At 43.2% G+C, this 115,343-nt stretch carries 83 protein-coding genes and 2 pseudogenes (2 of these 85 only partly in view); 38 read left to right on the forward strand and 47 right to left on the reverse strand.

The features are described 5' to 3' along the window. The 6 genes from H8796_RS15260 to H8796_RS15285 form a co-directional block, all read left to right on the forward strand. A protein-coding gene (locus tag H8796_RS15260) for a glycoside hydrolase family 25 protein (protein ID WP_004297385.1) crosses the window boundary here: on the forward strand, nucleotides 1-782 show its 3' portion. It extends 112 nt beyond the left edge of the window; the window shows 782 of its 894 coding nt (coding positions 113-894); its start codon lies beyond the left edge, outside the window; it ends in the stop codon at nucleotides 780-782. Nucleotides 783-857: 75 nt separating this feature from the next. Further along, nucleotides 858-2,201 carry a dihydrolipoyl dehydrogenase gene (lpdA, locus tag H8796_RS15265; protein ID WP_117937307.1) on the forward strand — a complete coding sequence of 448 codons (1,344 nt, stop codon included), beginning with the start codon at nucleotides 858-860 and terminating at the stop codon, nucleotides 2,199-2,201. 19 nt (nucleotides 2,202-2,220) lie between these two features. Beyond that, nucleotides 2,221-2,943, forward strand: coding sequence for a lipoate--protein ligase family protein (locus tag H8796_RS15270; protein ID WP_117937308.1), 723 nt, complete (start codon nucleotides 2,221-2,223; stop codon nucleotides 2,941-2,943). Between the two features lie 108 nt (nucleotides 2,944-3,051). Further along, nucleotides 3,052-4,470: a dihydrolipoamide acetyltransferase family protein gene (locus H8796_RS15275; protein WP_117937310.1), complete on the forward strand. Its 1,419-nt coding sequence runs from the start codon at nucleotides 3,052-3,054 to the stop codon at nucleotides 4,468-4,470. A 37-nt stretch (nucleotides 4,471-4,507) separates the two neighbouring features. Then, a complete protein-coding gene (locus H8796_RS15280) occupies nucleotides 4,508-6,544 on the forward strand; it encodes a thiamine pyrophosphate-dependent enzyme (RefSeq protein WP_117937312.1) in 2,037 nt (678 codons plus the stop codon). 12 nt (nucleotides 6,545-6,556) lie between these two features. Continuing rightward, nucleotides 6,557-7,063 (forward strand): flavodoxin, encoded by a 507-nt coding sequence (locus H8796_RS15285; protein WP_008999128.1) that lies wholly within the window; start codon nucleotides 6,557-6,559, stop codon nucleotides 7,061-7,063. Between the two features lie 124 nt (nucleotides 7,064-7,187). Here the strand turns inward: H8796_RS15285 and prmA are convergent, their stop codons facing one another. Next, nucleotides 7,188-8,036, reverse strand: coding sequence for a 50S ribosomal protein L11 methyltransferase (gene prmA, locus H8796_RS15290; RefSeq protein ID WP_117937314.1), 849 nt, complete (start codon nucleotides 8,034-8,036; stop codon nucleotides 7,188-7,190). A gap of 152 nt (nucleotides 8,037-8,188) precedes the next feature. Between prmA and H8796_RS15295 the strand changes: the two genes are divergently transcribed. Together H8796_RS15295 and H8796_RS15300 are read left to right on the forward strand one after the other, a co-directional pair. After that, the gene (locus H8796_RS15295; protein WP_117937316.1) at nucleotides 8,189-9,502 is read left to right on the forward strand and encodes a hypothetical protein; all 1,314 of its coding nucleotides are present in this window, start codon (nucleotides 8,189-8,191) and stop codon (nucleotides 9,500-9,502) included. A gap of 34 nt (nucleotides 9,503-9,536) precedes the next feature. Next, nucleotides 9,537-11,204, forward strand: a complete 1,668-nt coding sequence (locus H8796_RS15300; RefSeq protein WP_117937356.1) for an OmpP1/FadL family transporter — start codon at nucleotides 9,537-9,539, stop codon at nucleotides 11,202-11,204. Nucleotides 11,205-11,324: 120 nt separating this feature from the next. On the opposite strand, the gene H8796_RS15305 is transcribed toward H8796_RS15300, so the two are convergent. The 20 genes from H8796_RS15305 to H8796_RS15400 form a co-directional block, all read right to left on the reverse strand. Beyond that, the gene (locus H8796_RS15305) at nucleotides 11,325-12,131 is read right to left on the reverse strand and encodes a fimbrillin family protein (RefSeq protein WP_117937318.1); all 807 of its coding nucleotides are present in this window, start codon (nucleotides 12,129-12,131) and stop codon (nucleotides 11,325-11,327) included. A gap of 40 nt (nucleotides 12,132-12,171) precedes the next feature. Continuing rightward, nucleotides 12,172-12,642: a nucleoside deaminase gene (locus tag H8796_RS15310; RefSeq protein ID WP_004297398.1), complete on the reverse strand. Its 471-nt coding sequence runs from the start codon at nucleotides 12,640-12,642 to the stop codon at nucleotides 12,172-12,174. Nucleotides 12,643-12,797: 155 nt separating this feature from the next. Beyond that, nucleotides 12,798-13,784: a Gfo/Idh/MocA family protein gene (locus H8796_RS15315; RefSeq protein WP_004297399.1), complete on the reverse strand. Its 987-nt coding sequence runs from the start codon at nucleotides 13,782-13,784 to the stop codon at nucleotides 12,798-12,800. A gap of 449 nt (nucleotides 13,785-14,233) precedes the next feature. Further along, a complete protein-coding gene (locus H8796_RS15320; protein ID WP_117937320.1) occupies nucleotides 14,234-15,457 on the reverse strand; it encodes an alginate lyase family protein in 1,224 nt (407 codons plus the stop codon). A gap of 41 nt (nucleotides 15,458-15,498) precedes the next feature. Further along, the gene (locus tag H8796_RS15325; RefSeq protein WP_117937322.1) at nucleotides 15,499-16,923 is read right to left on the reverse strand and encodes a hypothetical protein; all 1,425 of its coding nucleotides are present in this window, start codon (nucleotides 16,921-16,923) and stop codon (nucleotides 15,499-15,501) included. Nucleotides 16,924-16,938: 15 nt separating this feature from the next. Further along, nucleotides 16,939-18,453, reverse strand: a complete 1,515-nt coding sequence (locus H8796_RS15330; protein ID WP_117937324.1) for an IPT/TIG domain-containing protein — start codon at nucleotides 18,451-18,453, stop codon at nucleotides 16,939-16,941. 19 nt (nucleotides 18,454-18,472) lie between these two features. Continuing rightward, entirely contained in the window at nucleotides 18,473-19,954 is a 1,482-nt protein-coding gene (locus H8796_RS15335; protein WP_117937326.1) for a RagB/SusD family nutrient uptake outer membrane protein, read from the reverse strand. A gap of 20 nt (nucleotides 19,955-19,974) precedes the next feature. Then, on the reverse strand, nucleotides 19,975-23,091 hold the full coding sequence (locus H8796_RS15340; protein WP_117937328.1) for a TonB-dependent receptor: 3,117 nt from the start codon (nucleotides 23,089-23,091) through the stop codon (nucleotides 19,975-19,977). 23 nt (nucleotides 23,092-23,114) lie between these two features. Then, complete coding sequence (locus H8796_RS15345) at nucleotides 23,115-24,317, reverse strand: alginate lyase family protein (RefSeq protein WP_008999139.1); 1,203 nt, start codon at nucleotides 24,315-24,317, stop codon at nucleotides 23,115-23,117. A gap of 19 nt (nucleotides 24,318-24,336) precedes the next feature. Further along, entirely contained in the window at nucleotides 24,337-25,506 is a 1,170-nt protein-coding gene (locus H8796_RS15350; RefSeq protein WP_117937330.1) for an alginate lyase family protein, read from the reverse strand. Nucleotides 25,507-25,540: 34 nt separating this feature from the next. Beyond that, complete coding sequence (locus H8796_RS15355) at nucleotides 25,541-28,030, reverse strand: glycoside hydrolase family 2 TIM barrel-domain containing protein (RefSeq protein WP_117937332.1); 2,490 nt, start codon at nucleotides 28,028-28,030, stop codon at nucleotides 25,541-25,543. A gap of 64 nt (nucleotides 28,031-28,094) precedes the next feature. Next, entirely contained in the window at nucleotides 28,095-29,354 is a 1,260-nt protein-coding gene (locus tag H8796_RS15360; RefSeq protein ID WP_117937334.1) for a glycoside hydrolase family 88 protein, read from the reverse strand. 166 nt (nucleotides 29,355-29,520) lie between these two features. Beyond that, on the reverse strand, nucleotides 29,521-33,756 hold the full coding sequence (locus H8796_RS15365) for a two-component regulator propeller domain-containing protein (protein WP_117937336.1): 4,236 nt from the start codon (nucleotides 33,754-33,756) through the stop codon (nucleotides 29,521-29,523). Continuing rightward, complete coding sequence (locus tag H8796_RS15370; protein WP_117937337.1) at nucleotides 33,743-34,582, reverse strand: transporter substrate-binding domain-containing protein; 840 nt, start codon at nucleotides 34,580-34,582, stop codon at nucleotides 33,743-33,745. Before H8796_RS15370 ends, H8796_RS15365 begins: the two co-directional genes overlap by 14 nt. A gap of 17 nt (nucleotides 34,583-34,599) precedes the next feature. Continuing rightward, entirely contained in the window at nucleotides 34,600-36,645 is a 2,046-nt protein-coding gene (locus tag H8796_RS15375) for a putative porin (RefSeq protein WP_117937339.1), read from the reverse strand. 120 nt (nucleotides 36,646-36,765) lie between these two features. After that, entirely contained in the window at nucleotides 36,766-37,308 is a 543-nt protein-coding gene (locus H8796_RS15380) for a 2-oxoacid:acceptor oxidoreductase family protein (protein WP_008999145.1), read from the reverse strand. A 20-nt stretch (nucleotides 37,309-37,328) separates the two neighbouring features. Further along, nucleotides 37,329-38,093, reverse strand: coding sequence for a thiamine pyrophosphate-dependent enzyme (locus tag H8796_RS15385; RefSeq protein WP_187343825.1), 765 nt, complete (start codon nucleotides 38,091-38,093; stop codon nucleotides 37,329-37,331). 193 nt (nucleotides 38,094-38,286) lie between these two features. Then, nucleotides 38,287-39,369 carry a 3-methyl-2-oxobutanoate dehydrogenase subunit VorB gene (locus tag H8796_RS15390; protein ID WP_117937341.1) on the reverse strand — a complete coding sequence of 361 codons (1,083 nt, stop codon included), beginning with the start codon at nucleotides 39,367-39,369 and terminating at the stop codon, nucleotides 38,287-38,289. Between the two features lie 11 nt (nucleotides 39,370-39,380). After that, the gene (locus H8796_RS15395) at nucleotides 39,381-39,608 is read right to left on the reverse strand and encodes a ferredoxin family protein (protein ID WP_004297419.1); all 228 of its coding nucleotides are present in this window, start codon (nucleotides 39,606-39,608) and stop codon (nucleotides 39,381-39,383) included. 34 nt (nucleotides 39,609-39,642) lie between these two features. Then, entirely contained in the window at nucleotides 39,643-39,924 is a 282-nt protein-coding gene (locus tag H8796_RS15400; RefSeq protein ID WP_117937343.1) for a tol-pal system YbgF family protein, read from the reverse strand. Between the two features lie 252 nt (nucleotides 39,925-40,176). Between H8796_RS15400 and H8796_RS15405 the strand changes: the two genes are divergently transcribed. From H8796_RS15405 to H8796_RS15435, 8 genes and pseudogenes are all read left to right on the forward strand, one after another. Further along, the gene (locus tag H8796_RS15405) at nucleotides 40,177-40,725 is read left to right on the forward strand and encodes an RNA polymerase sigma-70 factor (RefSeq protein WP_117937345.1); all 549 of its coding nucleotides are present in this window, start codon (nucleotides 40,177-40,179) and stop codon (nucleotides 40,723-40,725) included. Between the two features lie 126 nt (nucleotides 40,726-40,851). Further along, nucleotides 40,852-41,829 (forward strand): FecR family protein, encoded by a 978-nt coding sequence (locus H8796_RS15410; RefSeq protein WP_117937347.1) that lies wholly within the window; start codon nucleotides 40,852-40,854, stop codon nucleotides 41,827-41,829. 159 nt (nucleotides 41,830-41,988) lie between these two features. Beyond that, the gene (locus H8796_RS15415; RefSeq protein ID WP_117937349.1) at nucleotides 41,989-45,315 is read left to right on the forward strand and encodes a TonB-dependent receptor; all 3,327 of its coding nucleotides are present in this window, start codon (nucleotides 41,989-41,991) and stop codon (nucleotides 45,313-45,315) included. Between the two features lie 12 nt (nucleotides 45,316-45,327). Further along, nucleotides 45,328-47,145 carry a RagB/SusD family nutrient uptake outer membrane protein gene (locus H8796_RS15420; protein WP_117937351.1) on the forward strand — a complete coding sequence of 606 codons (1,818 nt, stop codon included), beginning with the start codon at nucleotides 45,328-45,330 and terminating at the stop codon, nucleotides 47,143-47,145. A 31-nt stretch (nucleotides 47,146-47,176) separates the two neighbouring features. Next, entirely contained in the window at nucleotides 47,177-48,877 is a 1,701-nt protein-coding gene (locus H8796_RS15425) for a DUF4979 domain-containing protein (RefSeq protein WP_117937352.1), read from the forward strand. 125 nt (nucleotides 48,878-49,002) lie between these two features. Next, a pseudogene (locus H8796_RS25655) lies at nucleotides 49,003-50,160 on the forward strand (glycoside hydrolase family 88 protein); the annotation flags it as partial. A gap of 291 nt (nucleotides 50,161-50,451) precedes the next feature. Beyond that, nucleotides 50,452-51,261 (forward strand): annotated as a pseudogene (locus H8796_RS25660) (alginate lyase family protein); the annotation flags it as partial. Between the two features lie 17 nt (nucleotides 51,262-51,278). Next, the gene (locus H8796_RS15435) at nucleotides 51,279-53,480 is read left to right on the forward strand and encodes a GH92 family glycosyl hydrolase (RefSeq protein WP_117937359.1); all 2,202 of its coding nucleotides are present in this window, start codon (nucleotides 51,279-51,281) and stop codon (nucleotides 53,478-53,480) included. Nucleotides 53,481-53,589: 109 nt separating this feature from the next. Here the strand turns inward: H8796_RS15435 and H8796_RS15440 are convergent, their stop codons facing one another. From H8796_RS15440 to H8796_RS15450, 3 genes are all read right to left on the reverse strand, one after another. Continuing rightward, nucleotides 53,590-54,504, reverse strand: coding sequence for a DMT family transporter (locus H8796_RS15440; protein ID WP_117937354.1), 915 nt, complete (start codon nucleotides 54,502-54,504; stop codon nucleotides 53,590-53,592). A gap of 69 nt (nucleotides 54,505-54,573) precedes the next feature. Beyond that, nucleotides 54,574-55,143, reverse strand: coding sequence for a Crp/Fnr family transcriptional regulator (locus H8796_RS15445; protein ID WP_008999156.1), 570 nt, complete (start codon nucleotides 55,141-55,143; stop codon nucleotides 54,574-54,576). A gap of 179 nt (nucleotides 55,144-55,322) precedes the next feature. Continuing rightward, entirely contained in the window at nucleotides 55,323-55,760 is a 438-nt protein-coding gene (locus tag H8796_RS15450; protein ID WP_008999157.1) for a DUF6078 family protein, read from the reverse strand. A 278-nt stretch (nucleotides 55,761-56,038) separates the two neighbouring features. Between H8796_RS15450 and H8796_RS15455 the strand changes: the two genes are divergently transcribed. After that, the gene (locus tag H8796_RS15455; protein ID WP_117936934.1) at nucleotides 56,039-56,521 is read left to right on the forward strand and encodes a DUF456 domain-containing protein; all 483 of its coding nucleotides are present in this window, start codon (nucleotides 56,039-56,041) and stop codon (nucleotides 56,519-56,521) included. A 109-nt stretch (nucleotides 56,522-56,630) separates the two neighbouring features. Here H8796_RS15455 and rpiB read toward each other — a convergent pair whose 3' ends face one another. The 15 genes from rpiB to H8796_RS15530 all read right to left on the reverse strand — a co-directional run bounded on the left by rpiB (nucleotide 56,631) and on the right by H8796_RS15530 (nucleotide 84,436). Then, nucleotides 56,631-57,065, reverse strand: a complete 435-nt coding sequence (gene rpiB, locus H8796_RS15460) for a ribose 5-phosphate isomerase B (protein WP_004309178.1) — start codon at nucleotides 57,063-57,065, stop codon at nucleotides 56,631-56,633. Beyond that, nucleotides 57,065-59,074: a transketolase gene (locus tag H8796_RS15465; protein WP_117936932.1), complete on the reverse strand. Its 2,010-nt coding sequence runs from the start codon at nucleotides 59,072-59,074 to the stop codon at nucleotides 57,065-57,067. Before H8796_RS15465 ends, rpiB begins: the two co-directional genes overlap by 1 nt. Nucleotides 59,075-59,216: 142 nt before the next feature. Beyond that, nucleotides 59,217-60,761 carry an alpha-N-arabinofuranosidase gene (locus H8796_RS15470; protein WP_117936931.1) on the reverse strand — a complete coding sequence of 515 codons (1,545 nt, stop codon included), beginning with the start codon at nucleotides 60,759-60,761 and terminating at the stop codon, nucleotides 59,217-59,219. A gap of 67 nt (nucleotides 60,762-60,828) precedes the next feature. Next, nucleotides 60,829-63,231, reverse strand: a complete 2,403-nt coding sequence (locus tag H8796_RS15475; protein WP_117936929.1) for a glycoside hydrolase family 127 protein — start codon at nucleotides 63,229-63,231, stop codon at nucleotides 60,829-60,831. A 113-nt stretch (nucleotides 63,232-63,344) separates the two neighbouring features. Then, the gene (locus H8796_RS15480) at nucleotides 63,345-64,940 is read right to left on the reverse strand and encodes a xylulokinase (RefSeq protein WP_117936927.1); all 1,596 of its coding nucleotides are present in this window, start codon (nucleotides 64,938-64,940) and stop codon (nucleotides 63,345-63,347) included. 101 nt (nucleotides 64,941-65,041) lie between these two features. Continuing rightward, on the reverse strand, nucleotides 65,042-66,568 hold the full coding sequence (araA, locus tag H8796_RS15485) for an L-arabinose isomerase (RefSeq protein ID WP_117936925.1): 1,527 nt from the start codon (nucleotides 66,566-66,568) through the stop codon (nucleotides 65,042-65,044). 52 nt (nucleotides 66,569-66,620) lie between these two features. Further along, nucleotides 66,621-67,307 carry an L-ribulose-5-phosphate 4-epimerase gene (locus tag H8796_RS15490; protein ID WP_008648247.1) on the reverse strand — a complete coding sequence of 229 codons (687 nt, stop codon included), beginning with the start codon at nucleotides 67,305-67,307 and terminating at the stop codon, nucleotides 66,621-66,623. A 5-nt stretch (nucleotides 67,308-67,312) separates the two neighbouring features. Continuing rightward, a complete protein-coding gene (locus H8796_RS15495) occupies nucleotides 67,313-67,990 on the reverse strand; it encodes an NUDIX domain-containing protein (protein WP_117936923.1) in 678 nt (225 codons plus the stop codon). Between the two features lie 9 nt (nucleotides 67,991-67,999). Continuing rightward, on the reverse strand, nucleotides 68,000-69,745 hold the full coding sequence (locus H8796_RS15500; RefSeq protein WP_008999165.1) for a sodium:solute symporter: 1,746 nt from the start codon (nucleotides 69,743-69,745) through the stop codon (nucleotides 68,000-68,002). Nucleotides 69,746-69,776: 31 nt separating this feature from the next. Further along, nucleotides 69,777-70,916, reverse strand: coding sequence for an aldose epimerase family protein (locus tag H8796_RS15505; RefSeq protein WP_117936921.1), 1,140 nt, complete (start codon nucleotides 70,914-70,916; stop codon nucleotides 69,777-69,779). Between the two features lie 170 nt (nucleotides 70,917-71,086). Further along, nucleotides 71,087-73,015 carry an arabinan endo-1,5-alpha-L-arabinosidase gene (locus H8796_RS15510; protein ID WP_117936919.1) on the reverse strand — a complete coding sequence of 643 codons (1,929 nt, stop codon included), beginning with the start codon at nucleotides 73,013-73,015 and terminating at the stop codon, nucleotides 71,087-71,089. 34 nt (nucleotides 73,016-73,049) lie between these two features. Next, on the reverse strand, nucleotides 73,050-74,831 hold the full coding sequence (locus H8796_RS15515) for a hypothetical protein (protein WP_117936917.1): 1,782 nt from the start codon (nucleotides 74,829-74,831) through the stop codon (nucleotides 73,050-73,052). A 32-nt stretch (nucleotides 74,832-74,863) separates the two neighbouring features. Next, complete coding sequence (locus H8796_RS15520; RefSeq protein ID WP_117936915.1) at nucleotides 74,864-76,615, reverse strand: RagB/SusD family nutrient uptake outer membrane protein; 1,752 nt, start codon at nucleotides 76,613-76,615, stop codon at nucleotides 74,864-74,866. Nucleotides 76,616-76,654: 39 nt separating this feature from the next. Continuing rightward, a complete protein-coding gene (locus H8796_RS15525; RefSeq protein WP_117936913.1) occupies nucleotides 76,655-79,864 on the reverse strand; it encodes a TonB-dependent receptor in 3,210 nt (1,069 codons plus the stop codon). A 300-nt stretch (nucleotides 79,865-80,164) separates the two neighbouring features. Next, nucleotides 80,165-84,436, reverse strand: a complete 4,272-nt coding sequence (locus H8796_RS15530; RefSeq protein ID WP_117936911.1) for a two-component regulator propeller domain-containing protein — start codon at nucleotides 84,434-84,436, stop codon at nucleotides 80,165-80,167. 176 nt (nucleotides 84,437-84,612) lie between these two features. On the opposite strand from H8796_RS15530, the gene H8796_RS15535 reads away from it, so the two are divergent. Genes H8796_RS15535 through H8796_RS15545 form a run of 3 tightly spaced genes read left to right on the forward strand, consistent with a single transcriptional unit; the run spans nucleotide 84,613 to nucleotide 89,107 of the window. Beyond that, complete coding sequence (locus H8796_RS15535; protein ID WP_270439291.1) at nucleotides 84,613-86,133, forward strand: arabinan endo-1,5-alpha-L-arabinosidase; 1,521 nt, start codon at nucleotides 84,613-84,615, stop codon at nucleotides 86,131-86,133. A 26-nt stretch (nucleotides 86,134-86,159) separates the two neighbouring features. Then, a complete protein-coding gene (locus H8796_RS15540; protein WP_117936907.1) occupies nucleotides 86,160-88,142 on the forward strand; it encodes an alpha-L-arabinofuranosidase C-terminal domain-containing protein in 1,983 nt (660 codons plus the stop codon). Beyond that, the gene (locus H8796_RS15545; RefSeq protein WP_187343826.1) at nucleotides 88,139-89,107 is read left to right on the forward strand and encodes a glycoside hydrolase family 43 protein; all 969 of its coding nucleotides are present in this window, start codon (nucleotides 88,139-88,141) and stop codon (nucleotides 89,105-89,107) included. The genes H8796_RS15540 and H8796_RS15545 overlap by 4 nt, the downstream gene beginning before the upstream one ends. 129 nt (nucleotides 89,108-89,236) lie before the next feature. On the opposite strand, the gene galK is transcribed toward H8796_RS15545, so the two are convergent. From galK to H8796_RS15560, 3 genes are read right to left on the reverse strand one after another with little or no spacing between them, the layout of a single operon-like run. Then, on the reverse strand, nucleotides 89,237-90,391 hold the full coding sequence (gene galK / locus H8796_RS15550) for a galactokinase (protein WP_117936905.1): 1,155 nt from the start codon (nucleotides 90,389-90,391) through the stop codon (nucleotides 89,237-89,239). A gap of 47 nt (nucleotides 90,392-90,438) precedes the next feature. After that, nucleotides 90,439-91,779 carry an MFS transporter gene (locus H8796_RS15555; protein WP_004297464.1) on the reverse strand — a complete coding sequence of 447 codons (1,341 nt, stop codon included), beginning with the start codon at nucleotides 91,777-91,779 and terminating at the stop codon, nucleotides 90,439-90,441. 51 nt (nucleotides 91,780-91,830) lie between these two features. Then, nucleotides 91,831-92,928 carry an aldose epimerase family protein gene (locus H8796_RS15560; RefSeq protein ID WP_117611018.1) on the reverse strand — a complete coding sequence of 366 codons (1,098 nt, stop codon included), beginning with the start codon at nucleotides 92,926-92,928 and terminating at the stop codon, nucleotides 91,831-91,833. 259 nt (nucleotides 92,929-93,187) lie between these two features. Here H8796_RS15560 and H8796_RS15565 point away from each other — a divergent pair, with 259 nt between their 5' ends. The 4 genes from H8796_RS15565 to H8796_RS15580 all read left to right on the forward strand — a co-directional run bounded on the left by H8796_RS15565 (nucleotide 93,188) and on the right by H8796_RS15580 (nucleotide 96,915). Further along, entirely contained in the window at nucleotides 93,188-94,159 is a 972-nt protein-coding gene (locus H8796_RS15565; RefSeq protein WP_117611017.1) for a type I phosphomannose isomerase catalytic subunit, read from the forward strand. Between the two features lie 100 nt (nucleotides 94,160-94,259). Beyond that, on the forward strand, nucleotides 94,260-95,225 hold the full coding sequence (locus H8796_RS15570) for a tyrosine-type DNA invertase cluster 3b (protein ID WP_008644049.1): 966 nt from the start codon (nucleotides 94,260-94,262) through the stop codon (nucleotides 95,223-95,225). 334 nt (nucleotides 95,226-95,559) lie between these two features. Next, nucleotides 95,560-96,138, forward strand: coding sequence for a UpxY family transcription antiterminator (locus H8796_RS15575; protein ID WP_008644051.1), 579 nt, complete (start codon nucleotides 95,560-95,562; stop codon nucleotides 96,136-96,138). A gap of 27 nt (nucleotides 96,139-96,165) precedes the next feature. Continuing rightward, the gene (locus H8796_RS15580) at nucleotides 96,166-96,915 is read left to right on the forward strand and encodes a polysaccharide biosynthesis/export family protein (protein WP_004297470.1); all 750 of its coding nucleotides are present in this window, start codon (nucleotides 96,166-96,168) and stop codon (nucleotides 96,913-96,915) included. Here H8796_RS15580 and H8796_RS15585 read toward each other — a convergent pair. From H8796_RS15585 to H8796_RS15595, 3 genes are read right to left on the reverse strand one after another with little or no spacing between them, the layout of a single operon-like run. Next, a complete protein-coding gene (locus H8796_RS15585; protein ID WP_004297471.1) occupies nucleotides 96,908-97,333 on the reverse strand; it encodes an N-acetylmuramoyl-L-alanine amidase in 426 nt (141 codons plus the stop codon). The genes H8796_RS15580 and H8796_RS15585 overlap by 8 nt on opposite strands. A gap of 4 nt (nucleotides 97,334-97,337) precedes the next feature. Then, nucleotides 97,338-97,445 carry a smalltalk protein gene (locus tag H8796_RS15590; protein WP_158570828.1) on the reverse strand — a complete coding sequence of 36 codons (108 nt, stop codon included), beginning with the start codon at nucleotides 97,443-97,445 and terminating at the stop codon, nucleotides 97,338-97,340. A gap of 40 nt (nucleotides 97,446-97,485) precedes the next feature. Beyond that, nucleotides 97,486-97,974, reverse strand: a complete 489-nt coding sequence (locus H8796_RS15595) for a DNA-binding protein (protein ID WP_004307288.1) — start codon at nucleotides 97,972-97,974, stop codon at nucleotides 97,486-97,488. A gap of 220 nt (nucleotides 97,975-98,194) precedes the next feature. On the opposite strand from H8796_RS15595, the gene H8796_RS15600 reads away from it, so the two are divergent. Then, nucleotides 98,195-98,413 carry a DUF4248 domain-containing protein gene (locus tag H8796_RS15600; RefSeq protein WP_004297475.1) on the forward strand — a complete coding sequence of 73 codons (219 nt, stop codon included), beginning with the start codon at nucleotides 98,195-98,197 and terminating at the stop codon, nucleotides 98,411-98,413. 133 nt (nucleotides 98,414-98,546) lie between these two features. On the opposite strand, the gene H8796_RS15605 is transcribed toward H8796_RS15600, so the two are convergent. Both H8796_RS15605 and H8796_RS15610 read right to left on the reverse strand, forming a co-directional pair. After that, on the reverse strand, nucleotides 98,547-100,379 hold the full coding sequence (locus H8796_RS15605) for a DUF3987 domain-containing protein (RefSeq protein WP_187343827.1): 1,833 nt from the start codon (nucleotides 100,377-100,379) through the stop codon (nucleotides 98,547-98,549). A 29-nt stretch (nucleotides 100,380-100,408) separates the two neighbouring features. Beyond that, complete coding sequence (locus H8796_RS15610; protein WP_117611015.1) at nucleotides 100,409-101,038, reverse strand: BT4734/BF3469 family protein; 630 nt, start codon at nucleotides 101,036-101,038, stop codon at nucleotides 100,409-100,411. Nucleotides 101,039-101,191: 153 nt separating this feature from the next. Here H8796_RS15610 and H8796_RS15615 point away from each other — a divergent pair, with 153 nt between their 5' ends. The 13 genes from H8796_RS15615 to H8796_RS15675 form a co-directional block, all read left to right on the forward strand. After that, on the forward strand, nucleotides 101,192-101,338 hold the full coding sequence (locus H8796_RS15615; protein ID WP_176817075.1) for a hypothetical protein: 147 nt from the start codon (nucleotides 101,192-101,194) through the stop codon (nucleotides 101,336-101,338). 147 nt (nucleotides 101,339-101,485) lie between these two features. Next, a complete protein-coding gene (locus tag H8796_RS15620; protein ID WP_117611013.1) occupies nucleotides 101,486-102,892 on the forward strand; it encodes an undecaprenyl-phosphate glucose phosphotransferase in 1,407 nt (468 codons plus the stop codon). Nucleotides 102,893-102,950: 58 nt separating this feature from the next. Continuing rightward, nucleotides 102,951-103,766 (forward strand): polysaccharide biosynthesis/export family protein, encoded by an 816-nt coding sequence (locus H8796_RS15625; protein ID WP_117611012.1) that lies wholly within the window; start codon nucleotides 102,951-102,953, stop codon nucleotides 103,764-103,766. A 6-nt stretch (nucleotides 103,767-103,772) separates the two neighbouring features. Then, complete coding sequence (locus tag H8796_RS15630) at nucleotides 103,773-106,199, forward strand: polysaccharide biosynthesis tyrosine autokinase (RefSeq protein ID WP_117611011.1); 2,427 nt, start codon at nucleotides 103,773-103,775, stop codon at nucleotides 106,197-106,199. A 307-nt stretch (nucleotides 106,200-106,506) separates the two neighbouring features. Further along, the gene (locus tag H8796_RS15635; RefSeq protein WP_181985792.1) at nucleotides 106,507-108,039 is read left to right on the forward strand and encodes a polysaccharide biosynthesis protein; all 1,533 of its coding nucleotides are present in this window, start codon (nucleotides 106,507-106,509) and stop codon (nucleotides 108,037-108,039) included. A gap of 98 nt (nucleotides 108,040-108,137) precedes the next feature. Then, nucleotides 108,138-109,229 carry a glycosyltransferase family 2 protein gene (locus H8796_RS15640; RefSeq protein ID WP_117611010.1) on the forward strand — a complete coding sequence of 364 codons (1,092 nt, stop codon included), beginning with the start codon at nucleotides 108,138-108,140 and terminating at the stop codon, nucleotides 109,227-109,229. Between the two features lie 8 nt (nucleotides 109,230-109,237). Further along, nucleotides 109,238-110,116, forward strand: coding sequence for a polysaccharide pyruvyl transferase family protein (locus tag H8796_RS15645; protein WP_117611009.1), 879 nt, complete (start codon nucleotides 109,238-109,240; stop codon nucleotides 110,114-110,116). Between the two features lie 37 nt (nucleotides 110,117-110,153). Continuing rightward, nucleotides 110,154-111,323, forward strand: coding sequence for a hypothetical protein (locus H8796_RS15650; protein ID WP_117611008.1), 1,170 nt, complete (start codon nucleotides 110,154-110,156; stop codon nucleotides 111,321-111,323). Next, nucleotides 111,320-112,303, forward strand: a complete 984-nt coding sequence (locus tag H8796_RS15655) for an acyltransferase family protein (RefSeq protein ID WP_117611007.1) — start codon at nucleotides 111,320-111,322, stop codon at nucleotides 112,301-112,303. The genes H8796_RS15650 and H8796_RS15655 overlap by 4 nt, the downstream gene beginning before the upstream one ends. Before the next feature lie 10 nt (nucleotides 112,304-112,313). Continuing rightward, on the forward strand, nucleotides 112,314-113,480 hold the full coding sequence (locus H8796_RS15660) for a glycosyltransferase (RefSeq protein WP_117611006.1): 1,167 nt from the start codon (nucleotides 112,314-112,316) through the stop codon (nucleotides 113,478-113,480). After that, on the forward strand, nucleotides 113,480-114,685 hold the full coding sequence (locus H8796_RS15665) for a glycosyltransferase family 4 protein (protein WP_158570827.1): 1,206 nt from the start codon (nucleotides 113,480-113,482) through the stop codon (nucleotides 114,683-114,685). The genes H8796_RS15660 and H8796_RS15665 overlap by 1 nt, the downstream gene beginning before the upstream one ends. Continuing rightward, entirely contained in the window at nucleotides 114,682-115,242 is a 561-nt protein-coding gene (locus H8796_RS15670; RefSeq protein WP_117611004.1) for a serine acetyltransferase, read from the forward strand. Before H8796_RS15665 ends, H8796_RS15670 begins: the two co-directional genes overlap by 4 nt. Before the next feature lie 27 nt (nucleotides 115,243-115,269). Then, nucleotides 115,270-115,343 carry the 5' portion of an O-antigen ligase family protein gene (locus tag H8796_RS15675; RefSeq protein ID WP_117611003.1) on the forward strand. It continues 1,129 nt past the right edge of the window, so only the first 74 of its 1,203 coding nucleotides appear in the window; it begins with the start codon at nucleotides 115,270-115,272; the stop codon falls past the right edge of the window.

Consider the following 115,343-nt stretch of genomic DNA (forward strand, 5'->3'; position numbering starts at 1 on the left):
AACAGGTGAAGCATCGAACTGTGATGCCTACTTGGCTTCGTAATATTCTGGCAGTGATGATTGTCGGTTGTTTCTCCGTAGCTTTCTATTATTTCTTTATCCGTCCTTATGCTTATCGATGGAAACCTTGCCATGGTTTAAAGGAATATGGTGTCTGCATCCCTGACGGATATGATATTCATGGTATTGACATTTCTCACTATCAGGGAAAGATTGACTGGAAGAAGCTGTTGCAGAATAAGGAGACGGCTACTCCTTTACATTTCGTCTTTATGAAGGCCACAGAAGGAGGAGATCATAACGATACCACATTTGAGGCAAATTTTGCCAATGCCCGTAATCATGGATTTATCCGTGGCGCTTATCATTTTTATATTCCGAGCACGGATGCTTTGAAACAGGCGGACTTTTTTATTCGCACGGTAAAACTTGTTTCCGGTGATTTACCTCCCGTACTTGATGTGGAAGTGACCGGTCGGAAGGAAAAAAAGGAATTACAGCAAGGCATCAAACGCTGGCTGGACCGGGTGGAATCTCATTATGGAGTGAAGCCTATTCTATACACTTCTTATAAATTTAAAACCCGTTACCTGGACGACTCTATCTTCAATGCATACCCTTATTGGATTGCCCATTATTATGTGGACTCTGTGCGGTATCAGGGAAAATGGCACTTTTGGCAACATACGGATGTAGGAAGTGTTCCCGGCATTAAAGAAGACGTAGATTTGAATGTGTTTAATGGCTCGTTAGAGGAACTTAAAAAGCTGACAATTAAGTAACGGGTATTTCTTTTCCCTACAACTTATCTCTTCTCATATTTGTTATAATCGTATTATTACTAAAAAAATACGATTATGAACTTTGATATAGCTATTATTGGTGGTGGTCCGGCCGGGTACACAGCTGCCGAACGGGCAGGGGCCAACGGATTAAAAACTGTTCTTTTTGAGAAAAAGGCAATGGGGGGAGTATGTCTCAATGAGGGGTGTATTCCTACTAAAACTTTGTTATATTCTGCTAAAATACTGGATAGCATCAAGAGTGCTTCCAAATACGGCGTTTCTGCCGAATCCCCTTCGTTCGATTTATCCAAGATTATGAGCCGTAAAGATAAAACAGTAAAAATGTTGGCGGGCGGTGTGAAGATGACTGTGAATTCTTACGGAGTGACTATTGTAGAAAAGGAAGCTCTGATAGAAGGAGAAAAAGATGGGGAAATACGCATCACTTGTGACGGAGAAACCTATTCCGTGAAATATTTGCTGGTATGTACCGGCTCTGATACAGTGATTCCTCCCATACCGGGGCTGTCAGAAATCAGCTATTGGACTTCCAAAGAGGCCTTGGAGATAAAGGAACTTCCTAAGACACTGGTCATTATTGGTGGCGGGGTGATCGGGATGGAGTTTGCTTCTTTCTTCAACAGTATGGGTGTGAAAGTACATGTGGTAGAAATGATGCCGGAGATTCTGGGAGCGATGGATAAGGAAACCAGTGGTATGCTTCGTGCCGAATATGCCAAACGGGGAGTCTCTTTCTATTTGAATACGAAAGTGGTGGAAGTAAATCCTCATGGAGTTGTGATAGAAAAAGAAGGCAAGACGTCTACTATTGAAGCGGAGAAGATCTTGCTTAGTGTAGGACGTAAGGCAAATCTATCCAAGGTGGGACTGGACAAGCTGAATATAGAACTGCATCGGAATGGAGTGAAAGTAGACGAACATCTGTTGACTTCGCATCCTCGTGTATATGCGTGTGGTGATATTACAGGCTATTCTTTATTGGCGCATACTGCTATCCGTGAAGCGGAAGTCGCTATCAATCATATTTTAGGAGTGGAAGATCGGATGAATTACGATTGTGTTCCGGGAGTCGTTTATACCAACCCTGAAGTGGCGGGAGTGGGAAAGACGGAAGAGGAACTGGTAAAATCAGGAGTTCCTTACCGTATTTCAAAATTACCCATGGCTTATTCCGGACGCTTCGTTGCGGAGAATGAACAGGGAAACGGACTCTGTAAGCTGATTCAGGATGAAGATGGGAAGATTATCGGTTGTCACATGTTGGGAAATCCGGCATCAGAACTTATTGTGATAGCAGGTATTGCTATTCAGAGAGGATACACGGTAGAGGAATTCCAGAAGACTGTGTTTCCACATCCTACGGTCGGAGAGATTTATCACGAAATTATGTTTTAACTCTTATTCCGCTTGATCTATGATTCGATGTATCTATAGTCCGTTTACTGATATTTACTTTCATTTGGCAGCAGAAGAATATCTGTTGAAGCAGGGAAATGGAGATATCTTCATGCTTTGGCAGGACACTCCTTCTGTGGTAATAGGTAAGCATCAGCGATTGCGGTCGGAAGTCGATAAGAAATGGGCGGAACAGGAACGAGTACATATTGCCCGTCGTTTTTCGGGTGGGGGAGCGGTGTACCATGATTTGGGCAATGTCAATCTGACTTTTATAGAAACGGCTCCCCGATTGCCGGAATTTGTTACGTACTTGCAACGGACATTGGATTTCCTGAACTCTATAGGCCTGATGGCAAAAGGAGGCGAACGACTGGGGATTTATCTGAATGGATTGAAAATATCAGGGAGTGCGCAATGCGTACATAAGAATCGGGTGTTGTATCATTGCACTTTATTGTATGATACGGATCTGACAGCATTGCATAAAGCTTTGAATCCGGAACCGATGGTTGATGATGAAACTTTATCGTCAGTATATGCCGTTCCTTCCGTTCGGAGTGAGGTAACCAATATTCGGAGTTATTTACCGGAGGGAACTGTAACTGATTTTAAAGAGAAGGCTTTTCAGTATTTCAGTAAGTCCCAATCTGTCAGTGCTTTTACCAGGAAAGAAATAGAGGCTGTCAATCAGCTCCGGGAAGAGAAATATATTCAAAAAGAGTGGATATATAGTCGTTGATGTCCGGGCTGGCTTTGTCAGTATCCGGTTAAAATTTACTTAACTTAAAACTTTCTATTTCAGCCCGTTGTTGTAATATATCAAGGTTGAATAATAAATTTACTGTCTATGTCAAAATTCGAAATAAAAATGCCTAAGTTAGGCGAGAGTATAACCGAAGGGACAATCGTCTCTTGGTCTGTAAAGGTGGGTGACATGATTCAGGAAGACGATGTGCTTTTTGAAGTGAATACTGCTAAAGTAAGTGCGGAGATCCCTTCTCCCGTAGCGGGAAAAGTGGTGGAGATTTTATATAAGGAGGGTGATACGGTTGCTGTAGGAACAGTAGTCGCTATAATTGATTTGGATGGCGAAGAATCTTCAGGAACGGAGCCGGTAAGCGAAGGAGTTGTAAGAGAGGAAGCCGATGCTGGTCAGGTTGCTGCAAATGTTTCTGAAACATCACCATCATCAGCGGAAACTGCTAAAAACGAATCAGCGAATACTGCATCGAAACCTGTTGTTGCAGAGGAAGAACGTTGGTACTCTCCTGTTGTGATCCAGTTGGCGCGGGAAGCTAAAATTCCGAAAGAAGAGTTGGATGCTATACAAGGAACCGGTTATGAAGGGCGATTGAGTAAGAAAGATATAAAAGATTATATTGAAAAGAAGAAAAGAGGAGGTAGTGTTGCACCGAAGCCGGCATCTGCTGTTGCTGCTCCGGCCGCAAGCAAACCATCAGTTGCTGTTTCTTCTGAACAGGCAAGTCCGAAGGTTGCTCCGGCTACATCTGCCGCTGCTATCCAGCCGGCTGCCACCTTATCTAAATCGTCTGCTCCTGTTGCAATGCCTGGAGTCGAAGTAAAAGAGATGGATCGTGTCCGCCGGATTATTGCCGACCACATGGTTATGTCTAAAAAAGTATCTCCTCACGTGACCAATGTAGTAGAAGTAGATGTTACCAAATTGGTGCGTTGGCGTGAAAAGAATAAAGACGCTTTCTTCCGTCGCGAAGGAGTGAAACTGACTTATATGCCTGTGATAACGGAAGCCGTGGCAAAAGCATTGGCTGCCTATCCACAGGTGAATGTATCAGTAGATGGATACAATATTCTTTTCAAAAAGCATATTAATGTCGGTATTGCCGTCTCTTTGAATGATGGAAATCTGATTGTTCCTGTGGTGCATGATGCCGATCATCTGAATCTGAACGGGTTGGCTGTTGCTATCGATTCTCTGGCCTTGAAAGCAAGGGATAACAAATTAATGCCGGAAGATATTGATGGGGGGACATTTACGATAACCAATTTTGGTACATTCAAGAGCCTGTTCGGTACGCCAATCATTAATCAGCCGCAAGTAGCTATCCTGGGAGTAGGATATATTGAGAAGAAACCTGCTGTTGTAGAAACTCCGGAGGGTGATACGATTGCAATCCGGCATAAAATGTACTTGTCTTTGTCCTACGATCATCGGGTAGTAGATGGAATGTTGGGAGGTAACTTCCTGCATTTTATAGCCGACTATCTCGAAAATTGGAAAGGCTGATAACTGATTGTTTCATTCATTAAGAACTTCATTACTCATGAAAAAGAAATATGATATAAAAACTACAGATGTAGAAACCCTGAAAAAGTGGTATCATCTGATGACATTGGGGCGTGCCTTGGACGAAAAGGCACCGTCTTACCTGTTGCAATCTTTGGGTTGGTCTTATCATGCTCCCTATGCAGGGCATGATGGTATTCAACTTGCTGTCGGTCAGGTATTCACCCTCGGTGAAGATTTCCTGTTCCCATACTACCGGGATATGTTAACCGTGCTTTCCGCCGGAATGACCGCTGAAGAAGTTATCCTGAACGGTATTTCCAAAGCAACGGACCCGGGTAGCGGAGGACGTCACATGTCGAACCATTTCGCCAAACCGGAATGGCACATTGAAAACATCTCCTCTGCTACTGGTACACACGACCTTCACGCAGCAGGTGTGGCCAGAGCAATGGTATATTATGGACATAAAGGCGTAGCTATCACTTCTCACGGAGAGTCGGCTACTTCCGAAGGATTCGTTTACGAAGCTATCAATGGTGCCAGCCTCGAACGTCTTCCGGTGATTTTTGTAATACAAGATAATGGGTATGGTATTTCCGTACCCAAATCGGAACAGACTGCCAACCGTAAAGTAGCCGAAAACTTCTCGGGCTTCAAGAACCTGAAGATTATCTATTGTAACGGAAAGGATGTATTCGATTCGATGAATGCTATGACCGAAGCGCGGGAATATGCTATCAGTACCCGTAATCCGGTTATTGTGCAGGCGAATTGTGTCCGGATCGGTTCGCACTCCAATTCAGATAAACACACCTTGTATCGGGATGAGAATGAATTGGAATATGTGAAAGATGCTGATCCCTTGATGAAGTTTCGCCGGATGCTGCTGCGTTATAAACGTCTGACCGAGGAAGAACTGCAACAAATAGAAGCTGATGCAAAGAAAGAATTGTCTGCTGCCAACCGGAAGGCTTTGGCTGCTCCCGATCCTGATCCTAAAAGCATTTATGATTTTGTAATGCCCGAACCTTATCAGCCACAGAAATATAAAGACGGTACACATGAGGCGGAAGGGGAGAAGACTTTTCTGGTCAATGCCATTAATGAAACATTGAAAGCTGAATTCCGCCATAATCCCGATACCTTTATTTGGGGACAGGATGTGGCAAACAGGGAAAAAGGAGGCGTGTTTAATGTAACCAAAGGTATGCAGCAGGAATTCGGCGAAGCCCGTGTATTCAGTGCACCGATTGCGGAAGATTATATTGTAGGCACCGCCAATGGAATGAGTCGCTTTGATCCTAAAATTCATGTGGTGATTGAGGGAGCGGAGTTTGCCGATTATTTCTGGCCTGCCGTAGAACAATATGTGGAGTGTACACATGAGTACTGGCGTAGCAACGGGAAATTTGCTCCGAATATAACTCTGCGTCTGGCTTCCGGTGGCTATATCGGTGGAGGCTTGTATCATTCTCAAAACCTGGAGGGAGCTTTGACCACTTTACCGGGGGCACGTATTGTCTGCCCATCTTTTGCGGATGATGCTGCCGGATTACTTCGTACCAGTATGCGATCCAAAGGCTTCACGCTGTTCCTCGAACCGAAAGCATTGTATAATTCGGTAGAAGCAGCGGCAGTAGTGCCGGAAGATTTTGAAGTACCTTTCGGAAAAGCACGTATTCGTCGTGAGGGATCAGATTTGAGCATTATTACCTATGGCAATACCACCCATTTCTGTCTGCACGCAGCAGAACGATTGGAAAAAGAAGGTGGCTGGAAAGTGGAAGTCATTGATATTCGCTCCTTGATTCCGTTGGATAAAGAGGCGATATTCGAATCGGTCAAGAAAACGAGCAAGGCATTGGTGGTTCATGAAGATAAAGTATTCTCCGGTTTTGGTGCGGAGCTTGCTGCTATGATTAGTGGAGAGATGTTCCGCTATCTCGATGGACCGGTGCAGCGTGTCGGTTCTACTTTTACTCCTGTCGGTTTTAATCCGATTTTGGAAAAGGAAATTCTGCCGGATGAGGCCAAGATATACGAGGCTGCCCGGAGATTATTGGAATATTAAATAGTGTGGATTATGAAAAAGATAGGTTTATTTTATGCTACCAAAGCCGAAAGAACGAGTTGGGTGGCAGAGAAAATACAGAAAGAATTCGGTAAGGAAAAGATAGAGACAGTGCCTATTGAACAGGCTTGGCAAAATGACTTTGCTGCTTATGACTGCTTCATTGTGGGTGCTTCTACTTGGTTTGATGGAGAACTTCCTACTTATTGGGACGAACTGTTGCCGGAACTCCGGACAATGAAATTAAAAGGTAAGAAGGTTGCTATTTTCGGTCTGGGAGATCAGATACGCTATCCGGAGAATTTTGCAGATGGAATCGGTCTGTTGGCGGAGGTATTTGAAGAAGATGAGGCTACTTTAGTTGGTTTTACTTCTTCCGAAGGTTATACTTTCGAACGTTCCAAAGCTTTGCGTGGTGAGCAGTGGTGCGGTTTAGTTGTCGATTTGGATAATCAGTCCGAGCAGGCGGAAAAGAAAATAAAAGCATGGTGTCAACAGGTAAAGAAAGAGTTCGCGTAACAACTTTGTTTCTCCTTATAAGATAGTGACGCTATCCGATACAAATAGTGACGGTATATGCTATGGATAGCGTCACTATCCATAGCATATACCGTCACTATTTTTTCTACATCCATCAAGACTCTTATCCTTTATAAACAAACTTTACCTCTGCCCAGCGATTCTTCTCTTTATAATGAACGAAAGTCAATCCGTTCTTTTCCGCTTCTTCGCGGATGGCGGTAATATCGTCTACATAAAATCCACTCATATAGAGTTCGGAATCCGTATGCATGCAGGCAACATATTGCTTCATATCATTCAGTAATATATTCCGGTTGATGTTGGCGATGATAACGTCGAAAGGTCCTTTTCCTGTAAGCGACGAGGCATCTCCTTGTGAAACGGCAATATCGTCTACGTAGTTCAATTCGATATTTTCGATGGAGTTTCGTACACACCATTCATCAATGTCGATGGCTGTACAGGGGCGTGCGCCCCGCATACGTGCGAGGATGGCAAGAATTGAAGTTCCGCAGCCCATATCGAGCAGAGATTTATCTTTCAATTCGCTGTCCAACAATTCTTCAATGATGAGGCTGGTAGTCTCGTGGTGTCCTGTTCCGAAGGCCATTTGAGGATTGATGACAATGTCATATTCCGCTTTGGGAATATCTTGGTGGAAAGTGCTGTGAATCACACATCGGTTTCCGATAATGATGGGTTGAAAGAAATTCTTTTCCCATTCTTCATTCCAGTCCTTATCTTCCGCTTCGGTGTATGTATAAGTAATATCCGTATCGGGTAGGGGGAACTCGGTGATGGCAATCTTGATGGCGTTTTCATCACAGATTGTCTGTTGGATATATGCGGTCAGTCCGCCTTCACACTCAACAAAACTTTCAAACCCGACTTCACCCAGTACGGCAGCCAGTACGTCAGTGACGATTTCTGTGCAAGGGTGGGTGCGGAATGTGAACTCAAAATACTTCATAGTTGTTTTTAATTCTGGTGAATAATGGACAAAGATAGTTAGAAATAGGGATTTCCCTATTATCCTTTGGGGAAAATCTCCCTCGGACGAAAAATCTCTTCCTTATCTTTGTAACATGAATAAGTTTAAGTAATTACATAAACCGAGATGATATGAAAAAGATTGTTTATTTCTTGCTATTTGCCTTGTGCCTCCCGATAGGCTTGATGGCACAAAGCGTTGATGACGACCTTTACTTCATTCCTTCAAAAGACAAACAGGAGAAGAAAGAAACTCCGGTTAAGAAGGAAACGAAGAAACAGGTGACCAACATCTATACTTCACCGGGTACTACAGTAGTGGTTCAGGACCGTAAGGGAAGAACACGGGATGTGGATGAATATAACCGCCGTTACGATGCACGTGATAATGAATTCGTAATGGATAATGATACCTTATATATAAAAGAAAAATCTAATCCGGATTTGGACGGAGAATGGGTGACAGGCGAATTCAATGGTACGGAAGACGACTATGAATACGCTGAACGTATCATCCGTTTCCGCAATCCGCGTTTTGCTATCAGCATCAGCAGCCCGTTGTATTGGGATGTAGTTTACGGTCCGAATTCATGGGACTGGAATGTATATACCGACGGTATGTATGCTTATGCGTTCCCGACATTCAGTAATCCACTCTGGTGGGATTGGCGTTATGGCTCTTACGGCTGGGGATGGAACTATGGCTGGGGATGGAATCGTCCTTACTACGCTTGGGGATATTCTCCGGGTTATTGGGGCGGCTGGTATGGCGGCTACTGGGGTGGCTGGTATGGCGGCGGTGGCTATTGGGGACATCATCACCACTGGCACGGTGGTCCTAGCTGGGGCTGGGGCGGAGGTGGAAGCGGTCATTGGACAGGTCCTACCTATACGAATCGTCGTTCTTCCGGACAAAGCAGTTACAGAAATTCGTCTCGTCAATATGGTTCGAGTGTTACCCGTTCAGGTAGTGGCTCTTCTGTTCGTTCTTCCGGTGCGTCTTCTTCTTATAGTAGAGGAGAGAGCTCTGTAAGACGCGTAGTGGGTACACGTACTTCAGGTGAACGCAGTAGTTCTGTTAATCGGGTAGAAGGAACGTCACGTCGTAGTAGCAGTACTTATTCTCGTCCGAGCAGTACACGGAGTAGTGGAGCAAGTTCTACTTACTCTCGTTCTTCATCAGGAGCAAGAAGTACTACCGGTAGCAGTACAACAAGATCTTCATCATATAGTCGTGGAAGTTCAACTGCTCCACGTAGTAGTTATTCTAACGGAAGCCGTAGCTCTTCTTCATCTTCTTATGGAACTTCTCGTTCCTCTTCTTCTTCACGGAGTTATTCACCGGCTTCTTCCGGCAGTAGTTCACGTGGCAGTTATTCTTCCGGTGGTGGCGGTGGTTCTACCAGATCTTCTGGTGGTGGCTCCTCCCGTAGTAGTAGAAGATAGGAAGTCAGATGTTTAATTAAAAGGTATGAAAGGTATGAAAAAGATATTTACTATAGCTGTATTGGGGTTATTGGCATCGGCAACTCCGGTTGTGGCACAAACAGTTTATGATGGTGCCAAACTGACCGGAAAAGATTTAAACGGAACTGCACGTTTTGTAGGTATGGGCGGTGCCATGGGAGCTTTAGGTGGAGATATATCCACCATGAGCACGAATCCTGCCGGTATTGGACTATTCCGTAGTAGCGATGTTATGACTTCCTTCGGATTTTCAGCTTATGGAACCGAAAGTAAATACTTGGATAACAAACTGAATTCAGATAAATCGAGAGCTTCGTTTGATAATATTGGATTTGTGTTTTCTTCAAAGATCGGGAATAACACTCCGCTGCGTTTTGTGAATTTTGGATTTAATTATCATAAGGCAAAGTCCTTCTATAAGAATATGAATATGAAGGGTAACCTGGGAGACTATTCCCAAACTTTCTTGATGGCTTCGCAAGCTGGAGGTATTGAGGGATGGGGAGACAACCCTTATGATGATCCGAATATCGGCTGGCTTTCTGTTTTAGGATATGATGGTTGGGTGATAACAGATATAACGACGGATAAGATTAATCCGGCAACAGGTAAGCCCAATAATATTTATACTGATAAGGACGGAAACCAAATTAATAATTTTGAAGGTAAACCTTTGTATGTTTCTCCTGGAGACTATAGAGGAATGTTCCCTTATGGAAATGCTAATTTCCGTTCTGAAGAGCGCGGTGGTATTGACCAATATGATTTTAATGTTTCGTTCAATATTAATGACCGGGTGTATTTAGGATTGACTCTTGGTGCATATTCTGTTGATTACAGTAAGTATACATTTTATGAAGAAGTCTATGAAAGTAATGAGGGGTATGACTTACAAAGTTGGAACAAGATCACAGGTTCTGGTTTTGATGTGAAATTAGGAGCTATCATTCGTCCGTTTGAATATTCGCCTTTCCGTATCGGACTGGCTATTCATACTCCGATCTTCTATAGTCTTGATTATAAAACAAGCGCACAGATTGCATCAGATGTGATAAATGAGGAAACCGGTGCGATGGGGGGAGATGTAGTAAAGACTTGGGATCATGTTCCCGGAAAGGCTGATATGGTTCGTTCATTCAATTTCCAAACCCCATGGACTTACAATGTAAGTTTAGGTTATACAGTAGGGAACAGTCTGGCTTTAGGAGCTGAATATGAATATCAGGATTATTCTTCTATGAAGTTTAAAGATCCGGATGGTTATTCTTCTTCTTTTGAGTTTGAGAATAGCACAACGCCTATGTTGAAAGGAGTTAATACAGTTCGTTTAGGCTTAGAATATAAGGTGATTCCACAATTTGCTCTTCGGGCTGGTTACAATTATAGTACTGCAGCTTTCCATAAGGATGCTTTCAAGGATCTGCCGTATAACTCTATTCAGACAGACACGGATTTTGCCAACTCTAAATCAATGAGTAATTATACATTGGGTATTGGTTATCGCGGATCAATGTTCTATGCCGATCTAGCCTATAAATTCTCTACGTATAAGGAAGACTTTTATCCGTTTGTGAATGGATATGCAAATGAAGATGGTGGTGTAACTATTGGTTCACCGGAAGCAACGAAAGTTACCAATACGCGTAGTCAGGTGTTGTTTACCGTAGGTATGCGCTTCTAATCTAATAAAGAGACAGTTTTCAATTTCAATAATAACTTTTGTGTGTAAAAAATCCCTGGAATGCTGAGTGTCTACAGCGGTTCCGGGGATTTTTATTAGTATCACTTTTTATTCTTTATTTTATCTGAATAGTGGAGTCCGTTCGTCAATGATTCCGCGTCTTGCATACATTCTTACAGCAACAGGGGTTCCGGCTTCTATGGTAATATCTTCATCCGCGATAATAGGTTCTTCTTTACCGTCCAAGATAACTGTTCCTATTTTCTCGCCGGCTTTGATGATCTGCGGAATCAAGTTAGTCAGAATTCCTTCAGATACTTTCCGGATATCGATGTATTCCGGTTGGGCATTTGGGGCAACTTCAATTTTACCGCTGAACAGGTCTTGCACACCTTCGTTTTTCAAGAAAAGTTTAACGATAGCTCTACCTTCGTACGGCTGGTTGTTTTCGTCAAGCAGAACGACGGGCGTTGTCATTCTCTTGAATGTAAGAGCAACATTTCTAGCACCTTTGTTGGCTTGAGCTGTACCGAACAAATATTCTAAGCCACCCTTGATTTCACGATAGCGGCTGCTTAATGATCTGGTAGTAGCTGCTTCGCCGGTCAATTCAGGATAATGAGCATAGAAAGTAACCGTTTCGGAATCGGTGCCTGCCTCGTTCCAGGTCTGGCTATCCATACCTATGGCAAACGGATGATAATCTTGCTCGGCAACTGACATTGAGATGACATCTCCGGCAGCGAAATTGTTCTTTAACGGAAGTGTCAAACTGCTGCTGTTACGAGTAAGAGCATTGTTGATACTTTGGTCAATAGAAGTAGAAAAGTCGATCACTTCTTTACTGGGATCTTGCAGTTCTTCTTGCTGTTGACAACTGAACAGGCATACTGATGCCATAACAAATAAAAGGCTTTTTCTTTTCATTTGAGGGGTAATTAATAGGTTAATAATAGTGAGAGGTTTTTTAATATTCTACTCTGTCTTCTTTGGCCGCCCAGGCTTTGAAGGCAGTAAGGGCTTCATTATGCAATAAGATTTCGGAAGGAAGCTTTCTGTCTTCAGGCTTCAGTTCCAGTTCGTCATAGATAAAAGAGTCGTCGAAGCCAATATTCTTGGCATCGGTCTTATTGTTTCCATAGTACATTTTATCCAATCGCGCCCAGTAAATCGCACCGAGACACATGGGACAAGGTTCGCAGGAAGTATAGATTTCGTATCCGCTAAGATTAAAAGTACCGAGTTTGGCAGCTGCGGCACGTATCGCACTCACTTCGGCATGAGCAGTTGGGTCACAAGATGCCGTAACACGATTTACTCCTGTTGCAACTATTTCCCCCTCTTTCGTGGCAATCACAGCACCGAAAGGACCTCCACCATTTTCAACATTTTCTTTGGAGAGCTCGATTGCTTTCCGCATTAAGTCTTCTCTAGTCATGGCACAAAAAATATATTGTTAGTTTCATTTTCCCTTTGCTTCTTTTTACAAAGATAGAAAAAACTAACAATATACAATGGAATATTCCTATTAATTTTTTAACAGTATCAGTAAACTTCGCAAGAAAATGATACTTTTTTTTGCTTTTTTTCGGGTTATAGTTTACCTAATATCTTGTCCATTACCCAGTTAGTGAGCGTTGCACTTTCTCCGTCGCAGGAGCAAACGGACTTACCTAACAAGTGATCGACCACTGCCTGAATAAGAGGTTGTTGCACATGTTCCGGGTTACCGATACAGATTTCTTCCCGTCCTTTTTCGGTATGTAAGCCGATAGGCTCATAAGTAAAGACAGAGAAACAAATCATTCCCTTGTCACCGATAATTTCAATACGGTCTTCGCGGGCAGAATCATGGGCTACGAAACACCAGGAACCGCTACCAACCAATCCGCTATCAAATTGGAAACAGGCGCTTAATGTATCTTCAGCAGGATAAAGTCCACCCCGATTGCTCTTATAACCGCTTGCTTCGAGGATACAACCGAACATATCCTGCAACAAATCAATTTGATGCGGAGCAAGGTCGTAGAAGTAGCCACCTCCGGCAATGTCAGCCTGCACACGCCAGGGAAGGTTGTCACGATTGTAATCCAGATCGCGTGGCGGCTGGGCAAAACGAATCTGCACATTGATAATATTACCGATAGTACCGTTCTCTACCAGTTCCTTTACTTTCTGGAAATAGGGGAGATAACGGCGATAGTAAGCAACGAAACAGGGAACTCCCGTTTCATTGGATATGCGGTTGATGCGCGTGCATTCTTCGTACGTCACAGCCATTGGTTTCTCAATATAGGCAGGTTTGCCTGCTTTCATGGACATAATGGCATACGTAGCATGTGAGGAAGGAGGAGTGGCAATGTAGATGGCATTTACTTCCGGATCATCGATCAGTTCTTGTGCATCGTCATACCATTTTTTGATTCCTCTCTCTTTGGCATACGCTTTCGCTTTCGCACCGTCACGACTCATCACGGCTACGACTTCCGAATGTTCTACTTTCTGGAAAGCGGGACCGCTTTTGGTCTTGGTTACTTCTCCACAACCAATGAAGCCCCATTTGATAATCTTTTCACTCATAATATATACCTATTGTGTCTGCTTAAACAAACCCCAAAGATAAAGCTATTTTTTGTCAAGAGCAACTTTATTGATTATTAACTTAGCAGAGACAGTGGTAAAACAGACATTACGTTTTATTTCAATAGAGGCTCTGTTTTACCTGAACAGACGGTCTGTTAGGAGAGAACAGAGCCTCTAAAAGATGGCAACGCACACTCTAATTCCGGTAAGAAGTAAGGTGAAGATCGCTATGCACCGGGTTAAAGGAGAATGAACACCGGGCAAAACTGAAAGGAAAGCCGGGGTGGGGGAACTTTCCTCTCTATGAATATGATTTTTTCTTTGATATATAAAAAGAAAGGAGGGAATCACAATTCCCTCCTTTACGTGCAGTTTAATTGAAACTACTTTATCATTAACTCTGTAAAGATACGACATTCGGAAGCGAAAGTCAAGTCTTTGAGAGTTTATTTACTTTCCTCTTTCAGGAAAAGAAGATTAAAAAGATCTTTCGGATTGCTTTTCCGGAACTGCTGATATGCCTTTAAATAATCGGTACGAGTGGAATCTAGCAGATACAGTCGATACAGGTCTTTACATAATTCCTGTTGTTTACCGTTCCATTCGCTGATTTGCTTGTAAGGCCATTCTTTGACTCCTTTCCCGAGATATGGCTTCAGAAAATCGGCAGCTTTGTAAATGCTTCGTCCGTCAGCAGAACTGACAGAAAGAACAGGTACATGGGCTTTTTCTCCCATAGTCGCAATATCTATCAGATGTTGCAGATTAAATTCTGAATATCCGAAAGCCAATGTTCGGCGTAATTCTTCGGGCTGTTTGCCGTCCGGTTCAATCTGTTTGAATACCCGCTTCTTGGGAACTTCCCGAAGTATCCGTTCGGCTACTTTATGATTGCCTGTATAGAGTGCAAATGCAATGGCTTGTGCATCATAAGCAGTACTATGATTGTTGGGGCGGCTGGCTTCTTCTTTTCCTTGTTCGCTAGTCAGAATCCAGTCCAGTAATTGCCCGAACCATTTTTTTAGCTGCTCTGAATCTTTCGAGGTGAACGAACGGGATTTTTCAAGAAGCTGAACGGCATCCAGCATTTCCACTAACGAATAAGTATCTATCACACCATAGCAACGGCCAAGATCATTATTATGTCCGGGCGCAACCTGCGCATATTTCAGATGTGGGTTCATGCAGGTTTTCTTATCCAGAAACCAGACACGAATCTGTTTGGTTGCTTTCAGTGCATACTGTTCTTTGCCACTGAAATACCACGCAAGTGCGAGTGTAGTGACATTATTTGCCATCTCTCCCAAGCGGTTACGGTCCAGTTTATCCAGTTCCGGATTGGATACACCATCGCGGCTGATATAAGGTTTACCGTCCGGCTTGGTCGGGTCTGGCCAGAAATAGCGTGCCTGGCTCAAGTAGTCATGTTTGTCTCCGCTTGGTGGCGTTTTATCTTTCATCATAACAGAAAGATGGTGGGCGTTCAAAGCCTTGTCTGCCTGCTTTAGTAAGTTCTGATAAGTGGCGCTGTATGCGGGTTGATTGAGAGACTTTTTCACTTGTTCCAGATGTTCCGCATTCCAGATGCTCTGGGCGCAAACAGTCATTGCAACAATACTGAAAGCCAGTGACAAACGGATTCTCTTGGAGTAGTTCGCTCGTAGATTCATGGGATAATATAACTTTTTGGGTACTCGTTTTATTGTATTGTCTATTTCTCGTAATATACATTCATAATGATGGTGTTCAGTTTTCTGTCTGTTTGAATATTCAGCTGTTTCACCCAAATCAATCCGAATTTCTCCTTATGATAGAAGTAATACACTTCTCCTGCTGCAACAGTCGGAGTATTTGTTTTGATATCAGACGCTTTCACATCTCCGATGTCATCCCGGATATTGGTGATTTCACCGTTTGTCACTTTGGTAATCAGTGCGTCATCTGTGACTTTTTTGAACGGAGTTGTCTGTGTGGATTCTTTCCAGATGGCATAATCATTCAGATTCAAAGCTGTACCATTGCAAAACTGACTGTTCAGAAGATTGGTTCCGATATTGGCCGGGTTCAACAGACGCGCTGTGGGTGCACCGCTAGTATTATCCATTGCGAAAGTAACCCATTCTTTATGTTCGACTACATCGCATGGAGTCATCGTCCGTCCATTCGTAACATCAAAGAAAGCATTCTCCGTTCCATGACTTCCCAGTTCGATATCCTCCCAAAGGATGTATGGCAGGGTAGGTGTCGGTTTCACAGTTACGCTTCCCGATACGGCTAGTTCCTGATTATCTCCCAACACGTTGTCATACACTAATACAACGTTGTCGATTACTAAATTTTCGGTAATGTCTTCGGGAGCATTGAAAGAAAGACTGGTAGCGGTAGCTGTAAACTCGTAAGATTGACCGTTTACCATTAGTTTCTTGATAATATTCAGGTTGGTTCCGGCCAGCGTAATAATGGCTCCTGTGCCCACTTCTCCTTCCAGAACAGTGGTGACAGTAGGAATAACCGGTGGCACGATTACTTCAAAATCATTAGATACATTCACGGTATTGGTGGTATACGTAACGCTCAACTGGACTTTTTTAGTTACATCGAAAGTTGAGGGTACAGTTACCATAAGTGAAGTATGCGAACGGTCCGGATTGGGATCGAAAGATACCACTTGATCTCCGAAGTTTACCTTAGTAATCAGGTGCATATTCTTTCCTGTAAGTGTGATCTTATCTCCGATAGTAGCAGAACTTACATCAGTGGTGACACCCGGCACTACCACTTCGAATGCATCACTCAAAGTCAGTTTGTGTACCGAATTGTAAGTGGCAACGACAGAGATATGCTGTGTCACTTCAAAATTATCGGGCACCGCCACTATCAGCGTGGTTTGTGAACGGTTGGATGGCTCGGTGGTGATGTTGACCACCTGATTGTCAAAAGCCACTTTAGAGATCAGATGCATATTCTGCCCGGTAAAGGTAACCTCGTCACCGATTGCTACGGAATAATCCGTAGCCGGTGGATTGACAGACGTTTCCGGAATTATAATTTCATTGTCACGGGTACATCCGTACAACAAACCTATCAGGCAGAACAAGACTGCCGATAATGCGGTAAATTTATATTGTCTTTTCATTGTCTTTCGTCTTTTTTAGTAACGTTGATAATACAGGTCGAAAGTAATCGTTGCATTGGCATCATTCGTCGCCTTAACAGCGTCAAAATCTACATTGACAGAACGGATAATCATGATACCGAATTTATTCTTCTTCAGATTCTTGAACACAACGACACTGCCTGCCTTGTATATATTCGATGCTTCTTTATCCTCTGCTTCCGTTTTCTGACGGCTGCGTACCGAGTTGGAACCTTCCGCGTCCATATCAATATTGAATAATGCTTTGGTAATCTCGTCGGTAGGAGATATTTCTTCGATGTTTCCTTCTTTAATGTTTCTAATCAGTTCACCATATCCTTTGCTTTCCTGAAGTACAAGAAGTTTGGTGACAGTAGAAGTAAACTCACCAAAGTTTTCGTTGACTTCGGCTTCGGTAGAAGAACTTTTCAATGGAGGCAATGGAGTACCGTTACACCAGTAGTTTCTCAAATTAGCCTTTACGTTCTGCGGACCGTTCAATGCAAAGTCATTATTACTGTTGTGTACCGCTGCAAAATCAATCAGGGCACGGGAATCTACATCTTTCAGGATACAAGTGGTGGAAACCTGTCCGGCGGTTCCGTTAATCATATTACCAAAATCTTCATTGCGGTGTGCACCCATTTTCAGATTCGGATAGCTGAATACTCTCGGAATAAATACATAACAGTCATTCCGTAATGTCAGACTGCCTGTTCCCTCATAATATTTGGCCAGAACATCCACAGTAGCACTCTCCGGCAATTCCGGAACACGGAATACAATGCTGTTGGCAGTCTTCTCAACGAAGTTAGTCACTTTCACTTCATCCCCGAAATGGATGCTTTCAATCAAATTCAGGAAAGTTCCGTTGAGGGTAATCAGACTTCCCTCGGTCACCCGTTCTGCCATTGCGTCAATGGTCGGAATATCTTTGATGATCTCAAAAGCAGGACCCTCCGGTTGAATGAACTGCTCTCCTGTAGAGTCAAGATAATAGAGGGAGATAGGAGCGGCATCCGTGATGACGAAAGGAATGGTTGCTACGATTTCTCTTTCGGACTGATAGGAGATAGAAGCCTCTTTATCACCGAAACAAACTTTGGACACGATGTCCAGATTCTCACCCTGTATTTCAATCTGATCTCCCACGTGCGCTCCGGCAGGAACATTCTTCACTTGGGGAACCGGATATACAATCGTAAATGACTGCTCACTTTCCGTCTTTTTTTCTTTCGTACTAAGAACGATTTTCCCGTTTCCGGCATTGGCGGGAACTACAATAACAATCTCCTGTTGAGAGAGCTTATAGCGTATCGTAGCTTCTACGCCACCAATCGTTGCCTTTTGTATATCGCGCAGGAATTCTCCTTTGATAGTGATTTCCTGTCCGAACTTACCGCTTGTCGGGGTGAACTCTATAATTTGAGGATCACCCTGCTCGATGACATCAGTCGATTCTTTTTCGTTGCAGCCTGCCAGCGCAGTGAGAACGAAGAAGATGAATAGGCTATAGAATTTATTTTTCATGATTCAGTGTCGTTTAGTATTAATAGTTAGGGTTCTGTGTGATGACGCCCGGATTATTGTCGATTACGCTTTGTGGGATCGGAAGTATCAACTGATAATCCTTTAACTTGTTGATCTGTTGGGTGTAGCCTGCATAGAAATCCCATTCGGTTTCCTGAATATGCTTGTTGATTACTTCTATGGCCTTACCCCAACGCAAGAGGTCGAACCAGCGTTGATTTTCGAAAGCCAGTTCCAGACGACGTTCTTTCTCAAGATAGGTGCGGAATACGTTACGGGTAGTCACTGCATCACTCTCGATTTTGCTTAGTCCGGCACGTTCACGTACCAGATTCAGGTATTTCAACCCGGCAGAGGGACCGTCTACTTCGTTCAATACTTCCGCATACATCAGTAGTACATCTGCATAACGAATGACAGGCCAGTCATTTTCAGCATCGTATCGTATGGATACTTCCGAAAGGAATTTCTTTACATAAGCCACTTGTGCTTCCACGTCTTTACTCTTATCATAATAACTGTCTGCCATGCTGACGTCCTTTCTCAAATCCTCTTTGCTGTAAGCGGCGGATATTTCTTTCGTAGGATAATTCTTACCGTCACCGCTACCCGTGATTACGTTCGCGCCACTGTTTTGCGGTGCAAATGTATTGGCAAACGGAGAACCGATTCCCAGACTACCGCTTTTATAGCGTACAGTGAAGATAATATCATCGTTCATCTCTTTGGTTGTATCAAACACGTCGGCATATTTGACATTCAGTGTCTCGCCTTTGGCAGTCACTACATCGCTTAATAACGGTTTGGCATCTTCATACCGTCCGAGGGTAAGATACACTTTAGCCAGTAGAGATTTGGCTGCCAGTACTGTGGCACGTCCCAGATTATTAGAGCTGTATGTGATGTCCTGTAAATCCGTAACGGAACGTTTCAGATCGTCGATGATTTGCGCATAAGTGGCCTGCACCGAACTACGGTCTTTCTTTAGTGATTCTGCAATACTGATCTCTTCTGTCACCAGAAAGGTTGGGCCGAAGAGACGTACCAGATTGAAATAATGATAGGCACGGATAAAGAGAGCTTCACCCTCGAATTGTGCACGTTTCTTTTCGTTCTCCACTACGGCCAGCACTTCGGGTTTCAGTATTGAGTTGCAGTTATTGATATTCTGATAGGTAGCTTCCCAGTAGGTGCGGATATTCGGGTTGCTGGCGTCCATTGTTCCAAGGTCCAGTGCCAGCAGTTGCATGAATGCGTCGTTGCTGGAACGGGTGCCGTTCATGCGAGTGTTGTCCGAACGAAGTTCCGTCAACGCCCATTCTATATTCAGTGGAGCGTGTATGCCTCCGTAACAACCGATGACGGCTGTGTTCACTTCCGCTTCATTTTGGTAGAAGTTGATATCGGCTATGTAAGAGTCCGGCGTGATGTTCAGGTCGCAGGAGGCGAGTCCCAACGCACAGGTTGAGAGAATACCGATGAATGTATGTTTTAGTTTCATTGTTATTTGTCTTTAAGGAGTTAGAAATTAAGTTCGAATCCGAAAGTGACTGTCGATTGCAGGGGGAACCCACCTGACTGGTAACCGTTGATAAGAGGAGAACTGTAAGAACCACTCGTCTTACGTGCTTCCGGATTAATACCACGGTAGTCCTTGGACCAGATATAGAACAGGTTCTGTCCTGAAGCATAAAGACGGAGTGAACTGATACCGATCTTCTTCAACTGCTTCTTATTGAACTTATAGCCTAAAGTCACATTGCGCAATGCTACATACGAGCCGTCTTCAATCAGGTAATCCGTAAATTCCCAGGCGACACCGCCATTTGCTGCGAAAGAGGGAGTTTTTCCGTCGCCCGGATAGTCTGCACTGATCCAGCGGTTTTTCACGTAGTTGCGGTTGAACTTCTTGGTTTCGGTAAAGTAACCGTCACCGTTGAATACATCCAGTCCGTGAACTCCCTGAATCATAACGTAGAGGTCGAAGCCTTTCCAGGTCAGTGTATTGGTGAATCCCCATGTTGCTGTCGGGAATGGGTTGCCGATTTCTGTACGGTCTTTGTCATTAATCACTCCGTCGTCGTTGATATCTACAATCCGGAGACTGCCTGGTACGGCACTGGCCAAGTGGGGAACAGCGTCCACTTCTTCCTGACTTTTGTAAATACCGTCTGTCTTGTAGCCGAAGAAAGAAATGGCTCTCTTGCCTACCTGTGCCAGATATGTTTCGTTACGTTCACCCGTAGAGATCAGTCGTTCTTCTCCCGAAAGTTCCAGTAACTTGTTGAAGTTGGAAGAGATATTGAATGAGCTTTCCCATTCAAAATTCTTGGTGCGGATATTATGGGTATTCAGTTCCACCTCAATACCACTGTTGCGGATACGTCCGATATTATTCCAGTAATTATTGAATCCGGTGAAAGAAAGAACCGGCTGTTTGAATAATAACTGTTTGGTGATGGAGTAGTATCCGTCCACTGTCAGGTTGATACGGTTGTTCAGGATGCTCAAGTCGAATCCGGCATTGTATTCGTAAGTCTGTTCCCAAGTGATGCGGTTGTTACCTTTGGTTTCGCTGGTCTTGGCGAGTCCGGAGATCAGATTGCCATTTCCCTCTCCCAATGCGTAATTGTTGGGATAGAGCAGGTCATAGTATGAATTGGCAGGAATGCTGTTATTACCTGTCACACCGAAACTGGCACGGACTTTCAGCAGGTTCAGCCAACCGAATTGTTTCAGGAAAGATTCTTCCGATGCACGCCATCCTACGGATACCGAGGGGAAGTAACCCCATTGATGACCGTCGGCAAACAGAGAGCTTCCGTCTGTACGGATACTGGCAGAAAGCAGGTATTTCTCATCGTAACTGTATGTGGCACGTGCCAATAGGGACATCATTGCCGTACGGTATTTCTGGGTATAAGTTCCGTCGAGGTCGAAAGAAGTTGCAGCGTTCAGCGTATGGATATAGTCGGTGGGGAAGCCCAGTCCGACGATACCGGCAGTTCTTTCAGAAGTAGTCTGCGCTGTATAGCCGGCCAGTATGGAGTAGTCATGCTTCCCTGTCTTTCCGGTATAGTTTAACGTGTTCTCGCTCAATAGGTCGATATACAGACGGTTGGTATAAGTACCCATAGCAGATTCTTCATCTTTCTTGGCAGCATAATCGCGATATTGATTGTTCTGGCGATACTTGATAAAGAAGCCGTTGGAAGTGGTGAATACCAGTCCTTTCATCAGTTGGACGTTGAAAGAAGCATTCGCCTGCAGGTTGTAGTCCTCGCGGAAACGCTCTTCCGTATCCATCAGTGAACGTGGATTGTTGTTGCTCGAACCAAAAGGACTGCTGGTTGGGGTGAAAGTTGTTCCGTCCTCACGGGTATAGGTAACATTGCTGAAGTCACTGCCTCGTGCATACGAACCGATAGGTTTGCCGGTTAGCGCAGAAGTGGCAGCAGTATGGCGTACAGGCATGAAAGAGGGTGTACGATAGAAATCCATGAAGTTGGTGGCAGGAGTTTCTGTCTTGGTGTATGACGGTGCCAGATTCAAACTGAAATCTACCCGTTTGGATAGTTGGGCAGTGATGCGTGAACGCAGGTTCAGGCGGGTATAGTTGCTGTTGAGCATGATACCGTCTTCCTGTGCATAGTTGCCCGAAATATAATAAGTGATGTCATTCTTACCACCCGATACGGAGAGCTGCACCTGGTGAATCTGCGGACTGCTGTTCAATCCTTCTTTCTGCCAGTCGGTGTAGTTATCAATGAGACCGAAAGCCTCCTCTGTCTGTGACATTGTTTTATTTTTCAATACCGATTCGTATCCGATCATGCTGCAATAATCTTGTGAACTCATGATGGGATGTAACTTATAAGCCCATTTCAAACCGGTGGAGGCTTTCACGCTGTATTTCGGTTTACTGGCTTTTCCTGTCTTGGTAGTAACCAGGATGACGCCATTGGCTGCACGAGAACCGTAGATGGCTGCCGAAGCGGCATCTTTCAATACTTCGATGGAAGAAATATCTGCCATATCGAGTGTGGAAAGACCGTCCGGTGTGGGATAACCGTCGATGACAATCAGCGGAGAACTGTCGGCACTGATAGAACCCATACCACGCACACGGATTTGCGGGGCGGCTCCCGCTTCGGAAGTAGAGTTCTGTATATTGACACCGGCAATTTTACCTTGTAATAACTGGTCTACCTGGGTCACGGGAATATCTGTCAGGTTGTTGATATCCATCTTGGACACAGATCCCGTCAGGTGAGACTTTTTCTGCACACCATAACCTACGACTACCACTTCATCTAGTGTCTTTGTATCTTCCAGCAGGTGAATATCCAATTTGTTTTTACCGTTGATGGCAACTTCCTGTGGGGTGTATCCGATGTATGAAACCACCAGGATAGACTTGGAAGAGGGGACACTCAACGTAAACTGACCGTCCATGTTGGTGATTGTACCTGCGGTACCACCTTTTACTTTCACATTCGCTCCGGGGATTCCACCCTGACTGTCGGTCACTGTTCCGGTGACGGTAAACGACTGTGCATAAGTGACGGTAACGCACGGAACACAGAATAACAGCATCAATGCCATTACCAAAGGGTAATGAATAAATTTGTTCCTCATCTGATTAGTATTTTAAGTGTTTCTTATTCTAAACTATAGATTAAATGAATTCTTTTGTTAGCGGGTGTCTCGCGGAATTGAGCGCCGATGGCTTCATATCCGGCTTTCGGATCAAAGAACGATGCACGGCGAAGAATCCAGCAGGCTTCTTCCTGTTTCTTGTCCCATTCCTTGATTTGTTGGTAAGGCCATTCGCTCTGTGGTTTGCCGATATATGGAATCAGAAATTTCAGTGCTGCCGTGATGGAACGTCCGTCCTGGCTGGTAGCGTTGTAAATATCCTGTCCCAGCGTGGAGGCGATTGAACACATATCGAGCATGTGTCCCAGATTGAAGATCGTATATCCCAGGGCAGTAGTGCGTGCAAGTTCCAATGGCTGTTTGCCATCCGGTTCTATCTGTGCGAACAAACGCTTTTCGGGAAACTCCTGAATGGTTTTCATGGCAAGGTCTTGATTGCCTGTATATAGAGCATAAGCTGTCAGTTGCACGTCATAAGCCAGACCGTGATTGTTCTTTGCTCTCTGTTCTTCGGCAGCTACGGGACTGGTCTGCATCCATTCCACTAGTTGCGTGAACCATTCTTTCATCCCTTTCTTTACTTTGGGAGTAAATGCTTTCGAGTTCTCCATTAATGTCATGGCATCAATCATTTCCGTGAACGAGTAAATATCAATCATGCCTGCACCACGTCCCATGCCTTTATTCTTTCCGGGGATGGTTTGTCCGTAAGTGAGGTTTGGATTCATCTTTGTCTTGGCATCCAGGAACCAGACATTCAGGAAGTCTACGGCTTTTTGCGCATATTTCTCATCACCGGAGAAGTAATAGGCAAGTCCCAGTGTGGTGACTGCTTTCGACATATCTCCCAGTTTGTTGCGGTCGAGCTTATCCAATTCCGGATTTCTTTGTCCGTCTTTACGGATATAGGGCAAACCGTCAGGCTTGGATGGATCCGGCCACCAGTAAGGGCCCATGCTCATATAGTCGTGTTTGTCTCCGCTATCTGCTGTCATTGTTTTGTCCATTACGGACGGCGGAGTCATCTTCAAAGCTTTGTCGGCATCTCTTAAAAGAGTTTTGACGGCAGGGGCATATAGAGGTGAATCGGCTTTTTCTTTTACTTTGGCTAATTTTTCCGCAGCATAGATGCGGGTGTTGGCTACCTGTGCGTTCAGTGTGAAAGCAGAGGCGAACAATAATGTGCATACTAATAAGTTTTTCATATTCTATTGATTTTCTAGTTTATTGAATCCATAATAACGGGTGACGGATGGGAAGATTACGTACCACCTCTTCGTTGGTGGGGAAATGCTCCAGTTGCATCCATGTTTTGAAATATTCTTTATTGAAATGATGTAATGTGCCGAATAACAGGAACGGTTGCGCCACTGGCCATTCTTTCCAAAACATAATGTCGGGTTGTCTCTTCCAGCTACTTTTGTCTTTTACGTATGGATAAAGCCAGGCGATACCCTTATCGATGTTTTTGCCGTCCGGTGTGGTGTAATTCCATATATCTTCTTCTCCGGTAGTGAGCAGTTGGCAGATAGTGGCCATTGCGTCGAGGTTGAAAAGAGAATAACCGTAGGGCTTGGTGCGTTCCAGTTCTAAAGGGAAACTGCCGTCTGCAGCCATTTGATTGGGTAAAAGTACTGTTTTATAACGTTCCGTGCAAAAACGAACCATTTCCCGATTGTCCGTGAACAAGGCAAAGGCAGCGGCTTGCATGACCCAGCAGGTGCCATGATTGTTTTTCGCTTCCATTTCTTTGATTCCGTAACGGTGTGTGGACATCCAGGTCAGATAATCGGAGAACCATTGTTTGATAGTCCGCACTTCTTCCTTGTCAATCATCCCTTTCGCTTCCATAAGGCGGAGCGACTGCACTACTTCGATCAGGTGAATCGTATCGATGATTCCTATCCCTCGTCCTGTTGCTACTCCCTTGATGGCCTGTGCATACAGCAGATTGGGATTCATCTGTGTGTCCGGGTTGACAAACCATGCCCGGATATGTTGCATGGCTGCATCGGAATATACTTGTTTACCCGTAAGTATCCAGGCGGAAGTAAGGTCGCCTACCAGTTGGCTCATTCGAATCATGGCCTGCCGATGTGCTGTGAAATTCTCCGGATTGGTTTCTCCATCCCGGCGGATATAAGGACCGTCGGGAGCTTCCGGATTCGGCCACCAGTAGTCACCCTCCGAATAGAAGTCATGGATACCTCCGGCACTTCTTGTCGCACGGGTAGCGGTCACAGTGACCGGTTTCTCATGAAGTGCGGCATCTGCCCGTTGTATCGTTTCTTTTTCTAAAAGGTGACGAATCTGTTCGGCTGTGTCTTCTCCGGCAACTGCCGTAGCAGTGCCAAAGAATATAATAAAACCTATTGAAACTATTGTCTTTCTCATGGTGCTTTTCTCCTTTCTTATTCAGCTTTCACTTCTATTCGGCTTTCACTTTGATGAAAGCTGTTTGAATGCCCGGTGATTTTACAGCTACCTGGCATGTGCCGTTCAAGTCAACGCGAATTGCAGCTCTGCCATTATAAGCCTGCACTTTCCGGGAGCCGGTGGATGTTCCTAAGTTCTGGATCAGTTTTCCGTCTCCTGCAGCTTCAAATGAGATTACATTTGCCGCATCCAGACAGGAGATCCCTTTGTCGTCAGTCAGTTGGGCTTCCACCCATACGATAGAACCTTTATCGGGATATGTCTTCAATTTCAGCTGTTTTGGATTGCTCCATTCTTCTGTCTGGTAGTTGAAACTTATTTCATCCGTAATGGCTGCTTTCATGTTACCTTTACCGGGTCCTTTCACAGCGACCGCTTTTATGTTATTTTCTCCTGTTTTCAGTATGCAGTTCCAGTGAAGTCCGGCTGCCGGGAAGTCCTGGCTGTTGCGTTGCTTGACTCCCTGACTGACGCCGTTCACGAACAGTTCTACTGCTGCACAGTTGGAATATATCAGGATCTCTTTTTCTTCGTTCACTTTGCCCCATCGAGTCCGCCAGTTATGACCGTAAATATGAATCATAGGCTGTTTAGTCCAGTAAGACTGGAAGACGTAGTAGGCTTCTTTTTTAGTAAGATCTCGTTCTACCACTCCCTTCTGATTGACGTATGGCACCGGATTATCGGGGCGGAGAGGGGTGGAGAAATCTTTGAATACCCAAAAGGCGGTTCCTGTCAGCCAAGGCATTGTTTTTTGCTCTTTCAGGTGCCAGTCGAATAGTTTTACGATGTATGTTTCCGACCAGTCTCCATCTCTGGAAGCACGGGGATCTCCGCCTTGCAGGGCGAAGTCGCCTGCCCGTTCGTCGGCACTGTTTCCACGCATAATTGCCTGTAGCGGGTTGAAAGGATATTCGGAATGACGTCCGGCATGTGAGTCACCTCCCCATTCTACGTGCAGGAAATGTTTCACCCGTTTCATCTCTTTCTCTGAAATACTCTTGTAGTCTGTAAATTGTCCGCGATACCAGCCTGCCCAAATGGAGGGAGAATAGACATCTACAATATCATTGCAGAAGTCACATCTGCGGATGGAAGTCATACGTGACGGATCGAGTTGGTGTGACAAGTCATTCAACTCTTTCATGAAAGCACGGATGGCCGATTGTTCGAATGTTGAGAAATCATTGGGCCAGTCATTTTCATTTCCCAACCCCCAAAGGATGACGGAGGGATGATTGCGATGCTGGGTAATCATGTTGGTCAGCATCCGGCGGGCTTGTGCCTGATATTTCTCTCCTCCCAGTCCACCTCTGCACCAGGGGATTTCTTCCCATACTAAAATGCCTAACTGATCGCATAAGCGGAGGATGATGTCCGATTGTTGGTAATGTCCCAAACGGATGAAGTTGACTCCCATCTCTTTAATCAGTTTCATTTCCGCTTCCATTTGCTCTTCTGTCATAGCGGCGCCTACTCCGGCATGGTCTTCATGACGATGGGTTCCTCTTAACAGCAGACGTTCTCCGTTCAACCGGAAAGGTCCGTTTTCTATGAATTCAAAGTGACGGAATCCGATGGATTCTGTAATAGTCTGTTTACTTTGGGGAGTAGTCAATGTCAGTTCGCAGGTATAGAGTTGAGGCTGGTCGGGACTCCATAGAATCGGATTCTTAATCGTTGTCTCGAACAGGGGATTTGTTCCCAATGGAAGAACTGTCGTTGTCTGTTCCCATACCTTTTCTCCATTAGGCGCCTTTAATAAAAGGTGAATGCTTGCCTGGCGAATATCATTCGGGTTATGGAATGTTCCTTGTATCTTTAGAGAAGCGCTTTTCATATTTTTTTCTACAGGGGTTTCTATCTGTATATTGCTGAAAGACACTTCGGGCTGGTAAATCAGATTCACGTAGCGGTAAAGACCACCGTATAAGTTGAAATCCGACAGGTCGGACGGAATCATTTCCGTATCTCTGGTATTATCGCAACGAACGGACAATGGAATTCTGCCATTGAAGCGTTTAGCGCAATCTGGGTTGGCAAGGGCTTGTTGAACGGCTTCGGTGATATCGACACTCCAACCGTCGTAGCCTCCTGTGTGACTGGCTACTTTATACGTATAGACATACACTTCTGTTTTTTGTCCTGCTCCCTCAAACTCCAGTATGACGCGTCCATTGAGATATGGATTCTTGATAGAAAGCTGGGTGCGATACCATCCTGCGCCCTGATAATAATTGATATCCGGGTCTACTGCATCTTCTGCATTGAAACAGTGGGGTAGGGTAACCTGTTGCCAGATAGGCACTGCTTCGGAAGAACCGGGAGCGGCGGCACGTACTGCTTCCCAAATGCTTCCCAGGTCACCTTTCAGGTATTCCCATGAGTCTGTCAGCCGGATTCTTTGTTGAGTCGGAATCGTGGCATTCAACGGGAGTATCAGCAGATTGAACAGGATGAATATGGAAGATAATCTTTTCATAATTAGTAATGTACTAATAAAGATAAATAGTAAAGTGATGTTATCGTGAGAGTTGTCGGAAGATTTAGAAAAGACTTTCTTCCTTTTCTAATTTTGCTTTGCGGAGCAAGGCTTCCAGGAAATAATAGTCGGCGTATGAAAGCGGGACATCTATTTCGCTGTCGTGTGGTTTGGAACCTGTGCTGTGCAGCAACAAGAATCCTTTATCTCCGTTTAGTTGCGCACGATAGCTATGCGTCAGATTCAGGAGAATCTTATCGGCTTCCTGCTTGTATTGTTCTTTCTTTTCGGGAACGTATGTGCTTAATTCATAAAGGGCGGATGCCATACAGGATGCAGCGGATGCATCACGGGGTTCGTTTGGTATTCCGGGTGCGTTAAAGTCCCAATAAGGAATCAGGTCTGCCGGCAGGGTCGGATTGTTGAAGATGTACTTCTCCACTTTCTCCGCCTGTTGCAGGAATTCGGGTCTGCCGGTTTCACGATAGCACATGGTGTATCCGTATAAGGCCCATGCTTGTCCGCGTGCCCATGCTGATTCGTCGGAATATCCTTGATGCGTCATTTTGCTGCGTACCGTTCCGTTAATGGTATCGTATTCTACTACATGATAGCAGCTGTTGTCTTCACGGAAGTGATTCTTCATGGTAGTGAGTGCATGGTTGACTGCTATATTATAATAGGTGGAGTCGTTCGTTTCGCGGAACGCCCAGAACAGAAGTTCAAGATTCAGCATATTATCGATGATAACGGGGAATTGCCATTTGTCTGCATGGTGGTCCCAGGAACGGATACAGCCGATTACTGGTTTGTAACGGGTAATCAGGGTGCGTGCAGATTGTAACAGAATATCTTTATAAGTGGAATCTCCGGTCAGACGATAGCCGTTTCCATAGCTACAATACATCTTGAAACCCATGTCGTGTGTCTTTCCATTATTCTTTTCGCGTTCCAGAATTTCTGTATGTTTCTGCGCCTGTTCTTTCCAATATGGATTGTGCGTGTACTCATATAGATACCAAAGCTCACCGGGGAAGAATCCACTGGTCCAGTCTTTAGAAACAACCAGTTCCAGTGAACCGTCCGGTTTGATACTGCGGGGATTGGTTAATTCCCCCCAGCCCTTACTTTCTCTCTTTTCTCTACTCTCTTGTGATTCATTGGCACGTGCCTCGTCTATTTGAGTCAGTGCGTATTTTAATTGCTGTTCGGCAAATGCGAAGTTAGAAGCAACGATATCTTGCTCTTTAGAGTGATTACAACTGGTAAGTGTGATAATTCCAAGTCCGAAGACCAACAAGTAGTTTTTAATCTTTGTTTCCATATGATTATATTAAGTAGAACAACATTGCAAATGTATGGAAACAGAGTAGAATCGGTTTGTCTAATGATGCCAGATGTTTGCATTTTCATCCCAAACAAATAAAAAAATCCATGCTGTAAGCCTTGTTGGGACATTTTTTATTGTTTGGGACGATTTTGTAAATCGGCTATTCCCGGATGGTGTCAACATCTGTATGGCCTGAATGTGACTTTTGATATTCCGATGGAGAAACACCGTAAGCTGATTTGAAACATTTCGTGAAATAGGCGAGAGTACTGAATCCCGTGGCCGTTGCAATTTCGGTAATGTTCATTTCTGTTTGCTTCAGCATTTGTGTAGCTATCTCCAAACGTTTATGACGGATAAGGTCATTCAACGGCAGGTCGGTGATAGCTTTCAGTTTCCGGTAAAGATTGCTCCGGCTGAATCCCATCTCTTCACAGATTTTGTCTACTTTCAAATCGGGGTCGGTGAGATATTTTTCAATGATTTTAAATAGTTTCTGCATGAATTTCTCATCGGCGGAGGTTGTTTCCACTTCAATTCCCATGGATTGCAGGGAGAAGTTTTTGCTATATACGGATTTTAGCTTTTCCCGCTGTGCCAGAAGATTGTAGATACGTACCAGCAGAACATCAATATTAAATGGTTTGACCACATAATCGTCTGCTCCCGACAAGAATCCCTCTTTGACGTGCATCACCATCGTGCGGGCAGTGAGTAGAATAACGGGAATGTGTCCCGTCTGCAGATTGTTCTTGATAAGTGCACAAAGTTCCAGTCCGTCGATACCGGGCATCATAATGTCCGTCACTACCAGGTCGGGAAATTCTTTCAGGACAATTTCAAAAGCATCCGAACCGTTATCGGCTTCCAATACGTTGTAATATTGTTCCAGGTGTCCTTTTACGTAACTTCGTATCTCTTCATTGTCTTCTACCAATAGAACCGTTTTGCCGGGTAGGGATGGAGTGGTTCCGGAAATGGTGTTTTCGGAATCAATGGTTCCGGACATACCCTTTTCTACTTGTTCATTGTTTTTTCCCGAGAGAACGGCAGTATTCGCCACCTCTTCTTCTGTCATGGTGTGGTTCGGTAATAGGATAGTGAATACGCTTCCTTTGGGAGTATTGGCTGTGACTCCAATTTCTCCGTGATGCAGATGAACGACAGATTGAGTCAGGCTTAATCCGATACCTGTGCCATTCATATTCTCGCTACCTGTCGTGTGACCGACCTGGTAGAAGGGAGTGAAGATTTGGGTACGTTCATCTTCTGGAATTCCTTTTCCCGTATCTGCTACCTGAATCACTAAATAACTTCCCTGATGGGTGGTGATAAGCGGAGAATGTTCCGATAGCCAGTCGCTATGTTTCTGGCGGAGAGTGTCTATATCTGTAATCAGCAGTAAACGCAGCGTGATTGTATCTCCCGGTACTGTGAATTTAAAAGCATTCGACAATAAATTGAAAACGGCTTTTTCGAGTAAACCCTGATCGAAGCAGGCTGTCACCTCACCTTGAGGAGCCTGATATTCAAAATGAATCTGTTTGCTTTCGGCAATCTGCCTGAATGTGTAGAATATTTCGAGCAAGAAAGCATTCAGGTCGCTTTGAGACAGTTGGAGAGTGAGATTACCACTCTGGTTCTTCTGTAAATCCATCAATTGATTGACGAGAAGTAATAATCGGCGGGCATTTTTCAGAATCATGTCCAGTTGTGTTCTGATAAACTGCGGAACTTCTGCCCGTTTCATCAACTCTTCCAGTGGGCTGATAATAAGTGTCAGCGGAGTACGTAGCTCATGCGAGAAGTTGGTGAACAGGTGTAGCTTTGTCTGATGGAATTCTTCCATGCGTTGTTTCTCCATTTGCTTCATGCGCAGGTCTAGTTCCAGTTTGTGCTTACTGTACATATAATAGCCGATAGTAAACATGATTCCCAATGCGGATAGGACATAAAGGATATAGGCCAGCGGCGTTCCCCACCACGGAGAGCGAATGATGATTTCCATTTTCTTTCCGGTTTCATTCCATACGCCGTCATTGTTGGATGCTATGACCTGGAATGTATATTTTCCCGGAGCAATGTTGGTATAGAATGCTTCTTTACGACTACCTACGTAATTCCAGTCTTCGTCGTGACCGGAGAGTTTATAGGCATATTGGTTCTGTTCGTGCAGAATATAGTTCAAGGCACTGTACGCAATGGAAAAATTATTCTGATTGTAGGCAAGAACCAATGTTTGCGTATCGTCCGGGGCACTATCCAGCAAATGAGTATCATCATTCGGTGTGATTACCTTATTGTTTACGGTCAGTTGGGTAAGTACTACCGGTGGCATGGTATTATTCTTTAGAAGAGAGCCGGGAGTAAAAGAAAGGAAACCATTACTTCCACTAAAGTAGACCTCACCGTGGGGCAGACTAATGACTCCCTGCGGTGTAAACTCCAACGTTTCGGAACCGACAAAACAGTCATAACTGCGTATCTGCCCGGTCTTGGTATTAAGTTCGGCTATTTCCTTATCGACACTAATCCATAAGTTGTTGTTGTGCTCCACCATGGCATATACCTCATTATTGGGTAGTCCCTCTTTCTTGCCAATATGTTTGACGACACCTGTTCCTTGTTTATACAGGTATATTCCTCCTCCGAAAGTGCTGAACCAGATTTCTCCGTTCGCTTTGCGCACCATGGAAGTGATGTAGTTATTTTCGAGTTTCTGATTGGGATTTGTCTCTGACATGTTGCAACGGAGCACCGTTCCCTTTTGCATGTCATATTCGTAAAGCCCGAACGAGCGGGTTCCTATCAGAAAGGTGTGAGCATTCAGTGCCAGGAAACTCCGTAGGCTGGTGAAGTTGACGAATTCCTTTTTCTCTTTGCCATACGGGAACTGATTGGTGATTTTTCCGTCCGGAGACAATTTCACCAGTCCTTTGTCAGCTGTCGTCCCTATCCATAGATTATTCTCTGCATCTTTATAAAAAGTATAGATGGCAAAGTTTTTTTCCCGGCCGAATGAATATACTAATGTGAACTTTTTGGAGGGAATATGGAATTTATAGACTCCTCCGGTACTTGTGCCACACCAGATATAGTCTCCGTCCAGTAAAAGGGATTTGATGATGTTCTTGTTGAACAATCCTTTGGATGTCTGCTCAATCAGGAAGTTGGTATATTCCTTGGTGATAGGATCGAACTGCATCAGTCCTCCTCCCTCTGTTGCAATCCACAATGAAGTGGAATCATACACCATTGTACCAAAGATATTATATAACTTCTGGTTGTTATTCTCTACCGGATGGTAGAAGATGAACCGGTTATTGAGCGGGTTATAGTAGTTCACACCACCGGAATAAGTACCTACCCAGAGCGTTTTCTCCCGGTCGATGTAGATACTGCGGACGGAAAAATGACTTAGACTGTTCTGATTAGCATCGAACCGGTTGTACTTGGATATGTCATCGTTTCTTAAATCCAGAATACTAAGTCCGTCGAACGTCCCGATAATCAATTTCTGGTCCTGCTCGGTGATGCAACGGATATAGTCATTTGTCAGTCCGCTGTTTTTTTGATTATAGATAGATAAGTCTTTGGTCTTCGGGTTCCATTTATTCAGTCCCCTGGTTTCTGTTCCTATCCATACCTGATGCCGGGAGTCTTCGAAAATACAACTGATTGCATCGTCCGACAGGGCAGGCTGGGTGCTTTTATTGAGTTGCTGAATCAACTCCATTTCAGGTGTACAGATAAATAATCCGTGACGGTGGGTACCAATATAAAGCCGTTTTTCTGCATCAATATAAAGCTGCATGATTGCTTCATTCTCCGGGACATGGTCGGAATATTTCTTCTTGAATTTCCCGGAACGAGGTTGCCATATACATAATCCCGTTCGGGTACCAACCCACAGATTACCGGACTGGTCAAATTGAAGAACGGCAATATTGTTTCCCGCCATGTTTGGATAATCGTCCGTCTGATATTTGGTAATCTGATTGGTTTTGAGATTGATATAGTTAAGCCCGTTATTAGTACCTACCCACAATCCCTCGTTTGCATCGTCTGGCAACAGGCAAGTGATATGATTGTCCGACAGTGAATGAGGATCATCGTTATCATGCTTGTATACAGTAAATTTCTCCCCGTCGTATTTGTTTAATCCATTGCGGGTTGCAAACCAGATATACCCTTTGGAGTCTTGTGCAATGGCAAGGACTGATAGTTGCGACAAGCCATTCTTGAGATTGATATTCGAGAAATTGAATATTCCGCTTTCTGCGGCATAAGCTCGTGGAAAGCAGATAGTCAGGAAAATCAAGAAAGCAATGAAAGAAAATGAACGTGTATGGAATAGAAGTTTTTGTGTAATAGAAATAAGGTTATTCTTTATCATAGTATTTCTTATAAATCTTTTGGTATTCCTCTTCCTTTTGGAATTTATCCAGCCATGTATTCAAACTATCGAGTAAGGCGGGGGATTGTTTGCTGACTGCCCATGAGTAGAACTGCGTGAAGCTGATAGCTGTATTGATATCTATTTGCGGCAACGAATCTACTGCTGCCAGTGCGATGCTTTCGTCGCAAACGGCATAGTCGATGTCTCCGTGTGCTACCATTGATATCAATTGTTCGGAACCGTATTTATCAATCTCCTTGATGTAGATAGTATCTCCGATCTCATTTCCTAGATTCTGAATACGCAAAATAGAGGGGGAGCCTTTTACGACATGAAGTGTTCGCTGGGCTAAATCCAGCTGGGTACGGATATAGAGTGAATCATTCTTTCCAATCTCTTTGCGTTGCACCAGCACTTGCTTGTTGAGGAAAATGGGAGAGGTGAGAAGCAGAGAGTCTTTTAACTTGCTGGTGGCTAATATGCCATAAGCAATCACATCATAACGTCCCTCGCTTAATCCTTCCAACCGCTCTTCGAAACTCATAATAGGTGTTATTTCGGCTTTGAGTCCTTTGTCTCGGGCGAATGCCTGTATCAGTTCGTAATGAAAGCCGGAAACGGTGTCACTGTCTACATAAAAACTGATGGAATTATATTCGGTAGCTACACGTATGATACCCTCCTTGGCAATGGCAGCATAATCACGCGGATGTCCCGCAGGTTTTTCCTGCTTGCCGCATTGACGGAAAGAGAAGATAAATGCCAATACAATAATCACTGGCACTAAATATCTGAACAGTCTCAATTTGGGGCGTGATACCATAAGTCGTATAGTTTTTGTTAATCATAGAAATTCCATGAAAGACCGAATTTCAGCACACGTGGGTTGATGGGGTAGTGAGGAGACAGAAAGTAATTCGGACTGCTCATGCCCTGGTTCACGTGATACATCATTACATAGAAACGTGTACGCTTTAAATGTAAGTTTGCATATACATTCACAATCGGATAACCTCCTATCTGTACCTGGTCGTCTGTCGGTTGCAGGTGGAAATTCTGAATGGCCGGCATATAGGCAGGTGCATTGTATTTGCTGAAATAACGCACGTCGGCTCCCAATTGCACACTAAGTACTTTCTTCGCCAGTTTGAACTGCATATAGAAGTTATGATATAGCGAGAGATCAGGCAAAGGAAGTACAGTCTGGTCACTGGATTTCTGCCAGGTCACTTCATTGTCCAGATGGAAGATGCCCAACTTGAAGTCCTGATTAAGACTTGCAGATAATACCTGTATACTTCCACTATTCTGTTCCGGCGTTGCTTCTTGGTTGAAGTAAGTATAGTTCTTGATATTTTCAACTCCTGCTTTCAGGCGTGTCCTCCAACGTGCAATGCTCAATTCCCCCTCAATACGGGTACGGAATTCCTTGTCCATATCGTCGTCCCACATGAAATGCTTGGAGTGATAATGACGCATATAGAAAGGAGCAAGCTTATTGCTGACTTCACCACGGGCTATAAGACTGACAGTATCTTTCCACAATCGGAAATTCAAGTCGATATCTCCTTTTACATTGAATTGACCGATGGCTTTTCCGCCTAATCCCACTTCACCGATCGCATGGTAATGAAGAACATTCCCTTCACGTTTGGATAATTCACCTCCAACAAATATTTCATTTTCGTTGTATTTGTCGGGCAACGGATTTCCTTCCATATTCATCAGTGTATACTTACTGATTTTATAGGAAGCAAATGCAGTCAATCCGGCTTTGGCATATTTATTAAAGCCCTCTAATAGAGCAATACCTATGGTATTCTTGATTCCCACATAGGTCGTACTATCTCTGACCATCGCATTATCCGGGTCCAGATATGTATTCTTGTAATAGTCTTTGACGTTGTCATTAGAATTGAAGCTATGCCGTGCCCGTTCCACCTGGATGGTGTGTATAAAACTGGTTACGGGGACAAACTCCTGTTTGGCGGGAGTGGTGTCATTTTCAGCTTGTGGTATGTCACGACTGAATCCCAGATTATATCGCTGGGTCAGGAAGACATAAAAGTCATGGTTACGGTTGGTCGTTGCGCTTAGTACGGTAGGAATATTGGTTGATTCATATTCTCTTTGACCTTGCGCCATTTCTTCCGGTGCAGTGATATAGCGGTCGTCCTCAATACCTCCGTTTTCATTTGTTTTCAGGTAATTATTGCTGTATATAGCCTGCATCTGATATTTGTCGCCGATATAGCTACCGAAAACAGCTGCGTTAAAATACGCCGTATTCTGATTATTGTAATATCCTCGTCCGTACAGGTAGTCTACATTAAATCCGAAAGCCAGTTTCTTGTTTACATTGACGGAGAAGTAAGATTTGAAACGCTCTTCCCCGTTCACTTTATTACCGGCTTTGTGATACGTCAGATTCGTATAAGGTACGTTACTGTTGGTAAAATTAAATTCCGTAGGACGAATGAAGAAACTGGAGAAAGGCTCCATGAAAATAGTCGGTTCCGGGTCACGGCGGTCAAAGAAGATGCGTGACATACGGGGAGAACCCATATTGGCCAAATAATTATAATGTCCGGTAAGTCCTTCGGTCAGGTTTGAATTTTGGAAATGATGAAAGGCAGTATCTGCCGGTACTATGATCCGGTCGCCCAACTGATTCTTGATACGCCACATATACAACTTTGGAGGCAATCCCTGTACTTCGACATTTGCACTATCCAATCTGTCCGGAATCATGGCAGGGTCTACCTGATTTCCGTATTGGTCGTATCCGTTTTCGTCTACTCTCTGGCGACCATTATCGAACTGTGCGTGAACAGTCGTCAAACCTATAACGGAAAGTAATATATATAATAGTAAGATTCGTCTCATAATTGGAGGCAAAGATACTTACTTTAATTGAGAATTGAGAATTGAGAATTGAAAAATATGTTGCATCCTTTACTTGGCGAGCAATTATTTCTTAATTCTCAATTCTCAATTTTTAATTTATTAAACCTCACGGATTAACTCCATCCCTTTCTTGATAGCTTCCTCGTTCATAGGAATCAAGTGGTGGTGGCGTTCCGGCAGGGTTTTCTTCAGTCCTTTGATTACATTTTCCAAAGTTACAACCGGACGAAGTTTCAATAAACCGCCAAGTACGATCATGTTGAATGCTTTGGCATTATTCATCTCGTTGGCTGCATCCATTGCGTCAATACGATATACTTTGATATCCTTGCGAGTAGGAGGGTGGATAATTCCGTAACCGTCATAAATCAGGATACCGCCGGGTTTCACTTTGCTTTCGAACTTCTCGAGTGAAGGCTGGTTCAGAATGATGGCAGCATCATATTTACTTAGAATCGGTGAAGATATCTTGTCGTCGCTTACAATAACTGTAACATTGGCCGTTCCACCTCGTTGTTCAGGACCATAAGCCGGCATCCAGCTCACTTCTTTGCCTTCCATCAGACCGGAATATGCCAAAATCTTACCCATAGACAATACGCCTTGTCCACCGAAGCCTGCTATAATAATTTCTTCTTTCATTGTTCTGTTGACTTTTAGCGTTATTCTTTATCTTTTAAATCACCCAGCGGATAGAATGGGAACATGTGTTCTTCCATCCATTTGTTAGACTTCTCCGGAGTCATCTTCCAGCCTGAACTACAAGTGGAAACGATTTCCACCGGATTGGAACCTTTACCACTCATGGAATTCTCGAAAGCCTTGCGGATAGCTTTCTTTGCCTTACGGATGGCCGGTACGGATTGTACGGACTGGCGGCTTACGTAAGCCGTTCCCTCCAGTTGGGCTGCGATTTCTGTGATTTTCAATGGATAGCCGTGAAGTTCAACGTCACGTCCGTAAGGACAAGTCGAACTCTTCATTCCTACCAGTGTGGTCGGGGCCATCTGACCGCCTGTCATACCATAGATGGCATTGTTGATAAAGATAATTGTGATGTTTTCGCCACGGTTCAAAGCGTGTATGGTTTCGGCTGTACCGATACAAGCCAAGTCACCGTCACCCTGGTAAGTGAATACGAGGCGATCCGGCCACAGGCGCTTCACAGCAGTTGCCACAGCAGGAGCACGTCCGTGTGCAGCTTCCTGCCAGTCAATATCCAAATAGTTATAGGCGAAAACTGCACATCCTACCGGAGAGATTCCCACCGTTTTATCTTCCATACCCATCTCCTCTATTACTTCGGCAATGAGCTTGTGTACCACACCGTGACTGCAGCCCGGACAGTAGTGCATGGCGTTATCGTTCATCAGAGTCGGTTTTTTGTAAACCAGATTCTCGGGTTTGATTATTTCTTCTTTAGTCATAACTTCTTCTCCTTATCTGTTGGTGAACCGTATAAAAAACTCCATCAGCTTGACAAAGATTGCCGCGCCGCATACGTAGATAAACATTTTGAAATCTTCTTTGGCTACAAAATAGATGATGATGGCTGCAACGGCCAATATCATAAAGAGGATATTCAGTACGTTTCTTATTTTATCGGGATTCATCGTTTCGTTATTTGATTATTTTTTCTTCCAGGGCAGTTACAATTTCATCCGGATCGGGCACAATACCACCGAGACGTCCGAAATGTTCTACCTTTATTTTACCGTTAACAGCCAGGCGGACATCTTCAATCATCTGTCCGGCATTTAGTTCCGTAACAAGCATGCCTTTTACTTTATCAGCATAAGCGGCAATAGCCTTTGTCGGGAACGGCCACAAAGTAATCGGACGAAGGATACCTACCTTGATACCTTTCTCACGAGCCAGCTCCATGGCTTTCTGACCGATACGCGCCATTGAGCCAAAAGCAATAATCAGATATTCTGCATCTTCGCAGTTTATTTCTTCAAAACGTACTTCGTTTTCTTCGATTTGGCGATACTTAGCCTGGAAGCGGAGGTTGTTGATTTCCATTGCTTCCGGTTTCAGTTCCAGAGAAGTGATGATGTTCGGTTTGCGATCTTTGGCCTTTCCGGTAGCAGCCCACGGGCATTGTTCAATCACTTCCGCTTCCGTGCGGCGTGGCTTTTGTGCAGGAAGAACTACTTTTTCCATCATCTGTCCGATCACACCGTCGGCAAGAATGATAGCCGGGTTACGGTATTTGAAAGCCAGTTCGAATCCTAATGCCACAAAATCCGCCATTTCCTGTACGGATGCCGGAGCAAGAGCGATTAGCTTGTAGTCACCATGTCCGCCGCCTTTCACTGTCTGGAAATAGTCGGCCTGACTCGGTTGGATAGTTCCCAGTCCGGGACCTCCGCGCATCACGTTCACAATCAGACAAGGAAGTTCGGCACCTGCAATGTATGAGATACCTTCCTGTTTCAGGCTCACACCCGGACTTGAAGAGGAGGTCAGTACCATTTTTCCGCTACCTGCACCTCCATATACCATATTGATAGCTGCCACTTCACTTTCTGCCTGGAGTACTACCATGCCGGTTGTTTCCCACGGTTTCAGTTCGGCAAGCGTTTCCAACACTTCCGATTGGGGAGTAATAGGATAACCGAAGTATCCATCCGCACCGCAACGGATAGCTGCATGGGCGATGGCTTCGTTTCCTTTCATTAATACAACTTCTTCTGCCATATTCTTTTCTTTTATTCTACTTTTACTTTATACACTGAAATACATCCGTCCGGACAAACTGTTGCACACGAGCTGCATCCGTTGCAGGTATCTTCTTTTACTTGCCAGGCATAGTTATAGCCTTTCATATTTACCTCTTTATTGAGGGCGATTACATCGAGCGGACATGCCACTACACACAGGTTGCATCCTTTGCAACGCTCCGTGTCGACTACGATTGCTCCTTTGATTTTTGCCATAATCTTTATTTTATTACGTTATCTTTGAGTTCGATTATTGATTAAACATATCTTTGTGGTAGAAATTGAGGATATCTATTACCATTTTCCTGGCCTGAACGGCAGGGCTGTCCGGATTGAGCTCGATGGCATACTGGTAGTTGTCCAGTGCCCGCTTCCAATCTGCTTTTTTTCGGTAGGCATTTCCCCGTAAATAGTAAAGAGTATCTTTCTCTTTTTCGACAGAAGTGTCCTGGAGAAGCTGGTCCAATTGCTTAATCGCTGTGTCCACATCCCCCTGATTGATAAGCTCTTTTAGGTTGTCTATTTGCTCCATTTCTTTCGTCTTTCGGGATTCTGAAACGCAAAGATAGTTTTTATTTGTGTAAATGGGGCAAATGAGAACGGAAATTTGCAAGGTTTGGGCTTTATTGCATATTCTATGAATATATAGTCAGGATGAAAGAAAAAACGGTTCTCATCTTTTTTGTTTATAACGAGAATATATCTATTTTTGTCGCCACCAACATGATTGGCTGTTTTCTCTGATGATGATTATTAATACACTTTGGCCTTGTAGAATACTGAAATGAAAAATGAACATGTGAATGATATAAATAATTATCAGAAACTGTATATGCAATATGCGCCTATGTTGTTGCGTTTTGCCGGGAAGTTTATTTCTCCTTTCTTTGCGGAAGATATTGTCCATGATGTATTTCTTAGAATATGGGATAAACAGGTGTTTCTGTTATCAGAATCAGAGGTTAAAAATATATTGTTTGTTGCTGTCCGGAATGCCTGTATCGATCATTTGCGTCGTATTAATCTCGAACAGGAGTTTGCCGACAAGCGTGCTATCCAGCTCAAATTAGATGAGTTGAGTTTTTATGACGGTGCTGATGAATTGTTTATGAGGAAAGACTTAATGGCACATGTGATGGCAAAAATAAATGAACTGCCCGAAAAGAGACGTGAAATCTTCCTGTTATCTTATATGGAAGGACTTAAAGCGGCGGAAATTGCCGAGAGATTAAACTTATCCACCAGGACAGTGGAAAACCAATTATACAGAACCTTACTTTTCTTACGGAAAGAGCTTCAGACTGCTTTCGTCTATCTATTCATGTTCGTTTAGTGCTGATTTATTTCTATTCTTCGCAGTCTCGGAAAATAAAATTCAAAAAAATAAAGAAGTCGGTGAGTAATTTCTGCTGATTGCTCGTTACATATATAAAAACAGGAAAATAATATCTATTTATATATGGAAAGCATGACTTCAGATTTAATAATAGGATTTTTGAAAGGCTCGTTGAATGAGAAAGAGATCAATCAGTTTTATGATTGGGTGAATGAAATGCCTGAAAATAAACAGATCTTTTTTGAGGCAAAGATGTTCTATGACGCTTGCTTGTCTAAAGGAAATAATATTGATATGGATCAGAGCTGGCAGCGGTTACTGGAAAAGAAACAGAAACAGGCTCCGAGGAAAATATACACTCTCTTCCGGAAAGTTCAGGCTTATGCAGCGGTGGCGATGATAGCTGTTGCTTTAACTTCCGTTCTCTTTTGGTGGTTGGGTGATACTTCTTCCGTACCTGTTGCCCGATATGTCAGTGGCGATGGAATCGTAGCCGATAAAGTTGTTTTGCCCGACGGCACAGAAATCAGCATGGGTAGTCAGACTAATTTCCGCTATGATCCGCAATATGGAAAAGAGAAGCGTGTCGTTTATCTGGAAGGAGAAGCATTCTTTAATGTAGCCAAGCAGAAAGACAAGCCTTTTATCGTAGTTGTGAACGGGCAGGAAATAGAAGCTTTAGGGACGAAATTTAATGTTGATGCTTATCCGTCTGATTCCGTGGTAACCACCACATTATTGGAAGGCTCCATTCGCTTGGTTAGTGAAAAGGTAAACACTTCAACCGTTTTAACTCCGAATCAACAATATATATATCACAAAAACAAAGGTTCTTATAAAGTGGCTCAAGTAGATGCGGCTCTTTACACCTCATGGATTTCCGGTTATTACTATTTCCATGAAGAGAATTTGGAGGGTATATTAGCCCGATTGGGGAATATATACGGTGTCAGTTTCCGGATACAGTCTGATAAGTTGAAAGAACGTCGGTTTACCGGAACTTTTTATCGGGGGCAAAGCATCAAAGACATTTTGGACATAATTAATATTTCAATCCCTATTCGATACAGTATTAATAATCGGCAAGTGACGATTCATTGAGCCGTATAATCTAATAAAACATTGTTATGAACAGTAGTTAGCCTTAAAAAAAAGAGAAGAAGATTTTGGCGAATCCTCTTCTCTCCGAGAGATGCACGCATCTCCTAAATTAAACTTCCTTCGAACGGAATAGTATTTAATCTTAAAACTTACAAATGTATGAATAAACAGCCTATTGTCTATGGGTTTGCCCTAAAAAGAAGCATAAAAAATACAAAAATAACCTTTGCTGTTTTGTTGTTATTTATTCTGCAGGGTATAGTTGGTAACGTGTATGCGCAGGAAAAGAAAATATCGATATCAGTAAAAAATGAAAAACTCGAGACTGTGTTACGAATGGTAGAAAAGCAGGCCAACTATTTGTTTTTCTATGATTCGGACGAAATCAACAAGCAACAACGAATCACAATTAATCAAACGAACAGTTCTTTGAAAGATGTCCTGGATGCGGTTGCAAGTAAGACCAACCTGTCATATACCATTAAAGGACGTCATATCATTCTGGCTAAAAAGCCAAACGTCTCTTCTACAAACAAAGACGGACGCGCAAGCGGTTCGGAAAAGAAGATAACAGGTATCGTAAAAGATGAAACAGACCTTCCTGTGGTGGGGGCTAATGTGATCGTTCCCCGAACAAAAAAGGGAGTGATAACGGATATGAACGGTAATTTCTCTTTGGAAGTAGCAGCAGGCGATGAGGTTGAAATATCTTATCTTGGTTACACAACACAAAAAATAAAAATATCCGCTCAAAACTTTCTGAATGTTGTATTGCGTGAAGATGCGAAGTCATTGAACGAAGTAGTGGTGGTAGGTTACGGCTCTGTGAAAAAGTCCGACCTGACTGGTTCTGTCGCTTCTGTCTCCAATACAACTCTGCTTAGAGGTGGAAAAACGAATTCCGCAGGTGCGTTGCAAGGAGAGTTGTCCGGTGTGACCATCACACGTTCGAATAACAAACCGGGTGGAGGCTATGATATAAAGATTCGTGGTATCAACTCTATCACTGCCTCTTCGTCTCCTTTGATTGTCATTGACGGGGTTCCCGGCGGTAATCTGGATTTTGTCAATCCGGACGATATTGAAAAGATTGACGTCCTGAAGGATGCTTCGGCAACGGCTATCTATGGTTCCAGTGGTGCAAACGGTGTAATCATCGTAACGACCAGAAGAGGACAGACTGGTAAGCCGAAAATTTCCTATAACGGTTATGTTGGTGTGAGATCTTATACAAACTTGCCCGACATGATGTCCGGTGACGAATATGTGCAGCTGGCGAGAGAGGCTACCCGTGGCGGAGCTCCCAACTATATTTATAAGAGAGACGAGCAAATTTTTACTGACCCGTCCGAATTGCAGGCAGTGAAAGAAGGTAAGTATTTCGATTGGTTGGACGCTGTGTCCAGTCCTGCCTTTATGACAAACCATAGCTTGTCGGCAATTGGTGGTACGGAAGCTGTGAAATACGGTTTCTCTGGCGGCTATTATTTTGAAGACGGTATGATTCAGCCGCAAGAATATACACGCTACAACTTGCGTTCGGTAATAGATATCACTATTAATAAGCATGTTTCTTTTGGAGGAAGTATGTATGCGGTTCACAGTATTCGTGAAAAAGGTAACTGGGACTTGTTGCGTGATGTGTTCCGTATGCGTCCTACTCAACATCCCAATAGCCTGGTGACAGGTGAGGAGATATGGAAATATTCCGGCAATAATCTTTTCAATCCGTTGGTTACTTCTCAAAACCAGCGCTCGCAAGTGAAAAGCCTCAACCTGCAAAGCAATATTTATCTTAAAATAACACCTATTGAGAATTTGGAACTTACTTCTTCGTTTTCTCCTTATTTTACACTGACTTCCATGGGGGATTATATCGGAGTGTGGACAAAAGCACAGCAGGGAACTGCCAAAGGTGCTAAGGCGAATGCGACGAAAGATAATTCATTGAGTTGGATTTGGGATAACATTGTGAACTATACTTGGAAGAAGTCCGTCCATTCTATTACTGCGACCGGAGTGTTCTCCGCTCAAAAGTATCAGTACGACAGATTGTACGGTGCAAGCAAGGATTTGTCTTTCAATTCACTTTGGTATAACCTGAATGGGGGAGCTATCGAGAGCTTGAGCTCCAATTTCAGCCAGTGGACGATGATGTCTTATGTAGGTAGAATCAACTATGGACTGATGGATAGATACTTGCTTACAGCCAGCTTGCGTTACGATGGTTCTTCACGTTTGTCCGAAGGAAATAAATGGGCGTTTTTCCCTTCCGCAGCTATTGCGTGGAGAATCACTGAAGAAGATTTTGCCAAGAATCTGGATTGGTTGTCCAACCTGAAACTGCGTTTCAGTTATGGTCAGGCAGGTAATACCAACTCTGTGTCTCCTTATGCATCCGAAGGTACCATTTCGGGGTCTGTATATTATCCGTTCGGAACGTCTACTTCCGTGGGAAATCTTCCTGCCAACATTGCCAATCCGATGCTGACTTGGGAGCGTACTTCAGAATATAACGTAGGTCTTGATTTCGGTTTCTTAAACCAACGAATTTCGGGTAACATTGAGTACTACAATCGTACTACCAATGACCTGTTGATGAAACGTAATATTCCTGTTCATTTGGGTTATTCGTCGGTTACTTCGAATGTAGGTTCCGTAAGAAACAGCGGATTTGAGTTGCAATTGAATACCGCGAATATCGTGACCAAGAACTTTGCCTGGAATACGACTATCAACCTGGCTTACAATAAAAACGAAATCGTAAGTCTGGCTGACGAAGAAGATCTTAGCAATTATTCCATTCATCTGAAAGGCATGAGAGGACGCTATTCTGACAAGCGTTTTATTGGTAAGCCGGTAGATACGAACTGGACTCAAAATACAATTGGAGTATGGCAGTTGGGAGAAGAAGAAGAGGCTGCAAAATATGGTTGTGTACCGGGTAACTTCAAGATTAAAGATTATAACAATGATGGCAAGCTGACGGACGATGACTATATCATCGACGGCAAGAGAACACCGGACTGGACAGGAGGTATGACAAATATGTTCAAAATCTATGATTTCGACTTCTCATTCCACATGTATTTCCAGGCGGGAGCCACACAGTACGACCGTTTCTTTGAGAACTTCGCATTAGAATGGAACAGCCAGAACTTCAACAATCTGCGAACTAATTACTGGACGCCGGAGAATCCTTCGAATACCATGGGACGCCCCTCACAGATGGGTTCCAGAGGTAATATCGCTTATGAAAGAACAGACTTCCTGAAAGTTTCTTATATCACGCTGGGATATACTTTGAACAAGAGACTGATGTCAAAATGGGGACTGGATAACGCCCGTATTTATGTGACTGTACAGAATCCTTTCATTCTTACGAAGTTTAGAGGTCTTGATCCCGAACAGCCTGATCTTACTAACATTGGAGATACGGACGGTATGACTATGAATGCTTTACTTGGTGTTAATATTTCATTTTAAAAAAACAGATCTATGATAAACAAAAAATATTTGAAGTATACACTTCTGTTATTTACTTTTGGAATGATTGCTTGTTCTGATTTTCTGGACGAAGTGAACCATTCCAGTCAGTCAGCAGACAAATACTATCAGACAAAGGGGGGATACGAGAGTCTGATTGTAGGTTGCTACTCAAACTTGAAAAATATCTATAATACTACTACTTATCAGATATTTACACAACAAGGTACGGATGTCTTCACACAGAATTATCCGACGGAAGTAGCGGCAATGAATCAGTATACCACTACTTATCAGTCAAATAACGGTACTATTTATGCGATGTGGAGTTCTTATTTCAATGCGTTGAATAATGTAAATGCTGCTATCGATCGTTCGAAGAGTGTCATTTTGAAGACAGACGACCCTGATGGAATAGAACCCAGTGCGTTGGCGCAGCTTGTGGCTGAAGCCAAAGCGTTGAGAGCCTGGTATTTGTTTGAGATTGTGAGGAACTGGGGACAGGGACCGTTGAAAATCAACGAGTCTAAAGAGCCGAGCTATACTGTCGAGTATTCGAATGGTGCCGCTTTCTACCAGCAGATTTTTACAGATTTGGAAGAAGCCATTAGTGTTCTTCCCTGGCGTCAAACGGGTTCCAACTACGGACGCATGTCCAAAGCTGCTGCGAAGCATATCCGTGCGTTGGCTTATCTGACACGTGGTTATGAAGAGTATGCCGATCCGAAGGATTTTGAAAACGCATTCAAGGATGCTGAAGATGTGTATCTTAATTCCGGACATAAGTTGTTGGATGACTATGCGATGGTTCATCGTCAGTCGAATGAGATAAACGATGAAATTATTTTCCCTATTGGTTTTGCTGACGGAGCTAACTACAACACCAATATCTGGAATCAATGGTATATGATGCCTTATGCTATTGGCGGATGGCTGGGATTGGGCAAAGACAGTTATTATGGTAATGCGAGTATGCATGTGGAGGCGATTCCTACTAAATTTGCTTATATGATGTATGACTGGCAGAAAGACAGACGTCCTTCTGTGACCTTTATGAGTCCTTTGAATGGTAATGCGGGTACTTCCACAGACGGAAAGGATGCAGGCAAGAACTGGTTCCAGTGTACTACTCCTGTAGATGGAGTGTTCGCCAAAGGCGATAAGATTATCTATTTCCCGGTACCTACCGATCCTGAATATAAGTATTGGGCTGAAACGGACAAGAATGGAGTAAGATACAAAGTGTTCAACTATCCGATGGGGGATAATACAAATTGGGCGAATGATGATTACTACAAACACGCTTATCAGACAACGAACGCAACTTCTCGTACCTGTCTTCCTATCTGGAAATTCAAAGATGGAAATGCGGAGTACAGGGAAGACGAATCCGGTTCGGGAACGCGTGATATCTATCTCTTCCGTTTGGCGGAAACTTGTCTGATTGCGGCGGAAGCGGCAGTGATGAATAACAACGATCAGGCTAATGCCGAGAAATATATTAACTACGTTGTTTCCCGTGCAGAAAAACATTCTCCGCAGAGTGGGCTTTCTCGTTATTCCAATGTCACGATAGATAATATTTTGGACGAAAGAGCCAAAGAACTCCTTGGTGAAGGATCACGCTGGAACGACTTGCAACGCACCGGCAAACTGGCTGAACGTGTATTGAAGTACAACTGGGATGTATCCAACATCTATGGTGGGACAATCAAGACTACCTTGACACAAGAGTCGTTTGAGAGTAAGTTTAAATTGCGTCCGATTCCTTTGCAGTGGCTGAACTCTTTGTCCAATGGTCACGAATTGGGTAACAATCCGGGTTGGTAATCGAATGTTGAACCTTTAAAATGATATTCATATGAAAATGAAATATATACTACCGATATTATGCTTGTTGTTTACGTTTGTTTCGTGTCAGGAAGATAATACGCCTCCGCCGCCCAATCCGAATCCCAACTATACGGAAGTGGGACCTTCTATGGAGTTCGTTCATCCCGGTATTCTACACACGACAGCTGCCATTACCCGGATGCAGAACTTTGTGAATGGGAATGTTTCTCCGGCAATAGATTGTTACAGACTGTTGCAGCAGAGTCCTTTGTCTTCGTCTACTTATGAGATTCAAGGTCCTTTCACGGTTATTTCACGTTTCGGACAGAACACTTCGTCGACCAAGACTCCAAGCGAAAAAGATCATGAAGCTGCTTATCTGAACGCTATCATGTGGTGTATTACCCAGAATCCGGCGCACGCTCAAAAGTCGATTGAGATATTGAATGCTTATGCCGGCACATTGCGTGAGATCGATATGAGTGATAATGACGCTCCCCTGTGCGCTGCTTTGCAGGGATTTCTTCTTGCTAATGCCGCTGAACTGATGAGACATACTTATCCTTCGGTATCGGATACGGATGTCAAGTCTTGGGAGAATATGTTCCGTAACGTATTTATTCCGGTATTGAGAAACTTCTTTGCCAAATCTCCTTATGCAAACGGCAATTGGGGAACCGCTGCTATCAAGGCTTTTATGGCGTTCGGTATCTTTTTGGATGACGAAAGTTTCTATAACGAAGCGGTGACGTTTTTCTATGAGGGGCACGACAACGGAAGTTTGACGAACTATATTATGGAGAGCGGACAGTGTCAGGAAAGCGGACGTGACCAAAACCACACGATGCTGGGGATAGGACATCTGGCAGAAGCCTGCGAAATTGCTTATAATCAGGGCAACGAGACGCTTTGGAGCGCATCGGAAAACAGACTTATGAAAGGGTATGAGTATACAGCTAAGTATAATCTCGGATACGATGTGCCTTTTGAACCTTTTACAGATGTGACAGGAGTGAGATGGAATAATATCTCTGATGATGATCGAGGAAAGTTCCGGCCTGTATTTGAGATTGCTTACAATCATTACGTAACTCGCAAAGGTCTGGAAATGCCGTATACGCAGCAGGTTATCTCAAGAATCTCTCCGGAAGGGGATGCGATGTGGTGTGACCATCCGGGATATGGCACACTACTGTTCCGTACAGAATCGGGTATGCCGCCGAGCGAAGGAGCTATTGATGCGAAAGGAACCGAATGGAAGGTCGCTACGGCCAATGCAACGACAGCAGCAGACGGAGATAATTTGGTTGTGACACCTGCTTTGCAAAGCAATGGAAAATATAGAGGTGATATAGAGAGAAAGTCAACCTTCCACGTAGGTAATTATCCTATTGTAGCGGTAGTTATAAAAGGTCTTCCGGCGAAGAAAGCGATAACGTTTGACTCTCCCGAATATGGATCTTTAATAAATGATAAAGGTAACCAGCACGGACATGGCACTTATTCTACCGTTGAGAAGGAGTATGGTACCGTTTATTACTGGGATTTGGTGACGGGAGCAAGTTACACGTTAGGTAAGCCGATACCTACGGATCAATCATTCAATATGTCTCTCAAGTTGAAGATTGCTGATCTTGAATATCCGGACGGCGTATCGCCTTATACCGTTAAATGGATGAAATCCTTTAGAAACGAGGCGGAACTGATTAAATATTTGGAAGAAAACTAATCACCTTCCAATTATAAGGTAAAAAATAGGTAAAAAGAGGATAAAGGGAGGATGTGTCTTGAGTTACTGTAGACTTTCGATACACCCTCTTGTTATTATATACATCATTAAAATATAGGTAAATGATAAAGAAAAGAATACTCTCTTTGTGGATAAGTTTATGCGTTATCTGTATAGCCGGTGCCCAAGAAAAAGAACTGGCTTACTGTAATCGGCAAATACATAAAACATTAAAAGCGATAGGAACTTCTTCTAAAATTCCGAGATCCATGGATGCTCATAAGTTGCATTGGAATATGGTGGGTGTCGATGATTGGACGAGTGGCTTTTTTCCGGGAGTTTTATGGTATGATTACGAATATAGCCGGGAACCGGAGATAAAAGAAAAAGCCGTTTATTTCACCAGACTGTTAGAGCCTTTATCCCATAAAGTTACCAGTCATGATCTGGGATTCCAGATATTTTGTAGTTATGGTAATGCCTACCGTCTGACAAAGGATAAATATTATAAGGACGTTATTCTCAAAAGTGCGGAAGAACTGTCAAAACTGTATAATCCCCGGGTCGGAACTATTCTGTCATGGCCGTGGAAAGTTGCGGAAAATGGTTGGCCGCACAATACAATCATAGACAATATGATGAATCTGGAATTATTATTCTGGGCGTCAAAGAATGGAGGAGGCAAAAAGTATTATGATATGGCATTGTCACATGCTCGTGTGACTAAAGAAAATCACTTTCGTCAAGACGGCTCTTGCTATCATGTGGCCGTTTATGATACCATATCCGGCAGGCTTATAAAAGGAATCACTCACCAGGGATATAGTGACCGTTCTATGTGGGCACGCGGACAGGCATGGGCTATTTATGGCTATACGATGGTGTATCGTGAAACCCGTGATAAGGATTTCCTGCGATTTGCAGAAAAGGTGGCCGATCTTTATATCAGTCGTTTGCCGGCCGACCTGATTCCATTCTGGGATTTTGATGCACCTGATATTCCGGCAACATTCAAAGATGCTTCGGCTGCTGCGGTAACAGCGTCCGCCTTATTGGAACTGTCAACATTGGAAGACGATCCGGAACGATCCGAACAATATTATGCATTAGCAAAAGAAATGCTTCATAGCTTATCTTCAGAGCACTATCAGAGTAGAAAGAAGAACTCTTCCTTTCTATTACATTCTACCGGGCATTATCCTGCCGGGGAAGAAATAGATGCTTCTATCATTTATGCCGATTATTACTATATAGAAGCACTTATGAGGTGGAAGAAAATAGAAGCAAAACAAGCTCTGTCGCAAGAGAATAAATTTATCCATCCGGGCATTCTACATACCCGGGAGAACCTGGAGCGAATCAGGCATTATGTAGACCAGAAGATAAATCCGGCTTATCAGTCTTATTTGTTGTTGCAGGCCGATCCTTGTGCTTCATCCGATTATCAGCTTCAGGGACCTTTTGAGGTTATAGCCCGCTTGGGAGTGAACAGCTATACAAAAAGACCGAGCGAAGATGACCATAAAGCAGCTTATTTGAATGCTCTGATGTGGACGATTACAGGAAAGGAAGCCCACGCCCGCAAATCAATCGAAATATTGAATGCGTATAGCGCTGTATTAAGACTGATTGGCCCCAATGATAATGATGATCCCCTGTGTGCTTCTTTACAAGGAAGTATGTTAGCCAATGCCGCCGAACTTATCAAACATACGTATGACAAGGTTGAAAAGAAAGATATTGCAAGCTGGGAGCACATGTTGCGTACGGTATTTATTCCGGTTCTGGATACCTTTTTCAAAGCCAAGCCTTATACAAACGGAAACTGGGGAGCCGCTGCAACGAAAGCATATATGGCTTTCGGCATTTTCCTGGATGATGAATCTTTGTATAATCAGGCTGTTGACTTCTACTATAATGGTCACGATAATGGTACAATTAAAAATTATATTAGCGAAAGCGGGCAGTGCCAGGAGAGTGGACGCGATCAGGACCACGTGATGTTCGGATTGGGTAATCTGTCTGAAGTTTGCGAAACAGGCTATAATCAAGGTGATGAAAAGATGTATGCCGCACTTGACAACCGTTTGCTGACCGGCTACGAATATACGGTAAAGTATAATCTGGGAGAATCGGTTCCTTTCAAAGTCTGGACGGATATATCAGGACGTTATTGCGATTGGCAAGTGATTTCGGAGAAAGAACGAGGAGCCTTTCGCCCGATATTTGAGATTGTATACAACCACTATGTCGCCCGCAAGGGGTTGGATATGCCCTATACCCGGCGTGTAATGTCTAAAATACCGATTGAGGGGGGCTCTAAATGGTGTGATGGTCCCGGATATGGAACATTACTTTTCAGGACACAAATGAATGAGAAATGAATAATAAACAAATGAAGATGACAATAAAGATATCCATCCTATTATTAAATATAGTTGGAGGACTATTGGTGTTGAGTTGTACCACACAACCCAAAGTAAATGCCGATTATTCGGTATATGTGAATCCGTTTATAGGCAATGCGGATAACGGACATACTTTTCCGGGAGCATGTGTTCCTTTCGGTATGATTCAGGCGAGCCCGGAAACAGGAAATGATGCCTGGAAGTATTGCAGCGGATATAATTTTGCGGATGATTCTATCATCGGCTTTGCCCAGACTCATTTAAGCGGAACGGGATGTCCTGATTTGGGTGATATCCTCTTACTACCTTTCAGTGGGAAGATCGAAAACAATGTCTATAAAGGTAAGTTTGATAAGAGGTCAGAAAAGGCTTCTCCCGGATATTATGCTGTTCACCTGACAGATTTTGATGTGGATGTCGAACTGACTTCTACCCAACGGACAGCTTTTCATCGTTACGTTTATCATTCGGATGCACCATCCGGGTTACTGGTAGACTTGCAGAGCGGAGTCGTATGGGATCGGGAATGGCTTAAAAAACATGTGTTGTATGCTGATATGGATCTGCCGGATAACCATACCATCACCGGACATCAGATGGTAGAGAACTGGGTGAAACGTTCCTATTATTATGTGATTTCTTTTGATAAACCCTATACGGTAAAGGATACCTTATCTTCTGTTGATCCGGAGAAAGGGAAACGTCTTCTGTTGGATTTCAATCTGGCGAAAGGGGATACCTTGCAAGTGAAAATAGCACTTTCAACGGTAGGAGTAGAGGGTGCCATTACAGCTTTGGAAAAAGAAAATCCGGCATGGAATTTTGAGGGAATCCGTACGAAGGCACATAACCAATGGAATCAACTATTCTCTAGAGTGAAAGTTACGGGAAGTGATGCACAGAAAACCAACTTTTATACATCGCTCTACCATCTGTTTATCCAACCTAACAACATTGCTGATATAGACGGTCGTTATCGTGGAGCCAATGATAGTATATATACTTCGAAGACGGGTAGTTATTATTCTACTTTATCTTTGTGGGACACTTACAGGGCAGCTCACCCCTTATATACGATTCTATGTCCGGAAAAGGTGGATGGTATGATCCAGAGTATGCTTGACCATTATAAAATACAAGGATATCTGCCGATATGGGCTTTGTGGGGAAAGGAGAGTCATTGTATGATAGGGAATCATGCCATTCCTGTCATAGTGGATGCCTATCTGAAAGGTTTCCGCGGATTTGAACCGGAAGAGGCGTATGCTGCTATTCGTGGCACTTCAACCGTTAGTCATCAGCATTCCGACTGGGAGATTTATGACCAATACGGATATTATCCTTTCGATCTTATCCCAAAAGAATCTGTTTCCCGGACAATGGAATCGGGATATGATGATTATTGTGTGGCTCAAATGGCTAAAGCGCTGGGGAATGATGAAGATTATGCTTATTTCTCCAAACGCTCTTCCTATTATAAGAATCTGCTGGACCCTTCAACAACCATGATGAGAGGGAAAGATTCGAAGGGGGACTGGCGTACTCCTTTTAACACCTTGTTATTGTCACATGCTGCCACTTCCGGCGGAGATTATACGGAGGGGAATGCCTGGCAATATACTTGGCACGTGCAACATGACGTGGAAGGGTTAATCGAACTACTCGGAGGTAAAGAGAAGTTTGCCAATAAACTGGACTCTTTATTTTTCCTGGAATCATCTAAAGAGAATACAGGATTCACCCAAGATGTAACGGGGCTTATCGGACAGTATGCACACGGCAATGAGCCAAGCCATCATGTGGCTTATTTATATAACTATGTGGGACAACCGCATAAAACACAGCAACTCATTCGTGAGATTTTTGACCGTTTCTATCTGCCCAAACCGGATGGATTGTGCGGAAATGACGATTGCGGACAAATGTCTGCATGGTATATCTTCTCTGCAATGGGATTCTATCCGGTAAATCCGATTGGAGGGGAGTATATATTAGGAGCACCGCAGATAGAAGAAGTCACCATTTCATTACCGAATCATAAAACATTCACGGTACAGGCAAAGGGCTTATCGGATGAAAATAAGTATGTGCAGTCGGTAACGTTGAATGACAAACCTGTTGAGAATTTCAGAATATATCATTCGGATATTATGAAAGGAGGAGAATTGGTATTTGTGATGACTGATCGATATTGAGTGTTTAGTGAAATGCTCCTTCACTCTTACAACATCTTCTGTATCTCTTTATTCATCAGCAATAGCGGGTGAAGCCCTATGCTTCACCCGCCTCTTCACCAGAACTTCCTTAATGTGACTGAACAATTTCTTTCTCTGGTATCTTCTGCGATTTCTTTCGTTGGTCGGCTAATATGACAATAATGACAGATAGTAATATAAGTAATAAACCGGCCAAAGATTGAAATGAAAAATGTTCCGCAAAGACTAATACTCCTACAACAACTGCAACCAGCGGTTCCATCGAGCCAAGGATGGCTGTTGTGGTGGAGCCTGCATACTTCACTGCTAAAATCAACGTCAAATCCGAGATGACTGTTGATAGAAATGCCAGTGCAAGGATATATAATCCGGCTTTTGTACCCGGAATGGCAGATATTCCCGTTGTACACAGACTATAGATAAAGAAGATGATGCAGCCGCCCAGGAGTACATAGAATGTAAGTACTTCAGCAGGCAGTTTACCTAAACCCGATTGATTCAGGGCAACAATATATATCCCGTAGGTCAATATGGTAAGAGCTGCCAGTCCGACTCCCATTAATCGAATACTGCTTCCTCCCGACCAGCACATGAATGCAACGCCTATCAATGATAGTGAAGCTGCCAGGAACAAAGCCTTTGATTTTTGCTCCTTAAAAAATACTACCATCAGGAAGCTGACGCATATAGGGTAGAGGAAGTGAATCGTTGTAGCCACTCCACTGCTTATATAATGGTAGGAATAAATAAGGAACAACGCTGTTAGAGCATACAAAGCACCTAACCCAGTGATGGAAATCAGATGTTTCATATTGACACTTAAAGGACTTTTATGTATGAGGCATACTGCTCCCATCATAAGAGTTGAAAACAGAAAACGATAAAAAAGAATGTTGGATTCATTCATCCCCATATCTCCCATTAGTGGGATAGTGAATAATGGAATGAGACCAAATGTGCCTGATGAAATCATGGCATAAATAATACCTTTTAAACTTTTCATATCATACGTATTTAAAATTTGAGCGCAAAGGTAGGCCAACCGGAAGAACGAAAAGTTACCAAAGGGTAATTAATAAATATCGGCTCTGATTCTGCTCAAAGACTGTGGAGTTATATCCAGCCATGCGGAAAGATCTCTCATAGACAATCTTTGTACAAGTTGAGGCATTTTCTCAAGTAAGTACTGATATTGCTCTTTCTTACTCATCCAGTGGATGGATGAAAAATAGGAAGAAGATACTGCAAGCCATTCCTGGAGAAGCATTCTTCCCCAATTGGATAGATTAATAGATGTTCCAAATAGGTCAGCCAAGTCTTTACGGGAGATTCTCCACAAAATGCAATCGTCTATCGTCTCTAAAGTGTATAAGGATTGTCCGCTATGAATCAAATCGGGTGAACTAAAAGGAACCTCATTCTCTAGTGCAAAGAATACGATAAATTCTCTGCCTTCTCTGAAAATTGTACTTTTTACGATCCCTTTCTCTACAAAATAGATATAATGATCTGCTTGACCCTCCTGCAGGATGGTCTCTTTCTTTTTCAGAGAAAGCCTTGTAAACTTTTCAAGTAATATATTTATGTCTTTCTCGAAAAGCCCGTACTTGTCATTTAGTATTTTTCTGATGTTTGTATTCATAATATAAAAAAAACAAAGATACATCGTACAATGTTGGCATGATCCGAGTCTTTTTCTTGTTTCATGCCTTGAAACTATTAGTTTCTCGGTGTGAAACTACTGGTTTCCCGGTGTGAAACTTTTAGTTCTACGGCATGAAACCAAAAGTTTCACACCGGGAAAAACTATTTAGAGTAGCTTTACCAATTATATTCGTCAGTGTAACTGTCAAAGGCAGGTTCTTCCATAATTCCTTTCCGGCGGAAGAGTTGACAGATGAAGGCTTGGTCATTGGGAGTGATGGGACGTTCTTCCCGGTAGAAACGGTAATAAAGGTTTTTGCCGAAATGACTTATCAGTTGGTTGCGGATACTGGTTCCATCTTTGAAGGGTACTTTATCCAATAGATGACTGATTCCCCAAGCTACGTGCATTTTTTCGGCAGTCTTGAAGTAAGGACAAGCAGTGCTGTCGGTCGGAATACTGACGGGATTTACGATGCTGATAAAAGAAGTATCGGCTGTGGTATGTAATGCTGCGACATGGCGCAGGCAATCGGGTGCTTTCGGACAGTGTTCGTTGAAACAACGGGCATAGTTGTAAGGTACCGGTTTGTTTTTTAATTTGTTATCGTTCATTTTTTTTATTATTGAATCGCTTGGTTGACAAAGGTAGGCTTTTTTATATTAGGAGGGGAGGTTTGAAATAGAAAAAATGCCCGGATGTGTAAATCAATGATACCGTCGATGACAGATTCATTGTGAAACAATGGTGAAGGGTGTGCCCTTCACCTGCAATCTCCGATGAATAAAGCGATGGCAGGAGAAAGGTGAAGGGAGGGGAAATAATTATTGATGTTAGCTTGTATTTACTGAAAGTTACTGTATTTTTGTGCAGATATTAAAATGTATAGACTATGCTGGACATTATTTTGATTGTGATTAGTGCCCTTTGTATGATAGCTGGGTTAGCAGGTTGTATCCTTCCGTTTCTTCCCGGTCCTCCCATTGCTTATTTGGGATTAGTCATTCTTCATTTCACGGATAAGGTGGAATATACTACGACACAATTGATCGTTTGGTTATTAATTGTAGCTGTATTGCAGGTGTTAGATTATTTTTCGCCAATGTTCGGGAGTAAGTATAGTGGCGGTAGTAAATGGGGAAACTGGGGATGTATTATCGGAACGCTAGTCGGACTTCTTTTCTTACCTTGGGGTATTATTCTCGGGCCTTTCCTCGGAGCTGTGATTGGTGAGCTATTGGGGAATAAGGAATTCTCTCAGGCACTTAAATCCGGATTCGGCTCATTAATCGGATTCATATTGGGAACTTTGCTGAAGTTTGTTGTTTGCGGTTATTTCTGTTATCAGTTTATTGCCGGTTTGTTTTTTAGATGATATGTAAGGATGGATCTTATTTCATTGGTTTATATGATATTTACATAAAAATAAAGCTGCCCTTCAGAAAGAAGAACAGCTTTACTCATATTTGATTTATCTTCAGGCTTTATTTTACCGGAATTTTATCAATACGGTTCTGATGGCGACCACCGTCAAATTTTGTAGAGAAGAACTCTGTCAAAATCATATCCGCTTCTTCAGTGCTGATGAAGCGTCCCGGCATGACCAGAACATTAGCGTCGTTGTGCTGACGAGCCAAGTGCGCAATTTCTGCATTCCAGCAGAGAGCAGCACGAATTCCCTGGTGCTTGTTCAGCGTCATATTGATTCCGTTTCCACTGCCACAGATAGCGATACCGGGATAACATTCTCCCGATTCCACTGCAAGAGCCAGCGGATGAGCATAATCCGGATAGTCTACGCTAGCGGTAGAGTTGGTTCCGAAATCCTTGTAAGCCCAGCCTTTTACTTCCAGCCAGCCGCGAACATATTCTTTCAGTTCAAAACCGGCATGGTCGCATGCTAATCCGATTGTTTTCATTAGAGCATTGCTTTTACTTGGTTATATACGTTCTCGGCAGTAAATCCAAGTTTCTCATCCAATACAGTGTAAGGAGCAGAGAAACCGAAAGATTCCAATCCCCAAACTTTACCGTGGCAACCTACCAGACCTTGAAGAGTGACAGGCAGACCGGCAGTCATACCGAAAATCTTCGCATCTGCCGGAAGGATAGCTTCCTGATATTCTTTCGGTTGGTTACGGAACAGACCTTCAGACGGAGCAGATACAATGCGTACCTTTACGCCATCTTTGCGAAGCAATTCTGTACCGGCTACCAATGTAGCAACTTCAGAACCTGAAGCTACCAGGATTACATCCGGGTTTTCATCAGAACCTGCTACGATATAAGCACCCTTAACTGCCTGTTCGTAATCAGTTCCTGCCGGTAAGTTGGCAATATTCTGGCGAGAGAAGATCAATCCTGTCGGAGTGGACATATTTTCCATGGCAAGTTTCCATGCAATAGTTGTTTCTTCTGCATCTGCCGGACGAAGTACCAACATAGAGTTGTGTCCCTTGTGGTTCTTCAGTTTTTCCATCAGGCGGATTTGTGCTTCCTGTTCTACCGGTTCGTGAGTAGGACCGTCTTCACCTACGCGGAATGCGTCGTGTGTCCAGATGAATTTCACCGGTTGTTCCATCAAAGCAGCCATACGTACGGCAGGTTTCATGTAATCGGAGAATACGAAGAATGTACCGCAAGCAGCGATTACACCACCGTGGAGTGACATACCGATACAGATACAAGCCATCGACAATTCTGATACACCTGCCTGGAAGAATGCTCCGCTGAAATCACCTTTCTTGAAAGAATGAGTCTTTTTCAGGAAACCGTCAGTCTTGTCAGAGTTAGAAAGGTCGGCAGAAGCAACGATCATGTTTTCTACTTGTGTGGCAAGTGCGCCCAGTACAGTGGCAGATGCAGCACGAGTAGCGCTACCAGCTTTCTGTTCGATAGCAGCCCAGTCCACTTTCGGAGCTTTGCCCGAGAAGAAAAGTTCCAGTTTGGCAGCTTGTTCCGGGTTTGCTTTCGCCCATGCAGCTTTTGCAGCATATTTTTCAGCTACAATTTTCTTCAGCTCTTCCGCACGTTTTGCATACAGTTCGGCTACTTCCGGGAATATAACGAACGGGTTAGTAGGATCACCACCCAAATTCTTGATTGTATTTACATAAGCGTCGCCACCGAGAGGAGCACCGTGCGTAGCGCAGTTGGCTTCATAGCTGCTGCCGTCTGCCTTGCGTGCACCTTTACCCATAACCGTTTTACCGATAATCAGTGTCGGGCGTTCTTTTTCAGCCTGTGCTTCTTTGATTGCTGCGCGGATTTCATCAGGATCATTACCGTTGATGCTAAGTACGTTCCATCCCCATGCTTCATATTTCATGGCAGTATCTTCAACGGTTACATCTTTCGTTTCAGTAGAAAGCTGGATATCGTTGGAGTCATAGAACATAATCAGGTTGTCCAGTCCCAGTGCACCGGCAATACGTCCGGAACCTTGAGAGATTTCTTCCTGGATACCACCGTCAGAGATGTAAGCATAGATTGTTTGATTCATCACCTCGTTGAAACGGGCTTTCAGGAATTTGGCAGCGATGGCAGCACCCACAGCGAAAGTGTGTCCTTGTCCCAACGGACCGGAAGTGTTTTCAATGCCACGCATGATGTCCACTTCAGGATGTCCCGGAGTAGGACTTCCCCATTGACGGAATTCTTTCAGTTCGTCCAAAGTGAATTTACCTGTCAATGCCAGTGTAGAATAAAGCATCGGAGACATATGGCCAGGGTCCAGGAAGAAGCGGTCACGTCCTTCCCAACGGGGATTTTCAGGATCGTATACTAGAAACTCAGAGAAGAGTACATTTACAAAATCAGCACCACCCATGGCGCCACCCGGGTGACCGGAATTGGCTTTCTCAACCATTGAAGCAGCAAGAATACGGATGTTATCCGCTGCACGATTCATAAGTTTGTTATCGTTCATATCATTAAAATTTAATTGATTTCTGTCAGATTGTTCGCAAAGATAACTCTTTATGTGGATTTAACAATCCAAAAGAGCTATCTTTTTTATCGACAATTTTACGGTCTTCTTGTTTGTGATACAATAAGTAATTGCACTAAAATTACTGTAACTCTAAAGTAACAATGGACTTAGCAGGAAGTTTTACCTTCATTATGCCTTTATTGATTTTTACCTCTTTGAAAGGTGCCGGTTTTACAATATTAGGGTTTTCAAAAGAATTGTAATCGGTCAGTTTTGCAGAGGTCAGAATCTCTCCGACTGCTTTTTTTGCTTTCGTATCACCCAGATTGATGGTGATTTCCTGTGCCTCGTCAGCATCTACATTGGACAGAGAAAGGTGGATCACTCCATCTTTGTTTTTGGAAGCTGTGGCGCTTACCATCGGAACGGTACGGTTATCACGTACACTCATCTTTTCGCAAGTCAGGTCGATGGGAAGATAAGTGGCATCCTGATGTACTTTATACATCTTGAAGACATAATAAGTAGGAGTGAGCACCATTTCTTTGTCTTTCGTCAGAATCATGGATTGAAGTACATTGACAATCTGTGCGATGTTTGCCATCTTCAGGCGGTCTGTGTATTTGTGGAATACGTCAAGGCTTAAAGAAGCAACGAAAGCATCGCGCAATGTATTCTGCTGATACAGATGTCCTTTGATGGTTCCCGGTTCTTCATCCCACCAGGTTCCCCATTCGTCGAGTAAAAGAGCGATCTTTTTGTCCTTGTCATATTTATCCATGATGGCGCAATGTTTCTTGAGCACATCTTCCACTTCCAAACATTTACCCATTGTCCAATAATAATCATCCTTGTTGAATTGAGTGGCTGCTCCTTTGCTGCCGCTCCATCCGGTTACGGTGTAATAGTGGAGAGAAAGGCCGTCCATACGATGTCCTACGCGATTCATCAATACGTCTGTCCAGTTGTAGTCATAATCACTTGCACCACTGGCAATTTTGAACAGACGGTTACCGTCATAGTTGCGGCAATAAGTAGAATAACGACGGTATAAGTCCGCATAATATTCCGGACGCATACTGCCACCACAGCCCCAGCTTTCATTTCCTACTCCCAGATATTTGAGTTTCCATGCTTTGTCACGACCATTCTTACGACGAAGATTGGCCATAGGAGAGTCTCCATCAGAAGTCATATATTCCACCCATTTGGCAAGCTCTTCCACTGTACCGCTACCTACATTTCCACTTACATAAGGTTCACAACCCAGCATTTCGCAAAGATTCAGGAACTCATGTGTACCGAAACTGTTATCTTCAATCGTTCCGCCCCAGTTGTTATTTACCATCTTCGGACGATTTTCTTTCGGACCGATGCCGTCCATCCAATGATATTCATCGGCAAAGCAACCACCCGGCCAGCGCAGAACGGGAACAGCCAAGTCTTTTAATGCATTGAATACATCTGTACGGTATCCCTTAATATTGGGTATATCTGACTTTTCGCCTACCCAAAGACCACCGTAGATACATGAACCCAGGTGCTCGGCAAACTGACCATAGATTTCTTTCGGGATAATTTCTTTGCCTTGGTCGGCATGCACGGTTATGGTAGCACTCTTTTGCGCGGAAAGAGATACTGATGCTGCCAGAAAGACCGTGCTGACTAATAGTTTTGCTTTCATAAATGGTATTTTGTTTAATGATTATATAGATGCTTGATTTTGATGATGGTTATTTCTTTTTGAACGTTTATTTTAGTAAACGCACTTCGTAAATTGCAGGTGTCCATTCCGTTCCGTCAGGGATGAAACGTATCGGACAACTACCTGTATTCAGTTTTTGAGGCAGGGCATAAGAAAGGGTAATAAAGCCATCTTTATCTGCTTCACTGATCGTCGGATTAACAGCCAACTTTTCGTTATTCAGTAGAATAGCCACTTTGTTACGGTCATCTTTCCGTATGGTGATCAGTATGCGGCTTGCTTCCTCTTTTACTTTCAGTTGATAGCCGAACCAACCTTTGGCACGGCGGAAGTGCCGGTCTGTGTTCGTTCCGGTTTCTGCCTGTTCATATTGGATGCCATGGTCGGATTCCGGTTGCTGTTCACCGGGGAAGATAAGATCAATGGTTTGATTAGCTAATTCGGTTGCCTTTCGTTCAGCCGTTGCCATTTCTTCCTGAATAGCTTTGAACAGCTCTTCACTTGCCTGCCGGAAATAAACGGCATAGCGGGAATTATGCAGGCGGAAGAAGGGAACAAGCTCCAATGCTTTGCCTTGTGCAGGATATACGTCTCCGTTGTAGCTGAAAGCGATGCGGCTACCTTGTTCTTTGTGAAGGGACTTACGGATGGAATCGGGATTTCCTATCAACATCGGAACTTCTTGCAAAGGAATTTGTTTGCCATGGGCGATATGTCCGCCACGACTGTCGTCGGCATATAAACCATCGAGGTGTTCAGTGCCTGTGGAAGCTGCAAGAACGATAGGACCGTATAAGAAAGCATAATAATCTTTCTTGTCTGGAATCTGTTCCATAGTGACTCTCATCGGCAAGTTGAAAGTAATGACATCTCCTTTCTTCCATTTGCGGGAAAGAGGAAGATACTGATTACCTTTTGCCATAATGAATATTTTTCTTTTCCCATTGATGCTGATACTATAACCTTTGGATTGGTTAGCCCATTCCGGAATACGTATCATTAAAGTACGTTTTTTCTTAGGAGCTTCATCTATTCGCAAAGTTACCTTACCGTCGTCAGGGAATCGGGTTTCCTGTGTCAAGGTTATGCCTTGTTCTTTCCAGGTTAGTTGCGAGGGGATGAAGAGGTTGATATAGAGCGTATCTTTCTGATGTGCATAAATGAATTCACCGTATTTGGTATGATTCTCCAAGCCTGAACCGACACAGCACCACATGGATGTTTCCGGTTGTGAGTAAACGCGGTAATGTCCTGGACGCATGGGAGTGAAGTATACAAAACCACCTTTGTCCGGTTCCTGCGATGCGAGAATGTGATTGTAAAGTGCACGTTCGTAATAGTTTACGTAGTTGGGGTCAGGCTCTTGTGTATTGTTGGGATTGTGAGAATTCTGATAAAGCATTTTAGTAAGACGGAGCATGTTGTAAGTATTACAGGTCTCCGGTCCTTGAACGTCGTTCAGCATGGACGTGAAGTTGTCGGATGGGTGGAAATGTTCACGGACGCTATTTCCTCCGATGCAGACGGAACGGTGATTGACTACCGTATTCCAAAAGAAACGGGCGGCATGATCCCATTCAGCAGCATGATTCCAACTTTTGTCATCTTGCGAAAGTTCTGCTATTCGTTTGTAGCCGATCACTTTGGGAATCTGTGTGTTGGCGTGCATACCTGTCAGCTTGTCTTCATCTTTGATAAGCGGGTCGAGGATAAGTTTGTGGGAGAAACGGCGGGCCAGTTCCAGATATTTCTTGTCGCCTGTGATTTCAGCTACATCAGCGAAAGTCTCATTTAATCCGCCATGTTCGCTGCGAAGCATATCCTGCATTTGCTCGTCGCTCAAACCGGAAGTGATGTCAATCATCCAGTCTGTAAGGTCAATCAGCATTTTACGTGCCAGATCGCTTCCTGCATACAAGTAAGCATCCCGCAATCCGGCATACGTTTTATGTATGTTGTATAGAGGTACCCATTTGCCGTTAAGGTCGAAACCTCCGGCACGGATTTTTCCTGCTTTTACATCTTTCCAAAGTTGGAGGCTTCCCGGAGTTCCTCCGATGAATCCTGTACCTACAGCTTGCTGTGCACGATGCAACTCATTCAGCATATAGTTGAGGCGGTTGTAGACGGCAGTATCTCCGGTAGCGGCATACATCATGGAGAGTGCGGATAGATAATGTCCGCCGATATGTCCGTCCAATCCGGTATTTTCCCAGTTGGTGTAGCTGGGAGCTTTAGGTTGCAATCCTGCTTCGCGTAGAAAAGGAGCGAGCAGACGGTCGGGGTTTAAGGCAAGTATATAATGTAAATCAGTCTGTTGGGCTTGCCGGAACGGACTATCCAATAGTTTCACATCCTGTAAAGGGAAGTAAGACACCTGTGGAGCGTTTTGTGCTTTAGCTAGTGAGGTGGACAGGGCAAGTGCAAGTATGAACGAGGTGGTTTTCATGATAATAGTCTCCCCTTGTCCCTCTCCAAAAGAGGAGAGGGGATGAGGATGTTTTATGTTAATACTTAAATGATTATGAGAAGAAAAAGCAGAGGAAGCACTCGTGATGAGGCTTATTTAAATTTGACCGCTGCTTCCTCGATAGGCAATCCTGCCTTATAGTTTTCGATGTATGTATTAAAACCGGCTACATCTTCGGGCGTGGGTGATACCTCGACACCGGCATCTCCGACAAATACACTTTCATCCAGGAAGTCGGCAAGAGATTGTTTCTTTTCGTTGTTCACGAGATAAGAACCTAACAAGGCAATCCCCCAGGCACCACCTTCACCGGCTGTTTCCATTACCGAAATAGGCGAGTTGATGGCTGCTGCAAGGATTCTTTGACCTACTCCCTTTGTTCTGAACAGTCCTCCGTGACCTGTAATTCTATCCACTTTGATTTTTTCTTCGTTGAACAGGATATCATTACCAATCTTGAGAACGCCTACTGAAGCGTATAAGTGAGTCCGCATAAAGTTGGCCAGATTGAACTTGTCATTGGCAGAGCGTACAAATAAAGGTCTTCCGTCGGCAAGTCCTGTTACAGGTTCGCCTGAAATATAGTTGTACGAAAGAAGACCTCCGCAATCTGTGTCACCGGTAAGTGCGATATTGTAGAGTTTGCTATAGATTTCATCCATATTTACAGGTATGCCCAGAAGTTCCTGATATTCTTTAAACAGGTTGACCCATGCATTGAGATCGGAAGTACAGTTATTGCAATGTACCATGGCTACGAGGCTTCCGTCAGGAGTTGTAACCATGTCGATCATTTCGTATGGCTTGGACAAGTCTTTCTCTAATACAATCATTGAGAATGAAGAAGTACCTGCTGATACATTTCCGGTGCGCTGTTTCACAGCATTGGTTGCAACCATACCGGTGCCGGCGTCTCCTTCCGGAGGACAAACGGGTATTCCTGCTTTCAAATGACCCGATGCGTCGAGTTTTTTACTACCTTCCGGTGTGAGGACACCTGCATTTTCACCTGCCGATAATACTTTAGGCAGAATATCCTGTAGCTTCCAGCTATATTCTTTCGAAGCAATCAGCTTGTCGAACTTAGCCACCATTTCAGCAGAATAGTTGTTAGTAGTTGGATCTATAGGAAGCATACCTGATGCATCGCCTATTCCCAACACTTTTTCGCCTGTGATCTGCCAATGCACATAACCTGCCAGAGTGGTCAGGAAGTCGATTTCATTAACGTGTGCTTCGTTGTCCAGAATAGCCTGATACAAGTGGGAAATGCTCCAACGCAGAGGGATATTATAGACAAATAGTTCGGACAAAGCAGCCGCTGCGCGGCCCGTATTGGTGTTTCTCCAAGTGCGGAAAGGCACGAGGATTTCTTCTTTTTTGTTGAATGGCATATAACCATGCATCATAGCGCTGACACCGATGGCAGCCAGAGTCTCGATCTCTATGCCGTATGCATTCTTTACGTTCGTACGAAGATCAGCATAACAATCTTGCAGCCCTGACCAGATGGCTTCAATGCTATACGTCCAAAGTCCGTCAACTAACTGGTTTTCCCAAGTGTGGCTACCTTGAGCAATAGGCTTGTTTTCCTGGTCGATCAAGACAGCTTTTATTCGTGTAGAACCGAGTTCTATACCAAGAATAGCTTTACCTGCCTCGATGGTTGATTTTGCATCTAATTTCATGTTGAAATCAATATTTTAAGGTATAACGATCATTATAAAAAAATCAAGTTTCGCAAAAACTTAACGAAATAATTAAGCCATGCGAAACTTGAATAATTGTTTTAGCAAAGTGCTTTATTCAACATGTAATAAACTTCGTTCATGCGCAGTTCTTTCTTGAAGCAGCTGATCGTAGTATCCTTGTTGATATGTACCATTTCGATACCTGCGATTTCAGCATAATCTTCCCAATATTCTGCTGTCAGGTCGTAAGAGAAGCAAGAGTGGTGAGTTCCACCAGCCAGAATCCATGCACCTGCACCTACTTCAAGGTTTGGCATCGGAATCCAGAGAGCAGAAGCAACCGGCAACTTAGGCAGCGGTTTCGGCTCGATACATTCTACGTCGTTCACGATCAGACGGAAACGGTTACCCATATCTACAACAGTAGCAGTGCAGCCTGTACCTACTTTTGAAGTGAAGACCAGACGTGCAGTCTGACTCTTGCGGATACCTATACCGAGGAAGTGTACTTCCAGGCGAGGTTTGTTGGCTGCGATAAGCGGACAGATTTCCAACATGTGTGACTGAAGGATAGAGCTGTTTGCACCATCGAAGTTCAGTGTGTAATCTTCCAGGAATGAACAGCCTTTAGGAAGACCCTGATTCATCACCCATACAGTACGGTAAAGAGCAGCCGATTTCCAGTCACCTTCAGCACCGAATCCATAACCTTCCGCCATCAGACGTTGTGAAGCAAGACCCGGGATTTGATCGAAACCATTGTACTCAATGTCGCCCAAATCGTCGAAGTTGGTAGTAAATCCTTTGGCACCTTTGGCTTTCAGGATAGCGCGCATAGCCAGTTCAGCCTTGGCAGCATTCCATACTTTCTGGTAAGCTTCAGTTGATTTATCTTCCAGAGAAGCATCGTGATCGTATTCCTTGAAGTAAGTAGCTACCAATGCGTCTACCTCTTCATTTTTGATATCCTTATGATATTCCATCAATTCGCTTACCGGACAGTAATCTACGTGGTAACCCATACGTTGTTCAGCTTCCACTTTATCACCATCGGTTACGGCTACGTTGTTCATCTGGTCGCCGAAACGGATAATCAGCATATCCTGTGAATCTGCCCAACCGGCACAAACACGCATCCAAACGGCAATCTTATGCAAAGTCTCTTCCTCTTTCCAGTAACCTACCACTACTTTACGACGGATACGCATACGGGTGCAGATATGTCCGAATTCGCGGTCACCGTGAGCAGACTGGTTCAGGTTCATGAAATCCATGTCCATTGTATCCCAGGGAATTTCCTTGTTGAATTGAGTATGCAGGTGCAACAAAGGCTTCTTCAACTGTTGCAAGCCGTGAATCCACATTTTAGCAGGAGAGAACGTATGCATCCAAGTGATAACACCGACACACTTTTCGTCATTATTGGCTGCTTTGAAAACAGCTTCCACTTCTTTAGAAGAATTAGCTGTTCCTTTGTATACCACCTTTACAGGAAGTTTACCGGATTCGTTCAATCCGTTAACCATTTCATTAGAGTGTGCGTCTACTGCGATTACTGCGTCACCTCCGTACAAAAGCTGTGCTCCTGTTACGAACCATACTTCATATTGATCAAATGCGTTCATAATGTTATTGCTTTAATTGTTATTGTTCTAATTTTTAATCTTTAATTTTTAATTATTTCTGTCCGTAATAAGCATTCGGACCATGCTTGCGGCTGAAATGTTTCTCTATCAGCAGCGGATTCATTGTTAAATTGGGATTCACCGCATAAGCGATACTTGCCATTTTAGCTACCTGTTCCATAACCACAGCATTGTGTACGGCATCGTACGCGTCTTTTCCCCAAGAGAAAGGACCATGATTTTTTACCAATACTCCCGGTGTATGTACAGGGTTCAAGCCTTCAAAACGTTTCACTATCACATTACCGGTTTCCAGCTCGTAAGCACCTTTCACTTCCGCTTCTGTCATATCCGCTGTGCAGGGAATAGCATCATGGAAATAATCTGCATGAGTGGTTCCGATATTCGGAATGTCACATCCGGCTTGTGCCCAGGCTGTAGCATAGGTAGAGTGCGTATGTACCACTCCTCCGATCTCCGGAAATGCTTTGTAAAGCACTACATGAGTAGGGGTGTCTGAAGATGGCTTCAGCCGTCCTTCAACGACCTTGCCATCCAGATCCACTACTACCATATCTTCGGCTTTCATATCATCATAACTTACACCACTGGGTTTGATTACTACCAATCCGCTTTCACGGTCGATGGCAGAAACATTTCCCCAGGTAAAGATGACTAATCCATGCTTTACCAATTCGAGATTGGCATGAAATACTTTTTCTTTTAGTTCTTCCAGCATAATGATTATAATTTAAATTTCGGGTCCTTGCGGTAAGCCTTGCTATTGAACTTATACAAGGCAGCACCACGTTTCGAACCCAGTTTGTCAATTTTATCAGTCTTTTCTATATAATCCATTTCGGCCACTCTTTTACGGAAGTTCCGTTTATCCATCGGTTCGTCGTAAATAGCTTCATATAGACTTTGCAGTTGAGACAACGTAAAGAGTTTCGGAAGCAGATTGAATCCGATAGGTTCCACGGACGCTTTTTGCTTCATCAGTTCCCGTGCTTTTTCCACCATTTCAGGATGGTCGAAGATAAGTGGGGGAAGTTCGTTCATATTCACCCAGTAAGCGTTGTGCTTCTGAACAAGTTTCCGGTCGTATTCATTAATATTGATTAATGCATAGTAAGCTACGGAGATTACCCGTTCACCCGGATCACGTTCGACAGCTCCAAAAGCTCCTACCTGCTCCATATAAACGTTTTCCAGTCCGGTAAGCTCATGCAATACACGTTTGGCGGCATCGTCCACACTTTCATCTTTCTGCACGAATCCTCCCATCAGTGACCATTCACCCATTGCCGGCTCAAAGTTTCTCTTCAACAGGAGCAGGCTGATTTCCCCTTCGGAGAAACCAAAGATTATACAGTCGATGCCGACATAGAAAGTTGGATTGGTACTATAATACTTATTCATATCAGGGTATTACCAGAAGTATATATAAAATAATGCACAAAGAACTACTACACCGATAGAGGTGATAACATCCCACTTGTTCCAGCTTTGCTTGATGAGTGTCTTATAGTCATCAGTAAAGGTGATAGCTTCTATCTGCTTGGCAGTAGGTGCAGGAGTGAAGAATGAAACAACAACCATCAGTACGATCAGGAATACGAGCAGCCATATTTCGAAGATCAGCCAGTTTGTCTGCCAGAACCAGGCAGTACATTCCCAGTACCATCCAGACATCACATCTTTACCTGTATTCGTGAGGATATTGGTCAGCAAACGTACCATACCGATGATAAAACCTACTATCATAGCTGTTTCACCTGCCTTAGGCGTAATCTTCTTGGAGAATATACCGAGGGCGAATACAGCCACCATCGCAGGAGCAAGCAATGACTGGATGCCTTGCAGATAATCATAAAGACTACCCAGACTCTGCATGATAGGTATCCATACAATACCCAGAATTACTACAACAATAGTAGCGATACGACCTACCAACACATAAGTTGCTTCGCTCTTGTCCTTGAACATCGGTTTGTAGAAGTCTTCAGTAAACAAGGTAGCGCAAGAGTTGAAGAATGCTGCCAATGAAGCCACCAATGCCGAAATAAAGCCAATGGTAACAATACCTTTTACACCGGCAGGCAATACGAACTTAACCATTGAACCAAAAGCTGTATCAGGATTATCCAGTACGAAACCGCTTTCCGGACGTGCCGACAATGCAGCAGCTATCATACCCGGTATCAAGAACATGAACACAGGCAAAATCTTGAAATAACCGGCAGCGATAGTACCTCTACGTGCACGTCTCATAACCTCTTCGCTGGATTCACCTTTACGTTGTCCAAGCACACGTTGAACGATATGCTGGTCAGTACACCAGTACCAGAATCCGATAATGGATGCTCCGATAAATACCCAGAAACCTGGATAGTCATCATACATCGGGTCGCCTGTCTCAAAGTGGAACATGTGGTTTGTGCCGTGAGCAACTCCGTCTGTTCCTATATTAAGTGTCTTGGCATACTCTATCATGTGAGTCCAACCGTCGCTGATACTACCGGCTCCAAGTGCAGACAATCCTAAGAAAAGAACAAGGAACGAACCGATAATAAGTATCGGAGTCTGGATAGCAGACAATGTCATAACTCCTTTCATACCACCCAGAACAGTGAAGATTCCCGTAAGAACGATCAGGCCGATAGCACCAAACCAGAATGGCAATCCGAGAAGACTTTCCATGAAGATACCTCCGGTAAATGCTGTTACGCTGACTTTGGTTAATACGTATGCTATGAGGGTAATGATAGACAACCATGAACCTGTAGCAGGAGTATATCTATATTTCAGGAAGTCGGGCATCGTGATGATTTTTCCTAACTTCACGTTCATCAGCTGATAGAACGGTACGAAAAGCCAACCTAAAATAAGGATCATCCATCCCTGCATTTCCCAGTGTGCCATACCTACTCCGGATTTAGCTCCTGTACCGGCAAGTCCTACAAGGTGTTCCGAACCGATATTGGCAGCGAAGATAGCTGCACCGATGATATACCAGGGTTCCCCTTTACCAAACAAATAATCTTCACTGTTAGCGCCTTGTTGCAAACGCTTGTCTTTCTGTATCGAACGCCATACCGCCCATGTGACTGCTAAAATACCGACTACGATGATTACCCAGTCGATCCATATAAACTCGTGTGAATTCCAGTTCATCTTATTCTGCTTTTGTTTTTTTGATATTAAATTATTTCTCTATACCGAATTTGAAAATACATTCACTGTTGTAAGTCTGTCCCGGTTCCAGAACTACAGACGGCCAGTCTGCCTTGTTAGGACTGTCAGGATAGTGTTGTGTCTCCAGACAAACAGAAGCACGCTGGTTATAAACGATACCTTTTTTGCCGGTTACCGTTCCATCGAGGAAGTTACCGGTATAAACCTGTATACCCGGTTCGTTGGTATATACTTCCAGAGTAATGCCGCTTTCGGGTGAAGTGAGTTTGGCTGCCACTTGGGAAAGATCTCCCTTAGTGTTCAATACCCAGTTATGGTCATATCCATTTCCATTCTTTAATTGAACGAAATCATAGTTATTGATTTCCTTACCTACAGCTTTCGGAGTAGTAAAGTCCATCGGAGTGTCTTTAACCGGAACAATTTCGCCTGTAGTCATAAAGGTGCTGTCTACCGGAGTATAGTAGTCTGCATTCACATACATGATATGATCGGTTGAAATTTTAGACGGATCACCGGAAAGATTGAAATAAGAGTGGTTGGTCATGTTGATGATCGTCTTTTTATCAGTAGTTGCGCTATATTTGATGTCGATAGCGTTGTTATCAGTCAGTTTGTAAGTCACTTTAGCTGTTACGTTGCCCGGGAAATTAGCATCTCCATCCGGTGAAATACGAGTCAGCTCCAGTGTTGTCGGATCAATAAGATTGGCTTCATAAACTTGGTACTGCCAGCCTTTCGGACCTCCGTGCAGGCAGTGTCCGTAATTGTTTTGTGGCAACTGGATCGTATCGCCATCCAATACAAAACGTCCCTGGTTGATACGGTTTGCATAGCGTCCGATAGAAGCGCCAAAGTCGCTCGGTACATTAATATAATCAGCAATGCTGTCAAAACCTAAAACTACATCCTGCATCTGACCGTTTTTGTCGGGTACCATGATAGACACGATGCGTCCTCCGAAGTTAGTGATGCATATTTCCATGCCTGCCTTATTCTTTAACGTGTAAAGAGCTGTTTGGGCATTATTCACTTCTGTTTGAAATTTTACCGGGTCAAGACCGGACAAAGTCAGCTCGGAAGCCGGCTTGTTATTGCACGCAGCCAGCATCAGCGCGGCAATTCCTGCAAGTAGAAAATGTTTTTTCATGGTTTTATTTTTAATGTAAATGAGATGCTTATCTTATTTTGGGTGTAAAAGTAACACTTTAGTTTGGTGTATCAAATACACTCTTATATGTTATGCAGCATAAAAGAGAAAAAACTGCTTCCGGATATCAAGATTCCGGAAGCAGTTTCAATAAGCATATCAATGAGCGTTTATTGAACCTTCTTTCCCCAATAAGTCTTTTTATTTCCTTGTGCGGCGTAAACGATGGTATGAGTTCTGGGAGTAGCTTCCCAATCCACTTCTCTTTGTAGATAAAGCACTACTCCGGCACTAGTCGTAATCGTCTGTGAAGCCGCATCGAATGTCCACGATGCATCCTTCCAACTGCCGGAACTAATCTTATGCGTACCGGCATCAAAAGTCAGTGTTTCAGATGTTCTTTGAGTACCAGTGGAGGAAGTCAGAGACAGATGTTCCCAGTTACCGGCAATTTCTTCTTCCGTGATAGGCACTTGTGGCACGGCTCCATATCTCTCCGGCATCACCAAAGGCCAGCCGTTGGCATCCCAGCGGATACTGCGAACGTGTCCCATCATGATAGCGTTGGAGTATTCATTACCCCCGACATTCTCAGGGAAACGTCCCTGTGAAGTATAAAACCAGTTGCCCTCTCCATCCTCGAAAATACCGCAGTGGGAGATACCTACCCATCCATAGCTATTGTTAAACTGATAAGGTGCTGTCAGTATCGGATAGAGTTCTCCGCTTCCCATAGCAGGGGTACCGTCCATATCAACATACGGACCGTCGATGTTGACAGAGCGGCAGACGCGGGTGTTATATTCTACTGCTAGTGTACCATAAGCGAGGAACAGGTAATAATAACCATTGCGGTAAATTACTTCCGGACCTTCCGAAGCTTGCCAACGGCTATCGCCGCGGGTAGCGATAATTTTACCATAACCGGAGTTGTTTTCACCCGTGATGTCCCACGGATTGCCTAGGGTGTGGAGCGGCATACCATCTTCGGGATTCAGTTGCAGGGCAGCAATGCCACTGTGCCATGAGCCGTAGATCATCCAGTGTTCTCCGTTCTCAGTAATAATATAGGTTGGGTCAATAGCATTGATCTTGAAATAACCGTTCCAGTCGCTGGTGCTTACGCGTCCATAGTCTGTTTTGCCTTTATCGCTGGCAGAGCAGACAACAAAACCCTTATCTTCCCAGATATTGCTTGCCGGGTCGGCTGTTTCCATCAGTCCGATGAAAGCACGTTCGGTCCATGAACCGTCGAAGTTTCCGTTATTATCCACTTCCGGTTTGCCCGTTTTGATATAGTTAGTAATCACGATGGAGTAGTACATACGGTATTTGCCAGTGGCAACTTTGCGGGCAACCGGTGCCCAATAACCATAAGAAGGGCTATCGATAGGCTCCAGTCCCATTTCTGCACGGTAGGCGTTCAGCTTCTCTTTAATCCAAGTAGGAGGGGTTTCGGTCATGGTTGCTCCGAGGTATTCCCAGTTGACTAGGTCGCGTGAGCGCCGTGCATGGAAATGTCCGTTACCGGAGTGCGCATTTCCGTAAGAAGCATCTGTCTGATACATATAATAGTATCCGTCATCAGCTTTCATCACTGTGGGGTCGTGTACGTTTGCCAAATTCCATTTACTGCGTTGATTCCAAGCGGCTATGCCTATGTAGTTGTCTTCATAGGCGGGTGCCACATAGTTTTTGAGCTGTTCGTCAAGGCTTTGGCTTTCTGTGGTTGCCGTGAGCACATCCGAGTAGGTATAACGGCTGTTACCATAGACGTAAGCGCGGATATAGTAAGAGGTATTGCCCGTCAAGCCGGAAATCGTAGCGCTGAAATTATCATCGGCATCCACTATATTATCTTTGATAGTTGGGTTCTGGGCATTGACACTGTAACAAAAGCCTTTCTTGACTACCTGATTGATATTGCCGGTGACCGATGAAGTGACAGTCAGCGAAGTGCCTGTGGCTGTAGTTACTTCGGGAGTAACTATGACTATATCACTGTTTCTATTGTATTCGATATTGTCCAGTCCATCGGAGCAAGCTGCAAAAGCAAAGACCGTCAGCAGGGATATTAAGAAAAATGTTAGTTTTTTCATTTGATATGGATGATAAAGAAATTAATAGTTATTCTTATTCATTGAAGACAAGATGAGCCTTCTCGACAGATAATGTAAAACACAGGTCATTGGGATCTATGGTATTGATGCCCAAATAATACTGGGTAGAGGTTTTGCCTTTAGTACCCACCATCACTGCCTGGATGTCAGCGGTGCTATTGCCGCAATTAGTTACATAGACCGTGACTTTGGCTCCATTCATACCGGAAAGCCAAGTGTCCCAGTCGCCTTGTGTTCCGCCATTAACGCAGGCGGCATATCCATTGCCTAATCCGAAGTTGTCGGCGCGAACAAATGCGTATTCGTCAGTAGTTATGCTTTTATGGAGAAATACAAGGAAGTTATTCCAGTTGGCAGCCAAATCACTATAGTTGGTGAAGGTGATATACTTTGTCTTGCCCACAGGTACGTTGAATATGTCGGAAGAGGCTCCGTGGAAGCCCGTTGAGTTGTCTTCGGCTCCTACCATGCTAGTTGTGTTTCTCACTTCAGAAGCTATAGACTTGGAGACGTTAACCTCTACCGTTGCGGTGATTCCTTCTTCAGCAGTAATGGTAACGATCTGCGAACCGGTCTTCACCGGAACGGCAGAGAAGATGAGTCTCGCGTTGTCAATGATTCTTGTACTTTGGTCGGTGTAAGTTGCTGTAACCACCATACCTGTCGGGTCGAAGGCCATCGTCCGGTTCGCCAAACTCTCGGTAGCTGCCGAGGTGTAATAATAGTATTGTGTGTGCGAGGGTGGGGTAGTCACCTCGATGGATGCAATCTGTTCCACTACTTCAAAGGTAGTATTAGCCATAATCGGTTTATCACAATTCTCACCCTTTAAGGTCTTGTTGTAGATGACCACAAGAGTTTTCACACCAGGTTGCTCCATATCAGGGATGGCAGAGATAGAGAGTTCGGCAGCCGGTACAGTTTTGGTCACTCCCTCTTCAAAGGTAACGATGGCCGATACATCGATCATGGCCTCTTCGAGCGGAGTACCTACGTTGACTTGATCAGGTACGTCCTGCAGTACCATCGATACCGGATTCTTGTCTAGAGCAGATGTAAGGCCACCTATAGGGACGATGTTGGTCTGCAAGAAATCGATGTAAGAACCTTCGGGAACTAAGAAGCAGCGGATATTGGTGTTGTTCGCATCTGCATTCAGATTTCCTTCCTTGTATGGTTGCTTGTAAATCTTGGTGGCTACACCGTTGGTCATCTTTATGGTAAAAGCATTTTCATTGGTACGGTCAACGGTGAGTGTCACCTTGCCGCCCAAGCTCTGTACGTTAGGGGCTGCATTGCTGGCATCAGGAGATAGGAGCAATGTGCTTGTGGTGTACTTAAAATAGAGCTTGCCCCATTGCGAGTTGTAAGCTATAGAATCGCTTGTGGCATCAAAACGGATAGCTCCGTATTCAGTGTATCCTGTACCTCCACGATCCACATCGTTGGTGACTACAAGGGCATAGTTCTTGAAATACGTGTTATCGGTCGGGTTGATATGGAGATTGAACACCGCATTCCACTTCTCGCCATCAGGTACCACATAATACTTGGAGAAAGTAGACCACCAACCGGAGGTGAAATCCGTATTTCCGATGGTGTACACATCTTCCTGCATGCCCTCAAGCACTTCATCTTCCGGTTGTTTCTTCGAATCTTCAATTTCCTGTATCTTATCGGAAATCCAGTCGGGGGCGTTTACGTCATAAAGTTTGCCATCCGTGCAGCCTGTCAGTGTCAGTAATCCAAAGGTTACGGAACAGCAAGCGTATGCTATCTTTTTTAGTAATCTCATTGTCTTAAATTTTAATAGGTCTCTAAGTTTATTTACTTGCTTAAATTTACAACCGGACGCACTTTACATCCGCTTTCCCGGAAGTAAGTGGAATTATCTGTACTATAGTTGGCGGAGTTGCCTTTCAGATTCGGGTTGTTGTTCATCAACTGCTGCACAATGGGCAGGAATTCGTGTCCCGATATGTAGGTATCGAAAGTGCTCTTCAGTTCAGGATCGTTTGCTACATCGCTGTAGTTCACAGGATTCTTTACTCCCACTGTAGAGCGGCGTACCGTACCGTGTTCCTTGAGCTGTTTCAAGCGGCTGCTGTCGTAGAAGAAGCCCCAGCGGATGAGGTCGAAACCTCGACCGAATTCGCAGCCGAACTCTTTGGGACGCTCTATGTTGGCAATCTGCTCAAAGAGTTGGTCAGTCGTGTCGAAGTCGGAAAGTTCCAAGTCGGACAAATCAGCGCGATTGCGCACTTCGTTAATCCAGTCGATAGCCTGCTGTGTAGGACCATTGACTTCATTCTCGCACTCGGCAGCGCGGAGCAGCACATCTGAATAGCGCATCAGGCGCAGGTTGATGCCATCGTGCAAGCCTGTAACGATGGTGCTGTACAGACCGGTACGGAGATTCGTGAATTTGGCAATCGGCAGACCACCGTAAGTGTTGTTGGTTACAATATTGTCGGTGGCTGTAAGTTTGTGCGTATAAGCTACATTACCATACTCGAAATCCGCCCAGTCGTTTTCGTAGGTTCCGATGGTCCAATAGAGTCTGGGGTCGAGTTTGCCATTGATAGTACGTTCACTTTTGAAGAGTTGATAGAGCCAGGGCGAAGCCGAGATGTCGGCCCAACCGCCATAGTTACCGGGACCAAAGTTGCTCTCAATAGCCGATCCTTGTGTGGCATTGGGACTTGTATTTACCGGAGTCCACTCGTCGTCGGTGCCTTGCGCTCCATAGTCAAGATACTGCACTTCGAAGAGGCTTTCCGCATTGTTCTCGTATGCCGAACCTTCGCGGAAGTTATCGCCATAGTTGGACATTAGCCGATAGGTGCCGTATTTTTTGCCAATGATGTCTTTCAGCACCGTGAGTGCATCGCTGTATTTTTGACGCATCATGAGGGCGCGAGCATAATAGCCTGCCGCAGCGCCGCAGGTGGCACGTCCACCAGCCCATTCGCCGCCTTCATCACGGGAAGGAAGCAATTCCATCGCCTCGTGGAAATCTTTTTCCACCTGATCGAGCACGTTATCGTAAGTGCTGTTGGTGGTATACAGTCCGTCTAACGAAGAATAGGTGGCATAATCTGTGATGAGGGGCGGATTCTGATAATAACCAACCAAGTTGTAGTACGACAGGCCGCGCAAGAAAAGCACTTGTCCTTTGATGCGTTTCATTTTATTAGAAAGTTGGCTGTTGTCCTCACCGCAACGGGAAATGGCGAAGTTGCACACGTTGATGGTGTAGTACCATTCCCGCCAAGGCCACCACGTGATGTCCGAGGTAACTTCTGCGTTAAGGTCATCGAAAGGCATGTACCACACTTGTGAAGAGTTCCAGGCTTCATCGCCACGGCACACGTCGATGGTGTAGCCTACACGAGCATAGGAACCCTCCATGCGGATATGGTTGTAGGCGGCAATCACGCTTTCCTCCAAATCATCGGCATTAAAGCCGAAAGTACTTGAGGTTTGTTGGTTGGGATTCAACAGATCCATTTTGTCACTGCAAGAAACCAGCGTGCTAAATCCCAAAATGAGAATAAGTGAATATTTATATAGTTTCATAAAATATGTTTTTAGTATTTAGGTACTAGATAGTAACGATTAAAATGTAAAATGAACGCCACACATGAAAGTGCGTGCAGTAGGATAAGAACAGAAGTTGTATCCCGGAGTAAAAGTTCCTCCCGCATAGTCTACATTATAACCGTGATATCCGGTGAATGTGTGGAGATTCTGTGCTGACACGTAGAAACGTACATCTGATACATATTTTCCGAACCACTCGTTAGGGAAATTGTAGCCCAATTCTACATTGGCAATCTTCCAGTAGGCTGCATTCTGAATCTTGCGTGAACTGAAGAGGTCGTTCCAACCCAAGCTGGCGCTGTTGGTGACATAAGTGCGTGGCACGTTGGAAAGATAAGTGCTACCGTCTTCGCTAAAGCGGTTGGCATCAAGCATACCCACCTCTTTGTTTCCCCAGCCGTAGCAAGAGTTAAGCGAGTTGTAGATGTCGTCGCTGACATGATAGTTCAGCGCACCGAAGGTAGCAATGCTTAGGTCGAAGCGCTTGTATTCAAAACGAGCATTGAGACCGAAATGAATCTTAGGCATACCGCTGCCCAGCACCACTTGGTCGTTGGCGTCTACTTTACCGTCGGGTTTACCGTCCGGTCCGCTTATGTCTTTATAGAGGCAGTCGCCAATCTGGGCACCCTCTTGAGTGGCGTGGTTATCCAAGTCTTCCTGCGTGCGGGCAATACCCTCATAAGCCCAGCCGTAGAACTGACCTATTTCTTGGCCTACATTGGTAATATATGCTCCGGAGATATAAGAGTCGGTACCAAAGCCTAACGAAGTCACACGGTTGCGCAACGTGCTTAGGTTGGCCGAAAGTTCATACTTGAAGTCATGATCGCGGTTACGGTAGGTAGCCGAGAACTCAAAACCGGAGTTGTTCATCGAGGCGGCATTCATCGTAACGGTGGTATTGGATACACCGGCTTGTTCGGGCACAGGGACAGCGTACAGCAGGTCTTCGCTGGTGTTCTTGTACCATTCGGCTGTGAACTCTAAGCGATTGTTGAACAAGGCGAGGTCGATACCCACGTTGTAGGTTTTCTTTTTCTCCCATGCCAGGTTATTGTCCACGAAAGTGGAAACGGCAGAACCGGTCACTACGTTACCGTTGAAATTGTAAGTCATATTGTTGCGCGACATGACAGCCTGATACATATACTCACCGATATTCTCGTTACCGAGTTCACCATAGCTGGCACGAACCTTGAACAGGTTTACGACATTCTGGTCGAAGGGGAAGAATTTTTCCTTGTCGAAGCGCCAACCCACAGAGACGGAAGGGAAAGTTCCCCAACGGATATTTCTGGTCAGGCGCGAGCTGCCATCCCGGCGCACTGTTGCCGAGAATAAGTATCTGTCATCGTAATTGTAATTGATACGACCGATGTAAGAAAGGATGGAATGTTTGTATTCGTAGCTTTCAGAATACGTGTCGGAAGCATTCTGGAGCTGTAGAAAATACGGTTCGGTGAAGTTGATTCCCCATCCGGTCAGCAGGTCGGTGTCTTCTTCTTCGTAACTCTGGCCTGCCAATACGTTGATGTGGTGCTTGCCTATCGTGCCATCGTAAGTAATCACATTCTCTATCAAAGCATCCGAATAGTCGCGCGACCCCTTGGTGAGCCGTTCGTTGCTCTTGGACAAGTACACACGGTTACTCTGCACCCATGCGGGAATCCAAGTGAAGTCCTTGCAATGGGTTTTGCTGTAAGAGAGGTTCACTTTATAGTTGAGCTTATGATTTTTGTTATCAACGCCAATCATCTTGAGGATATCCACGTCGGCAGATCCGGTTCCCACGAAACGATCTACGCGGGTGTTACGTTGCAGTAGGTTATTTACCAGCAACGGGTTGGAAGCGGAGATGTCACCATGCACGGTATCGTAGTATACGCCATAGCCGTAAGCGTCATAATTAAAGTTGTTGGCGATTCCTACTAAGTTATCAAGTACCCATGTAGAAGAATCGTATGCCTTGATGGTGGGCTGCATCATTAAGGTACCGCGCAGCACATTGGTTACGTCACCATACAGACCTTGAACGTATTCGGAAGCATTCGAAAGCCCCATATTGTCTTGGTCGGAGTGAGAGTAAACAAGACTGGTCTGGAACTTTATGAATTTGGTCTCCATGGTGTTGTTGACACGCGCCGTGTAACGTTCATAGTTAGGGCCGGCACCTTCGAGAGTTCCTTTTTGGTTGAAATAGTCTAATGATATATTATAGGTGTTATGGGCGCCACCTCCGGAGAGGTTTACATTGTGGTTTTGACGGATACCCGCTTTGAATACTTCATCAAACCAGTTGGTGTTGGTGTCATCTTGGAAATGGTATTTTCCGGTTTCGCTGTCAAGTTTATATCCCGTTGGCAACGGAGTGTTGGAGTTTGCGGCTGCCTGACCGAGGTACTGGCTGTACTGGTCAGCATTCATTACATCATAGACACCTTTAGGAATATTATCCACACCGAAGTAACCATTGTAATCCACTTTCAGTGGTTGGTCTTTTTGTCCGCGTTTGGTGGTGATGATAATCACACCATTGGCGGCGCGCGAACCATAGATGGCAGCAGCCGAAGCATCCTTCAGCACTTGGATGGTTTCAATATCGTTTGAAGAGAAATCGCGGATGGAAGTTCCCATGGGAACGCCGTCGATAACGTAAAGAGGAGAGGTGTCTCCGAAAGACCCGACGCCACGGATGCGAACGGTAGGATCGGCTCCGGGTTGTCCGTCAGAGGTGATTTGTACACCGGAAACCTTACCTTCGAGCATGGTGGAGATGTTGGAGTTTGATGTCTGTTTCAAGGCTTCCGCATCTACCACGGCAACAGAACCGGTTAAGTCGGATTTCTTTTGTGTACCGTAGCCTACGACAACCACTTGCTCAAGCATCTTATTATCGGCTTGCAACTGGATGCTTTCAATAATGGCGCGGTTGCGAACAGCCACTTCACGTTCTTTGAAGCCCACATAGCTAATCAAAAGGGTAGCGTTTCCAGGAACCTCCAGTTGGAAGTTACCGTCTAAGTCGGTAACGGTTCCGCCTTGTCCACCTTTAATCTTGATGGTAGCCCCTGGCATGGGTTCACCTTGTTCGTCGATAACTTGACCACGAACCTTGATAGTCGGAGATTGTGCCACGGTAGCCATTGCAGGTGTAGGATACACCGCCATGCCGCCAAAGGTACACATACTAAGCATTAGGGAAAAAAATAAATGTTTCCTCATTTTTAAAAGTATTAAGGTTGTTAATTTGATAGATTAAATTGTTGTGCAATAGGGGGAAGGTTGGATTTAGCCGAAGCTATGCACGATACGACAGCCATTTTCTTGTCATTCTTCATAATATTAATATTAGATTAAACTTTAAATGCATGGTGCTCTCCCAAAGGATTGAGCACCGATTGCATGACAAAAGTATGGCATTGATGGTAAATGAGGGTGGACAAACGTGTTTTAGAGGTGGATAAAAGATTTTAGGTGTAAAAAATACAACTTATTATGTGAGATTATTGTTTTTAGGTAAAACTATTCTTCCTTATTAAGCAGTGAACTCGGTGTCGTATTAAAATATTTGGTGAAGCACCTGGTGAAGTATTTAGGATCGTTGAATCCTACTTCATAAGCTATTTCCGCAATATTCATATTTTTCGTTTCCCGATTCTTCAGAATCAGTTCGCGTGCTATATTCAATCGGTAATTTCGGATAAACTGTCCGGCTGATTGTCCGATGAGGCTTTGCAGTTTCTTATTCAGCAAACTTTTGCTCACTCCTACAGCTTCACTGAAATCACTGACCTCAAAATAAGAATTTTTATAATTCTCTTTGATTACTTCCATTATCTGATTCATAAACTTCTTATCACCCGATTCTTCCTCCATATTCAGCACATCCACATCCATGTCGAGCGTGAATTTGCGCTGATAGCGTTTTCGGTTTTCCAAGATGTTCTGAATACGTGTCAATAGCAATGTTTCATCAAAAGGTTTCAATAAATATTCATCTACTCCCATACGATAACTTTCCAAACGGGCCTCTTGTGAAGTCTTGGCAGTTAGCATCAGGAAAGGAATGTGTGAAATGGCGAAAGTATCTTTCACCCGACGGGAAAGTTCGACACCGTCCATCACCGGCATCATTAAGTCGCTGATAATAAAATCCACCGGATTGCTGTTTAGAATATGCAACGCCTCTTCTCCATCCGCCGCTTCCAGTACATTATATTGTTCACGGAGGATGGAACGGATATATCCCCGCATATCCACATTGTCTTCCACCACTAGAATCGTCAAAGCCTCTTTCTCTTTAGGAGTTTGGGAAGTTGGCGTAGCATTAATCGAAGAATCGTTAGAATTAATGATTATCAGCTTGTCATCCTTTTCTTCTTCCCGTTGTAAGGGGAGGAGAAGACGGAACGAACAGCCTGAAAGGTGGTTGTTGCGCACCTTGATTTCCCCACCGTGCATCTGCACGATTCGTTTGCAGAGGTAAAGCCCTATACCGGTTCCCGCCTGTCCGTACACCGGATATTTTACCTGATTCTGCGACTGGTAAAAACGATTGAATATCCGGTTCAGATCCTCTTCCGGAATGCCCGGCCCGGTATCGCAGACACATATATACAAAGATTCTTTTCCACCCTCACCAGATGATAGGGAAGATATATACAGGGAAACAGTACCTCCATTCGGCGTAAATTTAATAGCATTACTCAATAGATTAGTCACCACTTTACGCATTGCTTCCTCATCATACAGAATCTCCGGTGTTTCTATCCTGTAATACCTTTTCAGTACGATATTCCTTTCTCCCGCAAACACCTCGAAAGGAGTGATTAGCGAATCAATGAATTTCAGAAAATTTCCCCGTGTTTTGACAATCTCCAGCTTACCGGATTCTACTTTGCGGAAGTCCATCAACTGATTGACCAATGACAACAGATACTTCGAATTGCGCTCAACGAAATGAAGTTGTTCGATCACCTGCGGATTATAACTCAACTTCAATGCCCGCTCGATAGGCCCGATAATCAACGTAATCGGCGTACGGAATTCATGTGTGATATTGGTAAAAAACGAGATCTTATCAAGCGTAAGCTCCTGTACTTTATGCGACATTCGGATCAATTGCGCTTTTTGTTTCGTAATCTTTTCATTCTGCTGGGTTAGCATCTGGTTCTGGCGTGAAAGTTCTTCCGTCTGATTTTCCAGCAGATGCTTCTGCTGTTCCAGCTCGTGTGTGCGTTCTTCCACCGTGCGATGCAGATATTCCTTCTGTCGTTTCAGCGTGCGGATTCTCCATTGGTAGAATTGCCATACGCTTACTAGCGCGAGGATGATAATCAGTAGAATGAACCAAACTTTTTTGTAAAAGTATGGAACAATTGTAATTTTCAGTTCAGTCACATTCTCTCCTTCATTTTCTCTGTCGGGAGTATATTTCACTTGCAGTGTATAGTCGCCCGGAGGCAAATTGGTATAACTGGCAAAACGGCGGTTGCCGGACACTTGCATCCATTTATCATCAAATCCGAGCAACCGGTAACTGTAAATTGCCGTATTACTTGGCTTAAAATTGAGCGCTGAAAACTCCAGTGAAAACGATTTCTCCTTCTCGTGCAGACGTAGCTCCGTAGTGATAGCAATGTCTTCCGGCAAATATTCGCTTCCCGGCAATATCTCCTCATTGCCGATCCGTAGGCGTGTGAAACGTACCTTGGCGGCAGGAAGAGAAATGGTCGGACGATTATTCTCGATAGCTACCAGTCCGCCAACACTGCCGAAATAAAGTAAACCTTGTGTCGAACGGCAAGAAGCGTTCCAGTAAAACTGGGTGTTAATCAGTCCATCCTGCAAAGTATAATTGATAAACCGATTCTCTTCCGGATGATAGCAGGAAAGACCATTGTTTGTGCCAATCCACAGATACCCGTTGCCATCTTCTAATATTCCACGCACACTACTGTTAGGCAATCCTTGAGGAGTGCTGTAAGATACAAATATTTCCTTTCCCTGCTCGTTGGTAGTCCGTTTGTAAATGCCATATCCGCTACTTCCCAGCCAGAGTGTGCCGTCCTTTGTCTCAAAAAAACAGGTGATTTTTTCAATCAGACGAGAGTTGGGATCGTTCAGCTTGTAGTTTAAATGCCTGTATTCGAACTCTCCTGCGGCCGAACGGGAATGAAGGTTGATGATATATACCCCTTCCAGACATCCAATCCAAAGCTTCCCTTCTTTATCAATAATAGAACCGATGCAGCCATGAATATTCTCCGCCACTTTGTCTGCCAGAGGAGCACTGATTGTTCCGGTTTCCGGTTCGTAAAAGTAAAGCCCTTGATTGGCACCAATCCATATACCTTTATTAATAGGGTCGTATGTCAACGAACCGACAAAGTCGATTGGAAATCCGCTACTTGTCTGAGAAGAAATGACCTTCAGCACTTCTTGGGGAGCTTTCAGGTCGAGAAGGTTGATGCCTCCACCCCAGGTTCCTATCCAGAGATGATCGTCCGGATCAGCTGTTAACGCGCTGACGGAATTATGGCTTAGTCCACCATGGTCACGGGTGAAATGTGTAAACTTTTCACTTCCATGCTCTTTCCGGTTTAGCCCGCCTTCCACAGTTCCTACCCATAAAGTGCCGTACTTGTCTTCGTAAATGGCATTCACCGGATTGTAAGACAAACTCGACGGATTTTCCTTGTTGTGTAGATAATTCCGTATCGACAACCGTCGTGGACTTAGCATATTAATACCACCGGTTTCGGTTCCGAACCAGATATGATCTTCCTCAGACAGTATACAATTGATAAAATTACTGTTTAGCAGATTGGAACTTCCATTTTGAAAGTCACCGGATGCGATACACTCAAAGTCGTCCGTCATTGGATTATAGATGTTTACACCGCGCAAGGTGGCAATAATCAATTGTTTGTCATTGGTTATAGACAGGTCGGTCAAGTAATTTTGCGAAAGCGAACGTGGGTTGTTAGGGTCGTGTTCATACCGTTTGACGATGTTCCCGCTTTTATTATATCGGAACAGTCCCCGGTCGGTGGAAATCCATACCTCGTTTTCCTTCATAAGAAAATCGGAAATATAAGTTCCAGGCTCGAATTTTAGACATTCGGCGATTGGGGTAGTTGTCAGTTTTCCCTGTGAGTCCCAATCCACTTTAAGTATTTCACCATTGATTCCTGCCCAAATTTTACCGTCTTCGTCAATATCTTGAAGAGCAATATTCGGCCCGTTCAGGACAACGAGGTCGAGAGTGGAGACCGTTTCTACATCTCCTTTTTCATTAAAAACAATACGATTGAGTTTATTGGCACAATGTAGCCAGATACAACCTTTCGAATCTTTCATGACGTGTACAGCCGGTTGATTCAATATGTTTTTCAAGACCCCTTTGGCATCCCTCGGTATGGTCGGTTTCAAGGTAGTTAGGTCAATGATATCCGTTCCTCCTTCAGACACCATCCAAAGACGTTGAGCTGAATCTTCGCATACATTAATAATAAAATTACTCTTCAATTTGCAATTGGGAGTGTTTGGATTGTAATTCACAAACTCATAACCATCGTAGCGTGACACTCCGCCGCCGGCAGTGGAAATCCACAAGAATCCACGGCTGTCTTTATATAAATCGTCGATGAAATTATGAGGCAATCCCTCGTTCATTGTCACGTAAGTGATGTTGTATCGATCTGCGAATCGTTCCTGTGCATGCACGCTCTTCCATCCGGCAAAAAACAAAACGCTATATATAATAAGGAGTGTGAGTAGGTGTCTTTTCATATTTGTACGTATTAATAGTAGCAAAGTTAAAAGATAATCTCAAATCGCAAAAGCGGAAGAGGGCTTCTTTTTAGCAGGTTAGCGGATTATCCACCAATCATGTTCGTATGTCCACCTTCAATGGGGGAAACGGAGCGTATTTTTGTGGCATGATTGACAAACTAATCACTAATGTTATGACAAACTTGTTTATGCCCCTTTTTTTTGTAGCTGGTAGCTTGTTGACAAGCTGTACTTCTGCCGTGTTTAGCCCGACCCCATCCGCGAATCCTTGGGATGATAATTATTTGTCAGTAGCCAAGATGGAAGATTACCGCCAATGGGGAACATACAACGTGCACGACCCGTCCTGCCGAAAGCTGGGCGACTATTACTATATGTATTCTACCGACGCCATCTTCGGCGAAAACCGAAAGGAAGCCGAAGAAAAGGGTGTGCCCTTGGGGTACATTCAGATGCGTCGCTCCAAAGACCTTGTACACTGGGAGTTTCTGGGATGGGCATTTCCCGAAATTCCGGAAGAAGCTGTGCAGTGGGTGCAGACACATGCCGATGGAAAAGGAGCAACCAATATCTGGGCCCCTTATATCATTCCCTACAAAGACAAATGCCGTCTCTACTATTGTGTCTCCGCTTTCGGACGCAAGACTTCGTATATCGGACTTGCTGAATCCAACTCCCCCGAAGGTCCTTGGACACAAATAGGCAGTATCGTCAAAACCAATGATTCTACCGTCATGAATGCCATCGACCCCAGTGTGATAGCCGATGAAATCACCGGAAAATGGTGGATGCACTACGGTTCTTTCTTTGGTGGACTCTACTGCGTGGAACTGAATCCGGAAACAGGACTAGCTCTCAATGAAGGCGACTTGGGACATCTGGTAGCCCGCCGTGCCAACTATCGGAAAGACAATCTGGAAGCACCGGAAATCATCTATAACCCCGACTTGAAAAAGTATTATCTCTTCACTTCATACGACCCATTGATGACTACTTATAATGTACGTGTCAGCCGTTCCGATGCTGCCCAGGGACCGTTTACCGACTATTTCGGCAAAGCCGAAAAGGACACCACGAACAACTTCCCGATACTGACCGCTCCCTATCGCTTTGAAAATCATTCCGGTTGGGCGGGCACTGCTCATTGTGGAGTATTCACCGACGGACAGGGAAACTATTTCATGGCACATCAGGGACGTCTTTCTCCACAAAATCAACTGATGGTATTACACGTCCGCCAGTTGTTCTTTACACCGGACGGATGGCCGGTTGTTTCTCCCGAAAGATATACAGGAACTCCTTCGCGTAAATTCACCGAAGTCGATTTGGTAGGAGAGTGGGAGATGATTCGGGTGCAGGAGCCTAAATATGAACGTCGGCTGGAGGCCGGTCAAATTCTGTGGGGAGAAGGCAAATTGAAAGACGGTGAGTGGAATCTTTCCACCCGAATCAAGTTGGCTAAGGACGGAACTTGTACGGGAGAGATCACAGATGACAGATGGAAAATTGTACCAATGAATGGAAATTGGTCTTTTTTGACTGAAAAGCATCTATTAATGATAAAATCAGATTCGGAGAAAATAGAGAATCTGATTATCTTTGCAGGACACGATTGGGAGAATGAAACGGAAACCATTCTCTTTACCGGACTCGATAGCCGGGGACGTTCTGTCTGGGGAAAAAGAATTAAATAATCATATATAATTTTATATTGAAAACCATGAGAAAATACACGAATTTATTGGCCGTATTGGCCTTATCTACAGGTATGGCACTTCATGCACAAACCAACGAGCTGGTGATTCAGACGAAGAAGTTGGGAGCAGAAATCCAACCTACCATGTACGGACTCTTTTTTGAGGACATCAATTATGCTGCCGATGGCGGATTATACGCGGAACTGGTAAAGAACCGCTCATTCGAGTTCCCCCAGCACCTGATGGGATGGAATACCTATGGCAAAGTGACACTGATGGACGATGGACCTTTTGAACGTAATCCGCATTATGTACGTCTTTCCGATCCGGGACACGGACACAAACATACCGGCCTGGACAACGAAGGCTTTTTCGGTATTGGCGTCAAGAAAGGAGAGGAGTATCGCTTTTCTGTCTGGGCACGTTTGCCACAAGGAAGCGCGAAAGAAACATTACGCATCGAATTGGTAGATACCAAGTCCATGGGCGAGCATCAGGCATTTGCCTCGGAGAATCTTACGATTGACTCCAAAGAATGGAAAAAGTATCAGGTCATCCTGAAGCCCGGCATTACCCAACCAAAATCCGTACTTCGTATTTTCCTTACTTCCAAAGGAACCGTAGACCTGGAACACGTATCCCTTTTCCCGGTTGATACCTGGAAAGGACATGAAAACGGTCTCCGCAAAGACCTGGCACAAGCATTGGCGGATATTCACCCCGGAGTCTTCCGCTTCCCCGGTGGTTGTATTGTAGAGGGCACTGATCTCGATACCCGTTACGACTGGAAAAAATCAGTAGGTCCCGTAGAAAACCGTCCTTTGAACGAGAATCGTTGGCAGTATACTTTTACCCACCGTTTCTTCCCCGATTACTACCAAAGCTACGGATTAGGATTCTACGAATACTTCCTGTTGTCCGAAGAAATGGGTGCCGAACCTCTTCCGATTCTGAACTGCGGTCTTTCCTGCCAATATCAGAACAACGATCCGAAAGCACATGTGGCAGTCTGTGATCTGGATAACTATATTCAGGATGCACTTGACCTGATTGAATTTGCCAATGGAGACGTCAATACGACTTGGGGAAAAGTGCGTGCTGATATGGGACATCCGGCTCCGTTTAACCTGAAATTCATTGGTATCGGTAACGAACAATGGGGTAAAGAATACCCTGAACGTCTCGAGCCATTCATCAAAGCGATTCGTAAGGCCTATCCCGATATGAAGATTGTAGGTAGCTCCGGTCCAAATTCCGAAGGTAAAGAATTTGATTATCTGTGGCCTGAAATGAAACGTCTGAAAGCCGATCTGGTTGACGAACATTTCTATCGTCCCGAAAGTTGGTTCTTGGCACAAGGTGCACGCTATGATAACTATGACCGTAAAGGCCCGAAAGTCTTTGCCGGAGAATATGCCTGCCACGGAAAAGGTAAAAAATGGAATCATTACCATGCCGCTCTGCTCGAAGCTGCCTTCATGACAGGGCTGGAACGCAATGCCGATGTCGTACACATGGCTACTTATGCTCCTCTTTTTGCTCACGTAGAGGGATGGCAATGGCGTCCGGATATGATTTGGTTTGATAACTTGAATTCCGTGCGTACAACAAGCTATTATGTACAGCAGTTGTTTGCACAAAACAAAGGAACCAATGTACTTCCGCTTACCATGAACAAGAAAAGTGTAACGGGAGCTGAAGGGCAAAACGGACTCTTTGCCAGCGCAGTCTATGACAAGGATAAGAATGAACTGATTGTTAAGGTGGCTAATACTTCCGCCACAGCCCAACCGATTTCATTGAACTTTGAAGGTCTGAAAAAACAGGATGTACTTTCCGACGGCCGTTGCATCAAACTTCGTTCGCTTGATCTTGATAAGGATAACACGCTTGAACAACCTTCCGCCATCACTCCGCAGGAAACTCCGGTATCGATTGAAGGTAATGTGTTTGTTACCGAATTGGAACCTACCACCTTTGCGGTTTATAAATTCAAGAAGAAATGATAACTAAGATTAGATTCATTGTTTGCTCATTTGCACTGACAGTCTTTTCCGGGCTGTCAGCGCAAAATGACACCACTTTCATAGCTAACGGTAACCCCATCATTAAATACAAATATACGGGTGATCCTGCTGCTATGGTGCATAATGGTAAAGTATATATCTATGCCGGACACGATGAATGTCCTCCTCCCAAAGAACACTACCTGCTGAATGAATGGTGTGTGTTTTCCTCTCCCGATATGAAAACATGGACGGAGCATCCCGTTCCCTTGAAAGCAAAAGATTTCAGTTGGGCGAAAGGAGAAGCGTGGGCAAGCCAGGTAATCGAACGAGACGGCAAATTCTACTGGTATGTAACGGTAGAACATGGTACGATTCCCGGCAAATCAATTGGTGTAGCTGTTTCGGATTCTCCGACAGGTCCTTTTGTGGATGCTCGCGGATCAGCATTGATTACCAATGATATGACAACCGAATACACTAATATCCGGTGGGATGACATTGACCCGACGGTTTTCATTGATGATGACGGACAGGCATATCTCTGTTGGGGAAATACCCAGTGTTACTACGCTAAACTGAAAAAGAACATGATTGAGCTGGATGGTCCGATTATCCCCATCAACCTGCCCCGTTATACGGAAGCTCCATGGATACACAAACGTGGAGACTGGTATTACCTCTCTTACGCTTCCGAATTTCCCGAGAAGATCTGCTATGCTATGAGCCGTAGTATCGAGGGGCCTTGGGAATATAAAGGTATCCTGAACGAACTGGCGGGTAATTCCAATACCAATCATCAGGCTATCATCGAATTCAAAGGAGATTGGTACTTCATTTACCACAATGGAAGCATTAATACGGCAGGTGGTAGTTTCCGCCGCGCTGTTTGCATCGACCGTTTGTACTATAATGAAGATGGTACGATGAAACGGATTCAGATGACGACAGAGGGCGTACAATAAGAAGAATCAAAACGAATAGGGTTAGTTAAATCAATAGGTAATAGATTTTAGATTTTTGTTAATTGTAAAAGTAAGGGCGGCTTCCACACGGGAGCCGCCCTTCTTACTTATTTAATTTCGAATAAATTCTTATTCAATTCTACGAGAACCGTCGCCGATTACTACGTCATACACTTTCGGGCTTCTGCCGAATTTAGCTTTGAAAGCAGCTTTTGTCTTTTCAACGAAGTTGTCATACAACTCGTTTTTAACAAGGTTGATAGTACAACCACCGAAGCCACCACCCATTACGCGTGAACCGGTTACACCGTATTCTTTAGCGCAGTCATTCAGGAAGTCGAGTTCTTCGCAGCTTACTTCGTACAGCTTGCTCATACCATGATGAGTTTCGTACATCTTCTTACCTACAGTTTCGTAATCATCTTTTTCCAGTGCTTCACAAACGTCAAGTACACGTTGGATTTCTTCGATTACATATTCTGCACGCATATAGTCTTCAGCGCTGATATCAGCTTTTGCTTCTTCCAGCATAGCCATTGTACAGTCGCGCAGGAATTCCACATGCGGATGTTTCTTCTGGATAGCGGCAACAGCAGCTTCACAGCTTTGGCGACGCTTGTTGTAAGCAGAAGAAGCCAATTCGTGTTTCACAACTGAATCCATCAGAACCAGACGATAACCTTCCGGATGGAATGGGAAATACTGATACTCCAGTGAACGGCAATCCAGACGGATCAAGCTACCAGCTTTACCGAATACGGAAGCAAACTGGTCCATAATACCGCAGTTCACACCACAGTAATTATGTTCTGTAGCCTGGCCAACTTTAGCCAATTCGAACTTATCTATCTTGTTTTCACCAAACAGTTCGTTCAATGCGAAAGCATACGTACTTTCCAAAGCAGCAGAAGAAGACATACCTGCACCCAGAGGCACATCACCTGCAAAAGCAGTATTGAATCCCTTCACGTCAACGCCACGTTTAATCATTTCACGGCATACACCGAAAATATATCTTGCCCAGCTGGCGCGTGGAGCATCTTCTTCATTCAAACCGAATTCTACATAATCCTTCAAGTCGATAGAGTATGCCTTTACTTTGTCAGTACCGTTAGGTTTGATTTCAGCAATCATCCCTTTGTCTACCGCTCCCGGAAAAACGAATCCGCCGTTGTAGTCAGTGTGTTCGCCGATCAGGTTGATACGGCCCGGAGAAGCATATAAAAATCCAGTAGTTCCGTCAAAGTGTTTAATGAATCGACTTCTTACGTATTCTGTATCCATGATATTTATATTTTAAAGGTGAATAAATTGAATTCTATTCTATGTGATTATTCCACAGGAATATCCTTATTTACATTCTTGCAACCTACCAAGCCGTAGAACAACAGGTAAGCCAAAGCAGCGATAATCAACCAGTAGCTAGCCATATAACCTACAGAGTCAGAGATACTTTGTTGGATCAACGGCAATACACCACCACCAACAACCATCATCATAAAGATACCGGAAGCCTGTGCTGTATATTTTCCTAAGCCTTCTACTGCAAGGTTGAAGATACCACCCCACATTACAGAAGTACAAAGACCACAAAGTACAAGGAACAAGGCGCTCACAGGAACCTGTGCCATCATAAAGCCTTCGCCTACAGTGTAACCCGGCATTGAAACCGTTACATCTTTCGGAGTGAAGATAGCGATCAATACGAAAATGATAGCAGTAGCAGAAACAACGATCAACTGTGCACGGCTGGAAACCTTACCACTGATAGCACTACTTGCAGTACGTCCCACAAGCATCAGCAACCAATAGATAGCAGCGATAGCACCACCGATAGCAGCACCGTTCATCATGATACCGGCACCTTTATCGCTTGAATCGGCAAGATAGAAGTTCAGTGTACCTGGGATACCGATTTCAATACCTACATAAATAAAGATACCGATTACACCCAGTAAAGTGTGACGGAAGCTCCATGGGCTGTGAGAGAATTTCTCTTTCTTCACTCCACCTTTCTGAAGGTGTGGTTCAGGAATAGCAACAAATGAGATAACGATAAATGCAGCAACGAATACACCCATAGCAACGAAGAGCAGAGGAGCAACGTCAGACATAGCAGTACTTGAAGTAACAGTACCGATCAAAGCGCCTACAAAAAGCGGAGTCAATGTACCAGACAAAGAATTAAGAGCTCCACCAGTCTGAATCAGCTGGTTACCTTTGTTACCACCGCCACCGAGAAGGTTCAACATCGGGTTTACCACTGTGTTAAGCATACAAACGCAGAAACCGCAGATGAATGCACCAAGCAGATAGATTACAAAGTTTAATTTGATAACATACTCACCGAATGCGAATACTTCAGCACCTGCTCCGAATAAGCTGGAAAGATACTGTGTGAACAAACCGAGGAAACCTACTGCCATTGCAATCAAAGCAGTCTTCTTGTAACCGATCTTAACGAGCATGTTACCGGCAGGAATTCCCATAAACAGGTAAGCCAGGAAGTTCATCATATTTCCCATCATACCTAAAGTGTTCGAACCCGCATATTCATTTCTCCAGATTGTTCCGAATGGAGCAGCGAGGTTTGTTACGAAAGAGATCATCGCAAAGATGAAGAACATCGTGATAATTGCGACGAGATTACCGTTCTTTTTTTCTTGTGTCATGGTTCAAAAAAAATGTTAGTTTATAAAATTAGGTTAGTTATTTTTCAAATCTTATTCTTCTACTGTAAACTTGTAGACAGTGATCTGTTGGTATTCATCACCCGGCAGCAAAGTAGCCGATGGGAAATGAGGTTTGTTCGGAGTATCCGGGAAACACTGTGCTTCAAAGCAGATGGCGCTTCTGGCAGGGAATGTAGCTCCGTGTGCACCTTCAAATCCGTTGAGCCAGTTGCCCGTATAGAGTTGTACACCCGCTTCGGTGGTATATACTTCCATGATACGTCCGCTTTCCGGGTCCTTGCAAGTGGCAGCCAGGTCGAGCGAACCGCTTTCCATCTTGTTCAGTACATAACAGTGGTCATATCCTGCACCGAAAATCAGTTGTTGGAATTTGTCGTCAATACGTTCGCCTACAGTGTGCGGAGTACGGAAATCCATCGGAGTACCTTCTACTTTGGCAATTTCACCGGTAGGAATAGAGACTTCGTCGATAGGAGTATAGAAATCAGCGTTGATCGTAACGATGTGGTTGTTAACAGTAGGAGTAGGGTTGGAAATACCGGCGAGGTTGAAGAAACCGTGGTTAGTCAAGTTAACGACTGTAGCTTTGTCGGTGGTAGCACGGTATTCAATATTCAATGCATTAACTTCGTTGTCAAGGCGATAAGTCATCTCCACTTCCAGATTGCCGGGGAATCCCTCTTCGCCGTCAGCAGAAACATAGTTGAATTGCACTGTGCTCTCATCAATCTGGACAGCATCCCAAACACGGGCGTGGAAACCGGTAGGTCCACCATGCAGAGAGTTAGGTCCGTTGTTAATCGTGAGTTCATGTTCTTCGCCGAACAAGGTGAATTTTCCTTTCGCGATACGGTTGCCGTAGCGTCCGATAGTAGTGCTTAAGAAAGGTTCCGGGCTGTTGATGACGTGGTCGATGCTGTCGTGTCCGAGGATTACATTAGCATACTTACCGTTTTTGTCCGGTACCATGATAGAAAGAATGGCGCATCCGTAATTGGTTACAGCTACTTCCATTCCCTTTGTGTTTTTGAGGATAAATAAATCAGTTTTCTTATCATTTATATCCTTTTGGAAATCTTTCCGGCTGAGCCCTGATAGATTCCCTTCTGTTGGGAATGTGTTATTCATGTCTGGTATTATTAAAAATTTCCTGCAAATAAAGGGAAATTCTTTCTTACTCACAAATTATTCCGACTAAATATGACAGGTGCTTTAGGAAAGTTTAGCTTTATTACTTCATCTTCTTTGGATACAAGAACAAAAGATGATTTCTTAAATGAATTTTCATCCTCCTTTTCTTAAAAACTGAACTATTTTTTGTATGTTTGTTCCCGGATTGTAACAATCCGAGCGAATTTAATCTAAGTTTATAACAAGAAAAACAAAAATGTATCCATTAAAATTCGAACCTATTCTGAAGCAGACGCTTTGGGGGGGCGACAAAATTATTCCATTCAAGCATTTGAATTCAGACTTGAAAGGAGTAGGAGAAAGCTGGGAGATTTCCGGTGTTGAGAACAATGAATCCGTGGTGGCTAATGGCCCGGATAAAGGTTTAACCTTGGCCGATATGGTAAGAAAGTATCGCGAGGAGCTGGTTGGTGAAGCGAATTATGCCCGTTTCGGCAACAAATTCCCACTGCTCATTAAGTTCATCGACGCCAAACAGGATTTGTCAATCCAGGTACACCCAACAGATGAGTTGGCGAAGAAACGCCACAATTCGATGGGAAAAACCGAGATGTGGTATGTGGTAGATGCCGACAAAGGAGCTAAATTGCGTTCAGGATTCTCTGAACAGATTACCCCGAAAGAATATAAAGAACGCGTGTTGAACAATACGATTACCGACGTATTGCAGGAATATGAAATTCATCCGGGTGATGTTTTCTTCCTTCCTGCGGGACGTGTGCACAGCATCGGGGCAGGTTCTTTCATCGCCGAGATTCAGCAAACTTCTGATATAACTTATCGTATCTACGATTTCAACCGTAAAGATGCGAATGGTAAAACCCGCGAACTTCACACCGATTTAGCTCGTGAAGCCATCAACTACGAAGTGTTGGATGACTATCGCACTAAATACGAACCGTTGAAGGACGAACCGGTAGAACTGGTTGCTTGCACTTACTTCACGACTTCTCTGTATGACATGACTGAAGAAATCAGTTGCGACTATTCCGAACTCGATTCATTCGTGATCTTTATCTGTATGGAAGGATCCTGCAAGATGAGAGACAATGAAGGTAATGAACTGACTGTTAGTGCAGGAGAATCTATCCTGTTGCCTGCTACCACGCAAGATGTCACTATCACTCCCGAAGGAGAAAGTGTGAAATTGCTGGAAACATACGTATAAGATAATAGCGTACAAAATGAAGGTCATCCGACTTTGTTCCGTTCTCATGATGGACAAAGTCGGATGTTTTTTTGAAATATATAAAATAACTAGTGATGTAATGAGGAACAAAAATGGATTTAGCCGATGTGCAGAGTTCTACATCGGCCGTTTGCGAAAGGAGGGACGCTATTCTACGGCGCATGTCTACAAGAATGCTCTCTTCTCTTTCAGCAAGTTTTGCGGCACGCTCAATGTGTCGTTCAGACAAGTCACCCGGGAAAGTTTACGACGCTACGGGCAGTATCTTTACGAGTGTGGCTTAAAGCCCAACACGATTTCTACGTATATGCGTATGCTTCGTAGTATTTATAACCGGGGAGTAGAAGCGGGCATTGCGCCTTATGTGCCGCGACTGTTTCATGATGTTTATACCGGTGTCGATGTTCGCCAGAAGAAGGCCCTGCCTGCTGTCGAATTGCATAAGCTTCTGTATGAGGACCCCAAATCGGAGCGTTTGCGTCGTACACAGGCTATTGCTGCCCTGATGTTCCAGTTTTGTGGAATGTCGTTCGCTGATCTGGCTCACCTGGAGAAATCGGCTTTGGAACAGAATGTGTTGCGATACAACCGTATCAAAACTAAAACCCCGATGAGTGTGGAAGTACTTGATACAGCCAGTGAAATGATTAACCAGCTTCGCAATAGGGAAGATGCACAACCCGATTGTCCGGATTATCTGTTTGACATCCTTAGCGGCGATCAAAAACGTCTGGATGAAAGAGGGTACCGGGAATATCAGTCCGCTCTTCGCCAATTCAATAATTGTTTGAAGGACTTGGCAAGAGCCTTGCATTTGCAATCTCCAGTCACTTCCTATACACTTCGCCATTCTTGGGCAACGACAGCGAAGTATCGGGGAGTACCTATTGAAATGATTAGTGAATCATTGGGCCATAAATCTATAAAAACCACACAAATCTATTTGAAAGGCTTTGGACTTAAAGAACGTACAGAGGTAAATAAAGGGAATTTATCTTACATTAAAAACTGTTGTGTAGGCAGGGCAAAAAGTGCAAAGTATTAGTATTCAGAACTAAAGTATGTGTGTTACTTCTTAGGTAACGGAACTTAAATTTGACGCAAAGATAGACAAAAACATAAATAGTAAGCAAATATTCTTCCACTTTTTTTCGTTTTATCTGAAATATAGGAAAAAAACTATCCGAACATGAAATAACTTTATTTTCATGTTCTAAACTTTTTATTGCCTAATCTCTGGATTTTTCCTGTTGAGTATTAGGCAGTTCCTTTCTTGTGCCCTATTCCTATATGTGATTTCCATTTTTATAGAGACGCGCGCCTTGTGTGTGTATTGTCCGTTACCTAAGAAGTAACGGAATAACATGGGGTAAAAAAACATGATTTTAACAAAACCAAAATCACTTAGTGCTGGGCCTAGCGATGGGACAGGGGAAGGCGTAGCACACTCTAAACGCTGGTATGTTGCTCTGGTTCGTATGCACCACGAGAAGAAGGTAGCCGAACGTTTAGACAAAATGGGGATCGAGAATTTCGTCCCTGTCCAACAAGAAATTCATCAGTGGAGTGACCGTCGCAAAATAGTTGAGTCTGTTCTTCTTCCAATGATGGTATTTGTGCACGTAAATCCGAAAGAACGCAAAGAAGTTCTGGGTTTTTCTACAGTTAGCCGTTATATGGTGATGCGTGGTGAGAGCTCTCCGGCGGTAATTCCTGATGAGCAGATGGCTCGTTTCCGTTTTATGCTCGACTATTCCGAGGAAGCTATTTGTATGAACAGCTCTCCTTTGGCACGTGGTGAGAAAGTCCGTGTTGTGAAAGGACCTCTTACCGGGCTGGTTGGTGAACTGGTCAATGTCGATGGCAAAAGCAAGATTGCCGTCCGGCTGAATATGCTGGGATGCGCTTGCGTTAATATGCCTATTGGTTATGTCGAGGCTGTCTGCGAGAAAAACTAATCCCGTCATCATTTATCCACCATTTACATGAATACGAAATTATCCGGTGCTTTTGCACTGATATTCTTTTTCTTCTTTCTCTCGGCTTGCCAGTCCTATAAGAAAGTACCTTACTTGCAGGATGCGGAGATTTTGAAACAGGCGAATACGCAAGTTGCGCCTGTTCAGGACGCGAGGCTGATACCGGGTGATGAAGTTTCCATTCTTGTTTCCACTTCCGATCCGGTTGTTTCGCAGCCTTTCAATGCGCAAGGCAGTACGTTTCTATTGGACGATCAGGGAAATATCAATTATCCGGTTTTAGGAAAACTTCCTTTGAACGGTTTAACAAGTCGTGAAGCTGAAAACCTGATAACGGAGCGACTGAAATCTTACGTGAAAGAAAGACCTACGGTAGTAGTCCGTATGTCCGGTTTTAAAGTTTCCGTTTTGGGTGAAGTGGCCTCTCCCGGTGTTTATCCGGTGGTGAATGAGCAGATCAATGTGCTCGAGGCCCTTGCCATGGCAGGAGATTTGACTATTTATGGTGTTCGTGATAATGTAAAACTAATCCGCGAAGACAGGAATGGGCATAAACAGTTTGTTACACTCAATCTGAACGACGCGGATTTGTTATTATCTCCTTACTATCAGTTGCAACAGAATGACATCCTGTATGTCACTCCTAATAAAACCAAAGCGCAGAGCGCAGACATCGGAACAAGTACGACGATGTGGGTTTCGGGATTTTCCATTTTGGTATCTATTGCCAGTTTGCTGGTCAATATACTTAGATAATACCATCTAATTCCCGGTACTCCTCTGTACAATTAAAACACGGACACTCCTTCATCGGATTCAAATCATGATGGCCTACAATCAACGTCTTAGGAAATATTTTCCTCAATTCGCGGAGCAGACCGAGCAAAGAAGCCCGTTGTGCCAATGTACGCGTGTCTTTGGGACGTCCCGCCATATCCAGCCCTCCTTCGTAACAAATACCTATCGAATGGGTGTTATGGTCACGGCAGTGTGCCCCGACCTTTTCCAGAGGACGGCCCTGGCAGATCTCTCCGTCCCGGGTGATGTAGAAGTGATAGCCGATGTCACGGAATCTCCGGTGAAGGATATGATCTTGACGGCAAGCCTCCGCCGAAAGAGACTTTCCTTCCGGCGTGGCACTGCAATGAATGATAATCAGAGTGATGGTACGCATAAGGCTACATACAGCTCTGTACTCCGATCAGACCTCCGATAGCGGTGGCAACGGTGATAATCACTTTGATGATGAAGCTCCATATGGAGCGGGGAGAAGATGAATTACTCATGATGTTACTTTTTTAAAGATTAAAAATAAAGGATTTAGGATTAAGCAGCCGGATCAGGCGCTTCACCGCCACCATCCGGTTTCGGATCAGGGGTATCACCCGAATCAGAACCTCCTCCGGCAGTTGTTGGTTTCTGATATTCGGCCTGCTGTTTCAACTGGCTGTCGAGTTTCAGGTTGGTGGTTGACAAATTACCGGTAGCACGGGCTTTCAGACGCATACCAGTGATGTTTTTCTCCAATGAGAAATCTTCCAGCGTATCAGCTGCCTTACTGCGGATGCCCACACCAAAGATGGCAAGGTCGTCGATTTTCACACATTTGCCGTCGAGCAGCAGTTCCTTGATGCAGTCTACCATGTCGGAAAGTACACCTTTGATGACACCACCGGAATACGGTGAATTGTGTTTCGACATATGTTCGGCAAGCTTGGCCAAATCAAACGTCTCGTCGCTTACTGCACGGGCGAACCACTTGCCTGCATTCAGGCCTTTTTGCTGTTGGTTTTGATAAATTTTGTAACGAATCATAAAACAATAAATTAAAGGGTTAAACATTGTGTCCGGGGGATTCTTTTCCCTTTCGACGATACAAAGATACAACCCTGAAACCCGCAGAAATCAATAGTCTACAGTTGCACGCGATTGTTGTCAATTATGCGCAGTAACGGTCGGTTATTCAATGGAAAAACGTAGGATATGTGGATATGTTTTGTTATTTTTGTAACTGTAAATCAGAAACTTATTCATTATGAACGAATTCAAAATACGTGCCTACGGACGCATGGAACTGGCTCAACTTTATTCTCCGGAACTAACTGACATTGCTGCATATCGAAAGATGAAGAAATGGATCTCTTTATGTCCCGGACTTCTGCAACGTCTGTACGACTTAGGTTACGAATCAAAGCGCCGCTCATTCACCCCGTTGGAGGTGAGAGTGATTGTAGATGCCTTGGGAGAACCTTAGAAGAGCGGAAAAGTAAAGCACCGCTTTAGCAATCGTAAAGCTATGCTTTACCACCTCTAAAGCGCCGCTTTAGGATTCATGAAACGTCCTGTTGTTATATAAATGCAAAAAATGCACTTTTTCCGAGGGCTCCCTAACACACGCACACATGCGTGCGCGTATAAACGCCTTTATCGTCTGTATTGATAAGCAATCCTTTTTTTATCAGACGGTTCAGCCAGCTAAGAGCAGTGTTAGGTTTGATTTTCATCTTTTCAGCCTGCTCCAACAACTGTGCACGGGTGAACTGGTTGCCCATTATTTCAAAAAGTGCATCCCGGTCGGCATTGGCTCTATGTTTGACCTCTGTGGAAGGAAGAAAAGATAAGATATGTGTGGCATGACGATAGAGCGGAGTTACAAGTTCCAGCACCGCATGGAAATCTTCAGCGGTGATTGTCACATCCCAACGGGTGATAATGCCGTCTTTGATATTATCGGCGGCAATCTCCTTGTCAGGGGTCAGCAGAGGGGAGGAAGAATCCTTGAACTGATAAGGTTGGTCGCATTCCTGTGCACGAATCATAGCTATTTCTGCCATGATACGGCACGTATTGACAGCCAGTCGGGCTATGGAACTGCTCATTTCGTTATCGTTGGCAAGTCCCGAACGGAAAAACAGATCGGCAAAGAGGGTATTGAACTCTTGCTTTTGTTCATCAGTGAGCCGGAGCGTATGAAGCCCGTGTGCTTTCATCAGGTCCAGTTGCTTTTTCCATTCCAGGCCTATGCCTGTGAAGATGGCCTCCAGATCGGTTTCGCCACTTTCAAACTGGTTGATCCATGTCCATATACCGTGCATATAATAAAACAGCTGGCGCGAGAAGAGACCGTTCTCTGTCGAGGGAATGAGTGGTTTTACTTGTGCGGGCGTGCCGGAAAGCAGGAGGGAGAGATAGCTTTTCTTTACTTCCCGGTATTCCTGGTCGGTGCGCCGGTTGTACGACAGACGGTCGTGGTCGAATGCTTTGCGGAGTGTATCGCTCCAGTGTCCGTATTCAGAACCGATAGCAGCGGAGATGGTATCCGCTTCGGTTTCGCAGATAAGTCCTGTGCCGTTGGCATCCATGATATTTTGCAGAATACCCGTTCCGGTGTTATTACCCGAGATGAGGAACATTTTATTCTTGGGCATTTGAGGAGCTTCCACTTTGCAGCGCTCCTTTCCCATGGTATCATAGGCGGCTTTCTCTTTTTTGTAGGCCTTGACCTCTTCCGCTACTTTTTGGCGGATCTCGTCATGAATAGGCTCTACAAGCAGCCGGATGAACGAAAGAATTCCCTTACCCGAGGCGGAAGGGGCTACAATAAAACTTTGCAGGCAAGGAGACTGGAGTTTGCCGGCGTATGGACATCTCACATATCGCTCCATGCTGGCACCTATGGCGGTCAATGCTCCGAGCAGCATGACATCGCGTTGTGTGGGGCTGGTGGCATAACTCATGATGAGCAGCAGGATTTTCGGCCAGTCCGCTTCGGTGAAAGAGGGCAATGGCTGGTTCGGGTCACTCCCGTCCTGCAGTTCTTCGGATTCGTACGGTTCTTCATTGTCCACCTTATTATATACGTGCGTGTGTGTGAGATTTTTGGACGGTGCATTTCCTGCATTTTTTGCATTTTTCCGGTGGTTCATCATTTCCTCTTTGCAGAGAGTCACACCCGCCCTTTCAGCAAGATGGAATGCAGTGCTCAGATGGACATCTCCATGCCGGGTAGTAAGTGCATTGGAGAATATCCGTTCGGCATGTTCCCGTTCGTACTTGGCAGACACCCGGCACAACCGATGGAAAAACTCGCGTCCCGCTTCTCCGCAATCCGTTGCGATGGCGAACGCCAGTTGTACATATTCAGCATACGTAGGGGCAATATCCGCTCCTGCAGTTTCAACCGCCTCACAGAGGCGGCATAACGATTCAATTTCGTCCATAATTTTAATTTATAGTTTTTAATATCTAATTATTTGTTGTTTCTAAACAACGCTCCCGGATCATGACTAAGAAAACAAGACCTTACAATGTCCTTACCGGAAAAGTCTACCCCTTTACGTTTTTCTCCGAATGGGGGAAGTGTTTCCGTACCATAGAGCAGCACGGTGAACATCATTGCCAGTTTCATATTTTCGATGATACTGTTTGTGTCGTTAGCCATGGGTAAATGATCGTAGGGTACGAATGCTTTCACGCCCCGTCCGCTGGGACTGATAAACGTGAGTACAGGATGCAGAAGGTGGTCATTAAACAATGTGCTGCGCATTTCCACTGCCTCCTGATAGGAATCGAGATGGTCGATATCTACCACTACCAGATGTGAAGAAGCTACGAAACATTTGCTGTTGCGACGCGAGAACGTACCACAGGGAGTCACATAAGGCAATAGTGATGCTTTTGCTGTCCGTATATCTCCGGAATTGCGTACTTGTTCGGTCAGAATTTTGAGATTCTCGTTGCAGGTTATCATTTGAAAAACTTGTTCTACGGAGACTTCGCAGGAGGGAATCAGTGTTGCAGGAGTAACAATCCGTCCCTGTTCATTTTTGATGGGAGCAATGGGAGGCATGAAATAAGACATTCTAAAATCGTTTGTCATAACATTTATATTTTTTGATTATCGCCTTGAATTTTCAAAACGCGGGGCGAAGGTAGAAATAGCTTTTAAATATATCGTTCAGACATGTCTGAACGGATATGCATAAAATTAACATATAATACAACGTATTTAACAATTAATAAAATTATAAACATGAAAAAATTTAATCATCCCGTACTGGGCCATTTCATCGCAGAGCAGTTTGAACGTGCTAACTTGGCAATAGAGGCTATGCGTAAAGAAATCCACATGGGAAAACCCACTTATTACAAGATGACATCTGGGGAGATTTACGTCTAAGTGATTTTACCCGTCTTTTTTCCTATTACTATGACAATCTCACAAAAGAAGAGTTTCGAGCCAAAATGGTAGAATGGGGAGAACTTTATATTGAGTATAGGGAGAAAAATGAGGATATGGATGAAAATCTAAATCAAGAATAAAGTAATGCAGGAAGTCCAACGTTTTAATAAAGTCCTAAAATCTTTTGTCCTTTCAGGGGACATCATTTTACTGAACTTACTGTTGTGGGTGTTTGGTTCTCTTTGGGGAAACCGTTCTCCTTTTGAGTTTTCCATGCCTCTTTTCCAGAACATGGCTTTGATGACTTTATGTTATCTGGTTTGCAACATTCGTTCTGGAGTGATCCTTCATCGTCCGGTGGTTCGTCCGGAGCAAATAATGCTTCGGGTAGCACGGAACATGATTCCTTTTGTATTGATGGTACTGGGACTTTCGTACATATTCCATTTTGAATGTGTTAACCTGCGTCAGTTGGGGGCATTTTACGTAGTTCTCATTATCGTTATTATTTCTTATCGCCTGACGTTTCGTTATATTCTGGAGCTTTATCGCAAAAGTGGGGAAAATGTCCGAAAGGTAGTACTGGTGGGTAGCCATGAAAATATGCAGGAACTTTATCATTCCATGACGGATGATCCGACATCCGGATATCGTGTGCTGGGATATTTTGAAGATTTCCCATCAGACCGCTATCCTATGAATATAGCTTATTTGGGACAGCCGTGCGAAGCTGTTGATTATTTGACCCGTAATGCGGGAAAGATAGACCAGCTCTATTGTAGTCTTCCTTCCGCCCGTAGTGCTGAAATTGTACCGATTATCAACTATTGCGAGAATCATCTGATTCGTTTTTTCAGCGTTCCCAATGTCCGGAACTATCTGAAACGGAGAATGTATTTTGAAATGCTAGGTAATGTTCCGGTACTTTCTATCCGTCGTGAGCCACTTGAGTTATTGGAAAATCGTATTGTGAAACGTAGCTTTGATATTATTTGCTCGCTACTGTTCCTTTGTACCCTTTTCCCGATTATATATATCATTGTGGGACTGGCTATAAAGATAAGTTCTCCCGGACCTGTCTTTTTCAAACAGAAACGAAGCGGTGAAGATGGTCGTGAATTTTGGTGCTATAAATTTCGTTCAATGCGGGTGAATGCACAAAGTGATACGCTTCAGGCTACGGAATGTGATCCTCGTAAAACCCGTATCGGTAATCTGATTCGCAAGACGAATGTGGATGAACTTCCTCAATTTATTAATGTATTGAAAGGGGATATGTCTTTAGTGGGTCCCCGTCCGCACATGTTGAAGCACACAGAAGAATATTCCCATTTAATAAATAAATATATGGTTCGTCATTTTGTGAAACCGGGTATTACAGGCTGGGCACAGGTGACAGGTTTTCGTGGAGAAACGAAAGAGCTTTGGCAGATGGAAGGACGTGTGCAACGTGACATCTGGTATATCGAGCATTGGACGTTCATTCTGGACTTATATATCATGTATAAGACTGTGTATAATGTCATCCGTGGGGATAAAGAGGCTTATTAGGTGAGGTATTGGAAATTGAGTAAAAATTAAATCAATAGTTGTAAAATTACATGAGTAGGTGGTTATGAGAAAACTGAAACGATTGACTTTGGGTGTGTTACTTGCTTTTTTGCTGGTATCCTGCCAATCATATAAGAAAGTACCTTATTTGCAGGATACGGCTTTTGTGAATGATACAGAACAGAATGTTCTTCAGACAGGTGTGAAGGTAATGCCAAAGGATTTGTTGACGATTGCCGTGTCTTGTTCCACTCCGGAACTGGCTGCACCTTTCAATCTGGTAAATTCGGGTACTGCTAGTGGAATGGAGGGAAAGACGGTGGGACAAGGAACCGCGTCATCTGCTCTACAGCAATATTTGGTAGATAATCAGGGGAATATCAACTTTCCAGTATTGGGTGAGATTCATGTAGGTGGATTGACTAAGCTGGAAATAGAAAATTTAATCATAGATAAGTTGAAGGTTTATTTGAAAGAAGCACCGCTTGTAACTGTACGTATTGTTAATTATCGGATTTCGGTATTGGGGGAAGTTACCAAGCCAGGCAGCTTTGTAGTCTCTAACGAGAAGATTAATTTGTTGGAAGCTCTTGCAATGGCAGGTGATTTGACCATTTATGGTATGCGTGATAATGTGAAACTGATCCGGACAGGGCAAGATAACAAGCAGGAAATTATTACTATGGACTTGAATAAGGCTGAAACGGTACTGTCTCCTTATTATCAGCTACAACAGAATGATATAATTTATGTGACACCTAATAAGACTAAGGCTAAGAATTCGGATATAGGAACCAATACGGGATTATGGTTTTCTGCTACTTCTATCTTGGTTTCACTTGCAAATATATTGGTAATTTTATTAAATAAGTAATTAGTAATGAAAGAGAATTCGTATAACAATAATGTGAGTGAATTAGACGAAGAGAAAGTAAATTATCAGGAAATTCTCTTTAAGTATATAATTCACTGGCCTTGGTTTGTTGCTTCGGTTTTAGCTTGTTTTATTGGTGCCTGGGTGTATTTGCATTTTCAAACTCCCGTATATCAGGTTTCTGCTTCTATCATGATAAAGAATGATAAAAAGAATGGTGGTGGAAATACTGCAGATTTGGAAAGTTTGGGATTAGGTGGAATGATTACTTCTACGCAGAGTATTGATAATGAGATAGAAGTGCTACGCTCAAAAACAATACTGAAAGAGGTCGTTAATAATCTGGAACTTTATATTACTTACTATGATGAGGATGAGTTTCCTAAAAAGGAACTGTATAAAACCTCTCCCGTAATTGTGAATTTGACAGCACAAGAGGCGGATAAATTGCCAAATGCAGCTTTGGTTGATATGAAGTTATCTCCAGAAGGTGGTTTGGATGTGAATCTAAAGATAGGCTTGAACGAATATAATAAGCATTTTGATAAACTTCCAGCGGTGTTACCTACGGATGCAGGTACATTTGGGTTTACATTGAAAGATTCTTTATCAAATGGGAAGATAGTAGGGCAAAGTGTAGTACGAAATATCAGCGCTGTAGTTAGTCAGCCTTTTGGGATGGCAAAAGGATATCAGTGGGCATTGGAAATAGCACCTACCTCAAAAACGACTTCTGTAGCAGTTGTTTCATTGATGAATACGAATATACAGCGAGGACAGGACTTTATCAATAAGTTAATGGAAATGTATAATCGGAATACGAATAATGATAAAAATGAGGTTGCTGAAAAGACGAGAGAGTTTATCAATGAACGTATTAAGATTATTGATGAGGAACTTGGCACTACAGAGGATAAGCTGGAAGCTTTTAAAAGAAATGCAGGATTGACGGATATCAGTAGTGATGCCCAATTAGCAGTATCGGGAAATGCTGAATATGAAAGAAAACGTGTAGAAAATGGAACTCAAATTAATTTAGTTCGTGATCTTAATAAATATATCAATAATCCGTCGAATGAGTATGAAGTATTACCTAGTAATATTGGTTTATCCGATAATGGTTTAACTACTCAAATAGATCGTTATAATGAATTGATTATTGAACGTAAGCGTTTACTTCGTACTTCTACGGAAAGTAACCCGATGATTGTAAATCTGGATACAAGTATTCGTGCCATGAAAGCAAATGTAAAAGCTGCTATTGATGGGACTTTACAAGGCTTGCTTATCGTGAAGGCTGATCTGGATCGTGAGTCCAGTCGTTTTTCCCGTCGTATCAGTGATGCTCCGGGACAGGAGCGCCAGTATGTAAGTATTGCACGTCAGCAGGAAATCAAGGCTGGGCTTTATCTGATGCTTTTGCAGAAACGTGAAGAGAATGCTATTACTTTAGCCGCTACTGCGAATAATGCAAAGATTATTGATGAGCCGGCGGCTGAAGGTGGCCCAGTTTCTCCTAAGCCTAGGATAATCTACTTAATTGCCTTAGTGGTAGGAGTGGGGTTTCCTGTCGGTACTATTTTCTTAGTTGGTCTGACTAAATTTAAAATAGAGGGTCGTGGTGATGTCGAGAAATTAACGAATTTGCCTATTGTAGGTGATGTGCCGTTGACAGAAGAAACAAATGGCTCTATTGCTGTGTTTGAGAATCAGAATACTTTAATGAGTGAAACTTTCCGTAATATCCGTACTAATCTTCAGTTTATGCTTGAGAATGATCAGAAAGTGATTTTAGTTACTTCGACGGTTAGTGGTGAAGGTAAATCTTTTATTTCTTCAAATCTAGCGATTAGCCTTTCTTTGTTAGGAAAGAAAGTGGTGATTGTGGGGCTTGATATTCGTAAGCCTGGTTTGAATAAAATTTTTAATCTTCCGCGGAAAGAGCAAGGGATTACTCAATATCTGTCAAATCCAGAAAAGAATCTGATGGATTTCGTTCAACCTTCGGATGTTAGTAAGAATTTGTATATTCTTCCAGGTGGAACTGTACCGCCTAATCCTACAGAATTATTGGCTCGTGATGCTTTGGATAAAGCGATTGAAGTATTGAAAAAGAACTTTCATTATGTGATTTTGGATACTGCTCCGGTTGGTATGGTAACTGATACTTTGCTCATAGGTCGTGTAGCAGATTTGTCAGTTTACGTATGTCGGGCAGACTATACTCGGAAAGCAGAGTTTACCTTGATTAATGAATTGGCTGATAGTAATAAGTTACCTAATCTTTGTACTGTAATCAATGGGCTGGATCTTCAGAAGAAAAAGTACGGTTATTATTACGGTTATGGTAAGTATGGCAAATATTACGGCTATGGCAAGCGTTATGGCTATGGCTATGGTTATGGAGAACAACATAGGGTAAAAGACGAATAGTTAGTTGAAAAAGATTTCGTTGTGATATGATATTTCACAATGACGAAAACATCGTTTTATAGAATTGCAGATGTAAGGTAAAGATTAGATTGATTATCTTTTAAACGAACAACTTACCACAGCCATTCGAATTTTTAAAGCTTGTCACTACATAAGTTTTTCAGTGTTAAATGCCACTTCTGTCAGTGAATATTACAAAATAATTTAAAGCTCAAAACTGGCTATGATACCTGCAAGGGCATTATGACCATATAGTAAGTGCTTATATGAATAAAAGTCATTTTATTCGAAGGATAAAAATCTAATTATGTCTACTCAAAACTCAATTGCAAAAAATACTTTATTTCTCTATGTGAGAATGCTTCTTTCACTTACTGTATCTTTATATACAGCCCGTGTTGTTCTTGATGTCTTAGGGGTAGACGACTATGGTATTTATATAGCAGTAGGAGGAATAGCTGGTTTTATGAGCTTTGTTAATAGCGCATTGGGCAATGCTTCCACCCGTTTTATCATGTTTGCATTAGGAAAAGATGATAGGTTGAATATGGAGAAAACCTTCTCTACTTCACTAACGGTTCATATCATTTTGGCTTTCCTAATCGTTGTCTTAGGTGAAACGGTAGGCTTATGGTTTTTACATCATAAAATGGTAATACCTGTCGAACGTATGTCTGCAGCGATATGGGTATATCATGTATCTATCATTACCGCATTTTTTACCATTACACAAGTGCCTTTTACAGCCACAATCAATGCTCATGAGCACATGTCTGTATATGCATTTGCCTCCATTATAGAGTCCATATTGAAACTGACTATTGTCTTTTTATTAACAGTTTTCCAATACGATAAGCTTATTGTATATTCTTTATTGTATTTTGCTGTGACGCTATTTATGCTGATGTTTTATCGTTTCTATTGCCAGAGACATTTTTTTGAAACGCATTATAAACCTCGATTATATGATCGCAATGTTTTTAAGGAAATAAGTGTGTTTTCTGGATGGAGCTTACTTAATTCTAGTGGTATAGCTTTTATTGGGCAAGGTGTTTTACTGCTATTAAATATGTTTTTTGCTCCTGCTGTAGTATCAGCTAGAGCTATTTCTCTCCAAGTAAATGGGTTGGCAATGCAGTTTTCCAATAACTTTAAGGCAGCAGCGAATCCTCAAATTGTCAAGCGATATGCCAATAACGAAGAGGATAGTGCAAAGTCACTTGTGCTTAAAACTGCAAAATATAGTTGTTTTCTTATGTGGTTTCTTGCATTGCCTATTTGTTTACTAGCGTCCCCCTTATTGCATGTATGGCTCAAGATTGTACCTCCATATACAGTGTTGTTTATTCAATTTGTTGCGATACAAAGTTTGTTTTCCACTTTGCAATCTTCTCTGTTTATGGCTTTTTATGCAAAGGGGCGCTTAAAAATAAATACCATTCTTACTACACTTATTTATTTTATACAGTTTATTGTTGTCTATATCCTATTTGAGTTAGGTTATTCTCCTATATCCTTGTCGATAGCTAGTTTACTGACAGATGTGCTTTTGGGAGTTGTATTGCAGCCTATCTTATTGAATAGAATGTTGGGATACTCTTTGCCTGATTTATTGCAAGTGTTCATTCCATGTGTAAAGATATCATTTTTCTCTGCTATTTTACCACTTATACTCTATTGCCTTGTAGATGTCCATACCATTATAGGTTTCTTTATTATTGGATTTTCTTGTGTGGTTAGCATTGCTCTTACTGTTTGGACATATGGATTGGAAGAAGAAATACGAGTCAAAATTTCGGAAAAGATTCGAAATCTTGTTTACGGTTATATTCATAAGTGAGTTTTTTAATAATGAAGACTATAAAAATAATTTGCTAATTTTTATATTGTATTAAATGCAGAACTGTTTCTCTTTAAAATGTCTTGGAAAGTAATCGTATGAAAAAAGTATCAATTATTATACCTGTTTATAATGTAGAGGCATATATTGAAGATTGTATTGCTTCTGTGATGGCTCAAGATTATGAGCAGTTGGAAGTCTTGATAGTGGATGACTGTACACCAGATCAGAGCATTTCCATTGTGGAAAAAATGATTTCTGGTTATGAAGGGCCGCATACTTATCGGATTATCAGGCACGCAAAGAATGGAGGACAATCTGCTGCTCGTAATAGTGGCATAAGTGAGGCCGCAGGTGAATTAATATATTTTTTAGATAGCGATGATTATATTTGTGAGAAGACTATTAGTAATTTGGTTGAACTTTATATTGAAACTCACGCAAACATTGTGGTTGGTAATTTGAAGATAGTTGATTACCAGACTAAGGAGGTAATCCGTGATTCAATTCAACTATCATCCTCTTATTATTTTTTTAGTTCCTTGAAAGATTTGTATGCTTGTCATGATGTTATTAGGATGGGAGTTAATGGAGTGCCTTGGAATAAACTTATAGAGAAAGACTTCTTGTTGAAAAATGAATTGCTTTTTGATTTGGGTATAATTTTTGAGGACGATATATGGAATTATAAAGTATATTGCTGTAAACCTAAAATTGCAGTAAGTAGTAGCCTGACTTACATATATAGAATGCGTCCTAGCAGTATTATGACAACATTTACTGAACACCATTTTTATTCTTCTGTGAAGTGTGCTGATATTGCTATTCTTTATGGACATCATGTGCAACAATCTTCCGACCATTGGTTTGTAATAAATGGAATAGAACGTTATATTATTGGAGCGTTGTACAAATCCTTTGATAAGGTGAAATCAAAAGATACATATAGTAGACTTTATCGCAGGTATAGAAAAAAACATAGGCCTTCTTTTGAATTGTGGAGTAATCTTCATGTACCATTAGCTACTAAGGTGAAAAGTTTACATTATTTGCTACCGTGTATATTGGGTGAGAAGCTCCTTTTGTGTTTTTTGAAGCGGCAGCAGAAAATAATGCGAAAACTCTATCCTCATCAAGCTGCTCTTCCTACTATTGAGCTAAGTGATTCTTTTTGGAATGAAATTGAATAAATTGTACAATGAAAAGGAAGATTAATAAAATATTACGTATGATAAGGAATTCTTTTATAGAGTTCCTCCAACGCCCAGTAGTAGTGAATGCTAGTTTAAGCATTGATAAAACGGGTGAGGTGTATCATTCTAATTGGGGGGATGATATTAATTCTTTTTTTCTGGAAGCGATTTCTTTGAGGCCTGTTGTGTTGTATCATGAATGTATATTAGCCAAATTATTTAAGAGAGATAATTATGTAGTGATAGGTAGTACTATAGATATGTTGGTCAATCGACAATCTATTGTTTGGGGTGCAGGACTCATTCAAGAAAACCCTTGTAATTTAGTAATGCCTAGGAAAATTTGCGCCGTTCGTGGTCCAAAAACACGCGAAGTGTTGTTGAAGCATGGGATAGAGTGTCCAGCTATATACGGAGATCCGGCTTTGTTGTTGCCTATCTATTATCGACCTCGTACACGAAAAAAGTATAAGTTGGGCATTATTCCTCATTATACGGAACTGTCTTTGCTTCCAGAACATTTATTAAATAGTGAGGATGTATATGTAATTAGAATACAAGGTTATCAGCATTGGCTTGGTTTTGTGGAAGAATTGAATGCTTGTGAGTATATTGTTTCTTCTTCTTTACATGGACTGATTTTGGCAGAAGCGTATGATATACCTAATTGTTGGATGGAGCTTGAATGTGCGCAACAGCGTTCACGTTTTAAATATGATGATTTCTATGCATCTATAGGTAAACAGATTGTCTCGCCTTTTGTAATGAATAAAGAGGTGACGATTCAGCAACTCATAGAGCAATGTCAACAATGGTCTCCTGGAACAATAGACTTACAGCCACTTTTGAATGCATGCCCTTTTGAACTTAAAATAACTTTTTGAGTTCAAAAAATCTAAAATCATAAATTGTACAATAAAAATGCAGAAGATTATTATTCAAAGTATAGAAAAAGAATTGCCCAATCGATTACTTTATAGATTGACAGTAGGCGATCAGCAAGAAGAAGCACATATTGAAGTAAATAAGATGTATGCTGACTATTTGGTGACTGATAGAATAGATTCTTTGGTTTGGGGATTATTGCAGTTTGCTATAAACAGAGGATATGATATTGTATCTGCACTTCCTATTACGGAAGATCTTTGGTATAATTTGGAGATGAATCTTATAGATCCATTGGCTGCTAACCCCGGGATGCATAGAATACATATTCAGGCTCCTTTAGTGCCTGTCATGAATCATGCGGAAATAGTAGCCACCGGCATTTCATGCGGTGTGGACAGCCTGTACACTATTGCTACCCATGGGGAGAATGTGCCTAAGCCCTATCGCCTTACTCATCTTTGTTTTTTTGATGCAGGTTCGCATAATACAGGATTACAAGATGATTCATCAACAAAACTATTTCAAGGACGTATGGATTTGTGCCGACGTTTTGCCGAAGAATATAACTATGGCTTTATACTTATTAAGAATGATGTTTATGAATTACTGAATAGACACGGGGGATATTCTCACGTAGAAAATCATACTTTTATGGCATTATCTTGTATTTATGCATTACAAGGAGCATTTGCTAAATACTTCTATTCAGCAGGTTGTAGCATTAGAGAATTTTCTTGTGTGAAATCAAAGGAAAATTTTCAACTGGATGCAGCGCACTATGATATGCTTACATTAAATTCAGCGTCTATTCCAGGGCTTGATTTTATTTCAACAGGGGGGAGTCTGGATCGAATTACAAAAACAAAAACTATAGCGGATTATGATCCTGCATATAAATATTTGAATGTGTGTGTCACTGCAGTAGAGAATGATTCTACTTGTTTTAAGTGTGTGCGTACAATGTTGACTTTAGATGCTTTAGGAAAACTGGATAAATTTAGTGCTGTTTTTGATGTCCAGTACTACATGAATCATCGAAAAAGATATATTGAAAAAATGTATGTTGATGGCAAGTTTGGGCATGATGAATCTTTATTATTATTATTTCCTCTATTCAAATCTGAGTTGACTATTGGGGTGAAGATATCAGCTATTATACATAAAGTCCAAAATGCTGTTCGATGTAGAATCTTTAAGAGATGAATAAAATGCGCAAACGCAATGAGTGGGATGTGTTAAAGTGTCTGGCAACGCTGCTGGTTGTCATAGGGCATATTGTGATTCTTTACAAACAAGGGGGGAGTTTTCCAGCAATGGAAAATCACTATTTGGCTATGCTTGCCGATGTGATTTATTTGTTCCATATGCCTTTGTTTGTGACAATCAGTGGAGCTGTATATACCATCGGTAAGCAGTCGGGGAAATATCTAGATTTCAAAAGTCTTTTGGGGAACAAGGTTAGGCGCTTGCTTGTGCCCTATTACTTTGTGGCTTACTTATTTGTGGTTCCCACTATCTTGGGGCTAGAAATGAATCGGTTTGGAAGTAATATCGACTATTTTTTAGAAATCCTTTTAGGAACTAACTGTAGGCATCTTTGGTATCTCTGGGCTCTGTTTTGGATGTTCATAATTGTACGCTTTTGTAAAGGAAGATATTTGGGTAATACTATTTACTGTCTGACTATTGCGATGATACTCTCTGTGGGATGTAGTTATTGGGTGGGTACAGATTGGTTCAGTTTTCGGATGGCTCTGCATTATCTTCCTTTTTTCTTCTTAGGTGAATGGTTAGTCGCAAAAGGTGGAAATTCTATGAAAATGTGGAAACCTGTGATTTTGGTGCTATTGTCCGGATGTGTACTGAAATTGACGGATAGTAGGTGGATGGATTCACTTTTTAGTCTTTGGATGAATGTCGGAATTGTAGTTGTTATTTGCTTGTTTGTTCGCAAGGTCAGCGTCGAAAAGTTTTTTTCCCATTCCTTCAATGTTCTCATTCTTCGGGATAGTTTTGGAGTTTATCTTTTTCATGTTCCCATCATCTATATTATGGTATCGTATCTTCAAAACTATCCTATTTATGTGTTACTTCCGTTGGTGGGAGTTGTTTCTATCATAGGCAGTCTATTTTTTACAATGATTTTACGAAAAATGAGATTGCAATACTTGATGGGGGAATAATGTTTGATAAATGGATAAAGGAATGTACAAATTAGATTTTCTATTCTTAGTGGAAAATGCCAATTTGCGTGGGGGGACTGAAATTCAAACGATTAATATCACCCATGCGTTGATAGAAGCGAATTATCGAGCACGTGTTTTATCCGTTGTCCCTTATTCTGGAGGTGATGATGTGATTCTTTCCTTTGATTTGAAATCTTATCGGATGTATGAGAAGCAGAAGAAAAATCCAATCAATGATTTGTGTGCGGAAAGATTTTCTGATGCTTGTCTGGCTAAGTTACTACGAGTATTCATAGCAACGTGTCAACCTAAAGTATTGGTGAATGAGACATATGAATTGATAACAGCTCTTCCCTTTGGAGGGCAGTGCCGGATTGTGCAAGTCTTTAATTGGTCGATTTTGGGTTATGAAGAATCTATCTTGCAGATCATTCATCAAAAGCATGGCTGGATGCGTTTTCTTTCAATGAAAAAAAATGTCCGACAAGTTACAAAACGCCATGCGGCTATTGCTTTATGTAATGACTTGATTGTGTTGACAAATACTGCCAAAAAAGAATTAAAGATGGTGAATCATAAAATAAAGGAAACTCGGATAAGAGTGATTGCCAATCCTTTGAGAAAGAGTGATGACGCGAAAAACATCTCTTCTTTAGACAATCGAAATATTGTTTTTGTGGGTAGGTTAAGTTTTGAAAAAGGGGTTATGCGTCTGCTGCATATATGGCAGAGTATATCTAGACAATTTCATGATTACACGCTTTCAGTCTACGGAGAAGGGGATGCCAAAGATCAGATGGAACAATATATTCAGGAGAATGGCATGAAAAATATTCGTTTTTGTGGGTTTGAACAAGATTTGTCTAAAATCTATCTTTCTGCCGATTTACTGCTATCCACCTCTGAATCGGAAGGTTTTGGCTTGGTGTTTATTGAGGCGTTTTATTATGGAGTACCTGTAGTGTCTTTTAATTGTCCTGTTTCTCCAAAAGAAGTGATTGCTGATGCTGGTGTATTGATAGATTGTTTTGATGAGCAAGCGTATGCCACTCATGTGATGACATTGCTTCATAATAAAGAAAAACTAAGGATGCTCCAACGCAAAGCAGTGGAGAGGGCTAGATGTTTTTATCAGAGTCGGATTGTAAGCCAGTGGGTAAAATTGGTAGAATAATGAAACAATATTATATTATAATTACTCCTTTCTTTCCTAATAGTGATTCTTTTAGGGGAGCGTTTATATACGATCAAGTACGTGCTATCGCAAAGAATAGCAGCTATGAAGTGGTGGTATTTAAAAGTAAATCCATAACATCGGGAGAGAAAGATTACATGTATCGTGGTATTCAGGTTCACTTGTTCGACGATATTCAGATGCCTTCATATATATTGAATGGATTGACAAATGAAATCAATTGCAGTCTGTTTATGAAAGCTGTAAAGCGGTTGAATATTGATCTTGATAATGTAGTCATAGCCCATGGGCATACGGCTCGCTTTGCTGCATTCCCATTAGCATTAAAGCGTATAAATCATAATATAACGACGTTGGTCCAGCATCATGATCCAGATCCTTTTAATATCAGAAATGGTCGTTTTGCTACAAAAAGGTGGAATGCCATGTTTCGGACTTGGATGAGTACAAAGTTGTTTAACCAAATGGATTGTCATGTTTGTGTGAGCCGTTTTGTAGAGGAATCGCTGCGTAAATTTCCTCATCCTACTGATTCTTTATACTTCGATTCCTACAAGAGGGTATTAAAGGTGGTAGGAAATGAAACCCCGGTAAATATAAAACATTCTTATGTTCTGTATAATGGGGTAGACTGCTCCATCTTTAATAGTGAAAGCCATCTTGCACATCCTACATTTATAATAGGCTGTATTGCAAATTTTGTAGATTGGAAGGGGCAAGAGACACTGATACGTGCGTTGGATATTTTAAAAAGCAAACAGGATAAGTTGAAAATGATATTTGTAGGTTCAGGTCCTACCTTACAGGATTGCATGAACTTGGTTCAGGAATTGAATTTGACAGACATTGTTGAATTTAGGAAGGAGGTACATCATCATGAACTGGCGGCATTCTATCACAGTCTTGATCTGTTTGTTTTACCCAGTTATTTTGAAGGATTTGGTTGTGTTTGTACGGAAGCAGCAGCCTGTGGGGTACCTTATATGATATGTAAGGGACAAGGTGCTGCAGAGTATATACTGGAAGAAGAATCCGACCTTTGGACTTTTATTCCTAAAGACTACGAACAACTTGCTGATAGAATAGACTATTACAGGACGAATAAACCTATACAACATCTTTGTGAAACTTTCGATATAGATATTTTGATGAAACAATTTCTAAATTTCTTAGAATCATTATGAATGAAAAGAGTATATTTTCGAGGCTTCTATATGTAGCAAAAATGCTATATCATGAATTGTATTATCTTCTTTGTATTCCTATTATTCAAGGTTGGTATGGCGGATTTTGGAATTATAGACATAAAATAAAATCGAATGGTGGAAGCGAGAATATGTATTATGCTTATCTGATGAGATATAATGCTTTTGTAGGACTTGGAGCTAACATACAGGATACTCCTATGTTACCCCATGGCTTGAATGGTATACATAAATCTGATGCTGCTACTATTGGTGAAGGTTGTGTTATTTTGCAACAGGTCACCATAGGCAGTAATACAACGAAAGGAAGTAAGCACTTTGGTTCACCTACAATTGGTAAACATGTTTTTATTGGAGCCGGTGCTAAAATCATTGGCAATGTTCGTGTGGGTGACAATTGTCGCATAGGGGCTAATTGTGTGGTGGTAAAGGATATGCCAGACAATTCTACGGCAGTACTTAGAAATATAGATATAATTATTCATGATATTTCCCGGGATAATTCTTTCAAAGGGATCTATCATTTCGAAGAATAAACTATTTGGAAGAATCAGACACTCACTATGAAACAAAAAATAGCTGTCTATTTACCTCTCTTTTGCCTGCTGAGTTATTGGTATGTGGAATTTGCCGCAGT

Origin of the sequence: Bacteroides sp. M10 (assembly GCF_014334015.1) — a bacterium.
GTDB classification, from domain to species: Bacteria; Bacteroidota; Bacteroidia; order Bacteroidales; family Bacteroidaceae; genus Bacteroides; species Bacteroides intestinigallinarum.

Excerpts from the sequence above, each read along its gene's own strand:
- lpdA (WP_117937307.1), top strand. The coding sequence starts at position 858 with ATGAACTTTGATATAGCTATTATTGGTGGTGGTCCGGCCGGGTACACA.
- H8796_RS15270 (WP_117937308.1), top strand. The coding sequence starts at position 2,221 with ATGATTCGATGTATCTATAGTCCGTTTACTGATATTTACTTTCATTTG.
- H8796_RS15275 (WP_117937310.1), top strand. The coding sequence starts at position 3,052 with ATGTCAAAATTCGAAATAAAAATGCCTAAGTTAGGCGAGAGTATAACC.
- H8796_RS15280 (WP_117937312.1), top strand. The coding sequence starts at position 4,508 with ATGAAAAAGAAATATGATATAAAAACTACAGATGTAGAAACCCTGAAA.
- H8796_RS15285 (WP_008999128.1), top strand. The coding sequence starts at position 6,557 with ATGAAAAAGATAGGTTTATTTTATGCTACCAAAGCCGAAAGAACGAGT.
- prmA (WP_117937314.1), bottom strand. The coding sequence starts at position 8,036 with ATGAAGTATTTTGAGTTCACATTCCGCACCCACCCTTGCACAGAAATC.
- H8796_RS15295 (WP_117937316.1), top strand. The coding sequence starts at position 8,189 with ATGAAAAAGATTGTTTATTTCTTGCTATTTGCCTTGTGCCTCCCGATA.
- H8796_RS15300 (WP_117937356.1), top strand. The coding sequence starts at position 9,537 with ATGAAAAAGATATTTACTATAGCTGTATTGGGGTTATTGGCATCGGCA.
- H8796_RS15305 (WP_117937318.1), bottom strand. The coding sequence starts at position 12,131 with ATGAAAAGAAAAAGCCTTTTATTTGTTATGGCATCAGTATGCCTGTTC.
- H8796_RS15310 (WP_004297398.1), bottom strand. The coding sequence starts at position 12,642 with ATGACTAGAGAAGACTTAATGCGGAAAGCAATCGAGCTCTCCAAAGAA.
- H8796_RS15315 (WP_004297399.1), bottom strand. The coding sequence starts at position 13,784 with ATGAGTGAAAAGATTATCAAATGGGGCTTCATTGGTTGTGGAGAAGTA.
- H8796_RS15320 (WP_117937320.1), bottom strand. The coding sequence starts at position 15,457 with ATGAATCTACGAGCGAACTACTCCAAGAGAATCCGTTTGTCACTGGCT.
- H8796_RS15325 (WP_117937322.1), bottom strand. The coding sequence starts at position 16,923 with ATGAAAAGACAATATAAATTTACCGCATTATCGGCAGTCTTGTTCTGC.
- H8796_RS15330 (WP_117937324.1), bottom strand. The coding sequence starts at position 18,453 with ATGAAAAATAAATTCTATAGCCTATTCATCTTCTTCGTTCTCACTGCG.
- H8796_RS15335 (WP_117937326.1), bottom strand. The coding sequence starts at position 19,954 with ATGAAACTAAAACATACATTCATCGGTATTCTCTCAACCTGTGCGTTG.
- H8796_RS15340 (WP_117937328.1), bottom strand. The coding sequence starts at position 23,091 with ATGAGGAACAAATTTATTCATTACCCTTTGGTAATGGCATTGATGCTG.
- H8796_RS15345 (WP_008999139.1), bottom strand. The coding sequence starts at position 24,317 with ATGAAAAACTTATTAGTATGCACATTATTGTTCGCCTCTGCTTTCACA.
- H8796_RS15350 (WP_117937330.1), bottom strand. The coding sequence starts at position 25,506 with ATGAGAAAGACAATAGTTTCAATAGGTTTTATTATATTCTTTGGCACT.
- H8796_RS15355 (WP_117937332.1), bottom strand. The coding sequence starts at position 28,030 with ATGAAAAGATTATCTTCCATATTCATCCTGTTCAATCTGCTGATACTC.
- H8796_RS15360 (WP_117937334.1), bottom strand. The coding sequence starts at position 29,354 with ATGGAAACAAAGATTAAAAACTACTTGTTGGTCTTCGGACTTGGAATT.
- H8796_RS15365 (WP_117937336.1), bottom strand. The coding sequence starts at position 33,756 with ATGATAAAGAATAACCTTATTTCTATTACACAAAAACTTCTATTCCAT.
- H8796_RS15370 (WP_117937337.1), bottom strand. The coding sequence starts at position 34,582 with ATGGTATCACGCCCCAAATTGAGACTGTTCAGATATTTAGTGCCAGTG.
- H8796_RS15375 (WP_117937339.1), bottom strand. The coding sequence starts at position 36,645 with ATGAGACGAATCTTACTATTATATATATTACTTTCCGTTATAGGTTTG.
- H8796_RS15380 (WP_008999145.1), bottom strand. The coding sequence starts at position 37,308 with ATGAAAGAAGAAATTATTATAGCAGGCTTCGGTGGACAAGGCGTATTG.
- H8796_RS15385 (WP_187343825.1), bottom strand. The coding sequence starts at position 38,093 with ATGACTAAAGAAGAAATAATCAAACCCGAGAATCTGGTTTACAAAAAA.
- H8796_RS15390 (WP_117937341.1), bottom strand. The coding sequence starts at position 39,369 with ATGGCAGAAGAAGTTGTATTAATGAAAGGAAACGAAGCCATCGCCCAT.
- H8796_RS15395 (WP_004297419.1), bottom strand. The coding sequence starts at position 39,608 with ATGGCAAAAATCAAAGGAGCAATCGTAGTCGACACGGAGCGTTGCAAA.
- H8796_RS15400 (WP_117937343.1), bottom strand. The coding sequence starts at position 39,924 with ATGGAGCAAATAGACAACCTAAAAGAGCTTATCAATCAGGGGGATGTG.
- H8796_RS15405 (WP_117937345.1), top strand. The coding sequence starts at position 40,177 with ATGAAAAATGAACATGTGAATGATATAAATAATTATCAGAAACTGTAT.
- H8796_RS15410 (WP_117937347.1), top strand. The coding sequence starts at position 40,852 with ATGGAAAGCATGACTTCAGATTTAATAATAGGATTTTTGAAAGGCTCG.
- H8796_RS15415 (WP_117937349.1), top strand. The coding sequence starts at position 41,989 with ATGAATAAACAGCCTATTGTCTATGGGTTTGCCCTAAAAAGAAGCATA.
- H8796_RS15420 (WP_117937351.1), top strand. The coding sequence starts at position 45,328 with ATGATAAACAAAAAATATTTGAAGTATACACTTCTGTTATTTACTTTT.
- H8796_RS15425 (WP_117937352.1), top strand. The coding sequence starts at position 47,177 with ATGAAAATGAAATATATACTACCGATATTATGCTTGTTGTTTACGTTT.
- H8796_RS15435 (WP_117937359.1), top strand. The coding sequence starts at position 51,279 with ATGACAATAAAGATATCCATCCTATTATTAAATATAGTTGGAGGACTA.
- H8796_RS15440 (WP_117937354.1), bottom strand. The coding sequence starts at position 54,504 with ATGAAAAGTTTAAAAGGTATTATTTATGCCATGATTTCATCAGGCACA.
- H8796_RS15445 (WP_008999156.1), bottom strand. The coding sequence starts at position 55,143 with ATGAATACAAACATCAGAAAAATACTAAATGACAAGTACGGGCTTTTC.
- H8796_RS15450 (WP_008999157.1), bottom strand. The coding sequence starts at position 55,760 with ATGAACGATAACAAATTAAAAAACAAACCGGTACCTTACAACTATGCC.
- H8796_RS15455 (WP_117936934.1), top strand. The coding sequence starts at position 56,039 with ATGCTGGACATTATTTTGATTGTGATTAGTGCCCTTTGTATGATAGCT.
- rpiB (WP_004309178.1), bottom strand. The coding sequence starts at position 57,065 with ATGAAAACAATCGGATTAGCATGCGACCATGCCGGTTTTGAACTGAAA.
- H8796_RS15465 (WP_117936932.1), bottom strand. The coding sequence starts at position 59,074 with ATGAACGATAACAAACTTATGAATCGTGCAGCGGATAACATCCGTATT.
- H8796_RS15470 (WP_117936931.1), bottom strand. The coding sequence starts at position 60,761 with ATGAAAGCAAAACTATTAGTCAGCACGGTCTTTCTGGCAGCATCAGTA.
- H8796_RS15475 (WP_117936929.1), bottom strand. The coding sequence starts at position 63,231 with ATGAAAACCACCTCGTTCATACTTGCACTTGCCCTGTCCACCTCACTA.
- H8796_RS15480 (WP_117936927.1), bottom strand. The coding sequence starts at position 64,940 with ATGAAATTAGATGCAAAATCAACCATCGAGGCAGGTAAAGCTATTCTT.
- araA (WP_117936925.1), bottom strand. The coding sequence starts at position 66,568 with ATGAACGCATTTGATCAATATGAAGTATGGTTCGTAACAGGAGCACAG.
- H8796_RS15490 (WP_008648247.1), bottom strand. The coding sequence starts at position 67,307 with ATGCTGGAAGAACTAAAAGAAAAAGTATTTCATGCCAATCTCGAATTG.
- H8796_RS15495 (WP_117936923.1), bottom strand. The coding sequence starts at position 67,990 with ATGAATAAGTATTATAGTACCAATCCAACTTTCTATGTCGGCATCGAC.
- H8796_RS15500 (WP_008999165.1), bottom strand. The coding sequence starts at position 69,745 with ATGAACTGGAATTCACACGAGTTTATATGGATCGACTGGGTAATCATC.
- H8796_RS15505 (WP_117936921.1), bottom strand. The coding sequence starts at position 70,916 with ATGAAAAAACATTTTCTACTTGCAGGAATTGCCGCGCTGATGCTGGCT.
- H8796_RS15510 (WP_117936919.1), bottom strand. The coding sequence starts at position 73,015 with ATGAAAAAACTAACATTTTTCTTAATATCCCTGCTGACGGTCTTTGCT.
- H8796_RS15515 (WP_117936917.1), bottom strand. The coding sequence starts at position 74,831 with ATGAGATTACTAAAAAAGATAGCATACGCTTGCTGTTCCGTAACCTTT.
- H8796_RS15520 (WP_117936915.1), bottom strand. The coding sequence starts at position 76,615 with ATGAAACTATATAAATATTCACTTATTCTCATTTTGGGATTTAGCACG.
- H8796_RS15525 (WP_117936913.1), bottom strand. The coding sequence starts at position 79,864 with ATGAGGAAACATTTATTTTTTTCCCTAATGCTTAGTATGTGTACCTTT.
- H8796_RS15530 (WP_117936911.1), bottom strand. The coding sequence starts at position 84,436 with ATGAAAAGACACCTACTCACACTCCTTATTATATATAGCGTTTTGTTT.
- H8796_RS15535 (WP_270439291.1), top strand. The coding sequence starts at position 84,613 with ATGACAAACTTGTTTATGCCCCTTTTTTTTGTAGCTGGTAGCTTGTTG.
- H8796_RS15540 (WP_117936907.1), top strand. The coding sequence starts at position 86,160 with ATGAGAAAATACACGAATTTATTGGCCGTATTGGCCTTATCTACAGGT.
- H8796_RS15545 (WP_187343826.1), top strand. The coding sequence starts at position 88,139 with ATGATAACTAAGATTAGATTCATTGTTTGCTCATTTGCACTGACAGTC.
- galK (WP_117936905.1), bottom strand. The coding sequence starts at position 90,391 with ATGGATACAGAATACGTAAGAAGTCGATTCATTAAACACTTTGACGGA.
- H8796_RS15555 (WP_004297464.1), bottom strand. The coding sequence starts at position 91,779 with ATGACACAAGAAAAAAAGAACGGTAATCTCGTCGCAATTATCACGATG.
- H8796_RS15560 (WP_117611018.1), bottom strand. The coding sequence starts at position 92,928 with ATGAATAACACATTCCCAACAGAAGGGAATCTATCAGGGCTCAGCCGG.
- H8796_RS15565 (WP_117611017.1), top strand. The coding sequence starts at position 93,188 with ATGTATCCATTAAAATTCGAACCTATTCTGAAGCAGACGCTTTGGGGG.
- H8796_RS15570 (WP_008644049.1), top strand. The coding sequence starts at position 94,260 with ATGAGGAACAAAAATGGATTTAGCCGATGTGCAGAGTTCTACATCGGC.
- H8796_RS15575 (WP_008644051.1), top strand. The coding sequence starts at position 95,560 with ATGATTTTAACAAAACCAAAATCACTTAGTGCTGGGCCTAGCGATGGG.
- H8796_RS15580 (WP_004297470.1), top strand. The coding sequence starts at position 96,166 with ATGAATACGAAATTATCCGGTGCTTTTGCACTGATATTCTTTTTCTTC.
- H8796_RS15585 (WP_004297471.1), bottom strand. The coding sequence starts at position 97,333 with ATGCGTACCATCACTCTGATTATCATTCATTGCAGTGCCACGCCGGAA.
- H8796_RS15590 (WP_158570828.1), bottom strand. The coding sequence starts at position 97,445 with ATGAGTAATTCATCTTCTCCCCGCTCCATATGGAGCTTCATCATCAAA.
- H8796_RS15595 (WP_004307288.1), bottom strand. The coding sequence starts at position 97,974 with ATGATTCGTTACAAAATTTATCAAAACCAACAGCAAAAAGGCCTGAAT.
- H8796_RS15600 (WP_004297475.1), top strand. The coding sequence starts at position 98,195 with ATGAACGAATTCAAAATACGTGCCTACGGACGCATGGAACTGGCTCAA.
- H8796_RS15605 (WP_187343827.1), bottom strand. The coding sequence starts at position 100,379 with ATGGACGAAATTGAATCGTTATGCCGCCTCTGTGAGGCGGTTGAAACT.
- H8796_RS15610 (WP_117611015.1), bottom strand. The coding sequence starts at position 101,038 with ATGACAAACGATTTTAGAATGTCTTATTTCATGCCTCCCATTGCTCCC.
- H8796_RS15615 (WP_176817075.1), top strand. The coding sequence starts at position 101,192 with ATGAAAAAATTTAATCATCCCGTACTGGGCCATTTCATCGCAGAGCAG.
- H8796_RS15620 (WP_117611013.1), top strand. The coding sequence starts at position 101,486 with ATGCAGGAAGTCCAACGTTTTAATAAAGTCCTAAAATCTTTTGTCCTT.
- H8796_RS15630 (WP_117611011.1), top strand. The coding sequence starts at position 103,773 with ATGAAAGAGAATTCGTATAACAATAATGTGAGTGAATTAGACGAAGAG.
- H8796_RS15635 (WP_181985792.1), top strand. The coding sequence starts at position 106,507 with ATGTCTACTCAAAACTCAATTGCAAAAAATACTTTATTTCTCTATGTG.
- H8796_RS15640 (WP_117611010.1), top strand. The coding sequence starts at position 108,138 with ATGAAAAAAGTATCAATTATTATACCTGTTTATAATGTAGAGGCATAT.
- H8796_RS15645 (WP_117611009.1), top strand. The coding sequence starts at position 109,238 with ATGAAAAGGAAGATTAATAAAATATTACGTATGATAAGGAATTCTTTT.
- H8796_RS15650 (WP_117611008.1), top strand. The coding sequence starts at position 110,154 with ATGCAGAAGATTATTATTCAAAGTATAGAAAAAGAATTGCCCAATCGA.
- H8796_RS15655 (WP_117611007.1), top strand. The coding sequence starts at position 111,320 with ATGAATAAAATGCGCAAACGCAATGAGTGGGATGTGTTAAAGTGTCTG.
- H8796_RS15660 (WP_117611006.1), top strand. The coding sequence starts at position 112,314 with ATGGATAAAGGAATGTACAAATTAGATTTTCTATTCTTAGTGGAAAAT.
- H8796_RS15665 (WP_158570827.1), top strand. The coding sequence starts at position 113,480 with ATGAAACAATATTATATTATAATTACTCCTTTCTTTCCTAATAGTGAT.
- H8796_RS15670 (WP_117611004.1), top strand. The coding sequence starts at position 114,682 with ATGAATGAAAAGAGTATATTTTCGAGGCTTCTATATGTAGCAAAAATG.